The 109,506-nt window shown below is 74.8% G+C and carries 92 protein-coding genes and 2 pseudogenes; 38 read left to right on the top strand and 56 right to left on the bottom strand.

The window, feature by feature from the left end:
- Positions 1-50: 50 nt before the first annotated feature.
- Both ACFTZA_RS14590 and ACFTZA_RS14585 read right to left on the bottom strand, forming a co-directional pair.
- Complete coding sequence (locus ACFTZA_RS14590) at positions 51-995, bottom strand: hypothetical protein (protein ID WP_378196243.1); 945 nt, start codon at positions 993-995, stop codon at positions 51-53.
- Positions 996-1,270: 275 nt separating this feature from the next.
- Complete coding sequence (locus ACFTZA_RS14585; protein ID WP_378196239.1) at positions 1,271-3,325, bottom strand: cytochrome c oxidase assembly protein; 2,055 nt, start codon at positions 3,323-3,325, stop codon at positions 1,271-1,273.
- A 221-nt stretch (positions 3,326-3,546) separates the two neighbouring features.
- On the opposite strand from ACFTZA_RS14585, the gene ACFTZA_RS14580 reads away from it, so the two are divergent.
- The 6 genes from ACFTZA_RS14580 (at position 3,547) to ACFTZA_RS14555 (ending at position 9,245) form a co-directional block, all read left to right on the top strand.
- Complete coding sequence (locus ACFTZA_RS14580; RefSeq protein ID WP_378196236.1) at positions 3,547-4,545, top strand: AAA family ATPase; 999 nt, start codon at positions 3,547-3,549, stop codon at positions 4,543-4,545.
- A gap of 8 nt (positions 4,546-4,553) precedes the next feature.
- Entirely contained in the window at positions 4,554-5,456 is a 903-nt protein-coding gene (locus tag ACFTZA_RS14575; protein ID WP_378196233.1) for a DUF58 domain-containing protein, read from the top strand.
- The gene (locus tag ACFTZA_RS14570) at positions 5,443-5,946 is read left to right on the top strand and encodes a hypothetical protein (RefSeq protein ID WP_378196230.1); all 504 of its coding nucleotides are present in this window, start codon (positions 5,443-5,445) and stop codon (positions 5,944-5,946) included. The genes ACFTZA_RS14575 and ACFTZA_RS14570 overlap by 14 nt, the downstream gene beginning before the upstream one ends.
- Positions 5,940-7,019, top strand: a complete 1,080-nt coding sequence (locus ACFTZA_RS14565; protein ID WP_378196227.1) for a VWA domain-containing protein — start codon at positions 5,940-5,942, stop codon at positions 7,017-7,019. Before ACFTZA_RS14570 ends, ACFTZA_RS14565 begins: the two co-directional genes overlap by 7 nt.
- A 94-nt stretch (positions 7,020-7,113) precedes the next feature.
- Positions 7,114-8,199 (top strand): VWA domain-containing protein, encoded by a 1,086-nt coding sequence (locus ACFTZA_RS14560; protein ID WP_378196224.1) that lies wholly within the window; start codon positions 7,114-7,116, stop codon positions 8,197-8,199.
- A complete protein-coding gene (locus ACFTZA_RS14555) occupies positions 8,196-9,245 on the top strand; it encodes a hypothetical protein (protein ID WP_378196221.1) in 1,050 nt (349 codons plus the stop codon). The genes ACFTZA_RS14560 and ACFTZA_RS14555 overlap by 4 nt, the downstream gene beginning before the upstream one ends.
- Positions 9,246-9,263: 18 nt before the next feature.
- Here ACFTZA_RS14555 and soxR read toward each other — a convergent pair whose 3' ends face one another.
- A complete protein-coding gene (gene soxR, locus ACFTZA_RS14550; RefSeq protein WP_378196218.1) occupies positions 9,264-9,737 on the bottom strand; it encodes a redox-sensitive transcriptional activator SoxR in 474 nt (157 codons plus the stop codon).
- Positions 9,738-9,917: 180 nt separating this feature from the next.
- On the opposite strand from soxR, the gene ACFTZA_RS14545 reads away from it, so the two are divergent.
- The gene (locus ACFTZA_RS14545; RefSeq protein ID WP_378196215.1) at positions 9,918-11,372 is read left to right on the top strand and encodes an MFS transporter; all 1,455 of its coding nucleotides are present in this window, start codon (positions 9,918-9,920) and stop codon (positions 11,370-11,372) included.
- Between the two features lie 52 nt (positions 11,373-11,424).
- Here ACFTZA_RS14545 and ACFTZA_RS14540 read toward each other — a convergent pair whose 3' ends face one another.
- The 8 genes from ACFTZA_RS14540 to ACFTZA_RS14505 form a co-directional block, all read right to left on the bottom strand.
- Positions 11,425-12,303, bottom strand: coding sequence for a sirohydrochlorin chelatase (locus tag ACFTZA_RS14540; RefSeq protein WP_378196212.1), 879 nt, complete (start codon positions 12,301-12,303; stop codon positions 11,425-11,427).
- Positions 12,300-13,391, bottom strand: coding sequence for a uroporphyrinogen-III synthase (locus ACFTZA_RS14535; RefSeq protein ID WP_378196258.1), 1,092 nt, complete (start codon positions 13,389-13,391; stop codon positions 12,300-12,302). Before ACFTZA_RS14535 ends, ACFTZA_RS14540 begins: the two co-directional genes overlap by 4 nt.
- A gap of 59 nt (positions 13,392-13,450) precedes the next feature.
- A complete protein-coding gene (gene cobA / locus ACFTZA_RS14530) occupies positions 13,451-14,776 on the bottom strand; it encodes a uroporphyrinogen-III C-methyltransferase (protein ID WP_378196209.1) in 1,326 nt (441 codons plus the stop codon).
- A complete protein-coding gene (nirD, locus tag ACFTZA_RS14525) occupies positions 14,773-15,180 on the bottom strand; it encodes a nitrite reductase small subunit NirD (protein ID WP_378196205.1) in 408 nt (135 codons plus the stop codon). Before nirD ends, cobA begins: the two co-directional genes overlap by 4 nt.
- Entirely contained in the window at positions 15,177-17,852 is a 2,676-nt protein-coding gene (gene nirB / locus ACFTZA_RS14520; protein WP_378196255.1) for a nitrite reductase large subunit NirB, read from the bottom strand. Before nirB ends, nirD begins: the two co-directional genes overlap by 4 nt.
- Before the next feature lie 142 nt (positions 17,853-17,994).
- On the bottom strand, positions 17,995-19,638 hold the full coding sequence (locus ACFTZA_RS14515; RefSeq protein ID WP_378196202.1) for an FAD-dependent oxidoreductase: 1,644 nt from the start codon (positions 19,636-19,638) through the stop codon (positions 17,995-17,997).
- The gene (locus tag ACFTZA_RS14510) at positions 19,635-21,923 is read right to left on the bottom strand and encodes a molybdopterin oxidoreductase family protein (protein ID WP_378196199.1); all 2,289 of its coding nucleotides are present in this window, start codon (positions 21,921-21,923) and stop codon (positions 19,635-19,637) included. The genes ACFTZA_RS14515 and ACFTZA_RS14510 overlap by 4 nt, the downstream gene beginning before the upstream one ends.
- Before the next feature lie 20 nt (positions 21,924-21,943).
- A complete protein-coding gene (locus ACFTZA_RS14505) occupies positions 21,944-23,413 on the bottom strand; it encodes an MFS transporter (RefSeq protein ID WP_378196196.1) in 1,470 nt (489 codons plus the stop codon).
- A gap of 220 nt (positions 23,414-23,633) precedes the next feature.
- Here ACFTZA_RS14505 and ACFTZA_RS14500 point away from each other — a divergent pair, with 220 nt between their 5' ends.
- Complete coding sequence (locus tag ACFTZA_RS14500; protein ID WP_378196193.1) at positions 23,634-23,810, top strand: hypothetical protein; 177 nt, start codon at positions 23,634-23,636, stop codon at positions 23,808-23,810.
- Between the two features lie 16 nt (positions 23,811-23,826).
- On the opposite strand, the gene ACFTZA_RS14495 is transcribed toward ACFTZA_RS14500, so the two are convergent.
- The 3 genes from ACFTZA_RS14495 to pdhA are packed head-to-tail and all read right to left on the bottom strand — an operon-like array spanning position 23,827 to position 27,483.
- Complete coding sequence (locus tag ACFTZA_RS14495; protein WP_378196190.1) at positions 23,827-25,272, bottom strand: dihydrolipoamide acetyltransferase family protein; 1,446 nt, start codon at positions 25,270-25,272, stop codon at positions 23,827-23,829.
- Between the two features lie 31 nt (positions 25,273-25,303).
- A complete protein-coding gene (locus ACFTZA_RS14490; protein ID WP_378196187.1) occupies positions 25,304-26,317 on the bottom strand; it encodes an alpha-ketoacid dehydrogenase subunit beta in 1,014 nt (337 codons plus the stop codon).
- Positions 26,314-27,483 carry a pyruvate dehydrogenase (acetyl-transferring) E1 component subunit alpha gene (gene pdhA, locus ACFTZA_RS14485; RefSeq protein ID WP_378196184.1) on the bottom strand — a complete coding sequence of 390 codons (1,170 nt, stop codon included), beginning with the start codon at positions 27,481-27,483 and terminating at the stop codon, positions 26,314-26,316. Before pdhA ends, ACFTZA_RS14490 begins: the two co-directional genes overlap by 4 nt.
- Before the next feature lie 345 nt (positions 27,484-27,828).
- On the opposite strand from pdhA, the gene ACFTZA_RS14480 reads away from it, so the two are divergent.
- From ACFTZA_RS14480 to ACFTZA_RS14470, 3 genes are read left to right on the top strand one after another with little or no spacing between them, the layout of a single operon-like run.
- Positions 27,829-30,294 (top strand): molybdopterin oxidoreductase family protein, encoded by a 2,466-nt coding sequence (locus ACFTZA_RS14480; protein WP_378196182.1) that lies wholly within the window; start codon positions 27,829-27,831, stop codon positions 30,292-30,294.
- Complete coding sequence (locus ACFTZA_RS14475) at positions 30,291-30,773, top strand: hypothetical protein (protein WP_378196180.1); 483 nt, start codon at positions 30,291-30,293, stop codon at positions 30,771-30,773. Before ACFTZA_RS14480 ends, ACFTZA_RS14475 begins: the two co-directional genes overlap by 4 nt.
- Positions 30,770-31,456, top strand: coding sequence for a hypothetical protein (locus ACFTZA_RS14470; protein ID WP_378196177.1), 687 nt, complete (start codon positions 30,770-30,772; stop codon positions 31,454-31,456). Before ACFTZA_RS14475 ends, ACFTZA_RS14470 begins: the two co-directional genes overlap by 4 nt.
- Positions 31,457-31,460: 4 nt before the next feature.
- Here ACFTZA_RS14470 and hisC read toward each other — a convergent pair whose 3' ends face one another.
- Both hisC and ACFTZA_RS14460 read right to left on the bottom strand, forming a co-directional pair.
- Entirely contained in the window at positions 31,461-32,540 is a 1,080-nt protein-coding gene (hisC, locus tag ACFTZA_RS14465; protein WP_378196173.1) for a histidinol-phosphate transaminase, read from the bottom strand.
- 58 nt (positions 32,541-32,598) lie between these two features.
- Positions 32,599-34,524, bottom strand: coding sequence for an alpha/beta hydrolase domain-containing protein (locus ACFTZA_RS14460; RefSeq protein ID WP_378196170.1), 1,926 nt, complete (start codon positions 34,522-34,524; stop codon positions 32,599-32,601).
- A 123-nt stretch (positions 34,525-34,647) separates the two neighbouring features.
- Here ACFTZA_RS14460 and ACFTZA_RS14455 point away from each other — a divergent pair, with 123 nt between their 5' ends.
- A complete protein-coding gene (locus ACFTZA_RS14455; protein ID WP_378196167.1) occupies positions 34,648-35,034 on the top strand; it encodes a phage holin family protein in 387 nt (128 codons plus the stop codon).
- A 13-nt stretch (positions 35,035-35,047) separates the two neighbouring features.
- Here ACFTZA_RS14455 and ACFTZA_RS14450 read toward each other — a convergent pair whose 3' ends face one another.
- Positions 35,048-36,718: a hypothetical protein gene (locus ACFTZA_RS14450; protein ID WP_378196164.1), complete on the bottom strand. Its 1,671-nt coding sequence runs from the start codon at positions 36,716-36,718 to the stop codon at positions 35,048-35,050.
- Positions 36,715-37,026, bottom strand: a complete 312-nt coding sequence (locus ACFTZA_RS14445) for a hypothetical protein (RefSeq protein WP_378196161.1) — start codon at positions 37,024-37,026, stop codon at positions 36,715-36,717. The genes ACFTZA_RS14450 and ACFTZA_RS14445 overlap by 4 nt, the downstream gene beginning before the upstream one ends.
- Positions 37,027-37,217: 191 nt before the next feature.
- Here ACFTZA_RS14445 and purB point away from each other — a divergent pair, with 191 nt between their 5' ends.
- Complete coding sequence (purB, locus tag ACFTZA_RS14440) at positions 37,218-38,705, top strand: adenylosuccinate lyase (protein ID WP_378196159.1); 1,488 nt, start codon at positions 37,218-37,220, stop codon at positions 38,703-38,705.
- A 134-nt stretch (positions 38,706-38,839) separates the two neighbouring features.
- Here purB and ACFTZA_RS14435 read toward each other — a convergent pair whose 3' ends face one another.
- Complete coding sequence (locus tag ACFTZA_RS14435; RefSeq protein ID WP_378196156.1) at positions 38,840-39,997, bottom strand: hypothetical protein; 1,158 nt, start codon at positions 39,995-39,997, stop codon at positions 38,840-38,842.
- On the bottom strand, positions 39,994-40,374 hold the full coding sequence (locus ACFTZA_RS14430; protein WP_378196153.1) for a PadR family transcriptional regulator: 381 nt from the start codon (positions 40,372-40,374) through the stop codon (positions 39,994-39,996). The genes ACFTZA_RS14435 and ACFTZA_RS14430 overlap by 4 nt, the downstream gene beginning before the upstream one ends.
- A 199-nt stretch (positions 40,375-40,573) precedes the next feature.
- On the opposite strand from ACFTZA_RS14430, the gene ACFTZA_RS14425 reads away from it, so the two are divergent.
- Positions 40,574-42,079 carry an arylsulfotransferase family protein gene (locus ACFTZA_RS14425; protein ID WP_378196150.1) on the top strand — a complete coding sequence of 502 codons (1,506 nt, stop codon included), beginning with the start codon at positions 40,574-40,576 and terminating at the stop codon, positions 42,077-42,079.
- Between the two features lie 23 nt (positions 42,080-42,102).
- On the opposite strand, the gene ACFTZA_RS14420 is transcribed toward ACFTZA_RS14425, so the two are convergent.
- Both ACFTZA_RS14420 and ACFTZA_RS14415 read right to left on the bottom strand, forming a co-directional pair.
- Positions 42,103-42,375 (bottom strand): hypothetical protein, encoded by a 273-nt coding sequence (locus tag ACFTZA_RS14420; RefSeq protein WP_378196147.1) that lies wholly within the window; start codon positions 42,373-42,375, stop codon positions 42,103-42,105.
- Positions 42,365-42,748, bottom strand: a complete 384-nt coding sequence (locus ACFTZA_RS14415; RefSeq protein ID WP_378196144.1) for a DUF1622 domain-containing protein — start codon at positions 42,746-42,748, stop codon at positions 42,365-42,367. The genes ACFTZA_RS14420 and ACFTZA_RS14415 overlap by 11 nt, the downstream gene beginning before the upstream one ends.
- 99 nt (positions 42,749-42,847) lie before the next feature.
- On the opposite strand from ACFTZA_RS14415, the gene ACFTZA_RS14410 reads away from it, so the two are divergent.
- Positions 42,848-44,170 carry a CoA transferase gene (locus ACFTZA_RS14410; protein WP_378196141.1) on the top strand — a complete coding sequence of 441 codons (1,323 nt, stop codon included), beginning with the start codon at positions 42,848-42,850 and terminating at the stop codon, positions 44,168-44,170.
- 34 nt (positions 44,171-44,204) lie between these two features.
- Here the strand turns inward: ACFTZA_RS14410 and ACFTZA_RS14405 are convergent, their stop codons facing one another.
- Both ACFTZA_RS14405 and ACFTZA_RS14400 read right to left on the bottom strand, forming a co-directional pair.
- Positions 44,205-45,170 carry a Ppx/GppA phosphatase family protein gene (locus ACFTZA_RS14405; RefSeq protein ID WP_378196138.1) on the bottom strand — a complete coding sequence of 322 codons (966 nt, stop codon included), beginning with the start codon at positions 45,168-45,170 and terminating at the stop codon, positions 44,205-44,207.
- Positions 45,171-45,198: 28 nt separating this feature from the next.
- On the bottom strand, positions 45,199-46,581 hold the full coding sequence (locus ACFTZA_RS14400; protein ID WP_378196135.1) for a glutamyl-tRNA reductase: 1,383 nt from the start codon (positions 46,579-46,581) through the stop codon (positions 45,199-45,201).
- A 49-nt stretch (positions 46,582-46,630) separates the two neighbouring features.
- On the opposite strand from ACFTZA_RS14400, the gene hemE reads away from it, so the two are divergent.
- The 6 genes and pseudogenes from hemE (at position 46,631) to hemL (ending at position 53,990) form a co-directional block, all read left to right on the top strand.
- Entirely contained in the window at positions 46,631-47,782 is a 1,152-nt protein-coding gene (hemE, locus tag ACFTZA_RS14395; protein WP_378196133.1) for a uroporphyrinogen decarboxylase, read from the top strand.
- Entirely contained in the window at positions 47,779-49,281 is a 1,503-nt protein-coding gene (locus ACFTZA_RS14390) for a protoporphyrinogen/coproporphyrinogen oxidase (protein WP_378196130.1), read from the top strand. Before hemE ends, ACFTZA_RS14390 begins: the two co-directional genes overlap by 4 nt.
- A 155-nt stretch (positions 49,282-49,436) precedes the next feature.
- Positions 49,437-50,408, top strand: a pseudogene (hemC, locus tag ACFTZA_RS14385) (hydroxymethylbilane synthase); the annotation flags it as partial.
- Between the two features lie 227 nt (positions 50,409-50,635).
- Positions 50,636-51,517, top strand: coding sequence for a uroporphyrinogen-III synthase (locus ACFTZA_RS14380; protein ID WP_378196127.1), 882 nt, complete (start codon positions 50,636-50,638; stop codon positions 51,515-51,517).
- The gene (gene hemB, locus ACFTZA_RS14375; RefSeq protein ID WP_378196124.1) at positions 51,514-52,581 is read left to right on the top strand and encodes a porphobilinogen synthase; all 1,068 of its coding nucleotides are present in this window, start codon (positions 51,514-51,516) and stop codon (positions 52,579-52,581) included. The genes ACFTZA_RS14380 and hemB overlap by 4 nt, the downstream gene beginning before the upstream one ends.
- Positions 52,581-53,990, top strand: coding sequence for a glutamate-1-semialdehyde 2,1-aminomutase (hemL, locus tag ACFTZA_RS14370; RefSeq protein ID WP_378196121.1), 1,410 nt, complete (start codon positions 52,581-52,583; stop codon positions 53,988-53,990). Before hemB ends, hemL begins: the two co-directional genes overlap by 1 nt.
- A 72-nt stretch (positions 53,991-54,062) precedes the next feature.
- Here hemL and ACFTZA_RS14365 read toward each other — a convergent pair whose 3' ends face one another.
- The 3 genes from ACFTZA_RS14365 to ACFTZA_RS14355 all read right to left on the bottom strand — a co-directional run bounded on the left by ACFTZA_RS14365 (position 54,063) and on the right by ACFTZA_RS14355 (position 56,369).
- Positions 54,063-54,659 carry an HdeD family acid-resistance protein gene (locus tag ACFTZA_RS14365; RefSeq protein ID WP_378196118.1) on the bottom strand — a complete coding sequence of 199 codons (597 nt, stop codon included), beginning with the start codon at positions 54,657-54,659 and terminating at the stop codon, positions 54,063-54,065.
- Positions 54,660-54,675: 16 nt separating this feature from the next.
- Positions 54,676-55,797 (bottom strand): DUF2330 domain-containing protein, encoded by a 1,122-nt coding sequence (locus tag ACFTZA_RS14360; RefSeq protein WP_378196115.1) that lies wholly within the window; start codon positions 55,795-55,797, stop codon positions 54,676-54,678.
- 92 nt (positions 55,798-55,889) lie between these two features.
- A complete protein-coding gene (locus tag ACFTZA_RS14355) occupies positions 55,890-56,369 on the bottom strand; it encodes a hypothetical protein (protein WP_378196112.1) in 480 nt (159 codons plus the stop codon).
- A 182-nt stretch (positions 56,370-56,551) separates the two neighbouring features.
- On the opposite strand from ACFTZA_RS14355, the gene ACFTZA_RS14350 reads away from it, so the two are divergent.
- From ACFTZA_RS14350 to ACFTZA_RS14340, 3 genes are all read left to right on the top strand, one after another.
- Positions 56,552-56,896: a metal-sensitive transcriptional regulator gene (locus ACFTZA_RS14350; protein WP_378196109.1), complete on the top strand. Its 345-nt coding sequence runs from the start codon at positions 56,552-56,554 to the stop codon at positions 56,894-56,896.
- 22 nt (positions 56,897-56,918) lie between these two features.
- Complete coding sequence (locus tag ACFTZA_RS14345) at positions 56,919-57,287, top strand: heavy-metal-associated domain-containing protein (RefSeq protein WP_378196106.1); 369 nt, start codon at positions 56,919-56,921, stop codon at positions 57,285-57,287.
- 222 nt (positions 57,288-57,509) lie between these two features.
- On the top strand, positions 57,510-60,332 hold the full coding sequence (locus tag ACFTZA_RS14340; protein ID WP_378196102.1) for a heavy metal translocating P-type ATPase: 2,823 nt from the start codon (positions 57,510-57,512) through the stop codon (positions 60,330-60,332).
- A 126-nt stretch (positions 60,333-60,458) separates the two neighbouring features.
- Here the strand turns inward: ACFTZA_RS14340 and ACFTZA_RS14335 are convergent, their stop codons facing one another.
- The 4 genes from ACFTZA_RS14335 to ACFTZA_RS14320 are packed head-to-tail and all read right to left on the bottom strand — an operon-like array spanning position 60,459 to position 63,247.
- Positions 60,459-61,262: an ABC transporter permease gene (locus tag ACFTZA_RS14335; protein WP_378196099.1), complete on the bottom strand. Its 804-nt coding sequence runs from the start codon at positions 61,260-61,262 to the stop codon at positions 60,459-60,461.
- Entirely contained in the window at positions 61,259-62,257 is a 999-nt protein-coding gene (locus ACFTZA_RS14330) for an ABC transporter ATP-binding protein (protein WP_378196096.1), read from the bottom strand. The genes ACFTZA_RS14335 and ACFTZA_RS14330 overlap by 4 nt, the downstream gene beginning before the upstream one ends.
- On the bottom strand, positions 62,254-62,559 hold the full coding sequence (locus ACFTZA_RS14325) for a transcriptional regulator (protein ID WP_378196094.1): 306 nt from the start codon (positions 62,557-62,559) through the stop codon (positions 62,254-62,256). Before ACFTZA_RS14325 ends, ACFTZA_RS14330 begins: the two co-directional genes overlap by 4 nt.
- Positions 62,552-63,247: a hypothetical protein gene (locus ACFTZA_RS14320; protein WP_378196091.1), complete on the bottom strand. Its 696-nt coding sequence runs from the start codon at positions 63,245-63,247 to the stop codon at positions 62,552-62,554. Before ACFTZA_RS14320 ends, ACFTZA_RS14325 begins: the two co-directional genes overlap by 8 nt.
- 144 nt (positions 63,248-63,391) lie before the next feature.
- Between ACFTZA_RS14320 and ACFTZA_RS14315 the strand changes: the two genes are divergently transcribed.
- The 4 genes from ACFTZA_RS14315 (at position 63,392) to ACFTZA_RS14300 (ending at position 66,853) form a co-directional block, all read left to right on the top strand.
- Positions 63,392-64,606 (top strand): cation:proton antiporter, encoded by a 1,215-nt coding sequence (locus ACFTZA_RS14315; RefSeq protein WP_378196088.1) that lies wholly within the window; start codon positions 63,392-63,394, stop codon positions 64,604-64,606.
- Between the two features lie 64 nt (positions 64,607-64,670).
- Positions 64,671-65,621, top strand: a complete 951-nt coding sequence (locus tag ACFTZA_RS14310; RefSeq protein WP_378196085.1) for an SPFH domain-containing protein — start codon at positions 64,671-64,673, stop codon at positions 65,619-65,621.
- On the top strand, positions 65,618-65,938 hold the full coding sequence (locus tag ACFTZA_RS14305; RefSeq protein ID WP_378196082.1) for a hypothetical protein: 321 nt from the start codon (positions 65,618-65,620) through the stop codon (positions 65,936-65,938). Before ACFTZA_RS14310 ends, ACFTZA_RS14305 begins: the two co-directional genes overlap by 4 nt.
- A gap of 165 nt (positions 65,939-66,103) precedes the next feature.
- Positions 66,104-66,853: a CPBP family intramembrane glutamic endopeptidase gene (locus ACFTZA_RS14300; RefSeq protein ID WP_378196252.1), complete on the top strand. Its 750-nt coding sequence runs from the start codon at positions 66,104-66,106 to the stop codon at positions 66,851-66,853.
- A 33-nt stretch (positions 66,854-66,886) separates the two neighbouring features.
- Here ACFTZA_RS14300 and ACFTZA_RS14295 read toward each other — a convergent pair whose 3' ends face one another.
- Complete coding sequence (locus tag ACFTZA_RS14295) at positions 66,887-67,303, bottom strand: hypothetical protein (RefSeq protein WP_378196079.1); 417 nt, start codon at positions 67,301-67,303, stop codon at positions 66,887-66,889.
- A 238-nt stretch (positions 67,304-67,541) separates the two neighbouring features.
- Between ACFTZA_RS14295 and ACFTZA_RS14290 the strand changes: the two genes are divergently transcribed.
- From ACFTZA_RS14290 to ACFTZA_RS14280, 3 genes are all read left to right on the top strand, one after another.
- A complete protein-coding gene (locus ACFTZA_RS14290) occupies positions 67,542-67,844 on the top strand; it encodes a hypothetical protein (RefSeq protein WP_378196076.1) in 303 nt (100 codons plus the stop codon).
- A gap of 87 nt (positions 67,845-67,931) precedes the next feature.
- On the top strand, positions 67,932-68,387 hold the full coding sequence (locus tag ACFTZA_RS14285) for a hypothetical protein (protein WP_378196073.1): 456 nt from the start codon (positions 67,932-67,934) through the stop codon (positions 68,385-68,387).
- A gap of 43 nt (positions 68,388-68,430) precedes the next feature.
- Positions 68,431-68,766, top strand: coding sequence for a YnfA family protein (locus tag ACFTZA_RS14280; protein WP_378196070.1), 336 nt, complete (start codon positions 68,431-68,433; stop codon positions 68,764-68,766).
- Here the strand turns inward: ACFTZA_RS14280 and bla are convergent.
- From bla to ACFTZA_RS14250, 6 genes are all read right to left on the bottom strand, one after another.
- On the bottom strand, positions 68,763-69,737 hold the full coding sequence (gene bla / locus ACFTZA_RS14275; RefSeq protein ID WP_378196068.1) for a class A beta-lactamase: 975 nt from the start codon (positions 69,735-69,737) through the stop codon (positions 68,763-68,765). The two genes, ACFTZA_RS14280 and bla, sit on opposite strands and share 4 nt — an antisense overlap.
- Before the next feature lie 82 nt (positions 69,738-69,819).
- On the bottom strand, positions 69,820-71,550 hold the full coding sequence (locus ACFTZA_RS14270) for a dipeptide ABC transporter ATP-binding protein (RefSeq protein WP_378196065.1): 1,731 nt from the start codon (positions 71,548-71,550) through the stop codon (positions 69,820-69,822).
- A complete protein-coding gene (locus ACFTZA_RS14265; RefSeq protein ID WP_378196248.1) occupies positions 71,547-72,551 on the bottom strand; it encodes an ABC transporter permease in 1,005 nt (334 codons plus the stop codon). The genes ACFTZA_RS14270 and ACFTZA_RS14265 overlap by 4 nt, the downstream gene beginning before the upstream one ends.
- Positions 72,552-72,697: 146 nt before the next feature.
- Entirely contained in the window at positions 72,698-73,801 is a 1,104-nt protein-coding gene (locus ACFTZA_RS14260) for an ABC transporter permease (protein WP_378196062.1), read from the bottom strand.
- Between the two features lie 89 nt (positions 73,802-73,890).
- A complete protein-coding gene (locus tag ACFTZA_RS14255) occupies positions 73,891-75,534 on the bottom strand; it encodes an ABC transporter substrate-binding protein (protein ID WP_378196059.1) in 1,644 nt (547 codons plus the stop codon).
- 262 nt (positions 75,535-75,796) lie between these two features.
- The gene (locus ACFTZA_RS14250) at positions 75,797-76,543 is read right to left on the bottom strand and encodes an HdeD family acid-resistance protein (protein ID WP_378196057.1); all 747 of its coding nucleotides are present in this window, start codon (positions 76,541-76,543) and stop codon (positions 75,797-75,799) included.
- Between the two features lie 261 nt (positions 76,544-76,804).
- Between ACFTZA_RS14250 and ACFTZA_RS14245 the strand changes: the two genes are divergently transcribed.
- From ACFTZA_RS14245 to pntB, 3 genes are all read left to right on the top strand, one after another.
- A complete protein-coding gene (locus tag ACFTZA_RS14245; protein ID WP_378196054.1) occupies positions 76,805-79,630 on the top strand; it encodes a flippase-like domain-containing protein in 2,826 nt (941 codons plus the stop codon).
- A gap of 142 nt (positions 79,631-79,772) precedes the next feature.
- Positions 79,773-81,386, top strand: a complete 1,614-nt coding sequence (locus ACFTZA_RS14240) for a Re/Si-specific NAD(P)(+) transhydrogenase subunit alpha (protein ID WP_378196050.1) — start codon at positions 79,773-79,775, stop codon at positions 81,384-81,386.
- Complete coding sequence (gene pntB, locus ACFTZA_RS14235; RefSeq protein ID WP_378196047.1) at positions 81,383-82,804, top strand: Re/Si-specific NAD(P)(+) transhydrogenase subunit beta; 1,422 nt, start codon at positions 81,383-81,385, stop codon at positions 82,802-82,804. Before ACFTZA_RS14240 ends, pntB begins: the two co-directional genes overlap by 4 nt.
- Positions 82,805-82,903: 99 nt before the next feature.
- Here the strand turns inward: pntB and ACFTZA_RS14230 are convergent, their stop codons facing one another.
- The 8 genes and pseudogenes from ACFTZA_RS14230 to ACFTZA_RS14195 form a co-directional block, all read right to left on the bottom strand.
- On the bottom strand, positions 82,904-83,800 hold the full coding sequence (locus ACFTZA_RS14230; RefSeq protein ID WP_378196245.1) for an HpcH/HpaI aldolase/citrate lyase family protein: 897 nt from the start codon (positions 83,798-83,800) through the stop codon (positions 82,904-82,906).
- A 242-nt stretch (positions 83,801-84,042) separates the two neighbouring features.
- Positions 84,043-84,516: pseudogene (locus ACFTZA_RS14225) on the bottom strand (MaoC family dehydratase); the annotation flags it as partial.
- A gap of 143 nt (positions 84,517-84,659) precedes the next feature.
- Positions 84,660-85,835, bottom strand: coding sequence for an acyl-CoA dehydrogenase family protein (locus ACFTZA_RS14220; protein ID WP_378196044.1), 1,176 nt, complete (start codon positions 85,833-85,835; stop codon positions 84,660-84,662).
- Positions 85,836-85,903: 68 nt separating this feature from the next.
- Positions 85,904-88,489, bottom strand: a complete 2,586-nt coding sequence (locus ACFTZA_RS14215) for a biotin carboxylase N-terminal domain-containing protein (protein ID WP_378196041.1) — start codon at positions 88,487-88,489, stop codon at positions 85,904-85,906.
- A gap of 5 nt (positions 88,490-88,494) precedes the next feature.
- The gene (locus tag ACFTZA_RS14210) at positions 88,495-90,147 is read right to left on the bottom strand and encodes a carboxyl transferase domain-containing protein (protein WP_378196038.1); all 1,653 of its coding nucleotides are present in this window, start codon (positions 90,145-90,147) and stop codon (positions 88,495-88,497) included.
- On the bottom strand, positions 90,144-91,907 hold the full coding sequence (locus ACFTZA_RS14205; protein WP_378196035.1) for a dihydrolipoamide acetyltransferase family protein: 1,764 nt from the start codon (positions 91,905-91,907) through the stop codon (positions 90,144-90,146). Before ACFTZA_RS14205 ends, ACFTZA_RS14210 begins: the two co-directional genes overlap by 4 nt.
- On the bottom strand, positions 91,904-92,917 hold the full coding sequence (locus ACFTZA_RS14200; RefSeq protein ID WP_378196032.1) for an alpha-ketoacid dehydrogenase subunit beta: 1,014 nt from the start codon (positions 92,915-92,917) through the stop codon (positions 91,904-91,906). Before ACFTZA_RS14200 ends, ACFTZA_RS14205 begins: the two co-directional genes overlap by 4 nt.
- A complete protein-coding gene (locus ACFTZA_RS14195) occupies positions 92,914-94,269 on the bottom strand; it encodes a thiamine pyrophosphate-dependent dehydrogenase E1 component subunit alpha (RefSeq protein ID WP_378196029.1) in 1,356 nt (451 codons plus the stop codon). Before ACFTZA_RS14195 ends, ACFTZA_RS14200 begins: the two co-directional genes overlap by 4 nt.
- A 140-nt stretch (positions 94,270-94,409) precedes the next feature.
- Here ACFTZA_RS14195 and ACFTZA_RS14190 point away from each other — a divergent pair, with 140 nt between their 5' ends.
- Positions 94,410-94,883 carry an Lrp/AsnC family transcriptional regulator gene (locus tag ACFTZA_RS14190; protein WP_378196026.1) on the top strand — a complete coding sequence of 158 codons (474 nt, stop codon included), beginning with the start codon at positions 94,410-94,412 and terminating at the stop codon, positions 94,881-94,883.
- Positions 94,884-95,029: 146 nt separating this feature from the next.
- On the opposite strand, the gene ACFTZA_RS14185 is transcribed toward ACFTZA_RS14190, so the two are convergent.
- Positions 95,030-96,454, bottom strand: coding sequence for a YibE/F family protein (locus tag ACFTZA_RS14185; protein WP_378196023.1), 1,425 nt, complete (start codon positions 96,452-96,454; stop codon positions 95,030-95,032).
- A gap of 73 nt (positions 96,455-96,527) precedes the next feature.
- Positions 96,528-96,698 (bottom strand): 50S ribosomal protein L32, encoded by a 171-nt coding sequence (gene rpmF, locus ACFTZA_RS14180; RefSeq protein ID WP_378196020.1) that lies wholly within the window; start codon positions 96,696-96,698, stop codon positions 96,528-96,530.
- Positions 96,699-96,850: 152 nt separating this feature from the next.
- On the opposite strand from rpmF, the gene ACFTZA_RS14175 reads away from it, so the two are divergent.
- Entirely contained in the window at positions 96,851-97,222 is a 372-nt protein-coding gene (locus ACFTZA_RS14175; RefSeq protein WP_378196017.1) for a hypothetical protein, read from the top strand.
- Between the two features lie 118 nt (positions 97,223-97,340).
- Here the strand turns inward: ACFTZA_RS14175 and ACFTZA_RS14170 are convergent, their stop codons facing one another.
- From ACFTZA_RS14170 to ACFTZA_RS14155, 4 genes are all read right to left on the bottom strand, one after another.
- Positions 97,341-97,622, bottom strand: a complete 282-nt coding sequence (locus ACFTZA_RS14170) for an HU family DNA-binding protein (protein ID WP_069387465.1) — start codon at positions 97,620-97,622, stop codon at positions 97,341-97,343.
- A 197-nt stretch (positions 97,623-97,819) separates the two neighbouring features.
- Positions 97,820-98,755 carry a metal ABC transporter substrate-binding protein gene (locus ACFTZA_RS14165; protein WP_378196014.1) on the bottom strand — a complete coding sequence of 312 codons (936 nt, stop codon included), beginning with the start codon at positions 98,753-98,755 and terminating at the stop codon, positions 97,820-97,822.
- 107 nt (positions 98,756-98,862) lie between these two features.
- The gene (gene aztD / locus ACFTZA_RS14160; protein ID WP_378196011.1) at positions 98,863-100,257 is read right to left on the bottom strand and encodes a zinc metallochaperone AztD; all 1,395 of its coding nucleotides are present in this window, start codon (positions 100,255-100,257) and stop codon (positions 98,863-98,865) included.
- Between the two features lie 130 nt (positions 100,258-100,387).
- Positions 100,388-100,801 carry a Fur family transcriptional regulator gene (locus ACFTZA_RS14155; RefSeq protein ID WP_378196008.1) on the bottom strand — a complete coding sequence of 138 codons (414 nt, stop codon included), beginning with the start codon at positions 100,799-100,801 and terminating at the stop codon, positions 100,388-100,390.
- Positions 100,802-100,913: 112 nt separating this feature from the next.
- Here ACFTZA_RS14155 and ACFTZA_RS14150 point away from each other — a divergent pair, with 112 nt between their 5' ends.
- On the top strand, positions 100,914-104,003 hold the full coding sequence (locus tag ACFTZA_RS14150; RefSeq protein WP_378196005.1) for a choice-of-anchor M domain-containing protein: 3,090 nt from the start codon (positions 100,914-100,916) through the stop codon (positions 104,001-104,003).
- 153 nt (positions 104,004-104,156) lie between these two features.
- Complete coding sequence (locus ACFTZA_RS14145; RefSeq protein WP_378196002.1) at positions 104,157-105,002, top strand: MBL fold metallo-hydrolase; 846 nt, start codon at positions 104,157-104,159, stop codon at positions 105,000-105,002.
- Between the two features lie 72 nt (positions 105,003-105,074).
- On the opposite strand, the gene ACFTZA_RS14140 is transcribed toward ACFTZA_RS14145, so the two are convergent.
- The 4 genes from ACFTZA_RS14140 to ACFTZA_RS14125 all read right to left on the bottom strand — a co-directional run bounded on the left by ACFTZA_RS14140 (position 105,075) and on the right by ACFTZA_RS14125 (position 109,443).
- On the bottom strand, positions 105,075-106,025 hold the full coding sequence (locus ACFTZA_RS14140) for an anchored repeat-type ABC transporter permease subunit (RefSeq protein ID WP_378195998.1): 951 nt from the start codon (positions 106,023-106,025) through the stop codon (positions 105,075-105,077).
- The gene (locus ACFTZA_RS14135; RefSeq protein ID WP_378195995.1) at positions 106,022-106,771 is read right to left on the bottom strand and encodes an anchored repeat-type ABC transporter ATP-binding subunit; all 750 of its coding nucleotides are present in this window, start codon (positions 106,769-106,771) and stop codon (positions 106,022-106,024) included. Before ACFTZA_RS14135 ends, ACFTZA_RS14140 begins: the two co-directional genes overlap by 4 nt.
- Positions 106,772-106,854: 83 nt before the next feature.
- A complete protein-coding gene (locus tag ACFTZA_RS14130; RefSeq protein WP_378195992.1) occupies positions 106,855-107,850 on the bottom strand; it encodes a choice-of-anchor M domain-containing protein in 996 nt (331 codons plus the stop codon).
- A 21-nt stretch (positions 107,851-107,871) separates the two neighbouring features.
- Complete coding sequence (locus ACFTZA_RS14125) at positions 107,872-109,443, bottom strand: anchored repeat ABC transporter, substrate-binding protein (protein ID WP_378195989.1); 1,572 nt, start codon at positions 109,441-109,443, stop codon at positions 107,872-107,874.
- Positions 109,444-109,506 lie beyond the last annotated feature (63 nt).

The raw sequence follows: 109,506 nt of genomic DNA, 5'->3' as shown, positions 1-109,506 counted from the left end.
GTCCACCGGATTCGCCGCGATCCGGTGGACGACCCCGTGTTCGGGTGGCGCTATCCCCGTGGTCGACGCCCCCGCCGCGCCAGGAACGACGCGACGGCGGTCCCCACGCCACCGGGGACGTCACGGCCGGTGAAACGCAGGACCTCGATCGAGCCGGACGCCACGAGACGGTTCTGCCGCGTCCGGTCGGCGTACACCGCGTCGGGCGCCGCGTGCACGTCCCGCCCGTCCATCTCCGCCACGAGCCAGCGCCCCTCGCCCAGGCGCCACCCCATGTCGGCGCGGGCCACGACCCTCCCGTCCGGGCCGAGGACGGGGAGCTGCACCGTGTCGGGCGGTACTGCGGCATCGACGCAGTCCAGCCGCCCGAAGGACTCGAGCGGCGACTCGGCACGACCGTCGGCGAGGCCCCACAGCGCGTGCGTCGCCGCCACCCCGCGGCGTCCACGAGCCAGGTCGTGCGCCCGCTCGACGTCGCGCGCCTCGAGAAGACCGCGGTGCAGCGCCGAGTCGAGGACCGCGAGGGCGTTGTGCCGCGGGAGCTCGGGCACCGCCTGCGCGAGTGCCCACACCAGGGACGCGACACGGCGGCCGTCGATCACGACGGTGGTCATGCCCGCGTCGAACTGGCGCAGGCGGACGCCGTCACGCGACACCCGATCGCTCGCACGGGGCAGCGCGGCCTCCGGCTGCACCTGCGCAGGCAGGCCCTGCACGCCGTGCAACGTGAGCGCGGACGTCCCGACGGCGACGGCGTCACGCCCGTAGGCGAGCAGGCCGAGCCACGCCGCTCGCCGCCGTCCGGCCTCCCACGGATCGTCGACCCGCGCGCTGGGCGAGACGTCGTACACGCCGCGGGTGACGCGTCTCCACGCACCGGTGTCCGCGCGGCGGCACGCGACGCGTGAGGTGACCCCGGCTGCGGCGAGCTGGTCGGCGGCGAGGAGCCCGCCCTGCGTCTCGGCCGTCCGGAGGAGGGCGGATGGGATCGACATGCCGGCAGCGAAGCGTCCGCCGCGCCCGTGGGCCGACGGGAACCGAGGCTGCTGTGGACGAGCGCCCCGACCCGCGGGCCTGTGGACGACCTGTCGACCGGCGAGGCGCACCGCCGAGCACGGGATCACGCACCGCCGAGCACGGGATCGGCCACCGGATCCGGCGGATTCCGGTGGCTGATCCCGTGTTCGGCGACCGGGTGGGTGGGTCGTGCTCGGCGGGCGGAGTGAGGGGCGGGCGGAGTGAGGGGCCGGCGGCGCGAGGGTCGGGAGGGCTACTGGCGGTCGCGCTCCGCCATCTTGGCGAGCATCGCGTTGTACTCCGTGAGCTCTGCGTCGCCGTCGCGGTCGGCCTGGCGGTCGCGGCGCTTGGCCTCGCGCTCGTCGGACCGCGTCCACATGACCGCGACGATGATCGCCAGGCTCAGGGTCGGCAGCTCGCCGATGCCCCACGCGACGCCGCCGCCGCGCTGCTGGTCCTCGATCGCCGTCGGGCCCCACTCGCGGCCGAGGAGTCCGAACCACTCGGGCACGAGCAGCACCTCGCCCGACGTGAGCGCGACGCCGAAGAACGCGTGGAACGCCATCGTCGCGAACAGCAGCAGGAGCCGCTGGGGGTAGCCGGGCCGGTGCGGGCCGGGGTCGATGCCGACGAGCGCGTTCGCGAACAGGTACCCGGCGAGCGTGAAGTGCAGGATCATCACGAGGTGCCCGACGTAGGTCGTCAGGGCGAGCTCGAACGCGGGCGTGTAGTAGAAGACGATCATCGAGCCGGCGAAGTTCACCGCGGCGACGACGGGGTTGGCGAAGAACTGCCCGACGCGCGACGTCACGACCGCGAGCACCCACTCGCGCGGGCCCCGCGACCCGTCCTTGCGCGGCGGCACCGCCCGGACGAGCAGCGTCACCGGCGCCGCGAGCACGAGGAACACCGGCACGAGCATCGCCAGGATCATGTGCTGCACCATGTGCGCGCTGAACAGCACGTGCCCGTAGGTCGCCGGACCGCCCGACGTCACCCAGAACATCACGACGATCCCTGCGCACCACGACACCGTGCGCCCGACGGGCCAGCGGTCGCCGCGGCGCGCGAGCCGCCGCACCCAGACGAGGTAGACGACGAGCGCCGCGCCGCACGCGAACGCCGGCAGCAGGTCCCAGCGCCACTCGGTGAACCACCGCGCGAGCGTGGGCTCGGGCGGCAGCGGGTGGCCGGTGACGATCTCGGCGGGCGTGGCGTCGAGGACCTCGTCGTCCGGCACGGGCGGGGCCGTCGACCCGAGCGCGACGGCCACCCCGGAGACGGCGCCCATGATGGCGAGCTCGACCGCGGCGAGGCGCCAGAACAGCCACCGGGTGGCGTCCGCGCCGTCGCCCTTCGCCCCGCCGCGACCCGGGGCCGTGCCCGCGAGCCGGCGCACGACGAGCTCGCGGTGCGCGAACCCGACGACGCCGAGCACCACGATGAGCGCGATCTTGACGAGCAGGAGGACGCCGTAGTCGGTGGTGAGGTCGGCGAGGTCCTCGACCCGGATGCTCGCGTTGACGACGCCGGAGAGCCCGACGGCGACGTAGCACCACAGCGCGATCGCGGAGTACCGGGCGACCGCCGGGGCCAGGTCGGCGCGGCCGAGGCCGCCCCGTACGCGCACCACGGCGAGCGTGCCGAGGCCGCCGACCCACAGCGCCGCCCCCGCGAGGTGGAGGAACATCGACGACACCGCGAGCTCGTGGCTCGCGGCCCCGGCGGCGTGCCCGGTGTTGGCCTGCGCCGCGAGGGCGACGAGCGCGAGGGCCGCGGTCCACATCGCCCCCGTCGCGCCGCGCACCGCGAGCGCGACGGCGGAGGTCGCCGCCGCCACCACGACGACGAGCAGGTAGTTGCGCCCGAGGCTCACCTGCGAGACGAACAGGCCGAGCTCGTCGCCGAACGTGGGGCCGGTGACCGGCGTCCCGGAGATCACCGCGTACCGCAGCACGAGCTGCACGACGGCGAGCACCGCCCACGTGCCGGACGCGACGCCGGCGACGCCGAGCGCCCGGCGCACCGGCTCGCCCGGGGCCAGCACGCACGCCGCGAGCACGAGCGAGCCCAGCGTCAGGGCGACGGCGAGCTCGGTGAGCACGGTGACGACGGGTGTGCCGAGCCGGGCGAGGGCGCCCGGGTCGCTGAACCCGGGGACCGCGGCGAACGCGGACGAGAACGCCCCGGCGGCGAGCACCGCGGCGACCGCGACGACGACCGCCGTCGGGCCGGCGAGCACGAGCCACCAGGGGTTGGCGGGCCGGGCGGCGGACGACGGCGCACGACGCACGGCGGTCGAGGTCATCCCACCAGGGTAGGCGCGCGCGGTCCCGCACCGGGAACCGCGGACCCCGGCGCGCACGGGGCACGCGGGTGCGCGACGGGGACTCCTCCCCATCGGGCCTGTGGACCGAGCCGCCGTCGGTCCAGGTCCCGCTGGCATACTGGGCGCGGTTCGCCGGCGGGCGCTCACCCGGCCGTCCGCACGGTGCACGCGCACCCGAGACCCCACCCGGAGGACGACCCATGGCCGCAGGGCACGGCAGCATCTCGACGGCGGACCTGGACCAGGCGAGCCACCTCCTCAAGCGGGTCGGGCAGGTGTTCGACCAGCGCGTCGTCGGGCAGGAGGCGCTGCGCACGGCCCTCGTGTCGACGCTGCTCGCGGGCGGCCACATCCTCCTCGAGTCGGTGCCGGGGCTCGCGAAGACGACGGCCGCGCAGACGCTCGCGTCGGCGATCGACGGGTCGTTCCACCGCATCCAGTGCACGCCCGACCTCATGCCGAACGACATCGTCGGCACGCAGATCTTCAACTACGCCTCGGGCCAGTTCACGACGCAGCTGGGCCCGGTGCACGCCAACGTCGTGCTGCTCGACGAGATCAACCGTTCGTCGGCGAAGACCCAGTCGGCGATGCTCGAGGCGATGCAGGAGAAGCAGACGTCGATCGGCGGCGAGGTGTACCGGCTGCCCGACCCGTTCATGGTGCTCGCGACGCAGAACCCCATCGAGGAGGAGGGCACGTACGTGCTGCCCGAGGCCCAGATGGACCGCTTCCTCATGAAGGAGGTGCTGACGTACCCGACGCCGCACCAGGAGCTCGAGATCCTGCAGCGGGTCGCGAGCGGGCAGATGAACGACCCGGTCACGGCGCAGCCGGTCACGCTCGACGACGTGCGGTTCCTGCGCGGGCTCGTCGACGACGTCTACGTCGACGACTCGATCAAGCGGTACGTCGTCGACCTCATCAACACCACGCGCCTGTCCGGGCCACGGCCCGTCGCGGGGCTCGACCGGCACGTGCGCGTCGGCGCGTCGCCGCGCGGCGGCATCGCGCTCATGCGCGTCGGGCAGGCGCTCGCGGTCCTCGCGGGCCGCGCGTTCGTCGTCCCGGACGACATCAAGGCCGTGCGGTACTCGGTGCTGCGCCACCGTCTCGTGCGCACGTTCGACGCGCTGGCCGACAACGTGCCGCCGGAGCAGCTCGTCGACGCGGTGTTCGACGCCGTCCCCACGCCCTGAGCGCACCCGTGCCCGACGTCTCCCGCCTCGCCCAGGTCCGGGCCCGGCTCGACCTCCCGGTCGTGCGCCGGGCCGCGGGCCTGCTCGAGGGACGCCACCGCTCGATCTACAAGGGGCACGGGCAGGACTTCGACGACCTCCACCTGTACGCGCCCGGCGAGGACGTCGGGGACATCGACTGGAAGTCGTCGGCGCGCGCCGGGATCCCGATCGTCCGGCGGTTCGTGCGCGAGTCGAACGTCAACCTCGTGCTCGTCGTCGACACCGGCCGCCCGATGGGTGCGACGGCGCCGAGCGGCGAGTCGAAGGCCGCGGTCGCGAGCCTGTGCTGCGGGCTCGTGGCCTACCTGGCCCGGGACCGCGGCGACCGGGTCGCGCTCGTGGCGGGCGACGCACGGCGCGTGGTGCAGCTCCCGCCGCGCGCGAGCACCCAGGACCTCGAGGTGCTGCTGCGCACGGTCGAGGACATGTGGCGTGCCGACGCGCCGCCGAGCGACCTGGCACGCCCGCTGGACCGGGCGCTCACGGCGTTCCGACGGCGTTCCCTCGTGGTCGTCGTCACGGACGAGGCGCGACCCGACGCCGCGCACGACCGGCTCCTGCGGTCGCTGCGCCTCCGTCACGAGGTGATGGTGGTGCGGGTCGCCGACCTGTCCCCCGTCGCGCTCGGCGGCGCGGCGGCCGGGGACCGCGAGGTCGAGGACGTCGACGGGGCGCTGCGGCTCCCCGCGTTCCTGCGGGGGCGGGCCGGGCTCGCCGAGGCGGCGGCCGCCGCGGTGGCGCACCGTCGCGCGGAGGTCGCGCAGCGCCTCGCGGGGATCCAGGTGGAGTCGGTGCTCGTCGAGGGCACGAGCGACGTCGTCCCGCGGTTCGTCGAGCTCCTGGGGAGGCAGAAGCGTGCCCGTCGATGAGCTTGTGGACCCGGTGGGCTACCCGGGGTGGTGGACGGCCGTGGGTGTCGGCGTGCTGCTGGCGGCCGCGGCGATCGTCGCCCTCGTGCTGTGGTGGACGCGGGCGAGCGCGCAGGAGAAGGCCGCCGGCCCGGCCGCGCGCCCGCCGGCGGCGGGTCCGTCCGACCCGTACGGGCCGCTGCGCGCCGAGTACGGGCGGCGGCTCGACCTCGTCGAGGAGCGCTACCGCGCGGGCGAGCTCGACGAGCGCGCGCTGCACCTCGCGCTGTCGGCCGAGGTGCGCGGGTTCGCTAGCGGCCGCACGGGCCAGGACGCGTCGTCGATGACGCTGTCGGAGATCCAGCAGCTCGCGGACGCCGCGCACCTCACCCCGGTCATCGCGCGCTACTACCGCCCGTCGTTCGCGGACCACGACAACGACCCGCGGGCCCGCGCGACGGACGCCGAGGACTCGATCGCCCGCGCCCGTGCGGTGGTGAGGACGTGGTGACGGCGGCCGCGGTCGTGCAGGGCCCGCAGGGTGCCTCGATCCTGTGGCCGTGGGTGTGGGTGGCCGCCGTCGTGACGGTGCTCGCCATGGCCGCGGTCGCGTGGTGGCTCGCCCGGCGTCGCCAGGCCGGCTCGCGGGACCGCGACGTCGTGTGGGTGGCGAACACGCGGTATCTCGCGAGCCTGCCCGCCTTCACCGCGTGGGTGCGCCGCTACCGCGCGCTGCAGGGTCTCACCGCGGTGTCGCTGCTGGCGGCCGTCGTGGGGGCCGGTGCCGTGGCGGCGCGCCCGGTGGAGACGGACGTCGTCGTGGACCGGCTCGGCACGCGCGACATCGTGCTGTGCCTCGACGTCTCGGGCTCGATGATCGAGTACGACGGCGCCGTGCTCCAGGTGTTCCAGGAGCTGGTCGACAGCTTCGAGGGCGAGCGCATCGCGCTGTCGATCTTCAACTCGTCCTCGCGGACCGTCTTCCCACTGACGAACGACTACACCCTCGTGCAGGAGGAGCTGCAGGCCGGCATCGAGGCGCTCGACGAGGACCCGGCGGAGTTCGACTACACGGGCGGCACGGACGACGCGGCGATCCTCGAGTTCGCCCAGTTCACGGCCGGGACCACCGCGAACCTGGCGGGGGCGAGCCTCATCGGCGACGGGCTCGCGACGTGCGCCCTGCAGTTCGACGAGGCCGAGACCGACCGCTCGCGCTCGATCATCCTCGCGACCGACAACTACGTGTCCGGCGAGCCGATCTACACGCTGCCGCAGGCCGCGGAGCTCGTCGCGTCGCGCGACATCACGCTGCACGGCATCTTCGGCGGGTCGACGCGCTACGAGGGCACGCCGGAGGAGACGGAGTACCGGCAGGTGGTCGAGTCCGGCGGCGGGCTGTACTTCCTCGCCGACGACCCCGCGGCCGTGCAGGGGATGGTCGACGACGTCGTCGCGCAGCAGGCGGTCGAGCTCGACGCCTCCCCCGAGGTGCTGGTCACGGACACGCCCGGGACGTGGTTCCTCGTCGCGGTGGCCGGGGTCGGCCTGCTGCTCGTCGTCGCCTGGCGGGTGCGGCAGTGAGCGCGAAGACGGCAGCCGGCAGGGGAACGGCAGCGGGCACGGGGACGGCAATGGGCGCGGGATCGGCCGTGCCGACCGGGACGGGGGTGGCACGGTGACCCTCCAGCCGCTGGTGCCCGTGTGGCTCCTCGCCCTGCTCGTCGTGCCGCTGCTCGCCCTGACGGTGCGGCAGGCCCTGCTCGCGGGTCGTCGGGGGCCCGACGGCGTCGTGCGCCCGGGCGCCCCGCGCGCGGCATGGGTGCGGCGCACGGGCGCCGTGGTGCTGCTCGCGGTGATCGGCCTCGGGCCGTCGGTCTCCTCGACGGACCGCGACACGTCGGTCGCGAACGTCGACATGTTCTTCGTCGTGGACCGCACCGGGTCGATGGCGGCGGAGGACTACGGCCCCGCGGGAGACCAGGAGCGGCTCGACGGCGTGCGGCACGACATCGTGAGCCTGACGGAGTCGATCCCGGGCGCGCGGTACTCGATCATCTCGTTCGACTCCCAGGCGTCCCGGCAGCTCCCGCTCACCACCGACACGCGCGCGATCGCGTCGTGGGCCCAGACGTTCGACCGCGAGATCACGCGCTACTCCCAGGGGTCGCTGACCGACCGGCCGCTCGAGGAGCTGACGTCCGCGCTGCGCGGCTCCGCGGAGCAGCACCCGGCGAACATGCGTCTCGTGTTCTTCCTGTCCGACGGCGAGCAGACCGCCGAGGGCGAGCCCCGCTCGTTCGCGGACCTCGCACCGCTCGTCGACGGCGGCGCGGTCCTCGGCTACGGCACCGCGGAGGGCGGTCACATGAAGGAGTACGACCCCGACGTCGCGCCCGAGGACGCCGAGTACATCGTCGACTGGTCACGCCCGAGCGAGGACGGCGAGCCACCCCGTGCGGTGTCGGTCCTCGACGAGGAGACGCTGCGCGGTCTCGCCGACCAGCTCGGTGTCCCGTACGCGCATCGTGAGGCGCCCACGGAGACGGCGTCGCTCGTCGCCGGGATCGACCCCGAGCAGGTCGCGGCCGACGGCCGCCGCGACGTGACGAGCCACCGGCCGGTCGTGTGGCCGCTCGCGCTCGGGCTGGTCGCGCTGCTCGCCGTCGAGGCGTGGTTCTGGTCGCGCTCCGCGAGCCGGTCCCTCGTGCGTCCCGCACCGGGCGAGCGGGCGACGTCGCGCGGGTCGGAGGTCCGGCGATGAGCGCCGTGCCCCCGCCCCCGCCGCCCTGGGGCGGCCCGCGCGCGCCGCGGGCGGAGGCAGCGGCACTGCGGCGGGCGCGCCTGCGCCGCCGGACGACGTGGCTCCTCGTGACGGCTCCCGTGGTGCTGGCGCTCGTGGTCCTGGGCGTGAAGCTCGCGTTCCTGGCCCCGGTCGCGTCGTTCGCGCGCGCCGACTACGACGCCGGGGCGCACCGGGACGCCGCAGGGACGTACGGCTCGCAGCGCACGCTCAACCTCGTCGAGCCGTGGAAGGCGCACTTCAACGCCGGCACGGCGAACGCCCGCTCGCAGGACTCGTGGGCGCTGTACGACGCGATCGACGGGCTGGACCGCGCGTACCGGCTCGCCGAGGGGGAGTCGGCAGAGGTCCGGTGCGCGATCCAGACGAACCTCTCGCTCGCGTACGAGCTCTCGGGCGACGACGACCTCGGCTACGCGCAGGACAAGGCGGACGAGCTCGCGGCGGTCGAGGCGGCGATCGCGGCGCGGGAGGCCGGGCTGCCGTTCGACGAGGACGTGCTCGACCCGTACGGCGACGGCAACGAGGTGGACCCGGAGAAGCTCCGGCAGGACGTCCAGGACTGGTACGAGTACGCCGAACGGTCGTACGCGACCGCGGAGCAGGTACGGGGCTGGCCGGACTGCGGGGAGTCCGAGCAGACGCCCGAGGAGGAGGAGCAGTCCGCCGCGGCGCTGCAGCGGCTGCAGGAGAAGCAGCAGCAGGCGCAGGAGTCCCAGCCGGAGAACCAGGGCACGCAGGGCGAGAACGGTGAGACCGGCGAGGACGGCGACGAGGGCGAGCCCGGGCAGGGCGACGAGCAGTCGGACGCCTCGGGCGACGGTGGGCAGAGCCAGGCGGAGCAGGAGGAGCAGCAGCGCCGCCAGCAGCTCGAGCAGCAGAACTCCGAGGCGCGCGAGCAGGCCGACCGCGAGGAGCAGGAGTACCGCGAGCTCTACGGCGACGAGCCGGGCACGGGCGGCGAGCCGGAGGACGGCGACGGCGGGGACCTTCCGAAGAACTGGTGACGACGGCGCGTCGCCCCGTCAGTCCGCCAGACCGTCGACGAGCAGCGTGCGCGGTCCGGGCCCTTCGTCGCCCAGCGCGTCGCGGGGGTTGACGAGCACGCACCGGCGCAGCGACAGGCACCCGCACCCGATGCAGTCGGTCAGGTGGTCGCGCAGCCGGGTCAGCTGCTCGATGCGCGCGTCCAGGTCGGCGTGCCACCCCGCGGAGAGCCGGTGCCAGTCCTTCGCCGTCGGCGTCCGGTCGCCGGGAAGCGTCTCGAGCGCCTCGCGGATGCGTGCGAGCGGGATGCCGACGCGCTGCGACGCCCGGACGAACGCGACCCGCCGCAGCGTCTCGCGCGCGAACCGTCGCTGGTTGCCCGGTGTGCGCCGGCTCGAGATGAGGCCCTGGCGCTCGTAGAAGTGCAGCGCGGACACGGCGACGCCGCTGCGTGCCGCGAGCTGGCCGACGGTGAGCTCGTCGCCCGGCTCCGGTGCGTCGTCCGGCGCCATCACCCTCCCTCTCCCCGCGGCACACCCGGGGCTTGACCTCGACGAATGTTGAGGTTCGACACTAGCAGCGCGTGCCTGCGACGGGCTCGCACGGCCGCTCCGGCACCCGAATTCCCGCGCCCGCACGAGGTGCCGCGGCGTACCGTGAGCCAGGCCGGAGGGCCCAGGAAGGACGCACCCATGACGGCAGCACCACGCACGCGGTCCGACGACGCCGTCGACGCCAGGACCGGCACCGACCCTCACGACCCTGCCGCCCTGTCCCCGACGACGCAGCGCGCCGTGCTGTCCGGCATGGTCGCGTTCGTGTTCCTCGGCGCGTTCGAGGCGCTCGCCGTCGCGACCGCGATGCCGACCGTCGCCGTGGCGCTCGACGGACTGACCCTCTACACGCTCGCGTTCGCGGCGTCGCTCGCGTCGAGCGTCGTCGGCATGGTGGCGTCGGGACGCTGGAGCGACCGCGCCGGCCCGACGACGCCGCTGTGGACGGGCATCGGGCTCTTCCTCGGTGGGCTGCTCGTCGCCGGGCTCGCGCAGCACATGCTCGTGCTCGTCGCCGGCCGGGTGCTCCAGGGCGTCGGCACCGGGCTCTACATCGTCGCGCTCTACGTGCTCGTCGCCCGGGTGTTCCCGACCGACCGCCGCCCGCGCGTGTTCGCCGCGTTCGCCGCGGCGTGGGTGGTCCCGTCGATCGTCGGCCCCGCGATCGCGGGTCTCGTCGTCGAGCACGTCGGCTGGCGCTGGGTGTTCCTCGCCGTCCCCGTGCTCGCCGTGCCGGCACTCGTCCTCATGCGGCCGGGCGTGCGCGCGGCACGGTCGTCCGGCGACGTCCCCGGCGAGGGCGCGGGACCCGACGCCGGCTCTCCCCTCGACCGGCCCGCCCGGCAGGCGTCGCTCGCGTGGGCGGTCGTGGCCGCCGTCGGGATCGGTGCGCTGAACTACGCGGGCCAGCTCCGCGGCGCTGCACTGGTCGTGCTGCTCGCCCTCTCGCTCGCGGCGGTCGTCGTCGCGGTCCCCCGCCTCCTGCCGCCCGGGACGACGCGCGCGGCGCGCGGCCTGCCGAGCGTGATCGCGCTCCGCGGCCTCGTCGCCGCCGCGTTCACCGGCGCCGAGGTGCTGCTGCCCCTGCTGCTCTCGCACGAGCGCGGCCTCTCGCCGTCGCTGGCGGGCGCGGTCCTGACGTTCGGCGCGGTCGGGTGGTCGACCGGATCCTGGCTGCGCGGCCGCGCGACGTGGGGTCTCACGCACGCGGGATACGTCCGGCTCGGCGGCACGCTCGTCGCGCTCGGCGTCGGCGGCGCCGCTCTCCTGGCGTGGACGGCGGTACCGCCCGTCGTCGGGATGGTCGCGTGGACGTTCGCGGGCCTCGGCATGGGCATGACCCACCCGACGCTCTCGGTGCTCACGCTCGAGCTCTCCCCCGTCGCGGAGCAGGGCGCGAACAGCTCGGCGCTCCAGGTGTCCGACGCCGTCGCCGCCGCCACGGCGCTCGCCGTCACCGGGTCGCTGCTGTGGGCGCTGCACTCCTCGCTGGGCCTCACGGCGTACGTCGTGTGCTTCGGCGTGACGGTCGCGCTCGCCGCCGGCGTCGCGCTGCTCGCGCCCCGCACGCGCCCGCTCGTCACCACGAGGTAGAGGGATCCCACCGAGGCAGAGGGACATTTCCCTCTACCTCGACGGATGACCTCTATCTCGCGGCCGGGAGGGTGGCCGCGGCGTCGGCGTAGCGGTCGAGCACGATCGCGGTGAGCCGCGGGTCCGGCGCGAGCGGCGCCGTCACGAGGTCGGCCCCCGCGGTGAGCAGGCGGTCGTGGAAGAAGCCGGGCGCGAGGAGGTAGGCCGCGACGACGACGCGCGGCGCGTCGTCCGCCGGCGCGCCCCCGTCCACCGGCGCGCCCCCGTCCACGGCAGCCCCCTCGTCGGTGCCGAGGCCCGCCCGCGCCGAGGCGACGGCGTCGGCCACCGACGGCTTCGCCATGGCGCCGTAGCCCACGGTCACCGGTCCGGGGTGACGCTCGCGCAGCCCGGCGGCGAGCTCCTCGACGTCGCGCGCCGCGCCCGGGCGGCTCGACCCGGCGGCGGCGATCACGACGGCGTCGTCCGGCCGCACGCCGGCCTCGGCGAGGCGGTCGGCGAGCAGGTCCACGAGCCGCGCGTCCGGACCGAGCGGCGTCGCCGCGGCGGCGTCGCCGGTCCCGGGGCCACGGTCCTCGACCGACGCCGCGATGTCCACCCCGACGTGGAACCCGCCGGAGAGCAGCAGCGGCACGACGACCGCGTCGCGCGGCTCGCCGTCCTCGGGTGCGACGACCGACGTGACGACGTCCGCGACCTCGGGCTCCTGCACGTCGACGAAGGCCTCACGCACGTCCAGGTCGGGTCGGGCGGCGCGCACGTCGTCGAGCAGCGCGCGGACCACGAGACGTCCGTCGAGGTCGTGGGTGCCGTGCGAGCACCCGACGAGCACGGGGCCGCCGCCCGGCTCCGGCGTCGCCCCCTCGGCGCCCTCGGGCGCGGCCTCCTCCCCCGGCGTGCCGGAGGGGAAGGCCAGGATCTCCGTGGTCATGCGAGCTCCAATCGATATCCGCGCTTGACGACGGTCTTGACGAGGTCGCGGCGCCCCGTGGCCTCGCGCAGCCGGGCGACGGCCACCTCGGCGGCGTGCGGGTCGCGCGAGTCGCCCGGGAGGACGTCGAGCACGTCGTCGCGCGTGACGACCTCGCCGCGCCGCGACGCCAGGAGCCGCAGGACCTCGAGCGCGCTCGGGGACAGGGGCAGCACGACGCCGTCGAGCACCGCGACGCGCGAGCGGATCTGCAGCGCACCGGCGACGGTCGCGAGCGCCACCGTCTCGGCGTGCTCGTAGTGGGCCACGAGCGCGCGCACGAGCGCCCCGAGACGCCCGCGCTCCGGCTGGAGCGGGCTGACGCCGCGGTGCTCGAGCGGCTTCGCGGTGACGGGGCCGACGGCGGCCGCGACCATGGACCCGTCCTGGAACCGGCTCACGACGAGGCGGCCCACCTCGTGCTCCTCGGCCGCGCTCAACCACGCCTCGGCGCCGGGGGCGGACGTGAACACGACGGCGTCGATCTCGCCCGACGCCGCGGCCTCGACCGACGCACGGACCGCCTCCGGGTCGGGTGGCGGACCCCACCGGTACACGACGAGGGAGGCGACCTCGGCGCCCGCCTCCGAGAAGACGACGTCCAGGCCGTCCGCGCCCGCGCCGTGGTGCTGCACCGCGATCCGCAGGCCCGCGACGCCCTCGCCGAGGAGGACGTCCGCGATCTCCGCCGACGTCTCGGACTCCGCGACCCAGTCGGCCGTGAGCCCGGCCGCCTGGATGGCGCCGCGCGCCTTCGGGCCGCGCGCGACGATGCGCGCCCCGCCGAGCACCTCGAGCAGCCGGTCGGCGAGCCCGTGCGCGTCCGCGGCCTCGACCCACGAGCGGAAGCCGATGCCCGTCGTCACGACGACGACGTCCGGCGGGTGCTCGACGAGGTCGCGCGTGCCGGCGAGGAGCTGCTCGTCGTCGGCGTGCGGGATCATGCTGAGCGCCGGCGCGTGGCGCACCTCGGCGCCGCGCCGCTCGAGGGCGGCGGCGAGCTCGCTCTTGCGGCGGTCCGCCGTGAGGAGCACCGTGCAGCCTGCCATGACCTGCCCGAGCGCAGGCCGGGCGTCGGCGGCCGCGACGTCGGCGACGTGCTCGGCGTTCACGCGGGCGGCGCCGGGTGGAGCCGTCCCTCCGCGGCCACGTCCCCGATCACGATGATCGCCGGGGCCCGGACCCCGGCCTGGGTGGCGCGCTCCGCGACGTCGACGAGCGGGGCGCGCGTGACGCGTTGGCGCGGCGTGGAGCCGCTCTCGACCACGGCGACGGGCAGCGCCGGGTCGGCCCCGGCGTCCAGCGCCTGGGCCGTGATGCGAGCGAGCTGCGAGACACCCATGAGGACGACCAGCGTAGCCGTGCGATCGCGCACCGACACGAGCGACGCCTCGTCGAGGCCGTCGTGACCGCTGACGACGTGGAACGCGGCGACCGTCCCGCGGTGCGTCAGCGGGATACCGGCGAGCGCCGGGACGCTGAGCGCGCTCGACACGCCCGGCACCACCTCGACGGGGACTCCCGCCTCACGGCAGGCCAGGACCTCCTCGCCGCCGCGCCCGTAGACGAACGGGTCGCCGCCCTTGAGACGCACCACCTCGCGGCCGCGCCGCGCCTGCTCGACGAGGATCGCGTTGATCTCGTGCTGCGGCACGGGGTGGTCGCCGGCGGTCTTGCCGACGTCGATGACCTCGACGCCGGGGGCGAGCTCCTCCAGGACGTCCACGGGCCCGAGCCGGTCGGCGACGACGACGTCCGCCTCGGCGAGGGCGCGGCGGCCGCGCAGCGTGAGGAGGTCGACCGCCCCGGGGCCGCCGCCCACGAGCACGACCTTCCCCATGCTGCCGGGCGCGCGCCGGTGCCGCCGGCTGTCCGCGCCACCCGTGCGCAGGTGCTCGGCGATCGCGTCGCGGACGGCGCGGACACGGCGGGGATCTGCGCCCAGGGTGCCCGTGTCAGCATCACGCGCCGCCCCGGGGGCACCTGGTGCTGACACATCGGTGACGACGCCGACCAGCACGTCGCCCTGGTGAGTGGTCGCGGGCGTGCGTGCGGTTCCCTCGTGCGCCGCACCGGCGTTGACGCACCACGTGCGACGCGCCTCGGCCCACGCGGCGAGCTCGCGGTTCGCGCCCGAGTCGTCGGTCGCGGCGAGCACGAGCCACGCGTCCTCCACGTCGGACTCGCGCACGTCGCGCGGCGCCCACGTGATCCTCCCGCGCGCGCCGCCCGGGCGCGGCCCGTCGGCGGGCAGCGCCCCGAGCGCGCCGCACGCGGCGACGAGGTCGTGCAGGTCCTCGCACAGCTGCGGCGCGACGACGCGCACGTGGGCGCCGTCGGCCCACATCGCGCGGGCACGGCGCGCCGCGACCGGCCCGCCGCCCGCGACGAGCACCGTACGGCCCGCGAGGTCGAGCCCGAGCAGCGTGGTCACGGCGCACCGCCTCCGGCTGCGGCGTCGTCACGGGCACGGGCCGCCACGTGCACGACGCCGTCGCGGACCTCGACCGCCCAGGTCGCCAGGTCCGGGGCGAGCCCGTCGACCGGCTCGAAGCCGACGCGGTCGAGGCAGCGCCCGGTCTCGAGCGCGAACACCTGCTTGTACATCGGCCCTGCGACCGTCGGTACACCGCCGCGGGTGCCGACGATCCCGCGCGACATGACGTTCGCGCCCGAGAACGGGTCGCGCTGCTGCACCGCGCGTACGGTGCCGTCGGGGAGCCGGAACAGCGCCACCTGCACGCCGCCGACGAGCGCCGCCGCGCCCCGCTCGACGGCGAGGTCGCGCAGCAGGCACACGCGCTCCCACGTGGTGGGGACGAGGGTCGGGGTGCTCATCGACGGACCTCCAGGGTCGAGCCCGCGATCACCACGGGGCCGGCGGGTACGGGCTCGGCGCCCGACGCGCGGGCTGCCTCGAGGGCGGCCGTGCGCTCGGCGGCGGTCGCAGGACGGATCTGCCCGCGCTCGGTGACGTACGCGAGGTCCGGGTCCGGCTCGGCCGGCGCGTTGACGAACGAGCCGAACCGGCGCAGCTTCTCCGGGTCCTCCAGCACCGCGCGCCACTCGTCCTCGTAGTCGTCGACGTGGCGGGCCATGGCGGCGTCGAGGTCGGCGCCGATGCCGAGGCTGTCCTCGAGGATCACCTCGCAGATCGCCTCGAGACCGCCCTCGTGGTCCTCGACCCACGCGGCCGTGCGCTGGAGGCGGTCCGCGGTCCGGATGTAGTACATGAGGAACCGGTCGATCGCGCGGATCATCTCCTCGGAGGTGAGGTCCTCGGCGAGCAGCTGCGCGTGCCGGGGCGTGAAGCCGCCGTTGCCGCCGACGTACACGTTCCAGCCCTTGTCCGTCGCGATGACGCCGACGTCCTTGCCGCGCGCCTCCGCGCACTCGCGCGCGCAGCCCGAGACGCCGAGCTTGATCTTGTGCGGCGAGCGCAGGCCCCGGTACCGCAGCTCGAGCTCGACGGCCATGCCCACCGAGTCCTGCACGCCGAACCGGCACCACGTCGACCCGACGCACGACTTCACGGTGCGCAGCGACTTGCCGTACGCGTGGCCGGACTCGAAGCCGTGCTCGACGAGCCGGCGCCAGATGTGCGGCAGCTGCTCGATGCGGGCGCCGAACATGTCGATGCGCTGGCCGCCCGTGATCTTCGTGTACAGGCCGAAGTCCTTGGCCACCTGGCCGATGACGAGCAGTCCCTCCGGAGTGATCTCACCGCCGGGGATGCGCGGGACGACGGAGTACGTGCCGTCCTTCTGCATGTTCGCCATGACGTGGTCGTTGGTGTCCTGGAGCGCCGCCTGCTCGCCGTCGAGGATGTGCCCGTTGCCGAGCGAGGCGAGGACCGACGCGACGACGGGCTTGCAGATGTCGCACCCGCGCCCCGGGTCGACGGTCGCGCCCGACTCGTCGACGACCGACCGGCCGAACCGCGCGATGATCTCGCTGAACGTGTGCAGGTCGGCGACGCGCACGGCGTCGAACAGCTGGGCCCGCGAGAGCTCGAAGTGCTCGCACAGCGCGTTCGACACCTCGATGCCCGCCCGCTCGAGCTCGGTCGTCGTGATCTTCTTGACCAGCGGCAGGCAGGAACCGCACGACGTGCCGGCCTTCGTGCACACCTTCACGCCCGCGAGGTCGGTGCACGCGTGCTCGGTGACGGCGCCGCGGATGGTCCCGGCGCTGACGTTGTTGCACGAGCAGACGGTCGCGTCGTCGGGCAGCTCGAGGGACGGTGCACCACCGCCCGAGCCCTCGGGGAGCAGGAACGCGCCCGGGTCGCCCGGGAGCTCCGCGCCCAGCATGGGACGCAGCGACGCGTACGGCGTCGCGTCGCCGACGAACACGCCGCCGAGCAGCGTCCTGGCGTCGTCGGACAGCACGAGCTTCTTGTAGACGCCCGCCACCGGGTCCGCCCACACGAGCTCCATCGAGCCCTCGGTGCGGGCGAACGCGTCGCCGAAGCTCGCGACGTCGACGCCCTGGAGCTTGAGCTTCGTCGCGGTGTCCGCACCCGGGAACGTCGCCTCGCCGCCCAGCAGCCGGTCCGCCACGACCTCCGCCATCGCGTAGCCCGGCGCGACGAGGCCGATGCAGCGGCCCTCGATGCACGCGACCTCGCCGATCGCCCAGACGTGCTCGTCGGCCGTGCGGCACGCGAGGTCGACGACCGCGCCCCCGCGCGCACCCACCTCCAGGCCGGCCGCCCGGGCCAGCTCGTCGCGGGGGCGCACGCCCGTCGCGACCACGACCACGTCGACGTCGAGGCGGCCCCCGTCCACGAAGTCGAGCCGCCCCACGTGGCCCGTACGACGGGAGACCTTCATCTCCTTCGTCCCCGTGTCGCACCGCACCGCGATGCCCATGTCGTTGATGAGACGCGTGAGCGCCTGGCCGCCGCCGAGGTCGATCTGCGCGTCCATGAGGTGGGTGCCGAACTGGATCACCGTCGCCTGCGCGCCGAGCGCCCGGAGCGCGCCCGCGGCCTCGAGCCCCAGGAGCCCGCCGCCGATGACGGCGCCGCGCACCGGTCGCTCCCAGCCGCCCTCGGTCGTCGCGCTGCGTCGCTTCTCCTCGACCCAGCCGCGCAGGGCGGCGACGTCGTCGATCGTCCGGTAGACGAACACGCCCGGCAGGTCGCTGCCCGGGATGGGCGGCACGAACGCGTTCGACCCGGTCGCGAGCACGAGCTCGTCGTAGGCGTGGACGCGGCCGAGCCGGTCCGTGACGGTGCGGGCCTCGCGGTCGACCTCCGTCACCGCGCAGTCGCGGTGCAGCGTGACGAGCGGGTCGTCCCACAGCGCCGGGTCGCCCAGCGTGAGCTCCTCGGCGTCGCGCGCCGAGAAGTAGCTCGTGAGGGCGACGCGGTCGTAGGGCTTTCGCGGCTCCTCCGCGAACACCGAGATGCGCCACGCGCCGGCGCCGTCACGGGCACGCAGGGCCTCGACGAGGCGCTGGGCGACCATGCCGCCGCCGACGACGACGAGGTGCCGGGGCGGCATCGAGGGAGCGCCCGGCTGGGCGGGATCGGTCTGAGGTCCGGTCACGGCGAGCTCCTGGGGGTGAGCGAGAAGGTGCTCACGACGCTACGGAGCGGCCGTTTCGCCACCGTGCCCCGGCCGTTGCCCGTCCGTAACGGTCTTCTCACCCGGGCGGGGTGGTCCGTGTGAGACGGCGCTCCCCGGCGGTGCGGGCGCGCTCCGGCCCGGGCCCGACGTCGCCCACCACGACCCGGCCGTCGTCCGCGAGGGGCGGACCGGCCGCAGCGGCACCCGGGTCTGCGGCGGCGAGCCAGTCGACGAGGCCGCACACGACCTCCCGGCAGCCGCCGCAGCCGGTGGTGGCGCGGGTGGCCCGGGCGACGTCGTCCACCGAGCGGGCGCCGTCGTGCCAGCACGCGACGACCTCGCCCTTCGTGACGCCGTTGCACGTGCAGACGGTCGTGCGGTCGGGCATGCGCGTCGGGGTCGAGGCAGGGGCGGGCGCGGCGGCGACCGCCCGCAGCAGCAGCTGGGCGGGGTCGGAGGGGACGGGGACGCGGCGCGTGTACGCGGCCGTCAGGTCGGCCCCGACGTCGGGCGCGCCGACGCACGTGGCGCCGACCAGCAGCCCGTCCGCGACGACCACCTCGACGTGCCGCCCCGCGACCGGGTCGCTCAGCGTCACCGTGCGGTGCGCCGGGTCGGGCGGACGGCGCGTGCCGCACACGCCCATCGCGACGACGTCCAGGCCCGACGCCTTGAGCCGCACCACGTCGGTGCCGCCGGCGGCGCGCACCGGGCCGTCCCCGTCCGGGCCGGCACCGGTCGACGGCGCGACGCCCGCGGCCCGCTCCGCGAGCGCCGCCGCGAGCCGCCGCGACTGGTCCCACCCCTGCGCGACGAGCCCGGTCCCGCCCTCGGGCGGTTGCGCGCAGTCGCCGACGGCGAGCACGCACGGGTCGTCGGGGCTCGCCAGGTCGTCGCCGACGACGACGCCGCGGTCGACGGTGAGGCCCGCGGCCCGCGCGAGCCCCGTCTCGGGCACGGTCCCGCACGCGAGGACGACCAGGTCGGCGTCGAGCTCGACGAGACGGTCGGCCTCGCGGAGCACGACGCCGCGCACCCGGCCGTGCGCGTCGACCTCCACGCGCTCGGTGACGGCGCGGGTCCACGCCCGGACGCCGAGCCCGGCGAGGCGGCTCTCGACGACGCGGCCGGCGGCGGTGGCGAGCTGGCGGTCCATGAGGCTGTCGCCGCCGTGCACGACGCTCACCGCGACGCCGCGGCGCGCCAGCCCGCACGCGACCTCGAGGCCGAGGACTCCCGCACCGACGACGACGGCGTGCCGCGCGTTGACCGACGCCGCGACGATCTCGCGCGCGTCGTCGAGCGTCCGCAGCGCGTGCGCGCCGCGGGGCAGGCCGCCTGGGCGGTCGGTGAGGCCCGCGACGTCGGGCACGCGGGCCGCGGCTCCCGTGGCGAGCACGACGACGTCGTAGGGGTACGTGCCGTCCGCGGTGACCACGCGCCGCGCGGCGCGGTCGATCGCGAGCGCCTCGGTCCCGAGGCGGATGGAGACGCGTGCGTCGTCGGCGGCGGGGAGCGTGAGCGCCGCGACGTCGGTCCTCCCGGCGACCACGTCGCTGAGCAGGACCCGGTTGTAGGGCTCGTACTCCTCGGCGCCGAGCACCGTGATCTCGCACGCGCCGGCGGTGTCGCGCGCCGCGAGGTCGGCCGCGAACCGCGCACCGACCATCCCGTTGCCGACGACGACCACGCGCGTCGACGTCGTGTCCGTGCCGTTCATGCGAGCACCTCCTGACGGTCGCGGACGATCGCGACGTCCACCGCGCAGACCTTGAACTCGGGCATCCCCGACACCGGGTCCGTCGCGTCGGTCGTCACCCGGTTGACGCTGCCGACGCCACCCCAGTGGAACGGCATGAAGACCGTGTCCGGGCGGACGCGGTCGGTCCAGCGCGCGTCCGCCTCGACGTACCCGCGGGCCGACGTGAGCCGCACGCGGTCGCCGTCGCCCACGCCGAGGCGTTCGCCCAGCAGCGGGTGCAGCTCGACGAACGGCGCCGGGGCGGCGCGGTCGAGCTCGGGGACGCGACGCGTCTGCGCGCCGGACTGGTAGTGGCCGAGCACGCGGCCGGTGACGAGGTAGACCGGCGCGTCGGGCCGCACGTCGTCGCTCGGCCCGACGTGGTCGACGGCGACCGCCCGCGCGCGGCCGTCGGGTGTCGCGAAGCGGTCGAGGAAGGCCCGCGGCGTCCCGGGGTGGCCCGCGGCGGGGACGGGCCAGAACAGCCCCGGGCCGCGGGCCGCCTCGTCGGCGTCGAGGCGCGCGTGGCTCAGGCCCGCGTAGTCCGCGACGCCGCCCGCCGACGCGCGCGCGAGCTCGTCGAACACGACGGCCGGGTCCGTGGGGAACGCGACGTCGGACCCGAGGCGGCGTGCGAGCTCGGCGAGCACCCAGAGCTCGGACCGCGCCTCGCCGGGCGGGTCGACGGCCCGGCGTCGGCGGATCACGCGCCCCTCGAGCGACGTCATGGTGCCCTCCTCCTCCGCCCACTGCGTCACGGGCAGCACGACGTCGGCGAGCAGCGCCGTCTCGGACGGCACGACGTCGCACACGACGAGCAGGTCGAGCGCGCGCAGGCCGTCGACGACCCGGTCGGCGTTCGGCGCGCTCACGACGACGTTCGACCCGTGCACGAGCAGCGCACGCGGCCGGACCTTCTCCTGGCCCACGTCGAGAAGTGACTTTCCGCCCCGGATCCCGGCCGATCCGGGGCCGGGACTCACTTCTCGGCGGTCGGGGGCCAGCGACCGCAGGAGCTCCACCGCCGGCATGCCCGGGCCGGGGAGCGTCGCCGGGTCCACGCCCCAGACCGCCGCGACGTGCGCGCGCGCCGCCGGGTCGTCGATCTTCCGGTAGCCCGGGAGCTGGTCCGCCTTCTGCCCGTGCTCCCTGCCGCCCTGGCCGTTGCCCTGCCCGGTGACGGCCCCGTACCCGGAGCCCGCACGGCCGGGCAGGCCGAGCGCGAGCGCGAGGTCGATCGCGGCCGTCACGGTCGCCGTGCCCTGCGCCGACTGCTCGACGCCCCGCCCGGTGAGCACGTACGCCCCCGCGCCGCCGCGCACCGGGCTCGCGGCGGCGAGCAGGCGCGCGACGTGGCGCAGCCGCTCGGCCGGGACGCCGCACACCGTCTCGGCCCGCTCGGGCCACCACGCCGCCACGGACCGGCGGACGGCGTCGAACCCGGTGGTGCGGGCGGCGACGTACTCCTCGTCGACGAGCCCCTCGGCGACCACGACGTGCAGCAGCGCGAGGAGCACGACGAGGTCGGTGCCGGGCACGGGCTGCAGGTGCACGCCCTGCTCCCCGACCGGCCCGGCGCCCGGCGCCACGTCCGCGCGCGGCTCGGCCTCGCCGGTGAGGGCGGCGGTCGCGCTGCGCCGCGGGTCAACGACGACGAGCCCGCCGCGCGACCGCACGCCCGCGAGGTGCTGCACGGACGGCGGCATGGTCTCGGCGACGTTGGAGCCGAGCAGCAGCACGGCCTCCGCGCCGGCGAGGTCCGCGAGCGGGAACGGCAGGCCGCGGTCCATGCCGAACGCGCGGTTCGCCGCCGCCGCGGCCGACGCCATGCAGAAGCGCCCGTTGTAGTCGATGTTCGCGGTGCGCAGGACGGTGCGCGCGAACTTGCCGAGGGCGTACGCCTTCTCGTTCGTCAGCCCGCCGCCGCCGAACACGGCGACCGCGTCGCGCCCGTGCGCGCCCTGCACCCGCGCGATCCCGGTGGCGACGGCGTCGAGCGCGGCGTCCCACGTCGCGGGGTGGAGCGCGCCGTCCGGACCGCGCAGCAGCGGCGTCGTGAGGCGGTCGGGGGCGTTCAGCACGGCCGCGCTCGTCCAGCCCTTGCGGCACAGCCCGCCGCGGTTCGTCGGGAAGTCGCGCGGGGCGACGTCGACGGGCAGCGCCGTCCCGGGCGTCGGCGTGAGCGCCATGCCGCACTGGAGCGCGCAGTACGGGCAGTGCGTGCGGGCCGGTGCCGCGGTCGCGGTCGCGGTCGCGGTCGTCATGCTGCGCTCCTCCCGCGCCGTCAGATGCCGGCGCCGGCGAGCGCCGACCCCTTGCGCAGGTACACGGCCCACGCGACGACGGCCATGACGGCGTAGACGGCGATGAACGTCCACAGCGCCGGGACGAGCGACCCGGCGAGGCTCGTCGACGCGGCGAACCCGCGCGGGATGAGGAACCCGCCGAACGCGCCGACGGCACCTGCGATGCCGATGCAGCCCGCCGCCGCCTTGCGCGCCCGGGCACGGGCCGCGTCGCGCTCCACCGGGTCGGCGGCCGCGGCGACCTCCGGCAGCGCGCTCGCCTGGAACACGGCCGGGATCATGCGGTACGTCGAGCCGTTGCCGATCCCCGTCGCCACGAACAGCACGAGGAACGAGCCGAAGAACAGCGCGAAGCTGTGGCTCTGCAGGGCGAGGATCGCACCGAGCGCGCCGAGCGCCATCACCGCGTACGACGCGATGGTCACGCGTGTCCCGCCGACGCGGTCGGCGACGATGCCGCCGAGCGGGCGCGTGACCGACCCGACGAGCGCGCCGAGGAACGCGATCGAGAGCGTCACCTCCGGGAACTGGCCCTTGAGCAGCATGGGGAACGCGCCGGCGTACCCGATGAACGACCCGAAGGTGCCGATGTAGAGGAACGAGATGATCCACGTGTGCGTGTTCCGCGTCGCCGCGGCGAACGAGCGGGGATCGGCCTTCGCCGTCGACAGGTTGTCCATGAAACGCCACGCGAGGAACGCCGCGAGGACGACGAACGGGATCATCATGAGACCGGCCCGCTCGAGCGCGATGCCGGCCCCGGCGACGATGACCAGCGGGACGGCGAGCTGGACGGCGGCGGTGCCGAGGTTGCCGCCCGCGGCGTTCAGGCCGAGCGCCTTGCCCTTCTCCCGCTCCGGGTAGAAGAACGAGATGTTCGCCATCGACGACGCGAAGTTCCCGCCGCCGAAGCCCGCGAGCGCTGCGGCGCCGAGCACGAGCCCGAACGGCGTCCCGGGGTTCTGCACGACGAGCGCGAGCGCCGCCGTCGGGAGCAGGAGGAGCAGCGCCGACACGACGGTCCAGTTCCGCCCGCCGAGCACCGGCACGGCGAACGTGTACGGGATGCGCAGCGTCGCGCCGACGAGGCTCGGCACCGCGATGAGCCAGAACTGCTGGTCGACCGTCAGCGCGAAGCCGGCGGCGGGCAGCTGCGGCACGACGATCGACCACAGGGCCCACACGGCGAACCCGAGGAACTCCGCGAAGACCGAGATCCACAGGTTCCGGGACGCGACCTTCCGGCCGCCGTCCCGCCAGAACGTGGGGTCCTCCGGGTCCCAGCGGTCGATCCAGCGCCCCGAGCGGCGCCGTTCCGTCCCACGCCCGACGGCGGTCGTCGCCCTAGGGGCGAGCGTCGCGGTGGTGCTCCGCGTCGGCACGGTGCCGGTGGGGCGGTCCTCGTACTGCTCACCCTCGTGGGTGGTGGGGCTCGTGGGCGCGGGCATGGCGACTCCTAGAGGCAGGTCCCGGTCAGTGACCACGACGCTAGGAACGCGGTATTTCGACGGGACGCGAGCGCCGTTAACCCCGTGTGAGGTCTTCCGCACAGGAGGAACGCCTGCCGTGAGAGGTCTCGACGCTCTCCCGCGCCGGGGGCGGCGTCACCGGAGGACGGCGCACGGCGATGCCGCTGCGTGCGCCGCGGCCGCGTGCTAGGCAGGAAGCATGTCGATGGCCGAACCGCTCATGCCCCACCCGTCCCGCGACGAGGAGATCGCCGCGGCCGACCCCGGCGCCGGCGCGCCCGATGCCGCACCCGGGTTCGGCGTCGAGGGCGAGGACGCCGACGCGCGCACCGGGCGCGAGGACGACGAGGACCAGGTCGCGCCCGGGACGGACTGACCGGAGCGCGCCGCGCTCAGCCCCAGACGAGGCCCCGTGCGGGCTCCTCGAGGACGCGGGCGACGTCGGCCAGGACGCGTGCGCCGAGCTCGCCGTCGATCAGGCGGTGGTCGAAGCTCAGCGCGAGCTGCGTGACCCACCGCTTGCGGATCTTGCCCTTGTGCACCCACGGCTGCTCGCGGATCGCGCCGAACGCGAGGATCGCGGACTCGCCCGGGTTGAGGATCGGCGTGCCCGTGTCGATGCCGAAGACGCCGACGTTCGTGATCGTGACCGTGCCGTCGCTCATGTCCGTCGGCGTCGTGCGGCCGGCGCGCGCGGTCGCGGTGAGCGCCGCGATCTCCGTCGCGAGCCCGTGCAGGTCGAGGCGGTGCGCGTCCTTGATGTTGGGCACGACGAGACCGCGCGGCGTCGCCGCGGCGATGCCGAGGTTCACGTAGTGCTTGTAGACGATCTCCTGCGCCTCGTCGTCCCAGCTCGCGTTGGCCTCGGGGTGGCGGCGGACCGCGAGGAGCAGCGCCTTGGCGGCGACGAGCAGCGGCGTGACGCGCACGTCCGCGAACTCCTTGTCCTCGCGCAGCGTGCGCACGAGCTTCATCGTCCGGGTGACGTCGACGGTGTGGAACACGGTGACGTGCGGTGCCGTGAACGCGCTCGCGACCATCGCCTCGGCCGTGCGCTTGCGCACCGACTTCACGGGCACGCGCGTGCGGCGGCCGTCGGGCGTGACGGTGCCCGAGGCGAGCCACGGCTGGTCGTCGTCCGCGTACGTCGCGAGCGGCTTCGCCGTCGCCTGGTCGTGGTGCGCCACGACGTCCTCGCGCGTGACGATCCCACCCGGGCCGGTGCCCGCGACGCTCGTGAGGTCGACGCCCAGGTCCTTGGCGAGCTTGCGCACGGGCGGCTTTGCGAGCACGGGCAGCGGCACGTGCGCGACGGCGACGGGCGCAGCGGCGGGCGCGCTCGCCGGGGCGGCCGGTGCGGGCTCGGGGGTGGGCCCGGCGGCGGGCCCGGAGGCCGGCTCCGGGGTGGCGCCGCGGCGCCGCCGGCGGGCGGTGCCCGGGTCGACCGTGCCATAGCCGACGAGCACCGAGCCGGATCCTCCCGACGCGGGGGTGTCCTGCTGCGCGGCCGGTGCCGCGGGCGACGCGGCGGGCGCGTCCGCGCCGTCGGGCACCGACGCACCCGGCGCGGTGGGCGCGGGCGCGGTGCCGTCCGGGTCCGTGTCGACGACGACGATGGGCACGCCGACCTCGACGGTCGTGCCCTCGGCCACGAGGATCTCGCTCACGACGCCGCTGAACGGCGACGGCAGGTCGACGAGCGACTTCGCCGTCTCGATCTCGACGATCGTCTGGTTGACCGTGACGCGGTCGCCGACGGCGACGTGCCAGTGCACGATCTCCGCCTCGGTGAGGCCCTCGCCCGCGTCGGGGAGCTTGAACTGCTCGTACGTCGGCACTGCTTGTCCTCCTGGTGCTGGTCGGGGTGCGTCAGTACGCGAACGCGCGGTCCACGGCGTCGAGCACCCGGTCGAGGCCCGGCAGGTAGTCGTGCTCGATCTTCGCCACCGGGTACGGCGTGTGGAAGCCGCCCACGCGCAGCACGGGAGCCTCGAGCGCGTAGAAGCACTCCTCGGTCACGCGGGCCGCGACCTCGGCCCCGGAGCCGAGGTAGCTCGGCGCCTCGTGGACGACGACGCAGCGCCCCGTCCGGCGCACCGACTCGACCACGGTCGCGGTGTCGAGCGGCGAGATCGAACGCAGGTCGACGACCTCGACGCTGCGGCCCTCCTGCTCGGCGGCGGACGCGACGCGCAGCGCGGTCGCGACGGTCGGCCCGTAGGCGACGAGCGTGAGGTCGGTGCCGGGGCGCACGACGCGCGCGCGGTCGAGCACGGCCGCGCCCTCCCCCGGACCGCCCAGGTCGACCTCGCCCTTCTCCCAGTAGCGGCCCTTCGGCTCGAAGAAGAGCACGGGGTCCGGGGAGGCGATCGCCTCCTGGATCATGGTGAACGCGTCCTGCGGCGTGGACGGCGAGACGACGCGCAGCCCGGCCGTGTGCGCGAACAGCGCCTCGGGGCTCTCGCTGTGGTGCTCGACCGCGCCGATGCCGCCGCCGTAGGGGATGCGCACGACCACGGGGACCTGGAGGCGCCCGCTCGACCGGTAGCCCATCTTCGCGAGCTGGGTGGTGATCTGGTCGTACGCGGGGAAGACGAAGCCGTCGAACTGGATCTCGCACACGGGCCGGTACCCGCGCAGCGCGAGGCCGATCGCGGTGCCGAGGATGCCGGACTCCGCGAGCGGCGTGTCGACGACGCGGTCCTCGCCGAAGTCCTTCTGCAGCCCGTCCGTCACGCGGAACACGCCGCCGAGCGGGCCGATGTCCTCGCCCATGAGCAGGACCTTCGGGTCGTGCTCCAGGGCGCGGCGCAGGCCCTCGTTGATCGCGCGCGCAAGCGTGAGCGTCTTCGTCGTCCCGGCGGGGACCCCGGTCGTCGTCATCGTGCGGCCTCCTCGGCGAACGACTGCTCGTACTCGGTGAACCACGCACGCTCACGCTCGACGACGGAGTGCGGCGTCGCGTAGACGTGCTCGAACATGCTCGCCCCGGCCGGGGCGGCGAGCGCGCGCGTCTCGGTGCGCAGCCGCTCGCCGAGCGCCTCGGCCTCCGTCCCGACCTCGGCGGCGAACGCCTCGTCCCACGCGTCCTCGGCGCGCAGCAGCGCCTCGAGCCGGTCGATCGGGTCGCGCCGGCGCCAGTACTCCTCCTGGGCCCGCGAGCGGTACTTCGTCGGGTCGTCCGACGTCGTGTGCGCGCCCATGCGGTACGTGAACGCCTCGACGAACGTCGGGCCGCCGCCGGAGCGGGCGCGCTCGAGCGCCTCGGCCGTCACGGCGTAGCAGGCGAGCACGTCGTTGCCGTCGACGCGGACGCTGGGGATGCCGAACCCGCCGCCGCGGCGGTACAGCGGCACGCGGGTCTGCTTGCTCGTCGGCTCGGAGATCGCCCACTGGTTGTTCTGGCAGAAGAAGACGACCGGGGCGTTGTTCACGGCCGCGAACACGAGCGCCTCGTTGACGTCGCCCTGCGACGTCGCACCGTCGCCGAAGTACGCGACGACGGCGGTGTCCCGCGCCGCGTCGCCGGTGCCGACGAGCCCGTCGCGCTGGACGCCCATCGCGTAGCCGGTCGCGTGCAGCGCGTGCGACCCGATGACGAGGGTGTACAGGTGCACGTTGTGCACGGTCGGGTCCCAGCCGCCGTGGTCGACGCCGCGGAACAGGCGCAGGCGGTCGACCGTGTCGATCCCGCGCACGTGCGACACCCCGTGCTCGCGGTAGGAGGGGAACACGTAGTCCTGCGGGGCCAGCGCCCGGCCGGAGCCGATCTGCGCGGCCTCCTGGCCCTTCGACTGCGCGAAGAGCCCGAGCTCGCCCTGGCGCTGGAGCGACGTCGCCTCGTCGTCGAAGCGGCGCGTGAGCACCATGTCGCGGTACAGGCTGCGCAGCGCCGCGCCGTCGAGGTGGGCGACGCGCTCGCGGTAGGCGTCGGTCTCCGGCGTGGTGACGCGCGCGCCCGCCGGTGTGACGAGCTGGAGGAGGGGTGCGTCGTCGGGCCCGCCGCTCACGTCGGGAAGGTCCGGGGGCGTGCTCGCGGTCTCGCTCACGCGTTCTCCTTCGGTCGGGCCGGTCGGCCCGCTCGGGTGCAGGGGCGCCGTCGTAACCTACGTCTCCGTAGCCTACGCAAGCGTAGGCTACGACGCCGTAGGTAGCGCTCCCCCCGCCAGGGCCAACGTCGGCCCCGGGCGTTTGGAGGGATCCTCCAACTCCCGTCGAGTGTTCTCCCGCCGCGCGGTCACGGCAAGCAGGCGCCCTGGACACCGCCGCCGTGGCCCGATCGCGAGGCCCGGTCGCGAGGCCGGGTCGCGAGGCCGGGTTGCGAGGCCCGGCCGACGGGCGTTGCGTGGTGGGGGCTCGCCGAGAGGCGGCGGGGCGAGGTGACCGGAGGAGCGATGGGACGCAGCGACCGGATCGCGGAGCCGTGGGGCACCCGCACCCCCTACGGGCAGGGCGAGCCCTGGCCCTCGCGGGTGGACACGTTCCTCGACGAGGGGCTCACGGAGGCCGACGTCGACGCCTGGGTGCAGAGCGCGACGATCCTGCACTCGAACGGCGACGGCCTCGACATCGCGGTCAAGGACGGCCGCATCGTCGGGGTGCGCGGCCGGGTCGAGGACCGGGTCAACCACGGGCGGCTCGGGCCGAAGGACCTGTACGGCTGGCAGGCGAACAGCTCCCCCGACCGGCTCACGCACCCGCTCGTGCGCAAGGACGGCGAGCTCGTGCGCGCCACGTGGGAGGAGGCGATGAGCCGCGTCGTCGGGCGCACGAAGGAGCTCCTCGACGAGCAGGGCGCGAGCGCGGTGGGCTTCTACACGACCGGGCAGCTGTTCCTCGAGGAGTACTACACGCTCGGCATGGTGGCGCACGGCGGCCTCGGGACGAACCACGTCGACGGGAACACCCGGCTGTGCACGGCGACCGCCGCGGCCGCCCTCAAGGAGACGTTCGCGTGCGACGGCCAGCCGGGCTCGTACACCGACGTCGACCACGCCGACGTGATCTGCCTGTACGGGCACAACATGGCCGAGACGCAGACCGTCCTGTGGACGCGCGTGCTCGACCGCCTCGCCGGCCCGAACCCGCCCCGGGTCGTGTGCGTCGACCCGCGCGAGACGCCGGTCGCCCGCGCGGCGACGGTCCACCTCGCCCCGCGCCCCGGCACGAACGTCGCGCTGATGAACGGCCTGCTGCACCTGGTCGTCGCGGCGGACCAGGTCGACCACGACTACCTCGAGGCCCACGCCGTCGGGTTCGACGAGCTGCGCGAGCGCGTCGCGGACTACCCGCCCGAGAAGGTCGCCGAGATCTGCGACGTCCCCGAGGAGCGGCTGCGCGAGGCGGCGCACGTCATCGGGTCGGCCGAGCGGCTGCTGTCCACCGTGCTCCAGGGCTTCTACCAGTCGCACCAGGCCACGGCGGCCGCCGTGCAGGTGAACAACGTCCACGTCGTGCGCGGGATGCTCGGCCGGCCCGGCTGCGGCATCCTCCAGATGAACGGCCAGCCGACCGCGCAGAACACGCGCGAGGCCGGTGCCGACGGCGACCTGCCCGGCTTCCGGAACTGGTCGAACGACGCGCACGTGCAGGACCTCGCCCGCGTGTGGAACGTCGACCCCATGCGGATCCCGCACTACTCGCCCCCGACGCACGTCATGCAGATGATCCGCTACGTCGAGGAGGGATCCATCCGCATGCTGTGGGTGCAGGGCACCAACCCCGCGGTGTCCCTGCCCGAGCTGCACCGCATCCGCTCCGTGCTCTCGCAGGACCGCCTGTTCCTCGTGGTCCAGGACATCTTCCTGTCGGAGACGGCCCAGCTCGCCGACGTCGTGCTGCCCGCCGCGACGTGGGGCGAGAAGACCGGCACGTTCACGAACGTCGACCGCACCGTCCACCTGTCGCTCAAGGCCGTCGAGCCGCCGGGCGAGGCGCGCCCGGACCTCGACATCTTCGTCGACTACGCGCACCGCCTCGGGCTCCAGGACAAGGACGGTCAGCCGCTCGTGAAGTGGAGCACCCCCGAGGAGGCGTTCGAGGCCTGGAAGGAGTGCACGCGCGGACGGCCGTGCGACTATACGGGCATCACGTACGACAAGCTGCGCGGCGCCAGCGGCATCCAGTGGCCCTGCAACGACGAGCACCCCGACGGCACGGAGCGGCTGTACGCCGACGGGCAGTTCTGGAGCGACGCGGCGTACTGCGAGAGCTACGGCCGCGACCTCGTCACCGGCGCACCGCTGGAGCCGGCCGAGTACAAGGCCCTCAACCCCGACGCCAAGGCCGTGATCAAGGCGGCGGAGTACCTGCCGCCGCACGAGCTGCCGTCGCAGGAGTTCCCGCTCCAGCTCATCACCGGGCGCACCGTCTACCACTTCCACACCCGGACCAAGACCGGGCGCGCACCGCAGCTGCAGGCGGCCGCGCCCGAGGTGTGGATGGAGGTCTCCGCGGAGGACGCCGCGCGGTACGGGCTCGCCGAGGGCGACGTCGCGGAGGTGCGCACCCCCCGCGGCAGCGTCGTCGGGCAGGTCCGGATCAGCGGTGTCCGGCGCGGCGTCGTCTTCCTGCCGTTCCACTACGGCTACTGGGACACGCCCGGGGGCAGCGGGCCGGACGGCGAGGGCCGCGCCGCCAACGAGCTGACCCTCACCGACTGGGACCCGGCGTCGAAGCAGCCGATCTTCAAGACGGCGGCGGCCGCGCTGCGCCGTGTCGGCCCCGGGGACGGCCCTGCGCCCGCGCCCACCACGACCGCGTCCGCCCCCGTGTCGGGCGACGTCCCCCCGACGCGCGGGGGGCCGGACGCCCTCGCCGACGAGTCCTTCGACGTCCGCGTCCCCGAGGAGGTGCGATGAAGATCGGTCTGGTCCTGCGCGAGCTCCACCGTTCCGAGAACGACCTCGCGCACGAGCTGCTGCAGGTGGCCGACCGGCACCAGGTCGACCACGAGATCTACCACGTCGCCCGCGACATCGCGGCGTGGTCGCAGCGGCACGTCCGCGAGATCGCCGCGATCGCCCGTGACTACGGCGAGACGCTCGACCCCGAGCCGGAGGGCGAGTCCGGTCTCGCGCACCGCGTGCTCGACAAGGCCAGCGAGCTCGCGGGCCGGGCCAAGGTGCCGGGCCTGCTCATGCTGCGCGACCTGCGCGAGGTCTACATGAAGGCGTCGGGCGTCTCCGCCGACTGGGAGATGCTCGCGCAGGCCGCCCAGGGCATCTCGCACACCGACCTGCTCGCCCTGACGAAGCGCTCCCACCCCGACACGCTGCGCCAGGTGCGGTGGGCGAACGCGAAGCTCAAGGAGTCCTCGACCCAGGTGCTGATCAGTTGAGCGCGCACGACGGCGCCGGCACCGCCCCCGCCGACGTGGCCCGGATCGTCGTGCGGCCCATCGGCACGCCCCTGCCGCTCGCGTTCCTGGGACTGGTGGTGGCGACGACCGCGTTCGCCGCGCTCCAGCTGGGGTGGTTGCCGCCGTCGGAAGGAAGGGTCGTGGCGCTCGGCGTGCTCGCGACCACCGTCCCGGCGCAGCTCCTCGCGGCCGTGTACGGGTTCCTGGCGCGGGACCCGGTCGCCGGGACCGGCACGGCGGTCCTCGCGGGGACCTGGGCGGCGGCAGCGACCGCGACGCTCGTCACGCCCCCCCGGGCGTCGAGCCCCGGGCTCGGCGTGCTCCTCGTCGCCTCGGCCGCGGTGATGCTCGTGCCCGCGGCGGCGGCTGCGACCGGCAAGCTCGTCGCGGCGGGCGTCATGGGCCTGACGGCGCTGCGGTTCGCAGTCACCGGCGTCGCCGAGATCACGGGGTCCTCGACGTGGCTCACGGCGGCGGGCGTCGTCGGGCTCGTGCTGGCCGTCGCGGCGCTCTACGCGGCGCTCGCGCTCGAGCTCGAGGGCGCGGGCACGCCCGTGCTGCCCGTGCTGCGCCGCGGGTCCGGGCAGGACGCCGACGCCGGTGACCTCGACGACGCGCTCGGAGGGCTGGCCCGCGAGGCGGGCGTGCGGCGTCAGCTCTGAGCCGTCAGCGCCAGGTCGCGCTGACCCGCAGGAACAGGTCCGTGGCCTCCGGCTCGCCCACGCTCACGCGCAGACCCTCGCCGGCGAACGGGCGCACGACCGCACCCGCCGCGCGCGCCTCCTCGGCGCGCTGCACCGTCCGCTCGCCCAGGTCGAACCAGACGAAGTTGGCCTGCGACTCGGGGAGCTCCCAGCCCTGGTCGCGCAGGCCCTCGACGAGCCGGGTCCGGTCGGCGACGAGGTGCTCGACGCGGGCGAGCAGCTCGTCCCGGGCGCCCAGCGACGCAAGCGCCGCCCGCTGGGCGACGTGCGAGACGCCGAACGGCGTGGACACGGCGCGGACGCCCGCCGCGAGGCGCGGGCGTGCCACCGCGTACCCGACGCGCAGCCCCGCGAGCCCGTACGCCTTGGAGAAGGTACGCAGGAGCACGACGTTCGGGTGCTGCGCGTAGACGGCGAGGCCGTCGGGCGCCTGCGGGTCGCGCACGAACTCGAGGTACGCCTCGTCGAGCACCACGAGCACGTGCGACGGGACGGCCGCGAGGAACGCGTCGAGCTCGTCGCGGTGCACGGCCGGTCCCGTCGGGTTGTTCGGGGTGCACACCATGACGACGCGCGTGCGCTCGGTGATCGCGGCGGCCATCGCGGGCAGGTCGAGCCGGCCGAGCGCCGCCCCGGTCTGCAGGGGGACCTGCACGGACGTCCCGCCCGCGACGGCGACCGCGATGGGGTACGCCTCGAACGATCGCCAGGGGTAGAGGACCTCGTCGCCCGGCTCGACGACGGTCTGGAGCACGTGCGCGAGCACCGCGACGGAGCCGTTGCCCACCACGACCTCGCCCGACGACACGCCCAGGCGTTCCGCGAGCGCCTCGACGAGCTCGGTCGCGTACATGTCGGGGTAGCGGTTCACGTCGGCGGCGGCGTCCGCGATGGCGGCGACCACCGACGCGAGCGGCGGGTACGGGTTCTCGTTCGACGAGAGCTTGAACGCCGCAGCGCCGGGGGCGACGCGCGCCCCGGGGACGTAGGCCGGCAGGGCGGCGACGGCGGGACGCAGGGGGACGCGGGGTTCGTGGGCCACGGTCCTCGATCATGCCACCGCGCGCCGGGCGGGCGTGATCCCGCCCGGCGCGCGACCGTCAGCCGCAGTCGAGCGCGTCGTACGCGGCGTCGGCGGCGAAGGACCGGCCGTCGCCCGTCGCGGACACCTGGGCGCTGCCCGCCCCGACGGCCACCGACCGCGCCGCGAACGCGTGGTAGGCGGAGGCGCCCGGCTCGACGTCGGCGACGGTCCGCTCGCCGAACGGGGTGGCCAGCGTGATGTCGACCGGCACGGCGTCGTCGTTCGTGGCCCGGACCGCGAGGTAGGCCTTGCCGCCCAGGCAGCGCGCCTGCGTCGTCGTGGAGACGGCGAGGTCGCCCCCGGCGCCGGCCGTGAGCGCGATGATCCCGCGCACGGCGGTGGTGGCGCGGACGACGCTCGCCGCCGCGTCGGCGTCCTCGACCGCGGTCCGGCCGAGGGTCTGCGCCTCCGCGACGAAGCCGTCGGCCGCCTCCCAGTCGCCCGCGTCGGCGGCCTCGAGCGCCCGCCGCATGCGGTCCTGGACCTGCTCCCCGACCGTCTCGTCCACCGTCCCGGCGGCGACGCGCTCGCCCACGAGCTCGACGACGTCGGTGTACCAGGAGGGGTCGGCCGCGACGTCGGCGATGACGAGCCCGGCCTCGAGTGCGGTGCGCGTCGCGGCCACGACCGCGTCGGCGTACGCCTGCGGGTCCGGGTACCAGTCGGCGAGCGTGGCGTCGTCGACGGGCGTGGACCCGCCGTCGAGGAAGCAGAAGCCCGGCCCGGCGTTGAGACCCGAGTTGATCCGGAACGGCACCTCCTGGGCGGCGAGTCGGATGCCGCCGAGGCCGAGGCCGAGGTCGTCGCGCGCCACGGTCGGCGGGTCGTCGTCGGTCAGCTCGAGGGGCTCCGCCGAGGGCGGGGCGGTGCCGTCGGCCACCCAGGCGGCGACGTGGTCGTACACGGCGCCCTGAACCATGTGCTGCGGCACGCGCGACCCGGAGGGCTGCTCGCACGTCTGCGGCGTCCCGGGGTAGCCCCCGGGCGCCGTACCGATGTCGCGGATGCGCAGCCGGCCGTAGTCGGTGATGAGCTTCCAGTCGCCGTGCGAGGCGCCCGCGACCTCCCACGTGCGCAGCAGGTCGGTGTCGGGCTGGCGCTCCGCGGCCCCGAGGAGGTTGATCGCGACGTCCGTCTCGCTGTTGAGCTTGAACACCGGGGTGTCGATGTCGTCGCGGACCGACGCGCCGCCGCCGTGGAGCACGACCGCGTCCACCACGTCCGCGAGCGGGTCGACCGAGTTGACGTAGGTCCGCAGGCGGCCCGCCGACTGCGAGTGCCCGGTGGCGACGACGCGCTCGGCCACGAGCGGGCCGAGCGGCGCGGTCCCCTCGGGGTCGCGGACCGCCTCGACGGCCTGGGAGAAGACGTCGTACGACAGCGTGTCGTCGGTGACGGTGCCGCCGTCGGTGAGGTCGAGCGTGCCGTACCGCTCGGGGCTCCAGGCACGCAGCCCGGTGGCGGAGTGGACGCCCGCCCGCTGGGCGGAGACGCCCACCCACGCGTAGCCCTCGCGCACGAGGTGCTCGTGCGTCTGGAACCAGTCGACCTCCTGGTCCCACTGGTTGGAGACGTTGTACCACTCGGCGATGACGGTGCCGTTGAACGCGGCGGGGTCGACCGGTCGGCGGACCACGATGCGGGTGCGGTACTCGTGCCCGGTGCTGAGGACCGTGGCGTCCGTGAGGCCGTCCGCCTGGTACCGGGTCGCCTCGCCCTCGAGGAAGAACTCCTCCTCCACGTAGCCGTGGCCGACGAGGTCGTAGTCGCTGGCGAGGAACGGGTAGCCGTGCGCCGGGTCGCCGGGGGCGGTCGTCGCCTGCACCGGACCCACCACCTGCGGGTCGGGCACCGCGGCGGAGGCGGGCAGCGCCGTCCCGGCGAGCAGGAGCGCTCCCGTCGCGGCGAGGGCGATCGGGCGTCGGACGGGGGGTGCAGACATGACCACTCCTTCGTCGGGGCCCGACGGCGCTGTCGGGACGCTCAGCAGCCTAGGTTCGACCTCAGGACTTGTCGACGCCGCGCCGCCTCGTGGACCGACCGGTCCGGTGGCAGGATGCCCGGTATGAGCTTCGTCGTCCGCGTCCTCGTCACCGGTCTCGCCATCTGGCTCACGAGCCTGTTCATCGACGACCACTTCCAGATCGTCGGCTCCGACTCCCCCGGCGGGAGGCTCGTCATCATCCTCGTCGTGGCGCTCCTCTACTCGCTCGTGAACGCCGTCGTGAAGCCGATCGTCCAGGTGCTGTCGATCCCGCTCTACATCCTCACGCTCGGCCTGTTCTCGCTGGTCGTCAACGCCCTCATGCTCATGCTGACGGCGTGGATCACGGAGCAGACCGACTGGGGCATCCGGATCATCGGCGGCTTCTGGTGGGCGCTGCTCGCCGCGCTGGTCATCGCGGTGATCAACTTCCTCGTCTCGGCCGTGGTGCCCCGCAAGGACCGCTGAGCCCTGCCGGGCCTCACCGCCGGGTGTCCGACGCGCCGTCGCCGGACCCCGGCGCCAGCACCGTGCTCCCGCCCGGCGAGACGGCCCTGCGGACGACGTCGTCCAGCCCCGGCACCCCCGGTGGCCCGAGGGTCGTGACGCGCTCGGCGACCTCCTCGACGTCGAGCTCGAGCGTGCCGCGGTAGTACCGCGTCTCCACACGCTGCCCGTCGAGCGACCGCTCGACGGCGTCGAGGTGCGCGGCCAGCCCCGGGTGCCCGATCGCCTCGGCGTCCGTGAGGGTCTGCACGTGGAACCCGACGCCGTGCGGGACCGCTCCCGGGTCGCCCTCGCCGCCGACGTCGTGGTCGCGCGTCACGGTGAGCTGGCCGGCGGCGGCGGGGTTCGGCATCCCGTCCAGGGCGGACACGCCTTCCTGCCGGTTCTCCACGTGCGTCCCCAGCACCGTGGGCGGCAGCGGCAGCCCGCCGACGGGTGCGCCGGCCGTCACGACGTGCGTCACGCGGTACTGCGGTCGCCCACCGGCCCCGCTCGCACCGGCGGTGCCCGCCGCCGTGCCGCCCGCCGTGCCGCCCGCCGTCGCCGCCGCGACGGCGGCCGCCACCATCCCGCCCTGGCTGTGGCCCACGAGCACGACCTCGTCCTCGGCGGCGACCTCGGCGTCCTCGAGCGCCGCGAGGACCAGTGCCGCGCTGTCCGCCGCCTCGGCGAGCTGCGCCGCGTCGGCGTCCTCGGACCCCATGACCCCGTAGTTCGACGTCATGGAGAAGGGGGTGCCCCACCGGCCGAGCTGCGTGCCCGGGATCGTCACCACCCACGTGGTCCCGCCGTCGTCGTGCACGATCTTCTCGAGCGCGATCGTCGAGTGCGGCACCGGGTTGTCCTCCCCGGCGGTGCCGTAGACGACGTCGATCCGGCGCAGCAGGTCCTGGGCGTCGCGCGGCGGCGGCATCAGGGCGTCGTCGGGCGAGCGCTCCGGCGCCAGCCGCTCCACGCGGAGGCGGTCGTGGAAGAGGCCGCGCCACCCCTGCGCCAGGCCGCGCAGGACGGCGGCGGCGTTCGCCACCGTCGGCGCCTCGGACGGGTCCCGGTCCGGGTCGAGCAGCCCGAGCAGCGCGCCGGTGGACGCGACCGCTCGCTCGTGCATCGGCCCGCCGCCCGTCACGAACCGCTCCCACGCGAACCCGTCGCCCGTCAGGAGGGCGTGAAGGAACGCCCCCTGACCGACGAGTCCGGCCGCCCACAGCCCCAGCAGCGGGACGTCGGCGACGGCACCGAACGCCTGCCAGGCGGCGGACTCGGCGGCGACGTACGTCCCGGACGCCTTCGCCGTGCGCAGGGCGAGGCCGTCGAGCCGCGACTCGAGGTCCGCGAGCGCCGCGTCGAGCGCGTCGAGGGCCTCCAGGGCGGCGGCGTGCTCGCGCAGCGCGCCGGACGTCGTGCCGGCGGCCCCGGCCGTCAGCGCCCCGGGGCCGAGCGTCCCGCCGGACAACGGGCCCGCGCCGGCCCATCGCGCACCCCCGACGCGCAGCCGCGCCGTGCGGCACCCGGTGCGCGCCTCGGTGACGAGGTCCACCGCGGACCGCAGGACGGCGGACTGCGCGAGGATCGCCTCCGCGTCGGCCGTGGTCACGGTCCCGCCCACGACCGTCACGTTCGCCGTGGGGTCGGGTGCGCGGCTCACCAGGCCCGCTCCCCGGCGAGGACGGCGCGCTCGTGCTCCGCGTCGAGCGCGCGCAGGTAGCGGTCGGCCACCGCGATCGCGTCGTGGGTGAGGGTACCCGCGGCGACGGCCCGCGCGACGGCGTCGTCGAGCGCCGTCCCGTAGCCCTGCGCAGCCTCTCCCGCCCAGTCGAGCACCCGGGCGCCGTCGACCCGCCACCGCGCGGTGTCGACGGCCTCCGCGACCGCGCGCAGCGACGGCGTCGGGTCGACGAGCGTCCCGACCGGGGAGACGGAGCACGCGGGTGGCGCGCCGTGGGAGGAGGTCATGCGGGCACGCTAGGAGGACGCGCCGGGAAGCGGTCCGGGCACGTCGCGGCCGCTGTGGACGGGACCGCCGGGCTCGTGGCCTGTGCACGTGCAGGCCACCGGTGCGAGCCCTGCCGCGCCGCAGCGGCTCTCGCCGTCCCTCCCGCGGGACGGACGCCGCCGTCGCACCGCGCCGTGGGAGAATCGGGGCCGTGCCCGAGAACTCCGCCGCCCACAGCCCTGCCCGCGTGAGCCTCGCCGAGGTCACGCCGCCGATCGCGCTCGGCCCGCTCGACGGCCGCTACCGGGGCGCCGTCGCCCCGCTGGTGGACCACCTCAGCGAGGCCGCGCTCAACCGCGAGCGCATCCACGTCGAGGTCGAGTGGCTGATCACGCTGTGCAACGGCGTCCAGGCGGTCGACGAGAACGCGGTGCGGCCCGTCGTCCCCGGCGCCCCCCAGCTCTCGGAGGCCGAGGTCGCGTACCTGCGGCAGATCCCCGCGACGTTCGGCGGCGAGGAGATCGCCGAGCTCGCCGCGATCGAGCGCGAGACGGTGCACGACGTCAAGGCGGTCGAGTACTTCGTCAAGCGTCGCCTCGCGTCGGCGCCGGAGTCGCTCGGCACGGACACGGTGCTGCCCGGCGTCGGCGAGCTCGTCCACTTCGCCTGCACGAGCGAGGACGTCAACAACCTGTCGTACGCGCTCATGGTGCGCGGCGCCGTCGAGCAGGTGTGGCTGCCCGCCGCGACGGCGCTCGCCGACCAGCTCGCCGACATGGCGCGCGAGCACGCGGCCGTGCCGCTGCTGAGCCGCACGCACGGCCAGCCGGCGACCCCGACGACGCTCGGCAAGGAGCTCGCGGTCCTCACCCACCGGCTCCGCCGCCAGCTGCGTCGCATCGGTGCCGCCGAGTACCTCGGCAAGCTCAACGGCGCGACCGGCACGTACGGCGCGCACACCGTCGCCGTCCCGGGCGTGGACTGGGTGTCGGTCTCGAAGCACTTCGTCGAGGGCCTCGGGCTCACGTGGAACCCGCTGACGACGCAGATCGAGTCGCACGACTGGCAGGCCGAGCTCTACGCCGACCTCGCGCGCTACAACCGCGTGCTGCACAACCTGTCGACCGACGTGTGGACGTACATCTCGCTCGGGTTCTTCACGCAGATCCCGGTGCCCGGCGCGACGGGCTCGTCGACCATGCCGCACAAGGTGAACCCGATCCGGTTCGAGAACGCCGAGGCGAACCTCGAGATCTCGTGCTCGCTGCTCGACACGCTCGGGGCGACGCTCGTCACCTCGCGCCTGCAGCGCGACCTCACCGACTCGACGACGCAGCGCAACATCGGCCCCGCGTTCGGCCACTCGCTCCTCGCGATCGACAACGTGCGCCGCGGTCTCAAGGCCCTCGCGGCCAACGCCGACCTCATGGCGGCCGACCTCGACGAGAACTGGGAGGTGCTCGGGGAGCCCATCCAGTCCGCGATGCGCGCCGCGTCCGTCGCGGGCGTGCCCGGCATGGACAACCCGTACGAGCGGCTCAAGGAGCTCACGCGCGGGCAGCGGGTCGACGCCACACGGCTCCGCGAGTTCGTCGCCGGCCTCGGCCTGCCCGACGACGTCGCGCAGCGCCTGTCGGACCTCACCCCCGCGACCTACACCGGCCTCGCCGAGCGTCTCGTGGCGGACCACCTCGCCTGACCGGGCCCTCCGCCGAACACGGGATCAGCCACCGGATCGACCTGGATCCGGTGGCTGATCCCGTTCTCGGCGGTGGCTGGCCGCGTGCTCGTCGGCGGGGCCCGGCTGGGCCGCGGGTGCCCGACGGCGCCGTGTCAGACGGCGGTCGGCTCGCCGGGGCGTCGCTCGCGCGGGTCCGCGATCCCGCCCGTCGCGGCGAGCAGGGCCCGGTGCGAGGCCCGGGCGTGCTGCAGCTCGTCGAGCCGGTTGACGACCCACCGGGCGGCAGCCGTCGCGGCGACCGAGAACCCGAGCAGCGCGAGGACGTTCCCGAGGTCGACGGCCCCGGGATTCAGGCTCCCCGACCAGAAGACCGGCTCGCGGCCGAGGAGCAGGGCGGTGGCGACCCCGACGAGCGCGGGGACCGACTGGCGCGTGCGATCCCACAGGAGCATGGCCCCGAGCACGACGAGCGCGGGGCGCAGCAGGTCCTGGAGCATCCAGGAGACGTTCCCCACGGTGATCCAGTTCGCCCAGAGACTCGCACCCGTCGGCGCGGTGAGAGCGTGGAGGCTGACCGCGACGGCGGCCGAGCACACCGTCACGGTGACGGTGCGAAGCGTCACCACGCGCACCTCCAGCCGTGCGCGGTCCACGACGACGAGCGCGAAGGCGGCGAGAGCGACGACCCAGCCCGCGCTCACGTACGCCAGGTACACCCGCTCGGCGGAGACGAGGCCCCCGACCGCGACGGCTCCGGCGATCGCCGCGACGACGGCGAGCACTGCGCCCGTCCGCGAGAGCCCGAGGGCGAGCGCGCCGACGCAGACTCCCCACGCGAGCCACGCGGGGGCGAGCGGCGCCGAGATCAGGGCGTTCACCCCGATCCAGAACGGCTCGCCCGCGATCCGTAGGGCCTCGTGACGACTCTCGCTGCCGAGGAACATCATCGTGGCGGACAGCTCGCGCGCGGCCTGGACCGCGAGCAGCAGCATGAGCACGACGAGCAGCAGCGCGCTCCCGTCGCGACGCTGCCGCGCCGTCGAGCCGAGCGGGGCGAACAGCCACTCGCGCGCGGCGGCGCGCAGGAGGTCCCACCGTTCGGCCCGCGACGGGCGTGCCTGGCCGGGCGTCGCGCCGTCGAGCAGGTGACCGAGCATCTCCGCCTCGTGCTCGCGCCGGTACGTGTACGGGAAGAGCCGCAGGAGCCGCTGGTAGTCGCGGACCAGCACCGGGGCGATGGGAAGTGCTCCGGCCTCGGGCGCCGTCACGGCGTCGTCCGCGGCGCCGGCGCGGTCGTCGACGCCGCTCATGCCGGGACCACCCCGCCGTCGAGCCGACCCGGCGCGACGTCCGTCCCGCCCCGTGGCTGCCGCGACGCAAGGCGTTCGAGCGCCCGGCGCGCCTGCGCCTCGGCGCGCTCCGCCTCGGCGGCGAGACGGCTGCCGCCCTCGGTGGTGAGCCGGTAGTAGCGGCGCAGGCGCGAGTCGACGACCTCCTCGCGGTCGACCTCGACGAGGCCGGCTGCGACGAGGCGGTCGATCGCGCCGTAGAGCGTCCCGGCCCGGAGCGTGATGCGCCCGTCCGAGCTCGCCTCGACGTCCTGCGCGATGCCGTACCCGTGCAGCGGCTCGCGCGCGAGCGCCGAGAGGATGAGGAACGCCGGTTCCTGGAGCGGTCTGGATGCCATGTCGGCGACCATACCTTCGCGACGAACCTATACGCCTCGACGCGCCGGTCGCCGAGCACGAGCTTGGTGCCGTGATCCGGCGGATGACGACACCAACCTCGTTCTCGCGAGCGCGCAACGTCGTGCTCGGCGGTGGACGACCGCGTGCTCGACGGTGCGCGGGCGTGCGTCGCCCGGCGAGGTGCGGCACGCTCGTGCCATGCACGGCTCCCGGCCCATGATCCGGCTCGTCGCCGTCGCGATGGCTGCGGCGCTGGTGACGTCGGCGTGCACCGGTTCCGACGACGACCCGGAGCCCAGCCCGTCGGAGTCGACGCCGCCGGCCGTGCACACGTTTCGCTCGACGGAGCTCGTCGCGCCGGTGCTGCCGGTCACGCAGGGGCCGGCCGCGTCGTCGGACACCGGTGAGGCGCTGTACGTGCTGGGGCCCAAGCGCAGCGAGGCACCGCAGAAGGGCCCGCTGTTCGTGGACGGCGCGGGCGAGCCGGTGTGGATCGCGCCGGACGACACGCCCGCGTACGACGTCCGAGTCCAGGAGCTGGACGGCGAGCAGGTCATCACGTACTACGTGGGGCAGTCGGACTTCGTCGGCCACGGCTTCGGCGACATCGTCGTGCTGGACCCGTCGTACCGCGAGATCACGCGCGTCACGACCGGCGGCGACGTCGGGCCCGGCAACGCCGACATGCACGACGCGACGATCACGCCCGACGGGACGATGCTCCTGCTGGCGTACGTCGCCGAGCAGACGGACCTGACGCCCGTGGGCGGCGACGAGGACGGCTGGGCGTGGGAGAACGTCGTGCAGGAGGTCGACGTCGACTCCGGAGAGGTCCTGTTCGAGTGGCGCGCGTCGGAGCACGTGGACCTGACCGACACCATGACGTCGCCCGACGCGGACGAGGAGAACCCGAAGGGCGCGGAGGACGACCCCTTCGACTGGTTCCACATCAACAGCGCGAACCTGACCCCCGACGGCGACATCCTCGTCTCGGCGCGCAACACCCACGCCGTGTACCGGGTCGACCGGGAGACCGGTGAGGTCGAGTGGGTCCTCGGCGGCACGTCGAGCGACTTCGACATGGAGGGCCCCGACGACGGCACGGGCGCGCAGTTCGCGTGGCAGCACGACGCGCAGATGCACGAGGACGGCACCTTGACGCTGTTCGACAACCAGGGCGACCCGCCGGTCGGCGACAGGTCGCGGGGGCTGCGGCTCGCCCTGGACACCGACGCGATGACCGCGTCCGTGCTCCAGGAGTGGCTCCCGACCGACCCGACGCTCGTCGCGGGCAGCCAGGGCAACCTGCAGGTGCTCGCGAACGGCAACGTCGTCATCGGCTGGGGCGACGCGCGGCTCACGAGCGAGTTCACGGCGGACGGCACCCTGGTGCGCGAGTTCCCGTTCGAGGCCGGCGAGTCCTACCGGGCCTACCGCTTCGACGACTGGGTGGGCACGCCGGCCGACCCGCCGCGGGTCGTCATCGACGGCGGCACGGCCTACGCGAGCTGGAACGGCGCGACGGAGGTCGCGTCGTGGCGCCTCGTCGCCGGCTCGTCGGAGTCCGACGCCGAGCCCGTCGTCGAGGCACCGCGCGTTGGGTTCGAGACCGCGCTCGCCCCCGTGCCCGAGGACGCGGCGTACGTCGCGGTCGAGGCCGTCGACGCGGACGGGACGGTGCTGGGCACGGGTGTCGCGGACTGACCGCGACCCGGGACACGGCGCGGTCAGACGTGCCCGGCCGGCGGCGCACTCTGCGCGGCGGCCAGCCGGAACGACCGGCTGACGAGCAGTCGTACCACGACCGTCAGCGCGGCGACGGCGATGCTCTCCCACGTCGGGCCGGCGGCGAGCCGCAGCAGCCCGGCGGCGAGCAGGAAGTCGAGCAGGCAGCGCAGGCCTTCACCGGGCGACCGGGCCGCGACCGCGACGACGGCGCCCGCCACGAGACCACCGGTCACGACGACCGTCGCGAGGGCGTGGAGCAGGTCAGGCGGCACCGGACGACCCGCGCGCGTCGGCGGAGGCGAGCTCGCGGCGCTCCTGCTGGATCTCGCGCGCGAGGAAGAAGTTCAGGGCGGTGCGGATCGCGGCCACCGCCGCGAGCTCGGCGATCTCCTGCAGCGTCGGCGCGACCGCGGTCCGCAGGATGTCGCTCGCGAGCTGGAACTCGAGACCGAGGGCGAGCATCCGCCCGAGGTCGAGACGCACGCGCACGAACGACTCGGCGCGCCGCTCGCGCACCCCGATCCACACGAACCGTGCGAACGCCACGACGCAGCCCACGAAGATGACGACGGCACCGGCCATCTCGACGAGCCGCACGAGCGCATCGACGAACGTGCTGATGCTCTCCTCGTCCAGGAACTCCATCGGGTCACTGTCCCCGGGGCCCCGTGCGCTCACATCCCGGGCCGGACCTCCGTCGCGAAGGAGTGGTCGCCTCGGCGGGACAGCCGTAGCGTCGAGGCCGTGAACGACACGCCCTCCCCGCCGGCCCCCGGGTACCTCGCGGCCACCCTGCCGGTCCTCGACCTCGCCGTCGGCTCGGTGCGGGCGCTGCGCGACGCCGCGGCACGCGCCGGCGGGTACCCGCTCGGCCCGGACCCGGATCCGGAGCGGGTCGCGGCGGCGTTCACGAGCGACCGCCTGCTGCGCCTCGACGACCGGCCGGTCGACGGCTTCGCCGCCCTGTCGGGGTTCTTCCGCGCCGCGGACGGGTGGCTGCGCACGCACGCCAACTACCCGCACCACCGCACGCGTCTCCTGCGCGTCGTCGGCCTGCCCGACGACGCGACGCGGGACGATCTCGCCACGCGCTTGGAGGAGCGGCTCGTGCAGGACGTCGAGGACGCTGCCGCCGAGGCGGGTGCGATCGCCGTGCGCGTGCGCACCGAGGACGAGTGGAGCGTGGCGCCCGGCCGGGGCGCCGGCTCGGCCGAGCCGGTGCGGACCCGGGTGCGGGACGACGCCGGGCCGGGCCGCCCCCTCGCGGACGGGCCCCGTCCGCTCGCGGGCGTCCGCGTGCTCGACCTCACGCGCGTGATCGCCGGGCCGGTGGCGACGCGAGCGCTCGCGCTGCTCGGTGCCGACGTGCTGCGGGTGGACCCGCCGCACCTGCCTGAGATCGGGTGGCAGCACCTCGACTCTGGTCAGGGCAAGCGGTCCACACTCCTCGACCTGCGCGAGCGCGCCGACCTCGCCCGCGCGCAGGAGCTGCTCGACACGGCGGACGTGCTCGTGACCGGCTACCGGCCCGGCGCCGTCGAGCGGCTCGGGCTGCGCACGCCGCCCGGGGCGGTCCGCGCGCGGGTCGCGGCCTGGGACGACGGCCCCTGGGCGGAGCGCCGCGGGTTCGACTCGATCGTCCAGGCGGTGAGCGGCATCGCGCTCGTCGAGGGATCGCGTGACGGGACCGACGGCCCCCCGGCCGCGGCGACGCCCGGTGCGCTGCCCGCCCAGGCGCTCGACCACGCGACCGGGTACCTCGTCGCGGCGGCCGTCGCCGACGCGCTCGTCGACCGCGCGGCGGACGGCCGGGGACGCGACGTCGACGGCGTGCTCGCCCGCACGGCGACGGCGCTCCTCGCCGCTCCCGGCCGCGACCCCGCGCATGGGGCGCCGGCAGCGCCGGGGCCGGGCTGCGTCGTCGCGCACGAGGTGGGCGTCGACGGTCGCGCGACCACGGTCATCACGGCACGCCCCGCGCTCCACCGTCTCGGCGACGAGCGCATCGACGACCACCCCGCCCCGGCGCACGCCTGGGGCACGGACGTCGCCGCCTGGGCGCGCTGACCGGTCCAGCCACCCGGGGCGGACGGCAGCACCGTCAGATGTGGTCCAGCCGGCGCAGGATCGCGCCCTCGCGCAGCGCCCACGGGCAGATCTCGACCTCGTCGACGCCGAGGGCGCGCATCGTCTCGACCGCGACGACCCCGCCCGCGACGATCTGCACCGTGCGCTCGGGCGTCACCCCGGGCAGTGCGGTGCGCCCCTCGGCCGTGAGCCGGGCGAGGCGCGGCACCCAGTCCGCGAGCTGCGAGCGTCGCATGCGCCAGCGCTCGTCCGGCCCGACCACCTCGTGCTGCATGCCCGCGAGCCGCGCGAGGGAGCGGAAGGTCTTGGAGGTGGCGACGACGTGGTCGCGACGCGGCAGCCGCCCGAACGCCTCGGCCGTCGGCGCGAGGGTCGCGCGCACGTGCTCGCGCAGCGCGTCCACGTCGGCCGGGTCGGGCGGGTCGCCGGGCAGGTAGGCCATCGTCATGCGCCCCGCGCCGAGCGGGACGGACGCCGCGAGGTCGGGCTCCTCGTCGACGCCGGAGGCGATCTCGAGCGAGCCGCCGCCGATGTCGAGCACGAGCAGCCGTCCGGCCGCCCAGCCGTGCCAGCGACGCGCGGCGAGGAACGTCAGGCGCGCCTCCTCCTCGCCGGAGAGCACCTGCACCGACCGACCGACGCGCTCGGAGATGGCGGCGAGCACGTCGGGGCCGTTCGTCGCCTCGCGCAGCGCCGACGTGGCCATGGGCAGCATCTCGTCGACGGACGACTCGCGCGCGAGCACCATCGCGGTGTCGACCGCGTCGAGCATCGCCGCCACGCCGTCGGGCGACAGGGAGCCGTCCGGCTCCAGGTACCGCATGATCCGCACGACGGTCCGGGCGCCCGCGGCCTGCACCGGCCGGGCGCCGTAGGCGGCGTCGACGACCGCGAGGTGGACGGTGTTCGAGCCGATGTCGAGGACGCCGAGACGCCGGGTGGGCCTGCCGTTCGCCGGGGTGCCGTTCGTCGTCGTCACGACCAGCGAGGCTACCGGCCCGCCGCGGTCAGCGGATCTCGGCCTCGGCCTCGGCCTCGGCCTCGGCGATCATCGCCTCGGCGTCCGCGACGACCGAGCGCTCGGCCGACCGCGACTCCTCGACGGCGCTGGCGCGCGCCGCGACGATCGCCTTGTGCAGGTCGGCGTGGACGCGACGGCGGACGCCGCGCGCGAGCTCCTCGACCTCGTCATCGCCGGGCTCGTCGCCGTCGGCCCGGCGCAGGGACACGACGTCGTCCACCTCGGCGTGGATGCGCCGCTCGGCGTCGGCCAGCAGCGCGACGACGGCCGCGTCGGCCGCGCGCCCGAGGCGCGTCTCCTCGAACTCGTGCGCCGCGTCGTCGACGATCGCGCGGGCGTGGGCCACGAGGTCCGACGCGATCGACGGCGAGTGCGCGGCGAGCGTCGCGAGGTCGTAGAGCAGCACGCCCTCGACGTCGGCGACGTGCGGGTCGACGTCGCGGTGCAGCGCGAGGTCGAGCACGACCATGGGCCGCGCCTCGGGCTCGTCGCCGGCCGCGACCGCGGCGCGCTCGCGCGCCCGGACGACGGACGCGGCGTCGAGCACGTGCTCGATGGCCTGCTCCCGGTGCGCCTCCGTGCCGGGGCCACCCGCCACGACGCGCCCCCGGGCGCCGCTGCACGACACCACGAGGTCGGCGTCCTCGAGCGCACCGACGAGGTCGGTGACGGCCTCCGCGCCGCGCGCGGCGGCGAACTCCTCGGCGCGGCCGGACCGTGAGTAGACGCGCACGTCGTCGCACCCGAGCGCGCGCAGCGCGGCCAGGCTGGCGCCGGCGTACGAGCCGGTGCCGATGAGCACGGTCCGGACCTGGTGCCACGGCGGGAGCTCGGCGGACGCGAGGTCGAGGCCGAGGGCGACGACGGACCGCCCGGCCCCGCCCAGGGCCGTGCCGGTGCTCACGCGCTTGGAGGTGCGCGACGCCGTCTGGAACAGCAGCTCGAGCGTCGAGGACGTGAGGCCGTCGGCGTGCGCGGTCTCGAGCGCGCGCTTGACCTGGCCGGCGATCTCCCGCTCCCCCACGACCATCGAGTCCAGCCCGGAGGCCACCGAGAACAGGTGCTCGGCGACCTCGCTGCCGGCGCGCGCCCGGAAGGACCGCACGGCCTCGTCCGGGGCGACGCCCGAGGCGTCGGCGACGAGGCGGGCGACGTGCTCGGTGGCGTGCCGCACGCCGGGCCCGTCGAGCGGGGCGTCGACGTCGAGGTACAGCTCGAAGCGGTTGCAGGTCGCGAGGACGACCGCACCCGTGATGACGTCGCAGGCCGCGACCGCCGAGCCGCCGATCGAGTGGGCGCCGGTCGAAAGACGTTCGAGGGCGTCGAGATCGAGCTCGTGGTGGCTGGCCGTCAGGGAGAGAAGAGCCACAGTGCTTCGATTTAACCATCGGCGCGCGCGAGGGGCAGAATTGTGAATCGTGAAATTCCCCTCACTCGCGCCCACGCACCCGCTCGCGGACGGCCGCACGACGAAATCTCCTCTCGTGCGCGCGCTGCGCGCCGGGACGACCGGGGAAAGGCCGGAAATCACACCGGTGTGGTTCATGCGCCAGGCCGGACGGTCGCTCCCCGAGTACCGGGCCGCGCGCGAGGGCGTCAGCATGCTCGACTCGTGCCTGCGCCCCGACCTCGCCTCGGAGATCACGCTGCAGCCCGTGCGGCGCCACGGCGTCGACGCTGGCATCTTCTTCTCGGACATCGTCGTCCCGCTGCGCCTGGCGGGCGTCGAGGTGGACATCGCGCCGGGCGTCGGCCCCGTCATGGGCCAGGCCTACCGCACGCGCGACGACGTGGCGCGCCTCGTCGAGTCCGAGATCACGCCCGAGGCGCTCGCGCCGATCACCGAGGCGGTCGCCCGGACGGTCGACGCGCTCGGCAGCACCCCGCTGATCGGCTTCGCCGGCGCCCCGTTCACGCTCGCCGCGTACCTCGTCGAGGGGCGGCCGTCGCGCGACCACCTCGCGGCGCGCGCGCTGCTGCGCGGCGACCCGGAGACGTGGCAGCGCCTCGTCGACTGGGCTGCCGACCTCACGGGCACGTTCCTCCGTGCACAGGTCCTCGCGGGCGCGAGCGCCGCCCAGCTGTTCGACTCCTGGGCGGGCTCGCTGTCCCTCGCGGACTACACCCAGGGCGCCGCCGGCGCGTCGACCAGGGCACTCACCCACGTCGCCGACCTCGGTGTGCCGGTCGTGCACTTCGGCACCGGCACCGGCCACCTCCTGCCGGCCATGCGCGACGCCGTCCTCGCCGCCGGGGTGCACGACGTCGCCGTGGGCGTGGACTACCGCACCCCGCTGGACGAGGCGGCGGCGACGCTCGCGGCCACCCCGCCCGGCGTCCCGGGCACCGACGCGTCGCGCGCGACCGTCCCCCTCCAGGGGAACGTCGACCCCGCGCTGCTCGCAGCACCCTGGGACGTGCTGGAGGCGCACGTGCGCGACGTGCTGCGACGCGGCGCCGCGGCCCCGGGGCACGTCCTCAACCTCGGCCACGGCGTCCCCCCGGACACCGACCCGACCGTGCTCACGCGCGTCGTCGAGCTCGTGCACGAGGCCGGCGCGGCACGATGAGCGACGCGCCGGCGGCACCCGGTCCGCCCGCCTCCGACCTCGCGCCGGGCGGGGTCGAGGTCGTGGACGCGGTCGTCGTCGGCGCGGGCGTCGCCGGGCTGACGGCGGCGCGGTCCCTGCGGGAGCGCGGGCTGCGCGTCGTCGTGCTCGAGGCGCAGGACGTCCCCGGCGGCCCGGTGCGCGGCGAGGAGCTGCCCGGTCTCGACGGCGTGCGGATCGACGTCGGCGCGGAGTCGTTCGCGGCCCGCGGCACGCAGGTCGCGGAGCTCGCCGACGCGCTGGGGCTCGCCGTCGTGGAGCCGGCGCCCGCGTCGGCGTGGGGCTACGCGGCGGGGCGCCCGTTCCCGCTCCCTCGCGCAGGGGTCCTCGGCATCCCGGCGCACCCGTGGGCGGCGGACGTACGACGGGCGGTCGGCCTGACCGGGGCCCTGCGCGCGAGCCTGGACCGCGTGCTCCCCCGCCGGTTCGCGGACACCACGACGCTCGAGTCGTTCGCGCGCTCGCGCATGGGCACGCTCGTCACGGAGCGGCTCGTGGCGCCCGTCGCGACCGGCGTGCACTCGGCCCCGCTCGACCGGCTCGACGTCGACGCGGTCGCGCCCGGGCTCCGTGCCGCGTTCGAGCGCGAGGGCTCGCTCGCCCGGGCCGTCGCCTCGCTGCGCGCGCTCGCCCCCGCGGGCTCGGCGGTCCGCGGGATCGACGGCGGCATGCACCGGCTCGTCGAGGCGCTGGCCGCGGACGCCGACGTCCGCACCGGGCACGAGGTCGTCGCGCTGACCAGGACGGAGGACGTGACCGGGCCGGACGCCGTGCCCGGCTACGACACCCCCGACCCGACCGCGTGGGGTGCGTGGCGCGTCACGACGCAGGGCCCGCGCGGCGAGACGCACCTGCACGCGCCCCGGCTCGTCGTCACGACCCCGGCGCTCGTCGACCAGCTGTGGCCGCTCGTGGGCGGCCCGGCGGACGTCGTGCCGGACCCGGAGCCGGGCGCCGACGTGCGGCTGGTCACGTTGCTCCTGCGCGCACCGGAGCTCGACGACGCGCCGCGAGGCACCGGGATGCTCGTCGCCCCGCCGCACCGCGACGCGGGGCGCACGGCGCAGCGTCCCGACGTCGAGGCCAAGGCCCTGACCCACTCGACCGCGAAGTGGCCCTGGTTGCGCTCCCGGGTGCGCGACGCCGTCGGGCCGGGGCACCACGTCGTGCGCCTGAGCTACGGACGCGTGGGCGTGCAGAGCGAGCCCGACCTGGACCAGGTCGTCGCGGACGCCTCGCGGCTGTTCGGCGTCGACCTGCACGGACGCGTGCTCGGGCACGTCGTCACGCGGTGGGACGGCGCGCTGCCGCCGCCCACGCCCGCGTACCGGCGCGAGGTCGGCTCCTTCGCCGGGCGCGTGGACGAGGTGCCGGGGCTCGGCGTGACCGGGGGCTGGATCGCGGGCACGGGTCTCGCGGCGATCGTCGCGCACGCCCAGGAATGCGCCCGGAAGGTGTGAGGTAATCCTTACCGGAAGTGCCCGGAAATGCGCACAGGAAATGTGGACGTGACACATTGTCCGAACATCCTGACCACGTGTCACCACCGCGTCACACCCGCTCGGGAATTCTCCGCGCATTTCGAGATCGCCGATCCACGGAGGACACTGGAAGGGTGAGCACCACCGCCAGCACGCTTGCGACCATCCGCGTCGGCACCCGGGGCAGCGCCCTCGCGACCACCCAGACCGGCCACGTCGCGCGGCGCCTCGAGGAGCTGACCGGCCGGCCCGTCGAGACGGTCCGCATCCGCACCGAGGGCGACGTCCGCACCGGGTCGCTGGCCCAGATGGGCGGCACCGGCGTCTTCGTCACCGCGCTGCGCGAGGCGCTGCTCGACGGACGCTGCGACGTCGCCGTCCACTCGCTCAAGGACCTCCCGACGGCGCCCGCCGCCGGCCTCACCGTCGTGACCCCCGAGCGGGAGAACCCGCGCGACGCGCTGTGCGCCCGGGACGGCCGGACCGTCGCCACGCTCCCGCGCGGCGCGCGCGTCGGCACCGGCTCGCCCCGCCGGGCCGCACAGCTGCGGTCGGTGCGCCCCGACCTCGACGTCGTGGACATCCGCGGCAACGTCGACACGCGCCTGCGGCGCGTCTTCGGCGAGGACGCCGACCTCGACGCCGTCGTCCTCGCGTACGCAGGCCTGTCCCGGCTCGGGCGGTTCGACGAGATCAGCGAGGTCATCGACACCACCGTCATGGCGCCGGCCCCCGGCCAGGGCGCGCTCGCGGTCGAGGTGCGCACCGCGTCGCTGGAGGACCCGGTGGTCGCCGAGGCCCTCGACGCGCTCGACCACGAGGCCACGCGCGTCGCGGTCCTCGCCGAGCGGTCGCTGCTCGCGCGCCTCGAGGCGGGGTGCGCGGCACCCGTCGGCGCCCACGCGGTCGCCGAGGACGGCGAGCTGCGGCTCACCGCCGTCGTGGCACGCGTGGACGGCGCCGAGCAACTCACGCACTCGGCGCGCGCGCCACTGCCTTCGACCGGGGCGGACCGGAGGGCGGCGCGCGACGAGGTCGCGCTCGCGCTCGGCCGCCGCGTGGCCGACGCGCTCCTCGCCGACGGCGCCGCACGGCTCGCCCCGCTCGGGCCGGCCGCCGACGCCGCCGACGCGGCCGAGGCCGCGCTGCCGGGCGTCGAGGGCGCGGACACCGGCGGCACGGAGGGCACGGGCGACGCCGCCAGCACCACCGGCACCACCGGCACCAACGACACCGCCGACGCCCGGCACGCCACCCCGCGCTCGACCTCTCGCGATGCGGTCGAGACGGCGCGCGAGCAGCTGCGCGACGGCGGCTACCGCGGGGACGCCGGGTGACGCCCGGCCCGCTGCGCGACCCGTCGCGCGGACCGGCCCCCGTCCTCGCACCCGCACCGCTCTCCGGCCGGACGGTGCTCCTGCCCCGCGTCGCCGAGCGCGCCGCCCCGCTCGCGACGACGCTGCGTGCCGCGGGCGCGCACGTCCTCGTCAGCCCGGCCATCGAGCGCGCGACGGTCGAGGACACCGCACCGGTCGACGACGCCCTCGCGCGGCTCGCCGCCGGCGCGTACACCTGGGTCGTGGTCACGAGCGTCAACGCGCTCGACGAGCTCGCCGCCGGCGCCGCCCGCCGCGGCACCACCCTCGCCGACGTCGCCCGCACGGCCCGGTGGGCCGCCGTCGGCCCCGCGACCCGCCGCGCTCTCGAGGCCGCGGGCATCACGGTCGACATGGAGCCGGCGGAGAACTCCGCCCGCGGCCTGGTGGCCGCGTTCTCGGAGGCGGGGTCGTCGGACAGCGCAGAAGCCGTGCTGCTCCCCCAGGGCGACCTGGCGGCGTCGACCATGGCCGACGGCCTGCGCGACCGGGGGTACGCGCCCCACGTCGTCACCGTCTACCGCACCGTCGCGCACGACCTCGCACCGGAGGTCGTCGAGGCGTGGCGCGGCGGCCGCGTCGACGCCGTCGTCCTGACGTCGGGAAGCACGGCCCGCGAGGTCGCCCGGCAGCTCGGCCCGCGCGACGACGTCGCGGCCGTCGCGATCGGCGAGCCGACGGCCCGGGCGGCGCGCACCGTCGGGCTGCGGCTCGACGCCGTCGCGGACCGCCCGACCGACGAGGCGCTGGCGGCCGCCGTGACCACCGTCCTGTCAGCGACACCCGCCGCCCCGGGAGCACATGGTGCTGACACCAGTGACAGAGAGGACTTCTCGTGAGCGTGCCCACCCCCCACCCCGGCCTGCCCGTCGGTCACCACCGGCCGCGCCGGCTGCGCAGCACCCGCCGCATCCGCCGCCTCGTCGGCGAGACGCGCCTGCACCCGGCGGACCTCGTGCTGCCGCTGTTCGTCAAGGAGGGCCTGACGGCGCCGCGGCCGATCTCGTCGATGCCGGGCGTGGTGCAGCACACGGAGGAGACGCTCGCGGACGCCGTGCGCGCGGCCGCCGAGGCGGGGGTGGGCGGCGTCATGCTGTTCGGCATCCCGGAGCACCGCGACGCGACGGGCAGCCAGGCGGACGCCGAGGACGGGATCCTCCAGCGTGCGCTGCGGCTCAGCCGCGACGTCGCCCGGGAGGTCGAGGCCGCCACGGGCCGCGCCCCCGTCGTCATGGCCGACACGTGCCTCGACGAGTTCACCGACCACGGGCACTGCGGCGTCCTCGCGACGCGTCGCGACGGCACGGCCGAGACGGTCGTGGTCGACAACGACGCGACGCTCGAGCGGTACGCGAGCATGGCCGTCGCGCAGGCGCGCGCGGGCGCGGACGTCGTCGCGCCGTCCGGGATGATGGACGGCCAGGTGGGCGTGATCCGCGAGGCGCTGGACACCGCCGGCTACTCCGACGTCGGCGTCCTCGCGTACTCGGCGAAGTACGCGAGCGCGTTCTACGGCCCGTTCCGCGAGGCCGTGGACTCGGCGCTGCAGGGCGACCGCCGCACGTACCAGATGGACGCGGGCAACGCCCGGGAGGGGCTGCGCGAGGCGGACCTCGACCTCGCCGAGGGCGCGGACATGGTCATGGTGAAGCCGGCCGGGTCGTACCTGGACGTGCTCGCCGCGGTGGCGGAGATGTCGCCGGTGCCGGTCGCGGCGTACCAGGTGTCGGGCGAGTACGCGATGATCGAGGCGGCCGCGGCGAACGGGTGGATCGACCGGCGCGCGGCGATCTCGGAGTCGGTGCTCGGCATCAAGCGGGCGGGCGCCGACGTGATCCTCACCTACTGGGCCGTCGAGCTGGCGGGCTGGTTGCACGACGAGACGTTCGGAGGGACGCGCTGATGACGGAGTCCACGGGGTTCGGGGCCGCGGCCGCCGCCCAGGCGGAGGTGGCGGTGCCCAGCGCGACCGCGACGGGCAACCACGAGGCCTTCGTGCGCGCGCAGGGCGTGCTGCCGGGCGGCGTGAGCTCGCCCGTGCGCGCGTACGGCTCCGTGGGCGGCGACCCGCGGTTCCTCGCGTCGGCGCGCGGCGCGTACGTCACCGACGTCGCGGGTCGCGAGTACGTGGACCTCGTGTGCTCGTGGGGACCGGCGCTGCTGGGCCACGCGCACCCCGAGGTCGTCGCCGCGGTGCAGGAGGCGGCGTCGCGCGGCCTGTCGTTCGGCGCACCGACGCTCGCCGAGGTCGAGCTCGGCGAGGAGATCCGCCGCCGCGTCCCGGCCGCCGAGCGGGTGCGGCTCGTGTCGACGGGCACCGAGGCGACGATGACGGCGGTGCGGCTCGCGCGCGGCGTCACGGGCCGCGACGTGATCGTGAAGTTCGCCGGCTGCTACCACGGGCACGTGGACTCGCTCCTGGCGCAGGCGGGGTCGGGCGTCGCGACGCTCGCCCTGCCCGGCTCGGCCGGGGTGACCGAGGCGAGCGCGGCGGACACGCTCGTCCTGCCGTACAACGACCTCGCGGCGGTCGAGGCGGCGTTCGCCGAGCGCGGCTCGCAGATCGCGGCCGTCATCACGGAGGCCGCGCCGGCGAACATGGGCGTCGTGACGCCCGCCGAGGGCTTCAACGAGGGTCTGCGGCGCATCACGGCGCAGCACGGCGCGCTGCTCGTCCTCGACGAGGTGCTCACCGGGTTCCGGGTCGGCCCGAGCGGCTGGTGGGGGGTCGAGAACGGAGCGAACTCCTCCGCGGCACGGGGTGCCGAGGGCTACGTGCCGGACCTGTTCACGTTCGGCAAGGTCGTGGGCGGCGGCATGCCCGTCGCCGCGGTGGGCGGCCCGGCGGCGGTCATGGACCAGCTCGCGCCGGCCGGCCCGGTGTACCAGGCGGGCACGCTGTCGGGGAACCCGGTCGCGGTGGCCGCGGGCCTCGCGACGCTGCGGCTCGCCGACGACGCGGTCTACGCGCGCGTCGACGAGGTGTCGCGCACGCTCTCGGCCGCGGTCGGCGAGGCGCTGGACGCCGCGGGCGTGGCGCACCGGGTGCAGCACGCCGGCTCGCTGTTCTCCGTGTTCTTCGGCGACCTCGCCGCGAGCGCCGGCGTGCGCGACTACGCGCAGGCCCAGGCGCAGGACGTGTTCCGGTACCGGGCGTTCTTCCACGCGATGCTCGAGCAGGGCGTGAACCTGCCGCCGTCGGTGTTCGAGGCGTGGTTCGTCTCGGCCGCGCACGACGACGCCGCCGTCGCGCGCGTCCTCGACGCGTTCCCCGCGGCGGCGCGTGCCGCGGCGCAGGCGTCACCCGTCTGACCTGCACACCGAGCACGGAGCCGTCCACCGCATCCCGCCGATCCTGGTGGACGACCCCGTGCTCGGCGCACGTCAGGGCAGCGTCGCGGCCGCGCCGGCCCGGCGGCCGAGCGAGCGGACCTGGAGACCGAGGACGACGAGCAGCACGCCCCACACGACGGCGAAGAGCCCGAGCAGCCAGACGATGGAGACGAGGCCCTCGTCCACGTTGAGCAGCACGAGGAGCCCGAAGACGACGCCGAGCACGCCGGCGACCACGCCCCAGGCCCACCCGCTGCCGGTGGCACGGCGCAGGGCGACGCTCGCGAGGACCTGCACGACGCCGTAGAGCAGGGCCCAGAAACCGATGATCCAGGTCAGCACGACGGCGGTCTTGCCCGGCCAGACGAGCAGCACCACGCCGACGGCGACGCTGACGACACCCATGGTCACGAGCGCCGTGGCCCCGGAGCCGGTGCCGCGGCGGCGCACGCCCTCGACGATCTCGACGACGCCGTCGACGACGGCGAAGACACCGACCACCCAGACGAACGCGGCGGCGGTGATCGTGGGCCACGCGAGCGCGACGACGCCCAGGAGGACCGCCAGGACGCCGCGCACGACGAGCCAGTACCAGACCTGGCGGGCGGTGCTCGCGAACGCGGTGAGGACGGGATCGGTGCTGCTCATGGTGCCCACCTTCGGTTCAGGCCCGGGCGGGCCGGGGTGCGACGACGCGGACGGGTGCGTGGTGGCGGCGCGAGCCCCAGACGAGCAGCGCCGACAGGACCAGGACGCCGCCGAAGGCCAGCACGGGCCCGGCGTGGAAGGGGCCGATCCGCTTGTCGGCCACGACCGCGTAGGTCGGCGAGTGGGCGACGTCGGACGGCGCGGGGACGAAGGTCAGGTCGGAGACTACCTGCGTCGCCGGGTCGGCGAAGGTCTGCTCGTGGACGGTGACGTAGTCCCCTGCGGCGAGCAGGCCGGCGAGCTCCGCCGACCGGACGGAGCCCGGGGGGACGCGCCCGGCGAAGCGCACGGTCGGGGCGTCGAGCGCGGCGGTCGGGTCGGCGCGGTCCACGCGGTGGTCGCCGAGGACGTAGGTGCGGGTGCGCAGCGTGCCGTCGGCGGCCGCCGTCATCCGCATCGGGAGGACGAGGGCGCTGCTCGGGAACGTCACGCGCAGCGGCTGGACCGTGCCGTCGAACGTGGTCGCCTCCTCGGGCGCGAGCCGCGCCACGACGAACGACCAGCCTTCCGCCACGTACGGGGCCATCGCGCCGCGGACCGACGCCGGGAGCTCGAAGCCCCGGTCGGCCAGCCACACGTCGAGCGCGGCGGTGTCGGTCGCGGCGACGGTGGCCACGTCGAGCGGGCCGAGCCGCACCTCGGTGAGCACGTCCACGCCCGGTGCCCCGACGCCCGGGGATCCTCCGGAGCCGCCCAGGCCCAGCTCGGGCCACCAGCGGTACTCGGAGACGACGGCGCGGGGCGCCGTGATCTCGTCGAGCTCGCGGAAGATCTCGGGGTCGGCGAGCGCGACCTCCGCCGGAGCGGGGGTGGGCAGCAGCAGGCCCACCTCCGGCGCCGTGGACGAGACCTCGAGCTCGAGCACGAGCGTCTCGGTGGTCCCGTCCCACTGGAGCACCGCGGTCCCGGCGCCCACGGACGACTCGTCGGCCGGGCCGTCGACGACGGCCCCGCACGCGCACGCCCCGGCGGGCGGGGCGACGGCCACGAGACCGAGGGCGAGGACGAGGGCGAGCAGGGTCGACGAGAGAGCCGTCCGGGCCCCCTGCCACGCCGACACGCGCCGTCGCGTCCCCATGCTGGGAGGTTAGGACCGCCCGGGGCGCGCCGCGCGGCGAGGCCGAGATCGTGATCCTGCCGTGACCGGCGGCGCCGTGGGGCAGGCCCGCGTCAGGCGACGGCCTCGACGCCGAGGTGCACGAGCAGGCCGAGCACCACGGCCCACAGCGACACGGAGACGACGCTCCAGACGAAGACGCGCATGCGCGGGGCGCCGAAGCCGACCATCGCCGCGGCCGTGACGTGGCTGGGCAGCAGGAGCGGGCCGAGCAGGCTGACGCCCGGTACCCCGTACCGGTCGAACACGCGGCGCATGCGCTGGCGCTTCGGGTCGGCCTCCTTCGTCCGGCCTCGGGTCAGGCCCGACCTCGCGGCCCCGAAGACCCAGACCACGAGCGCCAGGGCGAGGGCGTTGCCGACGATCGCGACCGGGATCGCGACGGCCGTGTCGATCCCCGCGACGATCCCGACGACCGCGGCTCCCTCGGCCTCGATGTAGGGGATCATGCCGGCCAGCAGGACGCCGACCCAGCGCAGGAACGGCGGCAGGTCGAGCGTGAACTCCTGCAGCGAGGTGATGACGTCGGTCATGGTGAGCCTCTCGTTCGGTGGTCCCTCCACCCTGTCGTCCGGCGCGCCCGACGGGCAGTGCGCACAGTCATCGGTGCCGGTGCGCGGCTCACGGGTCGGGTATGACGGGTGTCACGTCGCGGCCCCGCCTCTTGATACCCGGCGGGGGTATAGTGGTAGGTGTCGAGAGCCGAGGAGCGACCATGACCGAGACCGCACAGGCCCGCACCACCACCCAGGACGCCGGGCCCACGAGCCACGACGGCCCGCACGGGTACGCGTCCGACAAGGAGGCGTACCTGAAGCGGATGCGCCGCATCGAGGGGCAGGTGCGCGGCATCGCGCGCATGATCGACGAGGACGTCTACTGCATCGACATCCTCACCCAGGTCTCGGCCGTCACCAAGGCCCTGCAGGCCGTGAGCATCGGCCTCGTCGAGGACCACCTCGGCCACTGCGTCGTCGACGCGGCGCGGGAGTCCGAGGAGGCGGGCGCCGCCAAGGTCAAGGAGGCAGCCGACGCCATCGCCCGCCTCGTCCGCAGCTGACCCACCACCACCGAGGAGCACCATGAGCACCGTCACCACCCTGGGCGTCACCGGCATGACCTGTGCCAACTGCGTCGCCCACGTCACCAAGGACGTCGAGGCCGTCGCGGGCGTGGAGAACGTCAGCGTCGAGCTGCGCGTCGGCGAAGAGTCCGAGGTCACCGTCTTCTCCGACGAGCCGCTCGACGAGGCAGCGCTGCGCAAGGCGGTCGACGAGGCCGGCTACACCGTCGCGTCGTACTCCGTCCAGGAGGACGCCCTCGCCGCGCAGTACGCCGAGCAGGCGCCGGAGAAGCAGTCCGCGCACGACTGCGCGTGCGGCTGCGGCCCCGCCGAGGGCGGCGCTCCCGCGACGAAGACGTACGACCTGCAGGTCCCGCCGAGCGCCTGACCGCTTCTCGGGCCCGACGGCGGCCGCACCTCGCCCGCACGAGGCAGCGGCCGCCGTCGGCCCCACCCCTTCCCCGCGGACCGCCCGCCGACCGTCGCACCACCGCGACCCGGGCCCTCCGCGCCGCGCCGCCCTCACCGGGTCGGCGCCCCCGCCGCGACGACCGCCACCCCGGTGCGTCGCCGGTGACCTCCCCCCGAGCACCTGTCGAGGAGTCACCCGATGACCGCCCAGCCCACGCCCACCCCGACCTCGGCCGCGCCTCCCGACGGCCGCCCGTTCGCCGAGGTCGAGCTCGCCGTCGAGGGCATGACCTGCGCGTCGTGCGTCGCCCGCGTCGAGAAGCGCCTCAACCGCGTCGACGGCGTCACCGCCACCGTCAACCTGCCGCTCGAGAACGCGCACGTCGTCCTCACCGGCCCGGTCGACGACGCCGACCTCGTCGCCGCCGTCGAGAAGGCGGGCTACACCGCACGCGTCACGACCCGCCGCGCCCACCAGTCACCGACCGCCCCTGCCCCGGCCGACCACACCTCCACCCCGGCGCCCACGGCGCCGGGCGAGACGGCCACGGAAGCCACACCCACGCCGTCGGGCCCGACCGTAGTCATGGCACCGGGCGAGACGGCGGCGGCACCCACCGCCTCGCCGTCGGGCCCGACCGTGAGCACGTCGCCGGGTGAGCCGGCAGCGGAGGCGGCGGGGTGGCCGGAGGATGCGAAGGGCGTGGCGGGTCTGGCGGGAGCGCCGCGAGGGACGAGCGGCGCGGATGGTAGCCCGAGCACCTCCGGCCACCCCGCCGACGCCCCGACCACGGACCGCGGAAGCGACCTGCTGCGCCGCCTGCGCGTCGCGACGGTGCTCACGGTCCCGGTCGTCGCGCTGTCGATGATCCCGGCGCTGCAGTTCCCGGGGTGGCAGTGGGTCGTCGCGGCGCTCGCGCTGCCGGTGGTGACGTGGGCGGCGTGGCCGTTCCACACGGCCGCGTTCCGCGCCGCGCGGCACGGGTCGTCGACGATGGACACGCTCGTGTCGCTGGGCGTGGTTGCGGCGTCGCTGTGGTCGCTGTGGGCGCTGGTGCTGGGCGGGGCGGGCGAGATCGGCATGCGGATGCAGCCGACGCTGATCCCGTCGCGCGACCACATGGGCCCGCCCGAGCTGTACTTCGAGGTGGCGGCGGTCGTGACGACGTTCCTGCTCGCGGGCCGGTTCGCGGAGCACCGGTCGAAGCGGCGCGCGGGCGACGCGCTGCGGTCGTTGCTGGAGCTGGGCGCGAAGGACGCGGAGCGGGTGCGGCTCGCCCCGGACGGGACGCCGGTCACCCGGCCGGACGGCGGGCGCGTGACGGAGCGCGTCCCCGTGGCGGCGCTCGCCGTGGGCGACGTGTTCGTGGTGCGGCCGGGCGAGAAGGTCGCGACGGACGGCGTCGTGGTCGAGGGCGTGAGCGCGGTCGACACGTCGCTGCTCACGGGCGAGCCGGTGCCGGTCGACGTCGGGCCGGGCGACGACGTGACGGGCGCGACGGTGAACGCGTCGGGCAGCCTGCTGGTGCGGGCGACGCGCGTGGGCGAGGAGACGACGCTCGCGCAGATCGGGCGCCTGGTCTCGCAGGCGCAGACCGGCAAGGCACCGGTGCAGCGCCTCGCGGACCGCATCTCGGCAGTGTTCGTGCCGATCGTGCTGGTGCTCGCGCTCGCGACGCTCGCCGGCTGGCTGCTCGCGGGTGCCGACCCGTCGTTCGCGTTCACGGCGGCGGTCGCGGTGCTCATCATCGCGTGCCCGTGCGCGCTGGGCCTGGCGACGCCGACGGCGCTGCTCGTGGGCACGGGCCGGGGCGCGCAGCTCGGCGTGCTGGTGAAGGGTCCGGAGATCCTGGAGTCGACGCGGCGCGTGGACACGGTCGTGCTCGACAAGACCGGCACGGTCACCGAGGGTGCGATGGCGGTCGAGGCGGTCGTGACGCCGTCGGGCACCCTGGACCTGTCAGCATCACCCGCCGCCCGGGCGACCCGTCGTGCTGACACGTCGCGCTCGGCGCTCGACGCGCTGCGGCACGCCGGCGCGGTGGAGGCGCTGAGCGAGCACCCGATCGCCCGGGCGATCGCGGCCGCCGCGCGCGACCTGTCCGCACCGCAGTCCACTCCACCGGCACCTGGTGCTGACACGGCGGTCGGGGCCGACGGCGTCCCGATCGGCTCGCTCCAGGCCTTCGACTTCCGCAGCGCCCCGGGCGGCGGGGTGGAGGCCGTGGTCCGGACGGCGCACTCCGGGCTCTCGCTCGGGACCGGCACCGGCACGAAGGGCACGAAGGGGACGGCCGAGGGCGCCCCAGCTCCGGCGTCGCTCAACGCACGCCGCGTGCTCGTCGGCCAGCCGTCGTGGCTCGCCGGCCAGGGCGTCGCGAGCGACCCCGCGCTGGACGAGGCCTTCGAGGCCGCGGAGCGCTCCGGCGCGACGGCCGTCGTCGTGGCGTGGGGCGGCGCCGCGCGCGCGGTGCTCGTGCTCCGCGACCCGGTGAAGCCGAAGTCGGCCGAGGCCGTGGCCGAGCTGAAGGCGCTCGGCCTGCGCCCCTACCTGCTCACCGGCGACGGCGAGGGTGCGGCGCGCGAGGCGGCGCGTGCCGTCGGGATCGCGGAGAGCGACGTCGTCGCGCGCGTCCTGCCGGACCAGAAGGTCGACGTCGTGGCGCGGCTGCGGCGCGAAGGTCGCGTCGTCGCGATGGTCGGGGACGGCGTGAACGACGCCGCAGCGCTCGCCACGGCGGACCTCGGGCTCGCGATGGGGACCGGCACGGACGTCGCGATCGAGGCGAGCGACCTCACGCTCGTGCGCGGCGACCTGCGCAGCGCGGCGACGGCGATCCGCCTCTCGCGCCGGACGCTGCGGATCATCCAGCAGAACCTGTTCTGGGCGTTCGCGTACAACGTCGCGGCGATCCCGCTCGCGGCGGCCGGGCTGCTCAACCCGATGATCGCGGGGGCGGCGATGGCGGCGAGCTCGGTGCTCGTCGTCGGGAACTCGCTGCGGCTGCGCTCCGCCGGCTGACCGCCCCGGCCGTCCCCCCGACCGCGTTGTCGAGCACGTCTTTGCTCACGCGCGACCACGAGGTTGGTGTCGTTCTCGCCGCGAGAACGACACCAACCGCGTGGTCGGCGCGGGGAGCCCGCGGGCTCAGCGGAAGCGGCGTCCCTCGTCGCGGCGGTAGGCGACGACGGCGAGCGCGGCGAAGAGCGCCGTCCAGCCGAGGAGCACCGGCCACGCCCACGGGTTGGCCGGCTCACCGGTCAGTGCCTGGACGAGCAGGTCGCGCCCAGCGCGCGTCGGCGTCGCCTGCGAGATCCCGTCGAGCCAGTCGGGGAAGAGCATGGGCGGCAGGAACAGGCCGCCGGCGAACGCGAGCGGGAAGAGGATCACCTGCACGACCGGCAGCGCGGCCTTGGCGGACAGCGAGTACCCGACGGCCATGCCGAGCAGGACGAACGGGACGGACACGAGCAGGATCGTCCCCACGCCCGCGACGAGCTCCGTCACCGTGACCGACGCGTCGGTGAACAGCCACCCGATGAGGATGAGCGGCACGAGGCCGAAGAGCGCGAAGATCCCGCCGTTGAGCACGCGGGCGATCATCCGCGGCGCGGGCCCGGCGGGCAGCGACCGCAGGAACGGGTCGAACGGGAGCTGCCGGTCCTCCGCGACGCCGAGCCCGTACGTGAACAGGCTGGCCGAGCAGACGGCGAACAGGCCGAGGGCCGCGACGGCGGTCGTCGCCGCGACGGGGTCCTGCGCCACCGCGGGCTGCGGCACGACGAAGAAGAACATCGCGAGCGCGGGGAACAGCAGGTTGCCCAGCACTGCGATGGGCACGCGCACGGTCTCGAGGAACTGGTACTTCAGGTGCAGCCACGTGAGGCGCGCCGCCCCGGGGCCACGGGTGTCCGTCGTGCTGCTCGCCCTGGTGGTGGTCGCGGTGCTCATCGTGCTCCCTCGGTGTCCGCGGCCGCGGTGCGCGACCCGGGACGGTCTGCGGCCGGCGCGTCGTGCGCGACCATCTCCTCGAAGGCCTCCTCGAGGCTCGCGCCGCGGATCTCGAGGTCGCGGAAGTCCGTGCCCGAGGTGACGAGGTCGCGGACGAACGCGTCGGCGTCGGGCGTGTACAGCTCCTGGCGGCCGTCGGCGAGGGGCTCGGCCCGCACGACGCCGGGGCGGCCGGCGAGGTCGGTGCCGGACCGCACGGCGACGCGGCGCAGCGACACGCGGCTCAGGATCGCGTCGAGCGAGTCGTCGGCCTTCACGACGCCCTGGTCGATCACGACGACGCGCTGCGCGAGCGCCTGCACCTCCTCGAGGTAGTGGCTCGTGAGCAGCACCGTCCCGCCGTCCGCGTGGTACGCACGGATGGCGTCCCACAGCGCCTGGCGGGCCCCGACGTCGAGCCCGGTCGTGGGCTCGTCGAGCAGGACGACGCGCGGGCGCCCGACGAGCGAGAGCGCGACCGCGAGACGGCGCTTCTGCCCGCCGGACATCGCGCCGGTCTGGCGGCCGGCGAGGTCGGTCAGCCCGAACTGCTCGAGGAGGTCCGCGGTGGGGACGGGGTCCGGGTAGTGCCCTCCGACGAAGTCGACCACCTCGCGCACCTTGAGCGTCGCGGGCAGTCCCGTCTCCTGCGGCGTGATGCCGAGCCCGAGCCGGCTGCGGGCGTCGCGCGGGTCGCCGCCGAAGAGGCGGACGGTCCCCTCGTCGGGCCGGCGCTGCCCGCTGACGAGCGACAGGAGGGTCGACTTCCCGGCGCCGTTCGGGCCGAGCAGCCCGACCAGCTCGCCGGGGCCGACGGTCAGCGAGACGTCGTCGAGCGCGACGACGGTGCCGAAGCGCTTGGTCACGCCCTCGGCGGTCACCAGAGGCGTCGCGGGGTCCGACGGCGCGAGCGCCGCGCGCGTATCCGCGCGGGGCGGGGCGGGGGGTGCGGTCATGATGCGGTTCCTCTCAGGAGGGACGTGAGCGTGGTCGTGTAGGTCTCGAACGCGACGCGCCCGGCGCTGGTGAGCCGGAGGTAGGTGGCGGGCGTGCGCCCCTCGTGCGTCTTGGTGACCTGGACGTAGCCCGCGTCCTCGAGCTTGCGCAGGTGCGTGGACAGGTTCCCTGCGGTCATGTCGAGCAGCTTCTGCAGCTTGGGGAACGACAGCTCGTCCCCGGGGCCGAGGGCGGCGAGCGTCGCGACGACGCGCAGCCGGGCCGGCGCGTGGATGACCGGGTCGAGGTCGACGTCAGGCATCCGCCACCTCCGGCGACCGACCGCGCGCGGCGTGGGGTCCGTCGTCGGCGAGCCGTCGCCGTCGGGCGCGCACGAGGTGCTCGATCCCTGCCATGACGAGGAAGCCGCCACCACCGAGGAGCGCCATGACGAGGTACGTCAGGGGCAGGCCCGCGAACGTGGCGACCGCCGCGACGAGCAGGACCCACACGCCGAGGACGAACAGCCGCGTGTCCTGGAAGGCGGCGGCCCCGCCCAGGTAGAGCAGCCCGACGACGACGCACGCGAGCGCGTTGCTCGCGAGGGACATGACGTCCTCGGAGGCGCCCGCACGGGCGAGCCCGCCGAGCACGAGCCCCAGGGTGAGGAAGCCGAGCATCCAGGACCAGCCGTAGAGCATCCCGGTGCGGGCGCTCACGCCGCGGGTCCCCGCCGTGCGGGTGACGCTGTGCACGATGGTGAACGCGACGGCGCTGACGATCGCCCCGCCGAACACCGCGAAGGCCCACGACGCGGGCTGCGTCCCGCCGTCCTCCTGCCGGGCGCTGGTCCACAGGGTCAGGTAGCCGACGAGCCAGGCGATCCCCCACGCGAGGTAGAGCAGGCGGCCGTCCGGCTCGGTGGCGGAGCGGGCGCGGTCCTGCTGCTCGCGGATGAGCCGCAGGGACTCCGCCGGGTCGAGCGGGGCGTCGGGGTGGTGGGCCGCCATGGGACTCTCCGTACGAAGTAGTTTGTGTTGCAAAGTAGTTTCCATCATGCACGCCTTCACGCGTCATGGCAAGCACTGCGAGACCGCCCGGGCCGCCCTACCGTCGGGGACGCAGGGACGAGCCGGGCGAGGGAAGGACGGGACGTGGGACTGCCGGTGGTGTACGCGGTGCTCGGGGTCGCGAGCGTCGGGCTCGCGCTGTGGAGCAAGAAGCTGCGGAGGCTGCCCCTCACCGAGCCGCTCGTGGCGCTGCTGCTCGGCATCGCGCTCGCGCAGGCCGGCGTCCTCGGCGGCTCGGGGGCGCTGGGCTGGGACGAGAAGGAGCGGGACACGCTCCTGCTCGAGACGTCCCGGCTCCTGCTCGCCGCCTCCGTCATGGCCGCGGCCCTGCGCTTCCCCACGACGTCGCTGCGCGCGGTCGTGCGGCCCGTCGCCTGGCTGCTCGTCGTCGTCATGCCCGCGGCCGCCGTCGTCTCGGGGGCGCTGTCGCTGACGCTCGGGCTCCCTCTCGCCCTCGCGGCGGTCCTCGGCGCGTGCCTGAGCCCGACCGACCCGGTGCTCGCCTCGTCCGTCGTGACGGGCGACGTCGCGCAGCGGTCGCTGCCCCAGCGGCTGCGCACCGTGCTCACCGCCGAGAGCGGTGCGAACGACGGGCTCGCCCTGCCGCTCGTGGCGGTCGCCGTCTCGCTCGCGCTGCCCGCGCGGGACGTCGGCCACGAGCTCGCACTTCTCGCCTGGGAGGTCGGTGGCGCCGTCGTGCTCGGCGCGGCCGCGGGGCTCGCCGTCGCAGCCGGGCGCCGGGCGGCGACGCGCCACCGGGACCTCGACGACGGGCCGGCGCTCGTGCTGACCCTGCTGCTCGCGGTCGCGACGCTCGGCGTCGCGCGGCTCGCGGAGACGGACGGCGTGCTCGCGGTCTTCGTCGCCGGGATCGCGTACGGGGCGCGCACCGAGGCGTCGACGCGCAGCCGGCAGGACGCCGTCGACGAGGCGATCAACCGCTACGCGGTGGTCCCGTTCTTCGCGCTCGTCGGTGCCGCGCTCCCCTGGTCGGAGTGGGCGCGGCTGGGGCCGACCGTCGTGCTCGTCGTCGTGGGCGTCCTCCTCCTGCGCCGGCTGCCGGTCGTGCTCGCGTCGCGCGCCCCGCTCGGCATGCCGTGGCGGGACGCCGCGTTCGCGGGCTGGTTCGGCCCCATGGGCGTCTCCGCGGTGTTCTACCTCGTGCACGCGCGCGAGCAGGGCGTCCACGACCCGCGCGTGTTCGCGGTCGGGATGCTCGCCGTGGCCGCCAGCACGGTCGTCCACGGCACGACGGCGGCCCCGCTCGCCCGCCTGTACGCTCGCCGGTCCGACGGATAATGTGATATCACTTTGCTATCCAGATGATCGGCGGCCGGACCGGCCGCGAGGGAGGACCGCGACCATGACCCAGACCGCCACCCCGCCGCAGGAGTCCGTCGGCGGCGAGCCGACCGGACGGCCCGTGGGCCACGCGGGCACCCGCGTCGACATCACGGAGCGGCCCGCGTGGTCGCTCGGCGCCGGGGGCGCGATCGTCGCGCTCGTCCTCGCCTTCGCCCTCGCCGGGCTCGGCGTCGTGCTGTTCGCCGTGTCGACGCCCGGGGCCGTCGTGGCCGCGGTCGTGTGCCTCGTCGTGGGCGTCGGGCTGTTCACCGGCATCTCCGTCGTGAGCCCCGGTCAGACGCTCGTCGTGCAGCTCTTCGGCCGCTACCTCGGCACGATCCGGCGCACCGGTCTCGTGATGACGGTGCCGCTGACGACGCGCCAGCGCGTGTCGGTGCGCGTGCGCAACTTCGAGACGAGCGAGCTCAAGGTCAACGACGCCGACGGTAACCCCATCAACATCGCGGCGATCGTCGTGTGGCAGGTCGCGGACACCGCCAAGGCGAGCTTCGCCGTCGAGGACTACGACGACTTCGTCGTGGTCCAGGCGGAGTCCGCCCTGCGCCACGTCGCGATGTCCCATCCGTACGACGACGCCGACGCCGGCGAGGAGTCGCTGCGCGGCGCCACCGAGGTCGTCTCCGCCGAGATCGCCGCGGAGGTCGCCGAGCGCGTCGTCGTCGCCGGCGTCGAGGTCATCGAGGCGCGGATCTCCAACCTCGCGTACGCGCCCGAGATCGCGCAGGCCATGCTCCAGCGCCAGCAGGCGGGCGCCATCATCGCGGCCCGCTCGCGCATCGTCGAAGGCGCAGTGTCCATGGTCGAGGACGCGCTCGCACGCCTCGAGCGGGACGACGTCGTCGTCCTCGACGACGAGCGCCGCGCCACGATGGTCTCCAACCTCCTCGTCGTGCTGTGCGGCGAGAGCCGCGCGACGCCCGTCGTCAACGCGGGGTCGCTCTACCAGTGACCGACGCGGAGCCGAGGCTGCCCGACGACGGCGAGCGGCCGCCGTCGGGCACCGGCACGCCCGCGAGCGCCGACGGCGGCGAGGCCGGGCCGGACGGCGCACGACCGGCCCGGGCGCGCAAGGCCCAGCGCAAGTCCGTCCTGCTGCGGCTCGACCCCGCGGTGCACGACGCGCTCGCCCGCTGGGCCGCGGACGACCTGCGCAGCGTCAACGCCCAGGTCGAGATGCTGCTGCGCCGGGCGCTCGCCGACGCCGGGCGGCTGCCGCGCGACGTCGCCCCCGTGCGGCGCCCCGGCCGCCCGCCGCGCGACACCTGAGGATCCAGCGGCCTCCCAGCCGACGTCGAGGGCAGGTCGAGACGGCGGTGCTATAACCGGACGGTGCCCCATCAGCCCGCCGACGCCGCGCCGTCCGCCCTCGCGCCCGCCGCACCGTCGCCCGACGTCGCCCCGGCGCGACCCGACCGCACGTCCCGGAGACGGATCTCGGCCGAGATCTGGATCGTCCTCGGCCTGAGCCTCGGCCAGTCCGCGGTGTACGCGCTCATCAACATCGTCGCGCGGCTCACCGCGGAGACGGCGCTGCGCGACCAGTCCGCGAGCCTCAACGTCAGCCAGTCCGCGCGCCCGTACCTCGACCTGACCTACCAGCTGGTGGGCATCTTCTTCGCCGTGCTGCCCGTGGCGCTCGCGCTGTACCTGCTCAGCGCACGCGGCCGGTCCGCGGTGCGGGTGATCGGGCTCGACGGCGCCCGGCCCGTCCGCGACGTCGGCTGGGGTTTCGCGCTCGCCGCCGCGATCGGGATCCCCGGGCTCGCGTTCTACCTGCTCGGCCGCGCGATCGGCATCACGGTCGAGGTCCAGGCGTCCGCGCTCAACGCCGCGTGGTGGACCGTCCCGGTGCTGCTGCTCTCCGCGCTGCAGAACGGGCTGCTCGAAGAGGTCATCGCCGTCGGGTACCTGTACGAGCGCACGCACGACCTCGGATGGGGGCGCGTGAAGTTCGTCGTGTGGAGCTCGCTCCTGCGCGGCTCCTACCACCTGTACCAGGGCATCGGACCGTTCATCGGCAACGTCGTCATGGGCGTCGTCTTCTCGTGGTGGTACACGTCCCGGTGGGGACGGCACCGCGTCATGCCGCTCGTCATCGCGCACACGCTGCTCGACGTCGTCGCGTTCGTCGGTTACGCACTCCTGCCGCTGGAGTGGAAGCAGTCGCTCGGGCTGGCGTGACGACGGCGGGTCGTGGCGTGCGCAACGGTCCGGTCAGACCCGGACCGCCAGGCACGAGTCGACGACGTGATAGGAGCCCAACGCCTGACGTTCGACGTCGCCCCTCACGTCGTAGACGACGCCGACGCCGCCGTCAGAGCCCGTCATCATCTTGACGCCCTGCGAGCTGCACCCGTGCGCTACGTACGTCGCGTCACGCTCGACCCACACGCAGACCTCGCCCCGCAGTTCCGGCTCGTCCACGAGGAAGAACGCATAGCCGTCCTCCTCGTGCAGCAACCGCGTCTCTCCGAGCCCGTCCGCCGCCTCGGCCGTGGTGTCGACCGAGTCCCCCGGTCCCGCCTCGGTCTCGAAGACGTCCGACGGCGCGCACTCCGACCCTCCGCCGCTGCATGCCGTGATCGCCCCCACCAGCAGGAGCGCGAAAGCCAAGGCGACGCGCGACGTCACCCCTCGTCGAGTGTCGTGCCGCTGTGCCATCAACCATCCCGTCGTCGCGAACGTACGCGGCCAGGCAATCAAAACGTCAGCGGACGGGCAAGTTGTCGCTAACCGATGCGGAGTCGTCTTGGTGGCGCTGCTGGCGGTCCTGTGCGCGGGTGCGTCGTCTCGCGCGCGATGTGCTCGACGTCTCGGCCAGCGTCGCGACGTCCACGACGGATCCCGGCTGACCTGGAAGGATGCGGCCATGGTCGCCGTCGAACCGGAAAGCACGTTCACCGGCCGCGTGACTCGGATCTCCCGCGTCCTCGCCGTGGTCCTCGGCCTGCTGAGCGTGGGGAACCTCGTGGCCTGGGCGAACCGGTGGTACATCACGGAGAGGTTCGCTCCGTCCCTGGGAAGCGAGGACGGCGACTTCGCCGTCTGGATGTACGAGCGCATGGCCGTCGTCCACGAGACGCTCCTGACCGCCGTCGTGCTCGGGCTCGCCGGCGCCGCCCTCGCGGTGCTCGGTGCACGACTCGACGCCCGTGCGCGGCGGAGGGCGTGACCTTGGCGTGAAAGGTCCACGTGCCCCGCGACATGGTCGGGGCATGAGCACCCGAACCTGCCGCGCGATGGCGGTGATGCCGTCGGGGTGGTGTGCGGGGCGGCCACCGGCTGCACGACGGACCGTGAGGACCTGCGGCCGGCCGAGCCGACGGGTGCGGTGGCGGACACGTGGAAGGTCCCGATCCCGGACGGCGCCGGCAGCGCCCCACCGGCGTCCGTCGTCCGCGGCGACGCCCCGGGCGAGCTCGTCGTCGTCACGTGGGGAAGCAGCTCGTGCCCGGCGCTGCCCGTCGAGGTGACCCGGTCGACGACGGCGATGCTGCCGCCGACGCCCGCCACCCTGCGCATCGACGTGAGCCCGGACGTGTGGGGCGACGTGCCGTGCACCGAGGACTACGGCCCGTCGGCGAGCACCCTCACCGTCTCCGGCCTTCCCGACACGGCGTTCTCGGTGACCGTCGCGCCCGCGCGGTCGGCGAGCGACGCGGGCCAGCGCGACGAGGTGACCGTCACGGTCCCGGCCGCCCGACCTGCCCCGTAGTCTCGGGCGGAGTGAGCCGCCGACCACGTGAGGACACGGACCGATGACTCTAACCCGCTCGATCCTGCTGTTCGCCGCCGCCGCGCTGTTCGAGATCGGCGGTGCGTGGCTCGTGTGGCAGGGCGTCCGCGAGAACCGGGGCTGGATCTGGATCGGCGCGGGCGTCGTCGCGCTCGGCCTCTACGGCTTCTTCGCGACGCTGCAGCCGGACGCGAACTTCGGGCGCATCCTCGCCGCGTACGGCGGGGTCTTCGTCGCCGGGTCGCTCGCGTGGGGCATGGTCGTCGACGGGTTCCGGCCGGACCGGTGGGACGTCACCGGCGCGCTGATCTGTCTCGCCGGCGTCGCCGTCATCATGTACGCCCCGCGGCCCGCCTAGGCTCCGGCGAACGCTCCCAGCACCAGCGCGGCGACGTCGGCGAGCAACGAGTCGTCGGGCTCGTCGTCCATCCCCGGCCGGTCGGTGAGGACCGCTAGCACGATCGGCGCGCCGTCGGGCGGCCACACGACCGCGACGTCGTTGCGCGAGCCGTAGCGCCCGGCCGTGCCGGTCTTGCTCCCGACCGTCCAGCCGTCGGGCGCCCCCGCCCGGATCGTCCCGTCCCCGGTCGTGCTGCCCGTGAGCCAGGAGACGTAGACGGCGCGCACGCCCGGGTCGAGCGTGTCGCCCAGCGCGAGGGCCGCGACGCCGTCCGCGAGCGCCCGCGGTGTGGAGGTCCGTGCCGGTTCACCGGGCGTGAAGCGGTTGAGCTCGGGCTCCCACGCGTCCACCAGCGTCGTCGTGTCCCCCGTCTCGACGAGCGCCGCCTGCAGCGCCTCCGGCCCGCCGAGGTGGCGCAGCAGCACGTTGAACGCGCCGTTGTCGCTCCGCGAGACCGCTGCGGCGCCGAGCTCGCGGACCGTCATCGCGGTCCCCACCCTCGTACCGGTGACGGGCGACCACCCCGCCCCCTCGACGTCCTCCGCCGTCACCGGCAGCGCCTCGTCGAGCGCCGACGCCGGCTGGCCCCGCAGGAGCACCCCGGCGGCGAGCGCCTTGATCGTCGACGCGTAGGCGAAGCGCTCGTCCGCCCGGTGCTCGACGTGGTCGCCCGTCGCGGTGTCGACAGCATGCACCCCGACGCGCGCGTCGTAGGCGGCCTCGAGCGCGGCGAGCTCGTCCGCCACGCCCGGTCCCAGGTCCGACGGCGTGGGCGCGGGCTCGGCGGACGGCGTCGCCTCCGGCGCTGCGCTCGACGGAGCCGCCGTCGGCGCGGGCGACACCTCACCGTCGGACGCGGCGCTGCACGCCGCCAGGGCGAGCGCGCTCGCGAGCACGAGCCACGCCGCGCCGCGTCCGTGCCGTGCCACCTGGTCCCCGCCCGTCGCTCTCGGTCCGTCGCGCCACGCGTGCGGCGCGACGGACCGAGGCTAGCCGAGCGCCCGCGGCCGCTCAGGCGCCGCGCAGCTCGCGCAGCGCCTCGCGGCGCTCGGCCTGGGCGACCGGGTCGGGCACGGGCAGCGACGCGAGGAGGCGCTGCGTGTACTCCTCGCGCGGGTTGCCGAGCACCTCCTCGCCCGTGCCCTCCTCGACGAGCCGGCCGCGGTAGAGCACCGCGATCCGGTCCGAGAGCAGGTCGACGACGGCGAGGTCGTGCGAGACGAACAGGCTCGCGAACCCGAGCTCGCGCTGGAGCTCGGCGAACAGCTCGAGCACGCGCGCCTGCACGGACACGTCGAGCGCGGACGTCGGCTCGTCGGCGACGAGCAGCTCCGGGTCGAGCGCGAGCGCCCGCGCGAGCGACGCGCGCTGGCGCTGCCCGCCGGACAGCTCGTGCGGGAACCGGTCGCCGTACGAGCGCGGGAGCTGCACGGCCTCCAGCAGCTCGTCCACGCGGCCGCGCGCCTCCTCGGGGGACGCCGCCCGCCCGTGCACGACGAGCGGCTCGGCCACGCAGTCCGCGATCGTCAGCAGCGGGTTGAAGCTCGTCGCCGGGTCCTGGAACACGAAGCCGATGCGCGGGCGCACGGGTCGCAGGTCGGCGGACCGCACGCCCTTCATCTCGACGCCCAGGACCCGCAGCGACCCGTCGGTGACCGGTGTGAGGCCGGCGACGGCGCGCGCGATCGTCGTCTTGCCCGAGCCGGACTCCCCCACGAGCCCGAGCACCTCGCCCGGGCGGATGGCGAGCGAGACGTCGTCGACCGCGGTGAAGCCGGGACGGCGCAGCCGCCCCGGGTACGTGATGGTCAGGCTCTTCGCCTCGACCACCGGCTCGGCGCCCTCCCAGCCCGCGGCCCGGGCCGACGCGCGGACCTCCGCCCGGGCGACGCCCTCGCCGATGCGCGGGACGGCGGCGAGCAGCCGCTTCGTGTAGTCGGCCTGCGGGTCCGCGAACAGCTCGGGCGCCCGCGCCTGCTCGACGACCTTGCCCTGGTACATCACGGCGACGCGGTCGGCGAGGTCGGCGACGACGCCCATGTTGTGCGTGATGAGCACGATCGCGGTGCCGAACTCGTCGCGGCAGCGGCGCAGCAGGTCGAGGATCTCGGCCTGCACGGTGACGTCGAGCGCCGTCGTCGGCTCGTCGGCGACGATGAGCCCCGGGTCGAGCACGAGGGCCATCGCGATGACGATGCGCTGCTTCTGCCCGCCGGAGAACTGGTGCGGGTAGTGGTCGACGCGCGTCTCCGGGTCGGGGATCCCGACGCGCCGCAGCACGTCGATCGCCCGCTTCCGGGCCTCGCGCCGCGAGACCTTCCCGTGCGCGCGCAGGCCTTCCGCGATCTGCCAGCCCACGGTGAAGACCGGGTTGAGCGCCGCGGACGGCTCCTGGAACACCATCGCGACGTCGGTGCCGCGCACCTGCCGCAGCCGCTCGCCGTCGAGCGCGACGACGTCGTGCTCCGCGGTGCCGGCCTTGTTCGACAGGACGACGGCGCCGCGCGCCGTCGCGGTGGAGGGCAGCAGCCCGAGGATCGTCTTCGCCGTCACCGTCTTGCCGGAGCCGGACTCGCCCACGACCGCGAGGACCTCGCCCGGCGCGACCTGGAGGTCGACGCCGTCGACCGCGCGGACCGCCCCGGCGTCGGTCGCGAACGACACCGCGAGGTCGCGGATGGTCACCACCGGGCCCCGCGTCGCGTCCTCGGTCGCCGTGGTCGTCCCCGTCGCCGCGCTCATCGCCGGCCCTCCGTCTCGTCGGACGGCCCGCTCGTCGGCGGACCTGCTTCGTCGTCCCGCGCCGCCCAGCCCTCGAGGTCGTCGAGCCCCGCCAGCCCGGCCGTGAGCGTCCCGCCCGGCACGACCGACGTCTCGGCGACCTCGCCCGACACCTCCGCCGACGCACGGCGCGAGCGCAGCCGCGGGTCCGCGAGGTCGTTGAGGCTCTCGCCGACGAGCGTGATGCCGAGCACCACGAGCACGATCGCGAGGCCCGGGAACAGCGCGGTCCACCAGATGCCGCTCGTCACGTCGGACACGGCCTTGTTGAGGTCGTAGCCCCACTCGGCCGCCGCCGTCGGCTCGATGCCGAAGCCGAGGAAGCCCAGGCCGGCGAGCGTGAGGATCGCCTCGGACGCGTTGAGCGTCACGATGAGCGGCAGCGTCCGCGTCGCGTTGCGGAGCACGTGGCGCACCATGATGCGCCGGTGCGGCGTGCCGAGCACGCGCGCCGAGTCGACGAACGCCTCGCTCTTGATCCGCACGACCTCGGCGCGCGTCACGCGGAAGTACTGCGGGACGAACACGACGGTGATCGACAGCGCCGCGGCGAGGATGCCGCCCCACATGTTCGACTGGCCGCCGGAGATGACGATCGCCATGAGGATCGCGAGCAGCAGCGAGGGGAACGCGTAGATCGCGTCCGCCACGACGACGAGCAGGCGGTCGGCCCAGCCGCCGAAGTAGCCGGACACGAGCCCGAGCAGCACGCCGAGCACGATGGACGCGAGGATCGCGACGACGATGACGAGGATCGCGGTCTGCGCGCCCCAGAGCACGCGCGACAGGACGTCGTACCCGCCGACGGTCGTGCCGAGCAGGTGCTCGGCCGACGGCGGCTGCTGCGCGCCGAACGCCCCCTCGGACGTGCGCAGCTGGCTGTACCCGTAGGGCGCGATCCACGGCGCGAGGGCCGCGGTGAGGGCGAACAGGCCCGTGATGACGAGGCCCGTGACGAGCATGCCGCGCTGCAGGCCGACGCTCTGGCGCAGCTGGTGGACGACGGGCAGCCGCTTCCACCGCGGTCCGCGGCGGCGCGCGGCCGACGGCGGCGCGCTCGACGTGCCGGTAGCGCCGGCGGGGGTGGTGCTGGTCTCGGCGACCATGGTCAGTACCTCACCCTCGGGTCGATGAGCGCCGCGACGACGTCGACGAGGAAGTTCGTCACCGCCACGATCACGGCCATGAGCACGACGATCCCCTGCACCGCGACGAAGTCGCGCGCCTGCAGGTACTCGGCGAGCTGGAACCCGAGGCCCTTCCACTCGAACGTCGTCTCGGTGAGGACCGCGCCCGCGAGGAGCATGGCGATCTGCAGTCCGATGACGGTGATGATCGGGATGAGCGCCGGGCGCCACGCGTGCGTGCGGACCAGGCGCGACTCACGCACGCCGCGCGAGCGGGCCGCGTCGACGTAGTCGGTCGACAGCGTGCCGATGACGTTGGTGCGCACGAGCCGCAGGAACACGCCGGCGGTGAGCAGGCCGAGCGCGACGGCAGGGAGGACGGCGTGGGCCAGGACGTCGCCGATCACCTCGGGGTCGCCCGTGCGGATCGCGTCGACGAGGTAGAAGCCGGTGGGGTCGTCGAGCATCTGCATCTCGATCTCCGCGTCGGTCGACGCGCGGCCCGAGACGGGCAGCCAGCCGAGCCACACCGAGAAGACGAGCTTGAGCAGCAGGCCCGCGAAGAACACGGGCGTCGCGTAGGCGAGGATCGCGCCGATCCGCAGCGCGGCGTCGGGCACGCGGTCGCGGAAGTACCCGGCGACCATGCCGAGCGGGATGCCGACGACGAACGCGACGAGCAGGGCGTACAGCGCGAGCTCGAGCGTCGCGCTGCCGTACGTCACGAGGACCTCGACGACGGGCCGGTTGTCGCTGATGGTCGTGCCGAAGTCGCCCCGGAGGATGCCGCCCAGGTACTCGAGGTACTGCACGAGGACGGGCCGGTCGTAGCCCGCCTCGGCGATGCGCTCGGCGAGCTGGTCGGGGGTGAGGCGTCCTCCGAGCGCGGCGGTGATCGGGTCACCGGTGGCGCGCATGACCACGAAGACGGTGGTCACGAGGATGAAGACGGTGGGGATGATGAGCAGCGCGCGCACGAGGATGTAGCTCCCGAGCCCGCCGCCCGATCGGCGTCGGCGGCCGGGGGCGCGGGGTGCCGCCGCCCGGTCCTCGCCGACCTGCTGGTCCGCGGTGGTGGTGGTCATGTCGTCTCTTCGTCGGAGGTCCGTGGGCGTCCGTGAGCAAGGCACGGCCCGGCCTCCCCACGACGTGCGCGGGGAGGCCGGGCGGCGCGTCAGCCCTTGGACAGGGCCGCGTAGCGGAACTTGAAGGACGGGTCGAGCGTGTCCTCGGCCCCCTCGACGTCGGCGCCGACGACGGCGACCTGCGCACCCTGGAGGTACGGCAGGGTCGACAGGTCCTCGGCGACCTTCGTCTGGATCTCCTCGATGAGCGCGGTGCGCGCGTCGGCGTCCGCCGTCACGGCCTGCTCGAGGATGAGGTCGTTCACCTCCTGGTCGGCGTAGTGGTTGACCAGGAAGTTCTCCTCGAGGAAGAACGGCGTGAGGTAGTTGTCCGCGTCGGAGTAGTCCGGGAACCAGCCGAGCTGGTAGGCCGGGTAGACGTCGGCGGTGCGCTCCTCGGCGTACGTGACCCACTCGGTGGTCTGCAGGTCGACCGTGAACAGGCCGTCCTTCTCGAGCTGGTCCTTGATGAGCGCGTACTCGTCGGCCGACGACGGGCCGTAGTGGTCGTTCGAGTACTGGAGCTTGAGCGTGACCGGTGTCTCGACGCCCGCGTCCGTGAGGAGCTTCTCGGCCGCCGCCGCGTCGGGTGCGCCCGCGCCGTCGCCGTACATCTCCTTGAGCGGCTCGATCGCGCCCGTGAGGCCCGCCGGCACGTAGGAGTACAGCGGGGTGAACGTGCCCTTGTAGACCTGCTCCGACAGCTCCTCGCGGTCGATGAGCGACGCCGCGGCCTGACGCACGGCGAGCGCCTTGGCCGGGTCGGCCTCGGGCGTCGCGGCACCGAACGGCTGGGTGTCGAAGTTGAAGGTGATGTAGCGGATCTCGCCACCGGGGCCGTCGAGCACCTTGACGTCGTCGTTGCCGCGCAGGTCCTCGATGTCGGTCGCGGACAGGCTGCGCCACGCCACGTCGATGTCGCCCTGCTGGATCTCGAGCTTCATGTTCGACGCGTCGGCGTAGTACTTGACCGCGACCTTCTCGGTCTTCGCCGGGCCGAGCAGGCCCTCGTAGCCGTCGTACGCCTCGTAGGTGACGAGGTTGTTGAAGTCGTAGTTCGTGATCGCGTACTGGCCCGCGAAGGCGTTGCCGTCGACGATCTCCTGGTCCGACGTCAGGGCGTCGGCCGCGAACACGTCCTCGTCGACGATCGGGCCGACGGGGCTCGACAGGATCTGCGGGAAGACCTGGTCGTTCTCGCTCTTGAGGTGGAAGACGACCGTCGTGTCGTCGGGCGTCTCGACGCTGTCGAGGTTGTAGAGCAGCGACGACGGGCCGTTCGGGTCCGCGATCGCGATCTGACGGTCGAACGTGAACTTCACGTCGGACGACGTGAGGTCGTTGCCGTTGGCCCACTTCAGGCCCGGCTTGAGCTTCACCGTGTACTCGGTCGGCGCGGTGAACTCGGCCGCCTCCGCGATGTCCGGCTCCACGTCCGGGCTGCCGTACGGGGTGTTCATGAGGAACGGGAACACCTGGTTCATGACGGCGAACGAGCCGTTGTCGTACGAGCCGGCCGGGTCGAGCGTCGTGACCTTGTCGGTCGTGCCGATCGTCAGGGACCCGCCGCCGCTCGCGCTGCCGCCGTCCTCGCCGTCGTCGCCGGAGCCTCCGCCGCACGCCGTGAGGGTGAGCGTCACCGCCGTGATGCCGGCGGCCGCGACGAGCAGCCGCTTCCTGGACACCGCTGTCATGGGTCTACCTCTTTCTCGGGTTCTCGGGGTACGAGACGCAGGTGGGTGCGACGGTGCACGCACCAGGACCCCGGCCTGGTGGCGGAGTGGGGTGATTTCTAGCACGACGTCGTGTCGAGCATGTGTCAGAAGGTGGAGGAACCGGGCGATATCGGCGCGTCTGTTACCCGGTCGTAACCCGCCGCCCCGGGCAACCGTCGTGACGTGAGACACATCCACGCCATGCTGGTGCCGGGTGTATGGTTCCGCCCCCTCGCGCCGGCTACGTGGAGGTCGCACCCTCCTGCGGGGGCGGGTCCTCGCCGTCCGGAGCGGCGTGCGCGGTCGGCGGCACGACGTCGGGGCGCTCCGCCGCCGCGCCGAGCACCGACCCGCCCGTCACGACGACGCCCGCCGCCGCGGCGTGCGCGCGCAGGTCGGCGAGCTCGCGCGCGACCGCGCGGACCGCGAAGCCCGAGACGACGTGGATCGACCCCGCGACGAACGCGTAGAGCGCGAAGACGACGGTGACGAGCCGCAGGACGTCGAACGCGTCGAGTGGGCGCGTGACGAGCAGGACGCCGAAGAGCACCGAGACGATCCCGAAGGTCAGCACCCACGCCCAGCCGAGGTCGCGGTTGCGCGCGAGGGCCGCGGCGCCGGCGATCGTCGTCACGCCGAGCACGAGCACCCAGACGGCGAGCACGTAGTAGAGGGCGGTCGCCGTGAGGTCGGGCCACAGACCCACCACCACGCCGAACACGACGTTCACGCCCGCCTGGGCGAGCCACCACGCGGACCCGGTCTGCTGCCGGTGCACGAACCCCTGGACGGCGACCAGCACGCCGTCGGCCACGAGGAACGCGCCGAGCACGAGGCGCAGCGTCCCGAGCTGCTCCAGGGGCTCGATCATGAGCAGCAGCCCGAGCACCACCAGCACGACGCCCCGCACCACGGGCAGCCACCACACCCGCCGGAACGGGTTGCGCTCGTGCGTGGCCTCCTCGGCGGCGGCGACGTCGTCCCCCATGCATCCCTCCCTGTGCCCGGGTCCCGCGGTCCGGAACGGCCGCGGGCGCTCCTCATGCTAGGGAGGGCTCGGTCACACTCGCGCGGCGGAACGGGCCGACCGACACGCGGAACCGACCGGGACGATCCCCACCAAAGGCGTCCGAACGGGACGTCGCACTCCGGGACCACGTCCCGGCGGGCCGCGCGGACGGCGCCGCGGCACGGAAGGAAACGGCCAAATACCGCGCCTCCGCCCGTGCCGCGCCCTAGACTCGCAGCCATGTCCTCGCCCGCTCCCGAGCCGTCCGGGGGCCACCCGCCCACCGGGCCCGTGGTGGAGGTCGGCAGCCTCGGGGCGCCGCCCGGGCAGGACCCGCGCCCGGCGACGGGCCCTCTCGAGTCCCTGCTGTCCCGCCCGGTGCCCGTCGACGCGACGAGGACCGTACGCATCGTCGACACGACCGAGTCGCGCGTGCGCCACCCCAGCGATCTCGTGAACCTCGTGCTCTGCGCGCTCGGCGTGGCGCTGCTCATGCTCATGTCGGTGTTCGCGCACGGCACCACCGAGGGCGTCGCCGAGGACGTGCGCAACTTCTCCGACCTGCTGTACCAGGTGCTGTTCATCCCCGTCGCCGTCCTCGAAGGGCTGCTCACGCTGTTCGTCCCGGCGGCGGTGCTGGTCGAGCTGGGGGTGCGCCGCCTCGGACGGCAGGTCGTCGAGGCGATCGTCGCCGCGACGCTCGGGCTGCTCCTCGCCGTCGTCGTGGTGCTCGCCGTGCGCACCTGGGGCTCGGACGAGCTCGTGCGCGGGCTGTCCGTCTTCACCGGCGGGCAGTGGCGCCTCACCATCCCCGGCTACGTCGCCGCGCTCGCCGGTCTGCTCACCGCCGCGGGGACGCGCACCCGGCGTCGCACCGTCGCGTGGTCGTGGAACCTCATCTTCGTCGCGATCGGCGTCGTGCTCATCACCGGCCAGGTGTCCCTGCCGGGGATCGCGATCACCCTCCTGCTCGGCCGGATCGCGGGGATGGCCGTGCGGTACACGTCGGGCGTGCGCAGCGAGCGCGCGTACGGCCCGGACCTCGTCGCGGGCGTGCGCCGCGCCGGCTGCTCGCCCGTGGCCCTCGTCCGGGTGCGCGACGTCACCGACGACGAGGAGCTCGCCGAGGCCGCGGAGGACCCGCTCACGGAGCTCGACGCCGAGGGGCACGTGACGTCGGAGGTCCACATCGGCGTCCTGCGCGCACCCGGGGCGTCCCACGAGGCCGGCACGGTCCTCACCGCGGACGCGACCCTCGCCCGCCAGCACCTCGGGGGAACCGGCAGGCCCGGCTCCGGTGCGGCGACCACGCCGGTCCCGCCCGGTGGCGCCACGGCTCCCGACGGAGGTCCGGACGGCGAGGACGCGCCGTCCGACCCCGGCGCGATCGCGCTCACGCGAGCAGGCGACAACCGCGTCTACGCGATGATCGACGAGAGCGGCGAGCGCCGCGACGTCGTGGTGCTCGACGGCGACCGGCAGGTCGTCGGCTTCCTCACGCGGCTCTGGCGCTCCCTGCGCCTGCGCGGCATCGAGGGCCGCGCCGCGATCTCGCTGCGCGCCGCCGCCGAGCGCTCGGCCCTGCTCACCTACGCGGCCCGCGCCGCCGGCGTCCGCACGCCGAACCTGCTCGGCATCGCCGAGTCGGCCGACTCGATGGTCCTCGTCCAGGAGCACGCCCACGGAGCCGTGTCGCTGCGCGACCTGCCCGCCGACGACCTCACCGACGCCGTGCTCAACGAGGCCTGGCGCCAGCTCACGCTCGCCCACGCGGCAGGCATCGCGCACCGCGCCCTGACGTCGGACGTCGTGCTCGTCTCGCGCACCCCCGCGACGGGCGCCCCGGACGTGTGGCTCACCGGGTGGGAGCAGGGCGACATCGCGTCGTCCGAGCTCGCCCGGCGCATGGACCTCACCCAGATGGTCGCGCTGCTCGCCCTGCGCGTCGGCGCGCGGCGCGCGGTCGAGTCCGCGGTGAGCGTGCTGCCCGACGAGGACATCGCCGCCATCGGCCCCCTTCTCCAGTCCGTCGCGCTGCCGCCGAGCACGCGCGAGGAGATGCGGCAGAACAAGGAGCTGCTCAAGGAGCTGCGCGCCGCGCTCGTCGACCGGCTGCCCGAGGCGGACGTCGAGCCGCAGCGCATCACGCGGTTCGGGGCGCGGACCGTCCTCACGCTCACCCTCACGATCGTCGCCGTGACGGTCGTGGTCACCACCATCAACTTCGACCAGATCACCGAGGCGCTCGCCGAGGCGAACCCGTGGTGGGCGGTCGTGTCCTTCCTGCTCGGCATGCTCACCTGGGTCGGGGCCGCGCTCACGCTCGTCGCGTTCTCGCCCCGGCGCATCCCCATGGCGCGCGCGACGCTCACGCAGGCCGCCGGGTCGTTCGTCGCGCTCGCCGCGCCGGCCGGCATCGGCCCCGCCGCGCTGAACCTCCGGATGCTCACCCGGAGGGGTGTGCCCACGCCCGTCGCCGTCGCGACCGTGGGCCTCGTGCAGGTGTCGCAGTTCGTCGTGACGATCCTCATCCTCGTGGTGCTCTCGACGTTCACCGGCGAGGGCGGCCTCGTCCAGCTGCCGTCGACGACCGTGCTGCTCGCCATCGGCGGCGTCGCGCTCGCCGTGCTCGCCACGCTGCTCGTCCCCGGCGTGCGTGGGTGGGCGCTCGCCAAGATCCGCCCGACCGTGCAGCAGGTGTGGCCCCGGCTCTCGGAGCTGCTCGGCCAGCCCGGGCGCCTGGCCCTCGGGCTCGGCGGCAACGTGATCATGACGCTCGGCTACGTCCTCGCGTTCGACGCCGCGCTCGCCGCGTTCGGCCAGGAGCTGTCGCTCGTCGACGTCGCGGTCATCTACCTCGTCGGCAACGCCGCCGGTGCCGCGGTGCCGACCCCCGGCGGCCTCGGGACGATCGAGGCCGCGCTCATCGTCGGCCTGACCGCTGCGGGCGTGCCAGCCGCGCTCGCCACCTCCGTGGCGGTGATCTTCCGCGTCGCGACCTACTGGGGTCGCGTGCCGTTCGGCTGGGCCGCGATGCGGTACCTGCAGAGGAAGGGCGACCTGTAGCACCGGTACCGCGCGGGTCCACGGTGCCGGACCGCGGGACGTTGGACCCGGTCCCCGCGCCCCCGGGGGTCGGTAGGCTCGCCGCGCGCCCGGCCGATGCCGGACGGGCCGGTCGCCGCTCGACGAGGTGAGGAGCCCGCACGTGAGGATCGGAGTCCCCCGCGAGGCCGCGGACGACGAGCGGCTGGTCGCCGCGACGCCGCGGACGGTGGAGCGCCTGCGCGCGCTCGGGTTCGACGTCGTCGTCGAGCACGACGCCGGGGCGCGCGCCACGTTCCCCGACGCGGCGTACATCGAGGCCGGCGCGGCCGTGGCCGACGCGGCGACGGTGTGGGGCAGCGACGTCGTCGTCGCGGTGAACGCGCCGACGGATGCGCAGGTCGCGCAGCTGCGCCCGGGCGCGACGCTCGTCGCGATGCTCTACCCGGGCAGCCGCCCGGAGCTCGTCGAGCGCCTCGCCGCAGCCGGCGTCACGGCTCTCGCCCTCGACGCCGTGCCGCGCATCTCCCGCGCGCAGGCGCTCGACGTGCTGAGCACCCTGTCGAACGTCGCCGGGTACCGCGCAGTCGTCGAGGCCGCGCAGGAGTACGGCGGCATGTTCGCCGGGCAGGTCACCGCCGCGGGCAAGACGCCGCCCGCGAAGGTCTTCGTCATCGGCGGGGGCGTCGCGGGCCTCGCCGCCGTCGGGACCGCCGCGAGCCTCGGGGCGCAGGTGCGCGCGTTCGACGCGCGCACCGAGGCCGCGGAGCAGATCGAGTCGATGGGCGGGACGGCGGTGCGCGCCCCCGAGGCGCAGCAGCAGATGAACGCCGACGGGTACGCGCGACCGCTCACGCCCGAGCAGGAGCGGCACGCGCTCGACGTCTACGCGCGCGAGGCGGCGGAGGCGGACGTCGTCGTCACCACCGCGCTCGTGCGGGGCCGCGCCCCGCGGACGCTCACCGCCGAGGCGGTCGCCGGCATGCGGGCCGGGAGCGTCGTCGTCGACCTCGCCGCGTCCGGTGGCGGCAACTGCGCGCTCACCGTGCCCGGCGAGCGGGTCGTCACCGACGGCGGCGTCGTGGTCCTCGGCTGGACCGACCTCGCCGGGCGCCTCCCGCAGCACACGTCGCAGCTGCTCGGGACGAACGTCGTGCACCTGCTCGAGCTGCTCACCCCGGAGCGCGACGGGCAGGTCGCCGTGGACCTGGACGACCCCGTGCAGCGCGGCATGACCGTGGCGCGCGACGGCGACGTGCTCTGGCCGCCACCGCCCGTCGCGGTGAGCGCCGCGCCACCACCAGGCCCGGCCCCGGACGACGGCGCACTGCCGGGCACCGGGCCCGGCGACACCCGGGAGGTCGCCACGGACGGCGAGCGGGCTGCCGCCGACGCGGCGGAGCGGCGTGCGCGCCGAGGACGGCAGCGGCTCGTCGGCGCGGCGCTGGCCGCCGTGCTCGTCACCCTCGCGCTGTCGTTCGCGCCGCCGTCGCTCGTCGGGCACGTCACCGTGTTCGCCCTCGCGGTCGTCGTCGGGTACTACGTCATCTCGCACGTCACGCACTCGCTGCACACGCCGCTCATGGCCCAGACGAACGCGATCTCCGGGATCATCCTCGTCGGGGCGCTCCTGCAGATCGGCTCCGACGACTGGCTCGTCACGACCCTCGCGTGCGTCGCCGCGACCGTCGCCAGCATCAACATCTTCGGCGGGTTCCTCGTGGCGAACCGCATGATCCGCATGTTCCGCAAGGACGCCCCGGCGGTGGCCCGATGACCGCCACGTCCGTCGCGCAGGCCGTCTACGTCCTCGCCGCGCTGCTGTTCGTCCTCAGCCTCGCGGGCCTGTCCCGCCAGGAGACCGCACGGCGCGGCAACCTCGCCGGCGCCGCCGGCATGGTCCTCGCGCTCGGCGCGACGATCGTGCTCGCCCTCGGCACCAGCGCCCGGCCGGCGCTCGTGACGGCGCTGCTCATCGCGGTCGTGCTGCTCGTCGGGGCGGTCGTCGGCACGTGGCGCGCGCGTCGCGTCGAGATGACGCAGATGCCCGAGCTCATCGCGATCCTCCACAGCTTCGTCGGGCTCGCGGCCGTGCTCGTCGGCTACAACTCCTACCTCACCGCGCACGCGGCCGGCGGCGACGACGTCGCGCACCTCGTCGAGGTGTACCTCGGCGTGCTCGTCGGTGCCGTGACGTTCACCGGATCCGTCGTCGCGTTCCTCAAGCTCTCGGGCCGCACCCGGTCCGCGCCGCTCCAGCTCCCCGGGCGCAACCTGCTCAACCTCGCGGCGCTCGTCGCGAGCGTGGGGCTGCTCGGCTGGTTCGTCGCCGCGCCGTCGGTGTGGCCGCTGCTGCTCATGACCGTGGTCGCGCTCGCGCTCGGCTGGCACCTCGTCGCGTCGATCGGCGGGGGCGACATGCCCGTCGTCGTCTCGATGCTCAACTCGTACTCCGGGTGGGCCGCCGCCGCGGCCGGCTTCATGCTGAGCAACGACCTGCTCATCGTCACCGGCGCGCTCGTCGGCTCCTCCGGCGCGATCCTGTCCTACATCATGTGCCGGGCCATGAACCGGTCGTTCGTCTCCGTCATCCTCGGCGGGTTCGGCGCCGAGGAGGGCGCCGCCGCACCGTCCGCCGTCGGCGACCAGGGCGAGCACCGCGATACGGGCGCCGAGGACGTCGCGCGCCTCCTCGCCGACGCGCGCAGCGTCGTCATCACGCCCGGGTACGGGATGGCCGTCGCGAAGGCCCAGTACCCCGTCGCGGAGCTCGTGGCGCTGCTGCGCGAGCGCGGCACCGACGTCCGGTTCGGCGTGCACCCCGTCGCCGGGCGCCTCCCCGGGCACATGAACGTGCTCCTCGCCGAGGCGCGCGTCCCCTACGACATCGTGTTCGAGATGGACGAGGTCAACGACCGGTTCACGGACACCGACGTCGTGCTCGTCATCGGCGCCAACGACACCGTCAACCCCGGCGCGCTCGACGACCCCGGATCCCCCATCGCCGGCATGCCGGTGCTCCACGTGTGGGAGGCGCGCGACGTCGTCGTGTTCAAGCGGTCCATGGCCACCGGGTACGCCGGCGTGCAGAACCCGCTGTTCTTCCGCGAGAACACGTCCATGCTGTTCGGCGACGCCAAGGCGCGCGTCGAGGACATCGTCGCCCACCTGCGGATGTCCGTGCCGACCGCCTGACCCGCTGCGACCGCCTGACCCGGTGCGAACGCCTGACGCGGTGCCGGCAGGCGGCGCCCTGGTCCGGCGGGCGGCGTCGTTCTCCGAGGTGGCGTCCTGTCAGGGGTGCGGCACACGGTGCCCGGCCCGTCGCAGGACGGACTCCGCGTGACGCAGCACGGGCGCGTCGACCATGCGTCCGTCCAGCGTGAAGACGGCGTCCGGCCCGCCGGGGTTCGCGGCGGCGGCGTCGAGCAGCGCACGGGCGTCGTCGACCTCGTCGGGGGTCGGAGCGTAGGCCTCGCGGATCACGGTCACGTGGCTGGGGTGGATGCACGCGGTCGCGGTGAAGCCGCTCGCGGCGGCGTCCTGCGCCTCGGAGCGCAAGCCGTCGAGGTCGGCGATGTCGACGTGCACGGCGTCGACCGCGGCCTTGCCGGCGGCGCCCGCCGCGATCAGCACGGACGCGCGGGCGTGGCGCGCCACGTCCCGGTAGGTGCCGTCCGGATGGCGGCTGGACGTCCCGCCGAGCGACGCGACGAGGTCCTCCGCGCCCCACATCAGCGCCACGACCTCGTCGCGGCGCGCGAGCTCCGGGGCGGCGAGGACGCCGGCGGCCGTCTCGCACAGCGCGATCACACGCACGCCGGGGAGCGTCGCGGTGAGCGCGGACGTCAGGAGATCCAGTCCCGCCTTCGGGACCATGACGGTGCGCAGGCGCGTGTCCGCGAGCGCCGCGACGTCGAGCGCGTGCTCGGGCGTGCCGACGGCGTTGACCCGCACGACCGTCCGGTCGGGGTCGAGAGTGGCGGACGCCTCGACGACGGCCCGCCGCGCCGCTGCCTTGGCCGCGGGCGCGACGGCGTCCTCGAGGTCGAGGATCACCGCGTCGGCGCGGTCGGCGGCCTTGGCGAAACGGTCCGGGCGGTCGCCAGGGCAGAACAGAAGCGCAGGGCCGAGATCGAACGGTGCGCGTCCGGACGTGACGCCGGCGGCGGCGGTGGTCGTCGTCGGCAGCTCGTGCCCGCCGCCGTGGCTCACCACGCGCCGTCCTCGTCGTCGGCGCGGAGCACCGGTCCACCGCCGAACCCCGGGTTGTGCGCCACAGAGGGCTCCTCCTGACCCGTAACCCCGGGTTCGGCAGGCCCAGGTTGACCCGTAACCCCGGGTTCGGCAGCCCCAGGCTGACCCGTAACCCCGGGTTCGGGAGGTCCGGCGGCGACCGACCGACCCGCCGGCCCCGCGCCGTCGGGCACCGCCGCCTCGTGGGCGGCGCGCGTCCAGAACAGCGCGGTGCGCACGGCCCGGGCGACGAGCACGCCGTCCTGGTTGCGGCCGCGGTGCTCGAGCGTGACGACGCCCTGCCCGGGCCGGGACGCGGAGAGGCGCTTGTCGAGCACCTGCGTCTCGGCGTAGAGCGTGTCGCCGTGGAAGACGGGCTTCGGGAACTCGACCTCGCGGAACCCGAGGTTCGCGACGATCGTGCCCTGCGTGACCTGCCCCACCGAGAGCCCGACGAGCGTCGAGAGCGTCATCATCGAGTTCACGAGCCGCTGCCCGAACGGCTGCGTGGCGGCCCACGCGGCGTCGAGGTGCAGCGCCTGGTGGTTCATCGTGAGCGTGGAGAAGACGACGTCGTCCGCCTCGGTGAGCGTGCGCCCCGGGCGGTGGCGGTAGACCACGCCCGGCTCGAGCTCGTCGTAGTACAGGCCCCGCTGGACCTCCTCGCGCATGCTGCGTCCTCTCCTCGTCGTCCGCCCACCCGGCCGGCCGCCGGACCCGCGCCGCCGAGCACGCCCCTGCTCGCCGTCGAGCAGGAGGTCGGTGCCGTAGAGCGATCCAGAACGGCACCAACCTCGTGCTCGGCGGCCACGGGCTACGCCTCCAGGCCCAGGCTCCTCGCGATGACCATGAGCTGCACCTCGGTGGTGCCCTCGCCGACCTCGAGCACCTTCGCGTCACGGTAGTGCCGCGCGACCGGGCTCTCGTTGAGGTAGCCGTAGCCGCCGAAGATCTGCGACGCGTCGCGCGCGTTCGCCATCGCGGCCTCGCCGCTCACGAGCTTCGCGACCGACGCCTCGGCCTTGAACGGCTTCCCGTGCACGAGCTTCTGCGCGGCGTCGAACCAGGCGAGGCGCGCGGTGTGGACGCGTGCCTGCATGCGCGCGAGCGTGAACGCGACGTGCTGGTTCTCGCCGATCGCGCGGCCGAACACGACACGCTCCTTCGCGTACCGCACGGCCTCCTCGAGGCAGCCCTGCGCGGCGCCCGTCGCGAGCGCGGCGAACGCGATGCGCCCCTCGTCGAGCGCGCGCAGGAAGTTCGCGTACCCGCGCCCGCGCTCGCCGAGCAGGTTGCCCTCCGGCACGCGGACGTCCGTCAGCGTGAGCGGGTGGGTGTCCGACGTGTGCCAGCCGACCTTGTCGTACGGCGGCCCGACCTCGAGACCCGGCGTGCCCGCCGGCACGATGATGCTCGACAGCTCCTTCTGCACGGACCCGTCGGGGCGCAGCGTCTCGCCGGTCACCGCCGTGACCGTCACGAGGCTCGTGATCGGAGTGCCCGAGTTGGTGATGAACTGCTTGCTGCCGTCGATCACCCACTCGCCCCGCTCGAGCCGCGCCGTCGTGCGCGTCCCGCCCGCGTCGGAGCCCGACTGCGCCTCCGTCAGGCCGAAGGCCGCGAGCGCGCGGCCCGCGAGGAGGTCGGGCAGCCACCGCTCCTGCTGCTCGCGCGTGCCGTGCCGGTAGATCGGCACGACGCCGAGCCCGACGCCCGCCTCGAGCGTCACCGCGATGGACTGGTCCGCGCGCGCGAGCGCCTCGACGGCGATGCACAGCGACACGTAGTCCTTGCCCTGACCGCCGACGTCGCGCGGGAACGGCAGCCCGAACAGCCCGAGCTCGCCCATCTGCGCGATGATCTCCATCGGCAGGCGGCGCTCGGTGTCGTACCGGTAGGCGGCGGGCGCGACGACGTCGTCGGCGAAGTCCCGGACGACCTGGTACAGCTTCGACTGCTCGTCGGTGAGCAGGGTGTCGACCTCGATCATGGTGCTCCTTGGGGTCTCGGAGTCCGCCGAGGTAGAGGGTTCTCCGCCGAGGTAGAGGCGGATCCCCTCTATCTCGGCGTGGTGGCCTCTATCTCGGGAGTGTGGGGTGCGGCGGCGGGGTGCGGCTCGACGACGGCGACGACCTGGTCGCGGCGCACGAGGTCGCCCGGCCGGACGGTCACGCGCGCGACGCCGTCGTGCGGCGCGAGGACCGGGTGCTCCATCTTCATGGCCTCGACGGTGACGAGGACGGCGCCTGCGATGACCGGTTCGCCGTCGGCGGCGGTCGTGACGACGGTCCCCGGCATCGCGGCGCGCACCTCCGGGTCTGCGGGGCCGCCCGCTCCCCCGGCCGCCCGACGGCGCTCGGCCCGGCGTCGCGCGGCCCGCTCCGACCGGTCGGGGGCCGCGAGGGCGAGGGCGCGCCCGCCGCGATGGAGCCACACGACCGCGGGCTCGCCGCTGGCAGCGGGCTGCCACGCGAGCCGCACGCGCTCCCGCACTCCGTCGAGCGTGAGCCACCACGCGCCGTCGTCCGCGGCATCGGGCTCGAGCGAGGCCGGCACGCCGCGCTCCGTCGTCGCCCCGGTACCTGCCGCGCCGAGCCCGGCACCGCCGTCCGCCGCGACGTGCGCGACGGCGCCCCGCGCCGTCCCGACGACCCGCACCTCGCGCTCGTCCCCACCAGGGCCGCTCACGTCGCGCAGCACGACGACGCGCGGCGCCGCCGGCGCGTTCAGCCGCCACCCGTCCCCGCTCCGCCACGGATCCGGCTCGACCGCGCCACCGAACACGGGCCTCCCCACCGGTCCCGCTCCGGAACGGTGGCCGACCCCGTGCTCACCGGGCGCAACCCCGTGCTCGCCGGACCGCGCGACGACGAACAGCGCCGCCGCGACGAGATCACCGGACGACACGCCCGCTGAACCAGGACCTCCGTCGGCTCGGACGCGGTCGGCGACGCCAGGTGACGCGCCGGACGAGGCGACCGACTCGGGGTCGCGTACGCCGTCGTGACCGGAAGGCGAGCCGGCCTCGGAAACGAGGGGGTCGGCGGTGTGCACGCCATCGCGGTCGGGAGGCGAGACCCAGGAGGTGAGGGGGTCGGGGGTGTGCACGCCATCGCGGTCGGGAGGCGAGACCCTGGAGGTGAGGGGGTCGGGGGTGTGCGCGCCGTCGTGGTCGGGTCTGGCGGGAGCGGGCGAGGAACGAGCCCGCGGATGGTAGACGGCGCGCGCACCCCCGACCTCCTCGCCGGGCCCGGCCCCGGCCCCGGCCCCGGCCCCACCACCAGAGACCAGCCGGTCGATCAGCCCGGTGTCGAGCCGCCCCGCCCGCACGTCGCCGTCCGCGAGCAACGACCTGAGGAACCCGACGTTCGTCTCGACACCGAGCACGACGGTCCGCGCGAGGACTCCGTCGAGCCGTTCGAGAGCCTGCTCGCGGGTCGGGGCCCACGCGACGGCCTTGGCGAGCATGGGGTCGTAGTGCCCGCCGACGACGGATCCGCTCGTGATGCCGGAGTCGAGCCGCAGCGGGGTCGCGTCGGGTCCTGCGGGGACGCCGGCGTCGTCGTACGCGAGCACGGTGCCGGTCGAGGGCAGGAACCCGCGCGCGGGCGACTCGGCGTAGACGCGCGCCTCGACGGCGTGGCCGCGCAGCTCGACGTCGTCCTGCACGAGCGGCAGCGGCTCACCGGCGGCGACGCGCAGCTGGAGCTCGACGAGGTCGAGGCCCGTCACCATCTCCGTCACCGGGTGCTCGACCTGGAGACGCGTGTTCATCTCGATGAAGAAGAACTCGTCGGGCGTCGCGTCGGGCACGAGGAACTCGACGGTCCCGGCGCCGACGTACCCGACGGATCGCGCGACCTCGCGCGCGGCCTCGCCCATCCGGGCTCGCTCGGCGGCACTGAGCAGCGGCGAGGGCGCCTCCTCGACGACCTTCTGGTGGCGCCGCTGGAGGGAGCACTCGCGCTCACCGAGGTGCACGACGTTGCCGTGGGCGTCGGCGAGCACCTGGACCTCGACGTGCCGGGGCCGTTCCACGAGCCGTTCGAGCAGGAGGGTGTCGTCGCCGAACGACGCGGCCGCCACGCGCCGCGCGGACGCGAGAGCCCCGGGCACCTCGGCGGCGGACCGCACGACGACCATGCCCTTGCCTCCGCCGCCAGCGGACGGCTTGACGAGCAGCGGGTACCCGACGCCGTCCGCAGCGGTGACGAGCGCGTCGTCGGGCATCCCGGGTTCCCCCGCGCCCGGGACGACGGGCACGCCGCGCGCGGCGACGATCCGCTTGGCGGCGAGCTTGTCGGCCATGGCCTCCAGCGCCTCGACGCCCGGCCCGACGAACGCGATCCCGGCGCGCTCGCACGCCGTCGCGAGCGCCGGGTTCTCGGAGAGGAAGCCGTAGCCGGGGTGGACGGCCTCGGCACCGGACGCGACGGCGGCGGCCACCACGGCCTCGACGTCGAGGTACGACTGCGCAGCAGGCGCCGGCCCGAGCCGCACGGCGACGTCGGCCTCGCGCACGTGGCGCGCTCCGGCGTCGGCGTCGGAGTGCACGGCGACGGACCGGACGCCGAGGCGGCGCAAGGTGGCGATCACGCGGCACGCGATCTCGCCGCGGTTGGCGACCAGGACGGTGGAGAACACGGGCCTCACATCCGGAAGAGCCCGAACCGGGCGCTGGTCTGCTCGGCTCCGCCGAGCGGGGCGAGCGGCGTGCGCGCGCACACGCCGAGGGCGAGCCCGAGCACGCGGCGCGTGTCGGCGGGGTCGATCACGCCGTCGTCCCACAGGCGGGCCGTGGCGTAGTAGGGGTTGCCGTGCTCGTCGTAGTCGGCGCGGATGCCGCCGGCGAAGGCGGCCTCGTCGCCCGGGTCCCACGCCTCGCCGCGTGCGGCGAGCTGGTCGCGCTTGACGGTGGACAGCACGGACGCGGCCTGCGGCCCGCCCATGACGGAGATGCGGCTCGCGGGCCACGACCACAGGAACCGCGGGGAGTAGGCGCGCCCGCACATCGAGTAGTTCCCGGCGCCGAACGACCCGCCGACGATCACGGTGAGCTTGGGGACGCGCGTCGTCGCGACGGCCGTGACCATCTTCGCGCCGTCCTTCGCGATGCCGCCCGCCTCGGCGTCGGTGCCGACCATGAACCCCGAGATGTTCTGCAGGAACAGCAGGGGGATGCCGCGCTGGTCGCAGAGCTCGACGAAGTGCGCCCCCTTGAGCGCGGACGTCCCGAACAGCACACCCTGGTTCGCGAGGATGCCGACCGGGTGCCCGTGGACGCGGGCGAAGCCCGTGACGAGCGTGTCGCCGTACTCTCGCTTGAACTCGTGGAACCGGCTGCCGTCGACGAGCCGCGCGACGATCTCGCGCGGGTCGTACGGGGCTTGTACATCGGCCGGTACCGCGCTGTACAGGCTCGCGCCCGGCCCGTCCGTGCCCTCGGCACCGACGACGGGCGCCTCGCTCGGCGTGACGTCCCACGCGGGCTCCGGGTCGGGCGGGAGAGTGGCGACGATCCGGCGCACGGTGTCCAGGGCGTCGTCGTCGTCCTCGGCGAGGTGGTCGACGACGCCGCTGCGGCGGGCGTGCAGGTCGCCGCCGCCGAGCTCCTCGGCCGTGACGACCTCGCCGATCGCGGCCTTCACGAGGGGAGGGCCGCCGAGGAAGATCGTGCCCTGGTCGCGCACGATGACGGTCTCGTCGCTCATCGCCGGCACGTACGCGCCGCCCGCGGTGCACGAGCCGAGCACGGCCGAGATCTGCGGGATCCCCGCAGCCGACAGCCGGGCCTGGTGGTAGAAGATCCGCCCGAAGTGGTCCCGGTCCGGGAAGACCTCGGCCTGACGCGGGAGGAACGCACCGCCGGAGTCGACGAGGTACACGCACGGGAGGCGGTTCTCCAGCGCGACCTCCTGCGCGCGCAGGTGCTTCTTCACCGTGAGCGGGTGGTACGTGCCGCCCTTCACCGTCGCGTCGTTGCACACCACCATGACCTGCCGACCGCTCACGAGACCGATGCCGGCGACGACGCCCGCGGCCGGCCACGCGCCGTCGTCCACGCCGTGCCCGGCGAGCGGTGCGATCTCGAGGAACGGGCTGCCCTCGTCGAGCAGGCGGTCGACCCGGTCGCGCGGCAGGAGCTTGCCCCGCGACACGTGCCGGTCCCGCGCCGACGCCGGGCCGCCGAGCGCGGCGGTGGCGGTGCGCTCGTGCAGATCGGCGGCGAGGGCGCGCTGCGCCCGGTCGTTCGCCTCCGCGGTCGGCGAGCCGGGGTCGACGGTGGTCGTCAGGACGGTCATGCGGGCGCCCCCTCTCGCCGCCGAGCCCCGGGTTGTGCGGCAGGATCCGCGTCCGCTGACGCGTGAGCCCGGGCTCGGCGGCCATCCGAGCCACCCCGTGCGACGTCGGCGGGAGGGCTCGCGACGTCGTCGGGAGGGCTCGCGGCGTCGTCGGGCAGGGCCGCCGCGACGCCGCCGAGGAGCAGCGCGAGCGCCGGGTCCTCGAGCAGCGCGCCGAGGTCGGCGAGGAACCGCGCGGCCTGCTCGCCGTCGACGACGCGGTGGTCGAACGACACGCTGAGGGTGACGACGTCACGGAGCGCGACCTCGCCGTCGTGCTCCCAGGGCCGGCGGCGCACCGCGCCGAGCCCGAGGATCGCGGCCTGCCCGGGGACGAGGATCGGCGTGCCGGCGTCCACGCCGAAGACGCCGACGTTCGTGATGGTGATCGTGCCGCCGGCGAGCCGTTCGGGAGCCGTGCGGCCGGCGCGTGCCGTGGCCGTGAGCTCGGTGATCCCGTCCGCGAGCGCCGGCAGGTCGAGCGCGTCGGCGTGCGGGACGTGCGGCACCACGAGCCCCCTGTCGGTCGCGACGGCGATCCCGAGGTCCACGTGGCGGTGCTGCCAGATCTCGGCGGTCCCGTCGGGCAGGTCGTGCCACGCGCTGTTGAGATCGGGGTGCCGCGGCACCGCGAGGCACAGCGCCCGGGCCGCGAGCGCGAGCACCGTGACGCGGCTGCCGCGCGCGAGCCGGTGGGTGCGCAGCCGGTCCAGGAGCTCGGCGCTGCGCGTGACGTCGACGGTGAGGAACACCGTGGCGTGCGGGGCGGTGAACGCGCTCGACACCATCGCGGCCGCGGTGTGCTTGCGCACGCCGCGCACGGGGACACGCAGGGCGTCGTCGTCCGCGGCGTCCGGCACGGTCGGCGCACCGGTGACCGCCGCGACGGCTCGTGCGGGGACGGCCGTCGGCCGCGCCACGTGCGGGACGTCGCGGTGGCAGCTCACGGCGGCCAGCACGTCCGCGCGCGTGACGAGCCCGTCCGGGCCGGTGCCGGCGACCCGTTCGACGTGGACGCCGAGCTTCTTCGCGAGCGCCCGGACGGGCGGGGTGGACCGCGGTCGCTCGTCGAGGCGGTCGGGTGCAGCCGCGCCGTCGGGCCCGGTCGAGCTGCCGAGCCCCGGGTCGTGCGGCACGGCGGTTTCTGGCTGGCGTGCAACCCCGGGTTCGGCACCCGGGGCGGCGCGACGGCGACGGCGCGTCGGCCGGCCGGTGCGGTCCGGGCGGGCCCCGTAACCCACGAGGTTCGGCTCGACGACCTCGCTGTCGTCCGGACGCTCGGCGCCCTCCGACGTGCCGAACCCTGGCTTCTGCGGCACGTGAGCCTCCGGCTGCCGCTCAACCCGGGGTTCGGCGGGCGAGAGTGCCTCCGGCTGCCGCTCAACCCGGGGTTCGGCGGGCGTGGGTGCCTCCGGCTGCCGCTCAACCCGGGGTTCGGCGGGCGAGGGCGGCTCCGCGCCCGGCGCGGCGGCGGGCTCGTCGACCTCGAACGTGACGATCGGGTCGCCGACGTTGACCGTCTGCCCCTCCTGGGCGTGCAGGGTCGCGACGACGCCCGCGTACGGCGAGGGCAGGTCGACGAGCGCTTTGGCCGTCTCGACCTCGGCGATGACCTGGTTCAGCTCTACGCGGTCGCCGGCGGCGACGTGCCAGACGACGATGTCGGACTCGGTGAGCCCCTCCCCGAGGTCGGGCAGGCGGAACTCGCGCTGCGCGCTCATCGGGCGGCCTCCCCCGTGAGCGCCGGCGTGCGGCCGAGCACGCGGTCGACGCCGTCGAGGATGCGGTCGAGGTCGGGCAGGTAGTGCCCCTCCATCCGCGCCGGCGGGTACGGCATCCCGTGGCCCGTGACACGCACCGGCGCGGCCTCGAGGTACTCGAAGCAGCGGTCGGTCACGGTCGCGGCGATCTCCGCCCCGAGCCCGACGTGCTGCGGGGCCTCGTGCGCGACGACGACGTGACCGGTCCGGCGCACCGACGCGGCAACGGTCTCGTGATCCATGGGCGACAGGGACCGCAGGTCGATCACCTCGACGGAGACGCCGTCGTCGGACGCGGCGACGGCGGCGTCGAGCGCCGTCCCGACGAGCCCGCCCCAGGTGACGAGCGTGACGTCGCGGCCCTCGCGCACGACGTGCGCCTTGTCCATCGGCGGCGCGAGCGCGAGCGGGACGTCCTCGACCTCCTCCTTGACGTGGTACCGCCGCTTGGGCTCGAAGAAGATCACCGGGTCGTCGCACGCGACGGCCTGCCGCAGCACCGTGTACGCGTCCTGGGGGTTCGCGGCGGACACGACGCGCAGCCCGGCGACGTGCGCGAACAGCGCCTCGGGCGACTCCGAGTGGTGCTCGGCGGCCCCGATGCCGCCGCCCACGGGGATGCGGATCGTGATCGGCAGGCGCACCCGGCCACCGGTGCGGGCGTGCATCTTCGCGAGCTGCGACACGATCTGGTCGAACGTCACGAAGACGAAGCCGTCGAACTGGATCTCGCACACGGGCCGGTAGCCGCGCATCGCGAGCCCGACGGCCGTCCCGACGATGCCCGACTCCGCGAGCGGGGTGTCGAGCACGCGGCGCGGCCCGAACTCGGCCTGCAGCCCGTCCGTCACGCGGTAGACGCCGCCGAGCCGGCCGACGTCCTCCCCCATGACGACGACGCGGTCGTCGTCCGTCATCGCGCGCCGCAGCCCGGCCCCGAGCGCCTTGGCGAGCGTCATGGTCGTCGTCATCGCGGCGCCCCTTCCGACGTCGGCGCGTCCTCGAAGGACGCGAGGTAGCGCGCGTACGCGGCACGCTCGCGCGCGAGCGGCGCGTGCGGCTCCGCGTAGACGTGGTCGAACAGCGACAGCGGCGGCGGGTCCTCGAGCGCGACGCACCCGGCGCGCAGCTCGGCGGCGGCCGCGTCCGCGACACCGCGCACCTGGTCGGCCGCGGCGTCGTCGAGCACGCCCGCACCGCGCAGGTACGCCTCGAGGCGAGCGATCGGGTCGCGGCCCGCCCACGCCTCGACCTCGGCGGCGTCGCGGTAGCGCTTCGGGTCGTCCGCGGTCGTGTGCGGGCCCATGCGGTACGTGACCGCCTCGATGAGCGTCGGCCCCTCGCCCCGCCGCGCGCGGTCGAGCGCCGCACGCGTCACCGCGAGGACGGCGAGCACGTCGTTGCCGTCGACCCGCACGCCCGGCATGCCGAACCCGCGGGCGCGCTCGACGAGCGGCACGCGCGACTGGAGCGCGACCGGCTCCGAGATGGCCCACTGGTTGTTCTGGCACACGAACACGACGGGAGAGCGGTACGTCGAGGCGAAGACGAACGCCTCGTTGACGTCGCCCTGGCTCATCGCGCCGTCGCCGAAGTACGCGACACCGACGGGAAGCCCGGCGGCCGGGTCGACGCGGCCGGCGTCGACGTCGAGCTGCACGCCCATCGCCCAGCCCGTCGCGTGCAGCGCCTGGGCACCGATGATGACCTGCGGCGACGCCATGCCGATCGCGTACGGGTCCCAGCCGCAGACCGCGACGCCGCGCCACACGCGCACGAGGTCGACGGGCGCCGCGCCGCGCACCGACGCGACGGCGTGCTCGCGGTAGGAGGAGAAGACGAAGTCGTCGTCGCGCAGCGCGCGCGCCGAGCCGACCTGCGACGCCTCCTGCCCCAGCAGCGGCGGCCACAGCGCGAGCTCGCCCTGGCGCTGGAGCGCCGTCGCCTCGGCGTCGAGACGCCGCGCGACCACCATGTCCTGGTAGATCGTCAACAGCGCCGGTCGGGCCGCTCCACCGTCGTCGCCGTCGGCGCCCTCGGCACCGTGCGGCTCGAGGTCCGCGAGCCACCGGTCGTGCTCGGGATCGGGACGACGTGTGCCGTCCTCCGCGAGCAGCCGCACGACGGGCGTGTCGCCCGCCGTCGTCACCGGGTCGCCGGACCCTGCCGGTCCCGCTCCTCGCGCGTCGTCGGACCGTTCCGTGCGTGCGTCGTCGGACCGCTCTGCTCGTGCGTCGCGCGGGGTCCCCGCGCGGTGACCGTCGTGCTGCTCGGGCAGGGTCGCCGCCCTCGAGCCGGTCCGCACCGCAGGTTCGCTGGACATGTCGCCACCTCACCTCTGGAGGCCGGGGCTCCTCGTCGAGCCCCGGTTACGGCGAACGTAACCTGCGTCACGCACATGGCTCCACCGATGCTCCGCGAGGTGTGCACCGTGATCGCCGTCACAGGTCTAGGCTGAGCAGCATGCACAGCGCCGACGCTGTCGACCTCGATCTGCTGCTCGCGCTCGCCGACGACCCGCGGGCCACGATCGTCGCGCTCGCCGACCGGCTGAAGCTCTCGCGCAACACGGTCGCGGCACGCCTGGCCCGGCTCGAGGCGGAGGGCGCGTTCCTCGACCTCGACCGGCGCATCGACCCGCACGTGCTCGGGCACCCGCTCACCGCGTTCGTGGAGGTACAGCTGCGGCAGAAGGAGCTGGCGCGCATCGTCGAGGACGTGGCGCGCATCCCCGAGGTGGTGCAGGCGCACGGTCGCAGCGGCACGGCCGACCTGCGCGTGACGATCGCGTGCCGCGACACCGACCACCTGTTCCGCGTCGACGCGGCCATCCTGGCGATCGACGGCGTCGAGCGCACCGAGACGTCGCTGTCGATGGGCGAGCTCATCCCCTACCGGCTGCGACCGCTCATCGAGAAGCAGCGCCGGGCTCGCTGACCCCGACCCGCAGCACCTCGTCGCCGAACCCGGGGTCGTGCGGCACCCAGGGCTCGTCGTGACGCACGACCCAGGGTTCGGCGTCGTCATCACGCGCAACCCGGAGTTCGACGTCGTCGTGCGCCGAACCCCGGGTTGTACGGCACTCAGGGCACGTCGTGACGCCCAACCCGGGGTTCGGCACCGCCCGACGGCCCGGCAACCCGGGGTTCGGCACCGCCCGACGGCCCGGCAACCCGGGGTTCGGCGGCCTCGGACCCGGCGGACTCGGCGACCTCGGCGGACACCGGCGCACCGGTCCGGGACACCGGCGCGCCGAGCGACGCCGAGCCGGGAACCGTCAGCGCGGCGATGCCGGTCGTGACGGGGATCGCCAGCACGAGGCCGATCGAGCCGACGAGCGTGCGCACGACCTCCTCGGCGATCTCGCCCGAGGTGAGGCTCGTCGCGAGGTTCTGGTCGGACAGGTAGACGGCCATGAGGAGCGGCAGCGCCGCCCCGACGTACGCGAACGCGATCGTGTAGACGGTCGACGCGATGTGGTCGCGCCCGATACGCATCGCCCGCGTGAACAGCTCGACGCGCGAGGCGAGCGGCGCGACGGCCCGCAGCTCCCAGACGGCCGACGCCTGCGTGATGGTGACGTCGTTGAGCACGCCCATGCCCGCGAGCACGATGCCGCACAGCACGACGCCCTGGATGTCGAGGGACGGCGCGTACTGCGGGATCCACAGCGACTCCTCGGACGTCAGGCCCGTGATGTTCGACGCGCCGGACCCCCACCAGCCGAGGAGCGCCGTGAGCGCGAGACCGATGAGCGTGCCGAGCAGCGCCACGGACGTGCGCGCGGTGAAGCCGTGCGCGACGTACAGGACGACGAACATCACCAGCGACGACGTCACGAGCGCGACGCCGAGCGCGTTCTCGCCGGTCAGCAGCGCCGGCAGCGTGAACCAGGCGATCACGGCGAACGCTCCGGCCAGACCTGCGAGCGCCGCGAGCCCGCGCCAGCGCGCGACGGCGAGGACCACGAGCGCGTAGGCCACCGCGAGGATGCCGATGGGGAGACCGCGCTCGAAGTCGAGGAACACGTAGGGCGTCCCGCCGCCGGCCTCCGCGCCCGCGATGTGCAGGACGCGCAGCCGGTCCCCCTCGTCGAACCCGTACGCGAGGTACTCCGGGGGCGCCTGCACGGTGATCTTGTCGCCGCCGACGTCCTCGCCGTCGGCGCGCGAGCCGTCGTCGAGCCGGGCGGGGACGGCGAGCGTCGCCTCGTCGGCGGGTCCGGTGACGGTCGCGCGCAGGATCGCGCTGCCCTCGGCGGCGACGGGGATGCGGTCCGGGACGTCGTCCGCCGCGGGCCAGAGCGCGACGAGGCCGGCGAGCGTCCCGAGCAGCAGCGGCACGAGCAGCGCGGCGAGCGTCAGGCGCACGCGCCGGGTGGCGGGCTCGACGGGGCCGTGCGCGTGAGCGTGGGCGTGCAGCGGGACGCGCGCCTGGACGCGGCCGGGGAACCGCCCCGGTGTGCGCCCGTGGGCGCGCGCGTCGCGGCGGGAGGTCGGTGCGGTCACCGCACGATGCTGGCACGGTCCGCGGCCGGCGTGGGCGACCACGCGCCGTCGGGCACGGATCGTCCCGCGGGCCTCACTCGGGCGGCGTGACGAGGCCGCGGCGCACGCCCGCGACGAGGCGGCGCGGCACGGTGACCTCGCGACCGTCGACGACGACGGTGACGAGTGCGGGCACCTGCGCCTTCCACTGCGAGCGGCGGGCACGGGTGTTCGAGCGCGAGAGCTTGCGCTTGGGCACGGCCATGGGGCTGTCCTTCCGGGAGGGGTCGACCCAGACTAGGCTTTGTGAGAACCGTTATCAACTCCGCGGACGTGCCCCGATAGCATCCGTGCGCCCGCGCACCCGCGCAGGCCCGAGCGGGCGCACGCCGCCCCTGACCAGCCGGGAGACCTGCCATGGCCACCGTCGACTACTTCCTCACCGGGGACCACGACGCCGCGCGACGCGAGCTCGCGGACGCCCTCCACGAGCAGGGCTTCACCGTGACCACCCAGCGCACCGGCCAGTGGACCGTCGAGCGCGGGAGCAAGAGCCGCACGATGTGGCTCGGCGCGTTCGCCGGCAAGCACCAGCACCTCGTCTTCACGGTGGACTTCATGCAGCACGACGGCGCCCTCGTCGCGCGCGTGCAGCGCCCCACGGGGCAGGGCGCGATGGCGGGCGCGGTGGGCGTGGCCCGGTCGAACAAGGCGTTCTCCGAGGTGGACCAGGCCGTCGGCACGCGCCTGACGCGAGCAGGGATCCTCGCGAACGTGGTCCACGCCTGACCGGCACCTCCCGGCGCACGCCCGCAGGCGCTCAGGAGACGGCGAAGGCCCGGACCCCTTGAGAGTCCGGGCCTTCGTGCCGCTGACCGGCGCCGACGGCGGCGCGGTCAGCGCGGCGTCACTTGGCGACGGCCTTCTTCAGCAGGCTGCCGGCGCTGATCTTCACGCCGTAGCCGGCCGGGATCGAGATCTCCTCGCCCGTGCGGGGGTTGCGGCCGGTACGAGCGGCACGCTCGACGCGCTCGACGGACAGGAGGCCCGTGACCTTGACGGCCTCGCCCTTGCCGAGCGACTCGATGAGCACGTCCTGAAGGGCGTTCAGGGCGCTCTCGGCCTGCGCCTTGCTCAGGTCGGACTTGCTGGCGATCGCCGAGACGAGCTCGGACTTGTTGAGCGACATGCGGATCCCTTCTTCGGTTCACGACGCACGGTGTCCTCGCGCGGCGTCACGGTCTCAGTGTGCCAGCCAGGGGGCCGCGCACCGGGGACAACACTAGGGAACACGCGGAGTTTCGCGCGACTTCTCGCGGTTGCGTCGTCCTCGTGGCGCCCCGGACGACCCCGTGCGGAGGTCCTCCGGGTGGCACGGCGGGTGGATCAGGCTGCTCCGTCGCACGCGAGCCCGGTCCGCAGGGCGTCGAGGTTGGCCCGCATGACGTCCAGGTAGTCGGCGCCCTCGTCGGTGCGCCCCTCGATCGGGTCGAGCATCGCCGTCGCGACCCCGAGGTCGTCCGCGAGGGTCTGCGTCACCTTGGGGCTGACCAGCACCTCGAAGAACAGCGTCTCGACGCCGCGGTCCTCGACGACGGCCCGGACCTCGCGCAGTCGCGCGGGCGACGGCTCGGCCTCGGGGTCGATCCCGGAGATCCCGACCTGGACGAGGTCGTAGCGCTCCGCGAGGTAGCCGAACGCCTCGTGCGAGACGACGAGCGTCGCCCCCGCGCACGCCGCGAGCCCGTCCGCGTACTCCTGGTCGAGCGTCTCGAGCTCGGCCTCGAGCGCGTCCGCGTTCGCCGCGTAGTCGTCGGCGTGGTCCGGGTCGACCTCCGCGAGCTCGTCGGCGACCTGGTGCCCGACGGTCGCGAGCCGCGTCGGGTCGAGCCAGAAGTGCGGGTCGAGCGCCCCGCTCCCCGACGTCGGCGCGCCGGAGCCGTTGGGGCCGCTCTCCAGCCCGGCCGCCTCCGCGGTGTCGACGACGTGCTCGGGCTGCCGGGACGCGATCGCGTCGTCCGTGGCCGGTGTCATGCCGGACAGGTGGACGACCACGTCCGCGTCGCCCACCTCACGCACCTGTGCGGGCGAGAGCTCGAGGTCGTGCGGCTCCGCGGCGGGGGGCGTGAGGTTGCTGACGGACACGTGCTCCCCGCCGACCTGCCGGGCGACGTACTCGAGCGGGTAGAACGACGCGAGGACGTCGACGGTGTCGTCGGCGTCACCGGGGTCCGTGCCGGCGGAGCAGGCGGCGGTCGCGACGAGAGCGAGCAGCGTGGCACCGGCGGCGAGGGCGTGGGAACGGGTGCGGGGGCGGTTCATGGACGGCTCCGGGAGACGTGCGGGCGGCGGGACGGACGACGGCCGCGGCACCGGGCCCCACGGGGCGGTGCCGCGGCCGTCGCGGCGTTCAGGTCGAGCGGTGGGCGTCAGCCCTGGCCGGACTCCTCGGTGTGCTCGTGGTCGTGGCCCTCCTCGGAGTGGTCGTGCCCCTCCTCCTCGGAGTGCGCGTGTTCCTCCTCCGCGTGCCCCTCCTCGCCCGAGCCGTGCTCGGCGGAGCCGGCCTCGACGTCGCCGGAGACGCCGTTGATCTCGTTCGGCTCGACGTCGAGCTCGACGGAGCTCCAGACCTCGCCGGTCTCGATGTCGACCGCGTGGATCGACTGGTTCGCCGGGTCGGTGACGTAGGCGGAGCCGTCGAGCATGAAGATCGCCGGGCGCGGCGACTGCCACTCGTCCGGCTCCTCCCAGGCGTCGATCACCGGGATGGAGCGAGCGAGCTGCTTCGTCGCGGGGTCGATCACATGGATCTGGCCGTCGGTGCCGAGCACCAGCGCCTCGCCGTTCTCGCCCCGGGCGAGGGAGCGGAACGTGTAGCTCGACGGGAGGTCGACGAGCGCGAGCTCGCCCGTCGCGGTGTCGGTGAGCGAGACGCGCGTCGGACGCTCGAGCTCGGCGTCGGGGTCGGACTTGTAGTCGCCGAGGACGACGGTCGAGTCCTCGCTGCCGGCCTGGTTGCCGATGCGGCCGTACGCGTCGGGGCTCGCGACCTTGGTGATCTGCCCGTCCTTGACGATCAGCACGCCGTTCTCGCAGCCGATCAGCACGGCCTCGTCCGCGGCCATCGCCTCGCCGTGGACGCCGGGGCACTCGTCCGACGCGGCGACCTCGGCCCCCTCGGCGTCGAGCACGCGGATCCCGGTGCGGGCGTCCTCCGTGCCCTCGGAGACGACGACCGTGCCGTCGGAGAGCTCGACCGCGACGCCGTGGTGCGCCTCGGGCGTCGTGAGCTCGCGCGCCTCGCGCGACTCGTCCGCGACCTCGCCGGAGTCGACGATCGTGATCTCGCCCGTGCCGTCGTCGAAGAGCGCGGTACGGCCGGCGTGGACGACCACGTGGCCCGGCTTCTCGGCGTCGAACATGACGTCGGTGAGCTCCGGGGCGGCCGTGTAGTAGTGCGAGTGGTCGCCGTGCGGCTCGGCCCACGTCCCCGCGTCGAGCACCTGGAAGCCGCCCGTCGTGGAGACCAGCAGGTGACGCCCGTCGCCCGCCCCGTTGAGACGGTTGAAGCCGTCGAGCTCGATGTCGTCGAGCACCTCGAGGGTCTGCGCGTCGAGGACCTGGATGCCGCCGTCGTACGTGACGGCGAGGCGCGGGCTGCGGGCGGCGGCCTCGGTGGGCTCGTCCGCCGCCTCCTCGGCGGCCGGCGCGCTGGACTCCTCGGCGGCGGGGGTGCCCGTCGAGCACGCGGCGACGAGCGCCAGCGGGATCGCGAGCCCCAGGGCCGCGAGCGGCCGGCGGCGGGTGCGGGTGGTGAGAGACATGGGGTGTCGGGCCCCGGCAGGACGACGCACGGGGGCCCACTCCTTTCCGGTGGGGGTGGTTCAGGTGCCGGCGAGCGGCTCGGCGCCACGGTAGCAGGAAATGGAATCATTCTCATTATCCTCTAGCCGTTCACGACGTCGCCCCTCTGTCAGCCGGCCCGCACGCGGGACAGACGCCGTGCAGGCTCACGCGGACCTCGACCTCGGAGTAGCGCTCCGAACGCGCCGCCTCGCTCGCCCACGTGTCGACGACCTGGCGGGGCGCGTCGACCGCGCGCCCGCACCGCACGCAGACGAGGTAGAGCGCGGCGCCGCCCGATCCCGCACCTCGGAAGCCCGCGCGCCCGCCCGGGAGCGTGACGACCTCCACCCGCCCGGCGCGGTGGAGGTCACGCGTGGCGCGGTACACCGAGGCGAGCCCGACGCCGGAGCCGCGCCGGGCGAGCGCGTCGTGAATGTCCAGCACCGTCCGGAACTGGTCGGAAGCCACCAGCTCGTCGAGCACGAGCCGACGAGACGTCGCGCGGCGCCCCTGGCTGCCCACGGATCCTCGGCCCGGCCTCCTCGCCACACCTGCCCCCCCCTGCCGATCGTTCTGGTTAGATGACAATGATTATCATCTCGATTTGTCATCTGACCAGCACGAAAGGACATCCATGCATACCCGATCCCGCGTCGTGGGCGCAGCCCTGGGAGCGGCGACGCTCCTGGCGACCGCGCTCGCACCGACGGCCGCCGTGGCCGCCGAGGGCCCACCGCCGCCCAGCACCGAGCTCCAGGTGCTCTCCCGCGTCCACACCGACGCCGTCTCCACGTTCCTCGAGGAAGGTGCGCTGGAGCTCGGCACGAAGGCGGACCTCCCCGCGGGCAACGGCACGCGCCTCGACCCGGCCACCGTCCTGTTCCACGTGGACGACGCCTCGCGGCGCACCGTCGCGGCCGGGTACGAGTTCGTGGGCCCCGTCGGCTCGCCGATGTGGGTGTCTCCCGAGGCGAACCCCTCGGGCGGCGACGGGTACACGCAGCTCTGGCCCGGCTTCTCGACCGAGTCGGTGCCCGCCGGAGCGCTGGTCGACGACACGACGACGTTCGTCCTCACCGACGTGCGTGGCCCCGGTGACCTCGAGCTCTTCTCCGGGGGCGGGCTCGAGGACGTGCGGCGGCTCTGGTCGAGCGACGAGGACATCTCCTCGTTCCAGGTCGGCCACACCCACATGCACGCCAACTGGGCGTTCACCGCACCGGGCCGGTACGCCCTCGACGTCCGTGCCGAGGCCACCACGGCCGCGGGCACGCCCGTCTCGGCGGAGGGCACCTACACGTTCGTCGTCGGGCCCATGGTGCCGGCGACGACGACGAGCACGACGCTCGCCGTCGACGCCACGTCCGTGCAGCCGGGCGACGCGGTGGCCCTGGACGCGACGGTCAGCCCGGCGGACGCACCGGGCTGGGTCGAGTTCCTCGACGGCGAGGACACGCTGGGCCACGCCGAGGTCACCGACGGCAGCGCTTCCCTGACCATCTCCACGCTACCCCTGGGAGAGCGCAGCCTCACCGCGCGATTCATCCCGGAGGTCACCAACGACTTCTCCGCGTCGACGTCGGAGGCGCGCGTCGTCACCGTGACCGAGGAGCCCGGTGGCGAGACCTTCGGCATCGCCGGCCTCCGCGAGTCCTGGGCGGCGGGCGAGATGATCGAGCTCGGTGCCACGGGGGTGACGCTCGGCGAGGGCGAGAGCCTCCGCTGGATCATCCGCAGTGCACCCGGCGACACCGAGTACGTCGCGACGAGCGGTGAGTCGTTCGTCCGCGACGCCACCACGGCGCTCGACGGCGCCGAGATCATGCTCGAGCTGCGTGGCACGGTCGACGGGAGGGGCACGACGCTCGCCGAGACGCCATACCACCCGCTGACGGTGACCGGCCCGGACGTCGGCTCCGGCGCGCCCGTCACGCTCACCGGCATCGAGGACTCGTACTTCGTCGGCGACCCGATGACCGTGACGGCGGAGCACGCGCCGCTCGCCGACGGGCAGACCTACCGCTGGGTGATGCGCGGCGTCCCGTACGGTCTCGAGTGGGGCGAGGTCTACACCGTGCCCGGCGGTGACAACCCGTTCACGCTCGACCCGGCGTGGGTGCGGTTCTCCGAGGTGGCCCTGCAGATCGTCGACGCCGACGGGACCGTGGTGGGTCAGTCCCCAGCGATCCACCCCGACACCGCATCGCGCGAGCTCCAGCTGTCGGGCGCCCGGTCCGTCTACCGCGCCGGCGAGACGATGGAACTGGCGTCGGAGCTCCACCCCGCCCGCGACGGCCTCACGCACGCGTGGAGCGTCGGCACGTCGCTGTACGCGTCAGAGCCGATCGCGAGCGAGACGGGCACCACCGTCTCCGTCCCCGTGACCGCCGACATGGACGGCCAGAAGGTCTTCCTCGTCGTCACCGACACCGCGACCGGGTTCCGTGTCGCGCAGGCGGACGTCGTCGTGCGCGTGACCGACGCGGCACCCGGCGAGCAGCTCGTGCTCCTCGACGGCCTCGCCGGGCACTACCACCAGGGCAGCACGATCTCGCTGCGGGCGACGGCCGACCCGGTCGCGAGCGACTCCGACACCTACCTGTGGGAGTGGAAGCGCCCCGACCAGGACGCCTGGACGCCGATCCCCGGCGCGACCGCGGCCGCCCACGACGTGACCGCCGAGCAGGCTCTCGACGGCACGCAGGTGCGCACCACGCTCGTCCGCCCCGACGGGACGGAGCTCGCGACGAGCGAGACCGTCACGATCCACGTCGACGACCACGGGGCGCCGCCGCGCCAGAAGGCGGCCGTGACGAGTCTCCACGAGTGGTACGCCGTCGGGGACCGTGTCGAGCTGGACGCCACCGTCACCCCGGCGTCCGTGCTCGACCGGTGGGAGTGGTACGTGCAGCGGCCCGGGTCGGACACCCCGGCCCGGCTCGAGGACACGCTGACCTCGCACCTGGCGTTCGAGGCGACCGAGGAGCTCGACGGCGCCGCGCTCTTCGCGCGGCTGACGTTCGACGACGGCCGCCCGTACGTCGAGTCGCCGCCGGTCGTCCTGGCGATCGATCCGGCCACCGACCCCGAGCCGACCGACCCGGGCACCGACCCGACGGACCCCGGGCCGGAGCCCACCGATCCGGAGCCGACGGACCCGGGCACGGAGCCGACCGATCCCGGTACCGACCCGACGGACCCGGGCACCGAGCCGGGTCCCACGGATCCCGGCACCGTGCCGTCCGGCGAGAAGCCGGACGAGGCCCCGGCCGGGAGGACGGCCGCCGACCTGGGCGACGCGCCGGAGGGCGGCGTGGAACCGTCCACGACGACCCCGCGGCAGGGCGAGGTCATCACCGTGAGCCTGGGCGCGGAGCACGCCGGAGCGTGGGTGGCGGCGTGGCTGTTCTCGGAGCCGACGCTGCTCGGCCGTGACTGGCTCCGGGCCGACGCCGAGGGAGACCTCGCCATCCGTATCCCGGTGGGCACGCCCCCCGGCGACCACCGCCTCGCGGTGTTCGCGGCCGACGGCACGCTGATCGGGTGGACCTCGGTCGAGGTCGAGGAGGCGACGGGCGCCACGCCGACGGACCGCCTGGCCACCACGGGCAGCTCGACGCTCTGGCTCCTCGCCGTCGCGGCCGCCGTCCTGCTGGTCGGCACGGCAGCCGTGCTCGTGGCTCGCAGGTCGCGCGCGCGGGCGGAGGTCGGCCCGAAGGGCTGACGCACGCGCCCTGCAACACCACGGGCGCGGTACCCGGCTCCGGCCGGGTACCGCGCCCGTGAGCTCGTGGGTATGCGAACGCTGCACCACCCGGCGATGAGTTTGCCTCGCACCGCCGTCAGACCACAGGGCGGACGACCGAGAGGAAGCACCATGCTGAAGCACGTCGCGCAGGGCGTACTGGTTCATCAGAGCGAGCTGCTCCAGAACAACACCGTCGTCATCGAGGGTCAGACCGGAGTCCTGCTCGTCGACCCGGGACTGACACGCTCCGAGATGGCGTGCCTCGCCGACGACCTGCGCCAGATCGGGCTACCGGTCGTGGCCGGCTTCTCGACGCATCCCGACTGGGACCATGTGCTCTGGCACCCCGATCTCGGCGACGCCCCCCGGTACGGGACGGCCCGCTGCGCGGCCGTCGTGCGTGACGTGCGGTCGCAGCCGGACTGGAGGGACCGCGCCGCCGAGGGCCTGCCACCGGAGATCGCCGAGGAGACATCGCTGGACGGGTACGGCCTCATCACGGGCCTGCCTGCCGGAACCGCGCAGATCCCGTGGGACGGCCCGGACGTACGCATCGTCGAGCACCCCGCGCACGCGCCCGGTCATGCCGCCCTGCTCGTCGAAGAGCGTGGCGTCCTCGTCGCCGGCGACATGCTCTCCGACCTCTTCGTCCCCATGCTCGACGACTTCGAGAAGACCGCCGACCCGATCGAGGAGTACCTCGTGGGGCTCCGCGTGCTCGACGACGTGGCGGGCGACGTCGCCGTCCTCGTTCCTGGCCACGGGTCCGTCTGCGGAGCTGATCAGGTCCGTGCACGGATCGACCTGGACCGGGCGTACCTGCATGCCTTGCGAGACGGAACCGCTCTCGACGACCCGCGGATCGGTCCATCGGCGAAGCCCGGCTGGGAATGGGTGAACGACATCCACGAGGGGCAGGCCCAGAGCGTCGCGCGACGACGAGAGCGTGCCGAGCACGCGGACCACGCCCCATGACGCGCAGCACCTGGCCGATCCCCAGCCCGAGGACCGAGGACGACGGCGGGTAGAGGCGATCTCACGAGCGGGTCATACCGAGGGGCGCGGCACCGCCTCGTGCGCCGTAGCCGGGTCGTCGACGCTGCCCGGGGAGCCGCCGGCCCCGTCCTCGGGCGTGCGCGCCGAGGCGTGCACGCGCCGTCGGGCGAGGAGCCCGTGCCGCGGCGCGAGGAACCACGCGAGGAGGAACACCGCCGTGGCGACAAGCACGATGGTGCCGCCGGCGGGCAGGTCGAGGCTCCATGACAGGTACAGCCCGACGAGCGCCGAACCCCCGCCGATCACGGGGGCGAGGAGCATCATGACGCCGAGCCGGTCGGTGAGCAGGCGCGCCGCCGCGGCGGGCGTGATGAGCAGCGCGAGCACGAGGATGTTGCCGATCGTCTGCACGGAGATGACGATCGCGATCGTCACGAGCACGTAGAGCACGAGGTCGAGCCAGAAGACCGGGAGGCCGGCGGACCGGGCCATCTCGCGGTCGAGACTGACGGCGACGAGCTCCTTGTGGAGCAGGAACGCCACGAGGAGCAGCACCGCGCCCGCGACGGCGACGACGTAGACGTCCTCGTCCGGGATGCCGGTGATGGAGCCGAAGAGGAACTGCTGGAGCGAGCCCGCGTACCCGGGCGCCGTCGAGATGACGACGATGCCGAGCGCGAACGCCGCGACGAAGAAGACCCCGATGATCGAGTCCTCCTTCAGCCGACGGTTCTGCGAGAACACCGCGACGAGGACGGCGGTGACCACGCCCGCGACGGCACCGCCGAGCACGAGCGAGCCCTGGAGCACGAACGCGACGGCGAGGCCGGGGAAGACGGCGTGCGCGACGGCGTCGCCGATGAACGCCATGCCGCGCAGCACGACGTGGCAGCCGATGACGCCGCACACGACGCTCGACATGACGGCCACGAGCAGCGCCTTGGGCAGGAACGCGAGGTCGGGGTTGAGCAGGTCCTGGACGAAGTCGCCGATCGAGATCATGTGTGCCCCTTGTGGTCGACGGTCGTGGACAGTCCCAGCGCGGCGAGCAGCGGCGACCCGGTGGAGATCCCGAACGCCCGGATCCACACCTCGGGGTCGCGGAGCTCGGCGGGCGTGCCCGTGGCGACGACGGTCCGGTTGAGCAGGCAGATGCGCGTGCACGTGTGCATCGCGGCGACGAGGTCGTGCGTGGTCATGAGCACGGCCTTGCCGTCCTCGCGCGCGAGCTCCGCGAACAGGTCGGTGAGCAGCTCCTGCGTCGGCACGTCGAGCCCGGTGAACGGCTCGTCGAGGAGCAGCACCCGCGGGCCGAGCGCGAGCGCCCGCGCCACGAGCACGCGCTGGCGCTGCCCGCCGGACAGCTCGCCGACGGAGCGCTTGCGCAGGTGCGTCATGCGGACCCGGTCGATCGCCTCGCGCGCCGCACGGTAGTCGGCCACACCGGGCCGGCGCAGCCACCCGACGCGCCGGACCCGGCCCGACAGGACCGCGTCCTCGACCGATACGGGGAAGTCCCACGCGAACTCGTGCCGCTGGGGCACGTAGCCGACGGCGCGGGTTCCCGCGCTCCCGGACGCACCGTCGACGATCACCTGCCCGCTCCTGCGGCGCACGAGCCCGAGCACGGAGCGGAGCAGGGTCGTCTTGCCCGCGCCGTTCGGGCCGATGAGCCCGACGAGCTCCCCCGCGTCGACGTGGAGGTCGGCGTCGTGGAGCACGAGCCGCCCGCCGAGCTCGACCGACACGTCCCGGACGCTCAGCGCATGGGCACCGACACCCCGCTCGTCCGCGCTCGCGACAGGAAGCGTCCCGGTCGCCGCGGCCGCGGTCACGAGGCGTCCGCCTCGCGGTCGGCGGCCGCCCGCGCGCGCCGTCCGCGCAGGACGGTCAGGCCCACCGCGGCGACGAGGACCAGGACGGCGAGGCCCGCCCAGAGGGCGACGGTCGACGTGGCGGACTGCTCGTCCGTCCCCGCGGCGTCGTCGGCCGCGGCGCCACCGTCCGTCTCCTCGTCGCCCGTCGTGTCGGCGGTCTCGGAGGGGGTCGGGCTCGCGGTCCCCGCGCCCTCCTGCGACTCCTCGGTGGTGTGCTCCGCGGCCGCGAGCGCGGTCTGCGGGTCGGTCGCCGACCCGACGGCGAAGCGCAGCACGGCGGGGTCCTCGACCGTCGTGCCGTCGGTGAGGTCGGCGAGCACGGTCACGTCGAGCGTGTAGACGCCGGGCTCGGTGAACACCCAGTTGGCGTGGACGTGGGTGTTGACCTCCATCCACAGGTCCTGGGGATAGTCGGCGCCGGAGGTCCACAGCACGTTCGGGGGTCCGGTCACGCCCTCCTGGAGGAACAGGAAGAAGGCGCCCGGCCCGTCGACGCCGTCCAGGCGCAGCGTCGCGCCGCGGCCGATCCGCTCGGTGACCTCGGGGTCCTGCGTGTTCCAGCCGAGCCACACGACGTCCTGGTTCTGCACCTGCGGCACGACGTACAGCGGCGTCCCCGGGTCGACGCCGAGGAAGGCGAAGTCCGGGCTGTCGGGGGCCGGCAGGACCGACTCGTCGAGCACGTGCATCACGGTCTCGTCCGGGGACCGCCACATGGGCGGAACCGTCCGGTCGTCGCGCGCCTGCAGCGTCCACGTGCCGTCGAGGAAGCGCGGGCCGACGTCGACGTGCCCCTCGGTCACGACCTCCGGGCCCTCGACGCTCGCCTCGTCGGCGCCGACGCGCTGCTGCAGCCCGGGGTCCTCCTGCGTGTCGCCGGCTGCGGGGAGCGCTGCGAGCGGCAGCGCGAGGAGTGCGGCGAGCAGCGCCGCGACCGATCGGGTCGTCATGGGGTGTCCTTCGGGTGGGGGTCAGGCGAGGCAGCGACGCAGCGAGTCGGCGTTCGCGCGCATCATCTGGACGTAGGTGGTGACGTCGCCGTCGAACGCGTCGGAGTAGAGGGGGCAGACCTGCACGCCGTTCTCCTCGGCGACCTCGGTGAGCACGGACGAGCGCGCGGCGAGGTTCGGCTCGAGGAACACGGCGGGCACCTCGAGCGTGCCGACGGTCTGCGTGAGCTTCGCGCGCTCGGCCACGCTCGGTTCCGTCGCGGGGTTCGGGGTGACGAAACCCGCGATCTCGACGTCGTAGGCCTTGCCGAGGTACGCGAACGCGTCGTGCGTCGTCACGAGGTGGCGCCGCGACCGGGGGATCTCGGCGATGGTCCGCTGCACGTAGGCGTCGGTCTCGTCGAGTGTGCGCAGGTAGGTCTCGGCGTTGGCGCGGTACTCCGCGGCGCCGTCGGGGTCGACCTCGATCAGCGTGTCGCGCATGATCTCGACGTACGCCTGGGCGTTGCGCACGTCCTGCCACAGGTGGGGGTCGATCTCGCCGTGCACGTGCTTGCCGAGGACGGCCTGCGGCAGCTGGTAGATCTGCTCGTCAGGTCGGCCGAGGAACCCGAAGCCCTCGCCCGCCGGCACCGGCGCGAGCGCCTTGTTCGGCACCGAGATCACGGTGTCGTCGAGGTCGTGCACGTGGTGGTGCCCGCCGACGTCCTCGGCCGAGTCCGCGGCGGCGACGATCTCCGCCGAGTCGAGCTGGACCGCCAGGTCCGCGTGGCCGCCGTCGAGCACGTCCGCGCCCTCCGCTCCGGGCACCGACCACGGGTCGACGCCGACGGCGAACGTCACCGTCGCCGAGCCCATGTCGACGGGCTCGGCCTCGGGGTTCGGCCGGAGCTCGGCCTCGAGAGCGAGCCGGTAGACGCCGGGCTCGGAGAACGTCCAGCTCATGTGGGTGTGCGCGCTCGTCGGCAGCGTCACGGCGTCGTCCTCGTCGAAGCCGTCGGCCGAGTCGAAGTACACCCGCGGGGTGCCGAACGTCTCCGTGAGGTAACCGGTGAGCTGTCCCGGCCCCTCGACGTCGGTCGCGGTGAGCAGCACGTCCGACGCACGCGTCGCGCCGTGCTCCGCACCCGTGCCGTCGACGGCGAGGCCGAGCCAGATCGTGTCGAGGTTGACGTTCTCGACGAGCGGGATGATCTCGGCCGCGTACTTCACGGCCGACTCCGCGAGCGAGACGTTGGGGACGTCCGCCGGGAGGTTGGCGTCGAGCATCGTGATGATGCGGTGCTCCTCCAGGAGCATGTAGTTGCTGAACGCCACGTCCGCGTAGACGACGTCGCGCACGTCCCGCAGGGACGGCTCGTAGGAGTGCGGGTCACCGCGCTCGGGCACGAGCGACGTGACCGTCGCGCGGTCGCCGACCACGTTGCGCGCCAGGTCGGCGAGGACGCCCGTCGTGGTGACGACGCTGAGCCCGTCCGCGGGGTCGGGCGTCCCGGGCGCCGTGGCGCACCCGGCCAGGAAGCTGGCGCCGAGACAGCCGGCCGCCGCGGCCCGGACGGCGCGGACGCGACGCGTGCGGTCACGGGTGCTCATGGCGGCTGCTCTCTCTCGAGGTGTCAGGGCCCGGCCCGCGGCGCCACCGCCGGAGGTGGAGGC

The sequence above is a fragment of the Cellulosimicrobium sp. NPDC057127 genome (assembly GCF_042670945.1).
Lineage (GTDB): Bacteria > Actinomycetota > Actinomycetes > Actinomycetales > Cellulomonadaceae > Cellulosimicrobium.
The sequence above is the reverse complement of the archived record's forward strand: the minus strand, read 5'-3'. Positions and strand labels throughout refer to the sequence as shown.

Coding starts and splice junctions, on each gene's coding strand:
- ACFTZA_RS14270 (WP_378196065.1), bottom strand. CDS start 71,550: ATGAGCGCGGCGACGGGGACGACCACGGCGACCGAGGACGCGACGCGG.
- ACFTZA_RS14545 (WP_378196215.1), top strand. CDS start 9,918: ATGACGGCAGCACCACGCACGCGGTCCGACGACGCCGTCGACGCCAGG.
- ACFTZA_RS14355 (WP_378196112.1), bottom strand. CDS start 56,369: ATGACCGACGTCATCACCTCGCTGCAGGAGTTCACGCTCGACCTGCCG.
- aztD (WP_378196011.1), bottom strand. CDS start 100,257: ATGTCTCTCACCACCCGCACCCGCCGCCGGCCGCTCGCGGCCCTGGGG.
- ACFTZA_RS14360 (WP_378196115.1), bottom strand. CDS start 55,797: ATGGGGACGCGACGGCGCGTGTCGGCGTGGCAGGGGGCCCGGACGGCT.
- ACFTZA_RS14255 (WP_378196059.1), bottom strand. CDS start 75,534: ATGACAGCGGTGTCCAGGAAGCGGCTGCTCGTCGCGGCCGCCGGCATC.
- ACFTZA_RS14350 (WP_378196109.1), top strand. CDS start 56,552: ATGACCGAGACCGCACAGGCCCGCACCACCACCCAGGACGCCGGGCCC.
- ACFTZA_RS14165 (WP_378196014.1), bottom strand. CDS start 98,755: ATGAACCGCCCCCGCACCCGTTCCCACGCCCTCGCCGCCGGTGCCACG.
- ACFTZA_RS14325 (WP_378196094.1), bottom strand. CDS start 62,559: ATGCCTGACGTCGACCTCGACCCGGTCATCCACGCGCCGGCCCGGCTG.
- ACFTZA_RS14140 (WP_378195998.1), bottom strand. CDS start 106,025: ATGATCTCGATCGGCGACTTCGTCCAGGACCTGCTCAACCCCGACCTC.
- ACFTZA_RS14510 (WP_378196199.1), bottom strand. CDS start 21,923: ATGACGACCGCGACCGCGACCGCGACCGCGGCACCGGCCCGCACGCAC.
- ACFTZA_RS14540 (WP_378196212.1), bottom strand. CDS start 12,303: ATGACCACGGAGATCCTGGCCTTCCCCTCCGGCACGCCGGGGGAGGAG.
- hemL (WP_378196121.1), top strand. CDS start 52,581: ATGACGGAGTCCACGGGGTTCGGGGCCGCGGCCGCCGCCCAGGCGGAG.
- ACFTZA_RS14335 (WP_378196099.1), bottom strand. CDS start 61,262: ATGAGCACCGCGACCACCACCAGGGCGAGCAGCACGACGGACACCCGT.
- ACFTZA_RS14125 (WP_378195989.1), bottom strand. CDS start 109,443: ATGAGCACCCGTGACCGCACGCGTCGCGTCCGCGCCGTCCGGGCCGCG.
- ACFTZA_RS14455 (WP_378196167.1), top strand. CDS start 34,648: ATGAGCTTCGTCGTCCGCGTCCTCGTCACCGGTCTCGCCATCTGGCTC.
- ACFTZA_RS14175 (WP_378196017.1), top strand. CDS start 96,851: ATGGCCACCGTCGACTACTTCCTCACCGGGGACCACGACGCCGCGCGA.
- ACFTZA_RS14265 (WP_378196248.1), bottom strand. CDS start 72,551: ATGCTCGTCACGGGCCTCGTCATCACGGGCCTGTTCGCCCTCACCGCG.
- ACFTZA_RS14585 (WP_378196239.1), bottom strand. CDS start 3,325: ATGACCTCGACCGCCGTGCGTCGTGCGCCGTCGTCCGCCGCCCGGCCC.
- nirD (WP_378196205.1), bottom strand. CDS start 15,180: ATGAGCACCCCGACCCTCGTCCCCACCACGTGGGAGCGCGTGTGCCTG.
- ACFTZA_RS14480 (WP_378196182.1), top strand. CDS start 27,829: ATGGGACGCAGCGACCGGATCGCGGAGCCGTGGGGCACCCGCACCCCC.
- ACFTZA_RS14435 (WP_378196156.1), bottom strand. CDS start 39,997: ATGAGCGGCGTCGACGACCGCGCCGGCGCCGCGGACGACGCCGTGACG.
- ACFTZA_RS14310 (WP_378196085.1), top strand. CDS start 64,671: ATGACCCAGACCGCCACCCCGCCGCAGGAGTCCGTCGGCGGCGAGCCG.
- soxR (WP_378196218.1), bottom strand. CDS start 9,737: ATGGCGCCGGACGACGCACCGGAGCCGGGCGACGAGCTCACCGTCGGC.
- ACFTZA_RS14130 (WP_378195992.1), bottom strand. CDS start 107,850: ATGACGACCCGATCGGTCGCGGCGCTGCTCGCCGCACTCCTCGCGCTG.
- pntB (WP_378196047.1), top strand. CDS start 81,383: ATGACCGCCACGTCCGTCGCGCAGGCCGTCTACGTCCTCGCCGCGCTG.
- ACFTZA_RS14205 (WP_378196035.1), bottom strand. CDS start 91,907: ATGAGCGCGCAGCGCGAGTTCCGCCTGCCCGACCTCGGGGAGGGGCTC.
- ACFTZA_RS14555 (WP_378196221.1), top strand. CDS start 8,196: ATGAGCGCCGTGCCCCCGCCCCCGCCGCCCTGGGGCGGCCCGCGCGCG.
- ACFTZA_RS14535 (WP_378196258.1), bottom strand. CDS start 13,391: ATGGCAGGCTGCACGGTGCTCCTCACGGCGGACCGCCGCAAGAGCGAG.
- ACFTZA_RS14500 (WP_378196193.1), top strand. CDS start 23,634: ATGTCGATGGCCGAACCGCTCATGCCCCACCCGTCCCGCGACGAGGAG.
- ACFTZA_RS14340 (WP_378196102.1), top strand. CDS start 57,510: ATGACCGCCCAGCCCACGCCCACCCCGACCTCGGCCGCGCCTCCCGAC.
- ACFTZA_RS14150 (WP_378196005.1), top strand. CDS start 100,914: ATGCATACCCGATCCCGCGTCGTGGGCGCAGCCCTGGGAGCGGCGACG.
- ACFTZA_RS14280 (WP_378196070.1), top strand. CDS start 68,431: ATGACTCTAACCCGCTCGATCCTGCTGTTCGCCGCCGCCGCGCTGTTC.
- ACFTZA_RS14320 (WP_378196091.1), bottom strand. CDS start 63,247: ATGGCGGCCCACCACCCCGACGCCCCGCTCGACCCGGCGGAGTCCCTG.
- ACFTZA_RS14195 (WP_378196029.1), bottom strand. CDS start 94,269: ATGTCCAGCGAACCTGCGGTGCGGACCGGCTCGAGGGCGGCGACCCTG.
- ACFTZA_RS14425 (WP_378196150.1), top strand. CDS start 40,574: ATGCACGGCTCCCGGCCCATGATCCGGCTCGTCGCCGTCGCGATGGCT.
- ACFTZA_RS14445 (WP_378196161.1), bottom strand. CDS start 37,026: ATGACCTCCTCCCACGGCGCGCCACCCGCGTGCTCCGTCTCCCCGGTC.
- ACFTZA_RS14590 (WP_378196243.1), bottom strand. CDS start 995: ATGTCGATCCCATCCGCCCTCCTCCGGACGGCCGAGACGCAGGGCGGG.
- ACFTZA_RS14475 (WP_378196180.1), top strand. CDS start 30,291: ATGAAGATCGGTCTGGTCCTGCGCGAGCTCCACCGTTCCGAGAACGAC.
- ACFTZA_RS14290 (WP_378196076.1), top strand. CDS start 67,542: ATGGTCGCCGTCGAACCGGAAAGCACGTTCACCGGCCGCGTGACTCGG.
- ACFTZA_RS14365 (WP_378196118.1), bottom strand. CDS start 54,659: ATGAGCAGCACCGATCCCGTCCTCACCGCGTTCGCGAGCACCGCCCGC.
- ACFTZA_RS14390 (WP_378196130.1), top strand. CDS start 47,779: ATGAGCGACGCGCCGGCGGCACCCGGTCCGCCCGCCTCCGACCTCGCG.
- ACFTZA_RS14260 (WP_378196062.1), bottom strand. CDS start 73,801: ATGACCACCACCACCGCGGACCAGCAGGTCGGCGAGGACCGGGCGGCG.
- ACFTZA_RS14210 (WP_378196038.1), bottom strand. CDS start 90,147: ATGACCGTCCTGACGACCACCGTCGACCCCGGCTCGCCGACCGCGGAG.
- ACFTZA_RS14415 (WP_378196144.1), bottom strand. CDS start 42,748: ATGGAGTTCCTGGACGAGGAGAGCATCAGCACGTTCGTCGATGCGCTC.
- ACFTZA_RS14200 (WP_378196032.1), bottom strand. CDS start 92,917: ATGACGACGACCATGACGCTCGCCAAGGCGCTCGGGGCCGGGCTGCGG.
- ACFTZA_RS14345 (WP_378196106.1), top strand. CDS start 56,919: ATGAGCACCGTCACCACCCTGGGCGTCACCGGCATGACCTGTGCCAAC.
- ACFTZA_RS14145 (WP_378196002.1), top strand. CDS start 104,157: ATGCTGAAGCACGTCGCGCAGGGCGTACTGGTTCATCAGAGCGAGCTG.
- ACFTZA_RS14245 (WP_378196054.1), top strand. CDS start 76,805: ATGTCCTCGCCCGCTCCCGAGCCGTCCGGGGGCCACCCGCCCACCGGG.
- ACFTZA_RS14460 (WP_378196170.1), bottom strand. CDS start 34,524: ATGTCTGCACCCCCCGTCCGACGCCCGATCGCCCTCGCCGCGACGGGA.
- ACFTZA_RS14220 (WP_378196044.1), bottom strand. CDS start 85,835: ATGATCGAGGTCGACACCCTGCTCACCGACGAGCAGTCGAAGCTGTAC.
- rpmF (WP_378196020.1), bottom strand. CDS start 96,698: ATGGCCGTGCCCAAGCGCAAGCTCTCGCGCTCGAACACCCGTGCCCGC.
- ACFTZA_RS14505 (WP_378196196.1), bottom strand. CDS start 23,413: ATGCCCGCGCCCACGAGCCCCACCACCCACGAGGGTGAGCAGTACGAG.
- ACFTZA_RS14430 (WP_378196153.1), bottom strand. CDS start 40,374: ATGGCATCCAGACCGCTCCAGGAACCGGCGTTCCTCATCCTCTCGGCG.
- ACFTZA_RS14330 (WP_378196096.1), bottom strand. CDS start 62,257: ATGACCGCACCCCCCGCCCCGCCCCGCGCGGATACGCGCGCGGCGCTC.
- ACFTZA_RS14170 (WP_069387465.1), bottom strand. CDS start 97,622: ATGTCGCTCAACAAGTCCGAGCTCGTCTCGGCGATCGCCAGCAAGTCC.
- ACFTZA_RS14490 (WP_378196187.1), bottom strand. CDS start 26,317: ATGACGACGACCGGGGTCCCCGCCGGGACGACGAAGACGCTCACGCTT.
- ACFTZA_RS14250 (WP_378196057.1), bottom strand. CDS start 76,543: ATGGGGGACGACGTCGCCGCCGCCGAGGAGGCCACGCACGAGCGCAAC.
- ACFTZA_RS14580 (WP_378196236.1), top strand. CDS start 3,547: ATGGCCGCAGGGCACGGCAGCATCTCGACGGCGGACCTGGACCAGGCG.
- nirB (WP_378196255.1), bottom strand. CDS start 17,852: ATGCCGCCCCGGCACCTCGTCGTCGTCGGCGGCGGCATGGTCGCCCAG.
- ACFTZA_RS14515 (WP_378196202.1), bottom strand. CDS start 19,638: ATGAACGGCACGGACACGACGTCGACGCGCGTGGTCGTCGTCGGCAAC.
- ACFTZA_RS14190 (WP_378196026.1), top strand. CDS start 94,410: ATGCACAGCGCCGACGCTGTCGACCTCGATCTGCTGCTCGCGCTCGCC.